This is a genomic window from Pseudomonas sp. B37(2017), from assembly GCF_002112885.1.
GTDB classification, from domain to species: Bacteria; Pseudomonadota; Gammaproteobacteria; order Pseudomonadales; family Pseudomonadaceae; genus Aquipseudomonas; species Aquipseudomonas paraglycinae.
Window position 1 is genome coordinate 1308090 of record NZ_NEIX01000001.1, and the last position, 115343, is coordinate 1423432.

Annotated in this window: 86 protein-coding genes and 1 tRNA gene (2 of these 87 cut by a window edge); 48 read left to right on the forward strand and 39 right to left on the reverse strand. The window is 60.8% G+C overall.

The features are described 5' to 3' along the window. The 4 genes from CAF90_RS05965 to CAF90_RS05980 all read left to right on the forward strand — a co-directional run. A protein-coding gene (locus CAF90_RS05965) for a 4-hydroxyproline epimerase (RefSeq protein ID WP_085604842.1) crosses the window boundary here: on the forward strand, window positions 1-862 show its 3' portion. Its footprint begins 65 nt before the window's first position; only the last 862 of its 927 coding nucleotides appear in the window; the start codon falls outside the window, past its left edge; the stop codon is at window positions 860-862. A gap of 55 nt (window positions 863-917) precedes the next feature. After that, window positions 918-1865: a dihydrodipicolinate synthase family protein gene (locus CAF90_RS05970; protein WP_085604845.1), complete on the forward strand. Its 948-nt coding sequence runs from the start codon at window positions 918-920 to the stop codon at window positions 1863-1865. 79 nt (window positions 1866-1944) lie between these two features. Further along, on the forward strand, window positions 1945-3537 hold the full coding sequence (locus CAF90_RS05975) for an aldehyde dehydrogenase (NADP(+)) (RefSeq protein WP_085604848.1): 1593 nt from the start codon (window positions 1945-1947) through the stop codon (window positions 3535-3537). Next, a complete protein-coding gene (locus CAF90_RS05980; RefSeq protein ID WP_085604851.1) occupies window positions 3527-4789 on the forward strand; it encodes an FAD-binding oxidoreductase in 1263 nt (420 codons plus the stop codon). The genes CAF90_RS05975 and CAF90_RS05980 overlap by 11 nt, the downstream gene beginning before the upstream one ends. An 8-nt stretch (window positions 4790-4797) precedes the next feature. Here CAF90_RS05980 and CAF90_RS05985 read toward each other — a convergent pair whose 3' ends face one another. Then, complete coding sequence (locus tag CAF90_RS05985) at window positions 4798-5973, reverse strand: XylR family transcriptional regulator (RefSeq protein WP_007958127.1); 1176 nt, start codon at window positions 5971-5973, stop codon at window positions 4798-4800. A 202-nt stretch (window positions 5974-6175) separates the two neighbouring features. Between CAF90_RS05985 and xylA the strand changes: the two genes are divergently transcribed. From xylA to CAF90_RS06005, 4 genes are all read left to right on the forward strand, one after another. After that, window positions 6176-7492, forward strand: coding sequence for a xylose isomerase (gene xylA, locus CAF90_RS05990; RefSeq protein WP_085604854.1), 1317 nt, complete (start codon window positions 6176-6178; stop codon window positions 7490-7492). 142 nt (window positions 7493-7634) lie between these two features. Continuing rightward, a complete protein-coding gene (gene xylF, locus CAF90_RS05995; RefSeq protein WP_007958130.1) occupies window positions 7635-8636 on the forward strand; it encodes a D-xylose ABC transporter substrate-binding protein in 1002 nt (333 codons plus the stop codon). A 166-nt stretch (window positions 8637-8802) separates the two neighbouring features. Further along, window positions 8803-10359: a D-xylose ABC transporter ATP-binding protein gene (gene xylG, locus CAF90_RS06000; protein WP_085604857.1), complete on the forward strand. Its 1557-nt coding sequence runs from the start codon at window positions 8803-8805 to the stop codon at window positions 10357-10359. Beyond that, complete coding sequence (locus tag CAF90_RS06005; protein ID WP_085604860.1) at window positions 10360-11496, forward strand: sugar ABC transporter permease; 1137 nt, start codon at window positions 10360-10362, stop codon at window positions 11494-11496. It abuts the gene before it with no gap. A 77-nt stretch (window positions 11497-11573) separates the two neighbouring features. Here CAF90_RS06005 and CAF90_RS06010 read toward each other — a convergent pair whose 3' ends face one another. The 3 genes from CAF90_RS06010 to CAF90_RS06020 all read right to left on the reverse strand — a co-directional run bounded on the left by CAF90_RS06010 (window position 11574) and on the right by CAF90_RS06020 (window position 14938). Further along, window positions 11574-13850 (reverse strand): hypothetical protein, encoded by a 2277-nt coding sequence (locus CAF90_RS06010; RefSeq protein WP_085604863.1) that lies wholly within the window; start codon window positions 13848-13850, stop codon window positions 11574-11576. 24 nt (window positions 13851-13874) lie between these two features. Then, window positions 13875-13949, reverse strand: a tRNA-Lys gene (locus tag CAF90_RS06015). A gap of 107 nt (window positions 13950-14056) precedes the next feature. Continuing rightward, window positions 14057-14938, reverse strand: a complete 882-nt coding sequence (locus tag CAF90_RS06020; protein WP_085604866.1) for a LysR family transcriptional regulator — start codon at window positions 14936-14938, stop codon at window positions 14057-14059. 126 nt (window positions 14939-15064) lie between these two features. On the opposite strand from CAF90_RS06020, the gene CAF90_RS06025 reads away from it, so the two are divergent. The 3 genes from CAF90_RS06025 (at window position 15065) to CAF90_RS06035 (ending at window position 17267) form a co-directional block, all read left to right on the forward strand. Continuing rightward, window positions 15065-16054: a zinc-dependent alcohol dehydrogenase family protein gene (locus CAF90_RS06025; protein ID WP_085604869.1), complete on the forward strand. Its 990-nt coding sequence runs from the start codon at window positions 15065-15067 to the stop codon at window positions 16052-16054. 215 nt (window positions 16055-16269) lie between these two features. Then, window positions 16270-16533 carry a hypothetical protein gene (locus CAF90_RS06030; protein WP_007958136.1) on the forward strand — a complete coding sequence of 88 codons (264 nt, stop codon included), beginning with the start codon at window positions 16270-16272 and terminating at the stop codon, window positions 16531-16533. Continuing rightward, window positions 16530-17267, forward strand: a complete 738-nt coding sequence (locus tag CAF90_RS06035; RefSeq protein WP_007958137.1) for a Fic family protein — start codon at window positions 16530-16532, stop codon at window positions 17265-17267. The genes CAF90_RS06030 and CAF90_RS06035 overlap by 4 nt, the downstream gene beginning before the upstream one ends. Window positions 17268-17344: 77 nt before the next feature. On the opposite strand, the gene ycaC is transcribed toward CAF90_RS06035, so the two are convergent. Next, window positions 17345-17977 carry an isochorismate family cysteine hydrolase YcaC gene (ycaC, locus tag CAF90_RS06040; protein WP_007958138.1) on the reverse strand — a complete coding sequence of 211 codons (633 nt, stop codon included), beginning with the start codon at window positions 17975-17977 and terminating at the stop codon, window positions 17345-17347. A 220-nt stretch (window positions 17978-18197) separates the two neighbouring features. Between ycaC and CAF90_RS06045 the strand changes: the two genes are divergently transcribed. The 5 genes from CAF90_RS06045 (at window position 18198) to CAF90_RS06070 (ending at window position 23525) form a co-directional block, all read left to right on the forward strand. After that, window positions 18198-19799, forward strand: coding sequence for a sensor domain-containing diguanylate cyclase (locus tag CAF90_RS06045; RefSeq protein WP_085604873.1), 1602 nt, complete (start codon window positions 18198-18200; stop codon window positions 19797-19799). A 479-nt stretch (window positions 19800-20278) separates the two neighbouring features. Then, window positions 20279-20785 carry a peptide-methionine (S)-S-oxide reductase MsrA gene (gene msrA / locus CAF90_RS06055; RefSeq protein ID WP_085604879.1) on the forward strand — a complete coding sequence of 169 codons (507 nt, stop codon included), beginning with the start codon at window positions 20279-20281 and terminating at the stop codon, window positions 20783-20785. A gap of 157 nt (window positions 20786-20942) precedes the next feature. After that, window positions 20943-22454 (forward strand): diguanylate cyclase, encoded by a 1512-nt coding sequence (locus tag CAF90_RS06060; RefSeq protein ID WP_085604882.1) that lies wholly within the window; start codon window positions 20943-20945, stop codon window positions 22452-22454. A 32-nt stretch (window positions 22455-22486) separates the two neighbouring features. Next, window positions 22487-22927, forward strand: a complete 441-nt coding sequence (locus tag CAF90_RS06065; RefSeq protein ID WP_085604885.1) for a DUF6130 family protein — start codon at window positions 22487-22489, stop codon at window positions 22925-22927. 25 nt (window positions 22928-22952) lie between these two features. Further along, on the forward strand, window positions 22953-23525 hold the full coding sequence (locus tag CAF90_RS06070; protein WP_085604887.1) for a DUF4157 domain-containing protein: 573 nt from the start codon (window positions 22953-22955) through the stop codon (window positions 23523-23525). 59 nt (window positions 23526-23584) lie between these two features. Here CAF90_RS06070 and gabP read toward each other — a convergent pair whose 3' ends face one another. The 4 genes from gabP to CAF90_RS06090 all read right to left on the reverse strand — a co-directional run bounded on the left by gabP (window position 23585) and on the right by CAF90_RS06090 (window position 29000). Next, window positions 23585-24991, reverse strand: a complete 1407-nt coding sequence (gabP, locus tag CAF90_RS06075; RefSeq protein WP_085604890.1) for a GABA permease — start codon at window positions 24989-24991, stop codon at window positions 23585-23587. 256 nt (window positions 24992-25247) lie between these two features. Next, entirely contained in the window at window positions 25248-25679 is a 432-nt protein-coding gene (locus CAF90_RS06080) for a cupin domain-containing protein (protein WP_085604893.1), read from the reverse strand. A 35-nt stretch (window positions 25680-25714) separates the two neighbouring features. Beyond that, on the reverse strand, window positions 25715-28108 hold the full coding sequence (locus CAF90_RS06085; protein ID WP_085604896.1) for a membrane-bound PQQ-dependent dehydrogenase, glucose/quinate/shikimate family: 2394 nt from the start codon (window positions 28106-28108) through the stop codon (window positions 25715-25717). A gap of 127 nt (window positions 28109-28235) precedes the next feature. Further along, window positions 28236-29000, reverse strand: coding sequence for an SDR family NAD(P)-dependent oxidoreductase (locus CAF90_RS06090; RefSeq protein WP_085604899.1), 765 nt, complete (start codon window positions 28998-29000; stop codon window positions 28236-28238). A gap of 299 nt (window positions 29001-29299) precedes the next feature. Here CAF90_RS06090 and CAF90_RS06095 point away from each other — a divergent pair, with 299 nt between their 5' ends. Continuing rightward, on the forward strand, window positions 29300-29791 hold the full coding sequence (locus CAF90_RS06095; protein ID WP_085604902.1) for a cupin domain-containing protein: 492 nt from the start codon (window positions 29300-29302) through the stop codon (window positions 29789-29791). After that, on the forward strand, window positions 29788-30579 hold the full coding sequence (locus CAF90_RS06100) for a carboxymuconolactone decarboxylase family protein (RefSeq protein ID WP_085604905.1): 792 nt from the start codon (window positions 29788-29790) through the stop codon (window positions 30577-30579). Before CAF90_RS06095 ends, CAF90_RS06100 begins: the two co-directional genes overlap by 4 nt. Window positions 30580-30658: 79 nt before the next feature. Here CAF90_RS06100 and CAF90_RS06105 read toward each other — a convergent pair whose 3' ends face one another. Together CAF90_RS06105 and CAF90_RS06115 are read right to left on the reverse strand one after the other, a co-directional pair. Then, window positions 30659-31567, reverse strand: coding sequence for a LysR family transcriptional regulator (locus CAF90_RS06105; protein ID WP_085604908.1), 909 nt, complete (start codon window positions 31565-31567; stop codon window positions 30659-30661). 382 nt (window positions 31568-31949) lie between these two features. Next, window positions 31950-33164 (reverse strand): aldose 1-epimerase family protein, encoded by a 1215-nt coding sequence (locus CAF90_RS06115; protein ID WP_085604911.1) that lies wholly within the window; start codon window positions 33162-33164, stop codon window positions 31950-31952. 549 nt (window positions 33165-33713) lie between these two features. Between CAF90_RS06115 and CAF90_RS06120 the strand changes: the two genes are divergently transcribed. Beyond that, a complete protein-coding gene (locus CAF90_RS06120; protein ID WP_007958158.1) occupies window positions 33714-34076 on the forward strand; it encodes a DUF6124 family protein in 363 nt (120 codons plus the stop codon). A 404-nt stretch (window positions 34077-34480) separates the two neighbouring features. Then, a complete protein-coding gene (locus CAF90_RS06125; RefSeq protein WP_139834464.1) occupies window positions 34481-35947 on the forward strand; it encodes a PIN-like domain-containing protein in 1467 nt (488 codons plus the stop codon). A gap of 308 nt (window positions 35948-36255) precedes the next feature. Here the strand turns inward: CAF90_RS06125 and CAF90_RS06130 are convergent, their stop codons facing one another. From CAF90_RS06130 to solA, 4 genes are all read right to left on the reverse strand, one after another. Beyond that, window positions 36256-36864, reverse strand: coding sequence for a hypothetical protein (locus CAF90_RS06130; protein ID WP_085604914.1), 609 nt, complete (start codon window positions 36862-36864; stop codon window positions 36256-36258). Between the two features lie 169 nt (window positions 36865-37033). Next, window positions 37034-37702 (reverse strand): HNH endonuclease family protein, encoded by a 669-nt coding sequence (locus CAF90_RS06135; protein WP_085604917.1) that lies wholly within the window; start codon window positions 37700-37702, stop codon window positions 37034-37036. After that, complete coding sequence (locus tag CAF90_RS06140; RefSeq protein WP_085604919.1) at window positions 37684-38853, reverse strand: DUF262 domain-containing protein; 1170 nt, start codon at window positions 38851-38853, stop codon at window positions 37684-37686. The genes CAF90_RS06135 and CAF90_RS06140 overlap by 19 nt, the downstream gene beginning before the upstream one ends. 284 nt (window positions 38854-39137) lie before the next feature. Then, complete coding sequence (gene solA / locus CAF90_RS06145; protein WP_170929354.1) at window positions 39138-40343, reverse strand: N-methyl-L-tryptophan oxidase; 1206 nt, start codon at window positions 40341-40343, stop codon at window positions 39138-39140. A 193-nt stretch (window positions 40344-40536) separates the two neighbouring features. On the opposite strand from solA, the gene CAF90_RS06150 reads away from it, so the two are divergent. Continuing rightward, window positions 40537-41868 (forward strand): amidohydrolase, encoded by a 1332-nt coding sequence (locus tag CAF90_RS06150; RefSeq protein ID WP_085604922.1) that lies wholly within the window; start codon window positions 40537-40539, stop codon window positions 41866-41868. 68 nt (window positions 41869-41936) lie between these two features. On the opposite strand, the gene CAF90_RS06155 is transcribed toward CAF90_RS06150, so the two are convergent. The 4 genes from CAF90_RS06155 to CAF90_RS06170 all read right to left on the reverse strand — a co-directional run bounded on the left by CAF90_RS06155 (window position 41937) and on the right by CAF90_RS06170 (window position 44720). Next, entirely contained in the window at window positions 41937-42188 is a 252-nt protein-coding gene (locus CAF90_RS06155) for a pyocin S6 family toxin immunity protein (RefSeq protein ID WP_085604926.1), read from the reverse strand. Window positions 42189-42228: 40 nt separating this feature from the next. Then, on the reverse strand, window positions 42229-42474 hold the full coding sequence (locus tag CAF90_RS06160) for a colicin E3-like toxin immunity protein (RefSeq protein ID WP_085604928.1): 246 nt from the start codon (window positions 42472-42474) through the stop codon (window positions 42229-42231). Between the two features lie 7 nt (window positions 42475-42481). After that, window positions 42482-43705, reverse strand: a complete 1224-nt coding sequence (locus CAF90_RS06165; protein ID WP_085604932.1) for a colicin E3/pyocin S6 family cytotoxin — start codon at window positions 43703-43705, stop codon at window positions 42482-42484. A 91-nt stretch (window positions 43706-43796) separates the two neighbouring features. Beyond that, a complete protein-coding gene (locus CAF90_RS06170; protein WP_085604935.1) occupies window positions 43797-44720 on the reverse strand; it encodes a LysR family transcriptional regulator in 924 nt (307 codons plus the stop codon). Between the two features lie 105 nt (window positions 44721-44825). Between CAF90_RS06170 and CAF90_RS06175 the strand changes: the two genes are divergently transcribed. The 5 genes from CAF90_RS06175 (at window position 44826) to CAF90_RS06195 (ending at window position 49834) form a co-directional block, all read left to right on the forward strand. Next, complete coding sequence (locus tag CAF90_RS06175; protein ID WP_085604938.1) at window positions 44826-46793, forward strand: alkyl/aryl-sulfatase; 1968 nt, start codon at window positions 44826-44828, stop codon at window positions 46791-46793. Window positions 46794-46946: 153 nt separating this feature from the next. Further along, complete coding sequence (locus CAF90_RS06180; protein WP_085604941.1) at window positions 46947-47585, forward strand: response regulator transcription factor; 639 nt, start codon at window positions 46947-46949, stop codon at window positions 47583-47585. 227 nt (window positions 47586-47812) lie between these two features. Continuing rightward, window positions 47813-48067, forward strand: a complete 255-nt coding sequence (locus tag CAF90_RS06185) for a transmembrane sensor/regulator PpyR (RefSeq protein WP_085604944.1) — start codon at window positions 47813-47815, stop codon at window positions 48065-48067. Window positions 48068-48149: 82 nt separating this feature from the next. Further along, the gene (locus CAF90_RS29675) at window positions 48150-48665 is read left to right on the forward strand and encodes a phage infection protein (RefSeq protein ID WP_256578495.1); all 516 of its coding nucleotides are present in this window, start codon (window positions 48150-48152) and stop codon (window positions 48663-48665) included. 119 nt (window positions 48666-48784) lie between these two features. Next, window positions 48785-49834 carry an NAD(P)-dependent alcohol dehydrogenase gene (locus CAF90_RS06195; protein ID WP_085604950.1) on the forward strand — a complete coding sequence of 350 codons (1050 nt, stop codon included), beginning with the start codon at window positions 48785-48787 and terminating at the stop codon, window positions 49832-49834. A gap of 4 nt (window positions 49835-49838) precedes the next feature. On the opposite strand, the gene CAF90_RS06200 is transcribed toward CAF90_RS06195, so the two are convergent. Beyond that, window positions 49839-51407 (reverse strand): winged helix-turn-helix domain-containing protein, encoded by a 1569-nt coding sequence (locus tag CAF90_RS06200; RefSeq protein ID WP_085604953.1) that lies wholly within the window; start codon window positions 51405-51407, stop codon window positions 49839-49841. A gap of 251 nt (window positions 51408-51658) precedes the next feature. On the opposite strand from CAF90_RS06200, the gene CAF90_RS06205 reads away from it, so the two are divergent. The 7 genes from CAF90_RS06205 (at window position 51659) to CAF90_RS06235 (ending at window position 57891) form a co-directional block, all read left to right on the forward strand. Beyond that, window positions 51659-52414, forward strand: coding sequence for an SDR family oxidoreductase (locus CAF90_RS06205; RefSeq protein ID WP_085604956.1), 756 nt, complete (start codon window positions 51659-51661; stop codon window positions 52412-52414). A gap of 31 nt (window positions 52415-52445) precedes the next feature. Further along, window positions 52446-52859: a cupin domain-containing protein gene (locus tag CAF90_RS06210; protein ID WP_085604959.1), complete on the forward strand. Its 414-nt coding sequence runs from the start codon at window positions 52446-52448 to the stop codon at window positions 52857-52859. 71 nt (window positions 52860-52930) lie between these two features. Further along, a complete protein-coding gene (locus tag CAF90_RS06215; RefSeq protein ID WP_085604962.1) occupies window positions 52931-54022 on the forward strand; it encodes an HlyD family secretion protein in 1092 nt (363 codons plus the stop codon). Beyond that, window positions 54019-55578 carry an MFS transporter gene (locus CAF90_RS06220; protein WP_085604965.1) on the forward strand — a complete coding sequence of 520 codons (1560 nt, stop codon included), beginning with the start codon at window positions 54019-54021 and terminating at the stop codon, window positions 55576-55578. Before CAF90_RS06215 ends, CAF90_RS06220 begins: the two co-directional genes overlap by 4 nt. Before the next feature lie 61 nt (window positions 55579-55639). Continuing rightward, window positions 55640-56155: a GNAT family N-acetyltransferase gene (locus tag CAF90_RS06225; protein WP_085604968.1), complete on the forward strand. Its 516-nt coding sequence runs from the start codon at window positions 55640-55642 to the stop codon at window positions 56153-56155. 37 nt (window positions 56156-56192) lie between these two features. Beyond that, entirely contained in the window at window positions 56193-57233 is a 1041-nt protein-coding gene (locus tag CAF90_RS06230; protein WP_085604971.1) for a GSCFA domain-containing protein, read from the forward strand. Further along, window positions 57202-57891 carry a hypothetical protein gene (locus CAF90_RS06235; RefSeq protein ID WP_164872140.1) on the forward strand — a complete coding sequence of 230 codons (690 nt, stop codon included), beginning with the start codon at window positions 57202-57204 and terminating at the stop codon, window positions 57889-57891. The genes CAF90_RS06230 and CAF90_RS06235 overlap by 32 nt, the downstream gene beginning before the upstream one ends. Window positions 57892-57936: 45 nt before the next feature. Here CAF90_RS06235 and CAF90_RS06240 read toward each other — a convergent pair whose 3' ends face one another. Genes CAF90_RS06240 through CAF90_RS06265 form a run of 6 tightly spaced genes read right to left on the reverse strand, consistent with a single transcriptional unit; the run spans window position 57937 to window position 81916 of the window. After that, window positions 57937-58806, reverse strand: coding sequence for a TauD/TfdA family dioxygenase (locus tag CAF90_RS06240; RefSeq protein WP_085604974.1), 870 nt, complete (start codon window positions 58804-58806; stop codon window positions 57937-57939). Window positions 58807-58821: 15 nt separating this feature from the next. Next, window positions 58822-59028, reverse strand: a complete 207-nt coding sequence (locus CAF90_RS06245; RefSeq protein ID WP_011333696.1) for an MbtH family NRPS accessory protein — start codon at window positions 59026-59028, stop codon at window positions 58822-58824. After that, window positions 59021-59710 (reverse strand): hypothetical protein, encoded by a 690-nt coding sequence (locus CAF90_RS06250; RefSeq protein ID WP_085604977.1) that lies wholly within the window; start codon window positions 59708-59710, stop codon window positions 59021-59023. The genes CAF90_RS06245 and CAF90_RS06250 overlap by 8 nt, the downstream gene beginning before the upstream one ends. Next, window positions 59707-68799, reverse strand: a complete 9093-nt coding sequence (locus CAF90_RS06255; RefSeq protein WP_371915870.1) for an amino acid adenylation domain-containing protein — start codon at window positions 68797-68799, stop codon at window positions 59707-59709. Before CAF90_RS06255 ends, CAF90_RS06250 begins: the two co-directional genes overlap by 4 nt. Then, entirely contained in the window at window positions 68799-72911 is a 4113-nt protein-coding gene (locus CAF90_RS06260) for a non-ribosomal peptide synthetase (protein WP_085604983.1), read from the reverse strand. The genes CAF90_RS06255 and CAF90_RS06260 overlap by 1 nt, the downstream gene beginning before the upstream one ends. Continuing rightward, window positions 72908-81916 carry a non-ribosomal peptide synthetase gene (locus tag CAF90_RS06265; protein ID WP_085604986.1) on the reverse strand — a complete coding sequence of 3003 codons (9009 nt, stop codon included), beginning with the start codon at window positions 81914-81916 and terminating at the stop codon, window positions 72908-72910. Before CAF90_RS06265 ends, CAF90_RS06260 begins: the two co-directional genes overlap by 4 nt. 812 nt (window positions 81917-82728) lie before the next feature. Between CAF90_RS06265 and CAF90_RS06270 the strand changes: the two genes are divergently transcribed. The 3 genes from CAF90_RS06270 to CAF90_RS06280 all read left to right on the forward strand — a co-directional run bounded on the left by CAF90_RS06270 (window position 82729) and on the right by CAF90_RS06280 (window position 85160). Next, complete coding sequence (locus CAF90_RS06270; RefSeq protein WP_007958552.1) at window positions 82729-83133, forward strand: hypothetical protein; 405 nt, start codon at window positions 82729-82731, stop codon at window positions 83131-83133. Between the two features lie 40 nt (window positions 83134-83173). Beyond that, window positions 83174-83590 carry an organic hydroperoxide resistance protein gene (locus CAF90_RS06275; protein WP_085604989.1) on the forward strand — a complete coding sequence of 139 codons (417 nt, stop codon included), beginning with the start codon at window positions 83174-83176 and terminating at the stop codon, window positions 83588-83590. Window positions 83591-83726: 136 nt separating this feature from the next. Next, window positions 83727-85160 carry a catalase gene (locus CAF90_RS06280; RefSeq protein ID WP_085604992.1) on the forward strand — a complete coding sequence of 478 codons (1434 nt, stop codon included), beginning with the start codon at window positions 83727-83729 and terminating at the stop codon, window positions 85158-85160. A 57-nt stretch (window positions 85161-85217) separates the two neighbouring features. On the opposite strand, the gene CAF90_RS06285 is transcribed toward CAF90_RS06280, so the two are convergent. The 3 genes from CAF90_RS06285 to CAF90_RS06295 all read right to left on the reverse strand — a co-directional run bounded on the left by CAF90_RS06285 (window position 85218) and on the right by CAF90_RS06295 (window position 88403). Further along, on the reverse strand, window positions 85218-86636 hold the full coding sequence (locus CAF90_RS06285; protein WP_085604995.1) for an aldehyde dehydrogenase family protein: 1419 nt from the start codon (window positions 86634-86636) through the stop codon (window positions 85218-85220). A 66-nt stretch (window positions 86637-86702) separates the two neighbouring features. Next, window positions 86703-87452, reverse strand: a complete 750-nt coding sequence (locus tag CAF90_RS06290) for a creatininase family protein (RefSeq protein ID WP_085604998.1) — start codon at window positions 87450-87452, stop codon at window positions 86703-86705. 135 nt (window positions 87453-87587) lie between these two features. Continuing rightward, entirely contained in the window at window positions 87588-88403 is an 816-nt protein-coding gene (locus tag CAF90_RS06295) for a helix-turn-helix transcriptional regulator (RefSeq protein ID WP_085605001.1), read from the reverse strand. Between the two features lie 134 nt (window positions 88404-88537). On the opposite strand from CAF90_RS06295, the gene CAF90_RS06300 reads away from it, so the two are divergent. Continuing rightward, window positions 88538-89752 carry a CynX/NimT family MFS transporter gene (locus tag CAF90_RS06300; RefSeq protein WP_085605003.1) on the forward strand — a complete coding sequence of 405 codons (1215 nt, stop codon included), beginning with the start codon at window positions 88538-88540 and terminating at the stop codon, window positions 89750-89752. 46 nt (window positions 89753-89798) lie between these two features. Here CAF90_RS06300 and CAF90_RS06305 read toward each other — a convergent pair whose 3' ends face one another. The 4 genes from CAF90_RS06305 to CAF90_RS06320 form a co-directional block, all read right to left on the reverse strand. After that, the gene (locus CAF90_RS06305) at window positions 89799-90575 is read right to left on the reverse strand and encodes an alpha/beta fold hydrolase (protein WP_085605006.1); all 777 of its coding nucleotides are present in this window, start codon (window positions 90573-90575) and stop codon (window positions 89799-89801) included. 24 nt (window positions 90576-90599) lie between these two features. Then, entirely contained in the window at window positions 90600-91109 is a 510-nt protein-coding gene (locus CAF90_RS06310; RefSeq protein ID WP_085605010.1) for a cytochrome P460 family protein, read from the reverse strand. A 24-nt stretch (window positions 91110-91133) separates the two neighbouring features. Then, on the reverse strand, window positions 91134-92177 hold the full coding sequence (locus CAF90_RS06315) for an alpha/beta fold hydrolase (RefSeq protein ID WP_085605013.1): 1044 nt from the start codon (window positions 92175-92177) through the stop codon (window positions 91134-91136). 86 nt (window positions 92178-92263) lie between these two features. Beyond that, entirely contained in the window at window positions 92264-93598 is a 1335-nt protein-coding gene (locus tag CAF90_RS06320) for an epoxide hydrolase family protein (protein WP_085605016.1), read from the reverse strand. 216 nt (window positions 93599-93814) lie between these two features. On the opposite strand from CAF90_RS06320, the gene CAF90_RS06325 reads away from it, so the two are divergent. Then, window positions 93815-95044: an MFS transporter gene (locus CAF90_RS06325; RefSeq protein WP_085605019.1), complete on the forward strand. Its 1230-nt coding sequence runs from the start codon at window positions 93815-93817 to the stop codon at window positions 95042-95044. Here CAF90_RS06325 and CAF90_RS06330 read toward each other — a convergent pair. Further along, window positions 95031-95996, reverse strand: coding sequence for a quinone oxidoreductase (locus CAF90_RS06330; protein ID WP_256578493.1), 966 nt, complete (start codon window positions 95994-95996; stop codon window positions 95031-95033). The two genes, CAF90_RS06325 and CAF90_RS06330, sit on opposite strands and share 14 nt — an antisense overlap. Before the next feature lie 338 nt (window positions 95997-96334). Here CAF90_RS06330 and CAF90_RS06335 point away from each other — a divergent pair, with 338 nt between their 5' ends. The 3 genes from CAF90_RS06335 (at window position 96335) to CAF90_RS06345 (ending at window position 99360) form a co-directional block, all read left to right on the forward strand. Further along, window positions 96335-98296 (forward strand): PAS domain-containing protein, encoded by a 1962-nt coding sequence (locus CAF90_RS06335; RefSeq protein ID WP_256578492.1) that lies wholly within the window; start codon window positions 96335-96337, stop codon window positions 98294-98296. After that, complete coding sequence (locus CAF90_RS06340) at window positions 98296-98667, forward strand: response regulator (protein WP_039771030.1); 372 nt, start codon at window positions 98296-98298, stop codon at window positions 98665-98667. The genes CAF90_RS06335 and CAF90_RS06340 overlap by 1 nt, the downstream gene beginning before the upstream one ends. Window positions 98668-98745: 78 nt before the next feature. After that, window positions 98746-99360, forward strand: coding sequence for a response regulator transcription factor (locus CAF90_RS06345; RefSeq protein WP_085605028.1), 615 nt, complete (start codon window positions 98746-98748; stop codon window positions 99358-99360). Here the strand turns inward: CAF90_RS06345 and CAF90_RS06350 are convergent. The 3 genes from CAF90_RS06350 to hchA form a co-directional block, all read right to left on the reverse strand. Next, window positions 99347-102229, reverse strand: coding sequence for a winged helix-turn-helix domain-containing protein (locus CAF90_RS06350; RefSeq protein WP_085605031.1), 2883 nt, complete (start codon window positions 102227-102229; stop codon window positions 99347-99349). The two genes, CAF90_RS06345 and CAF90_RS06350, sit on opposite strands and share 14 nt — an antisense overlap. A 121-nt stretch (window positions 102230-102350) precedes the next feature. Further along, the gene (locus CAF90_RS06355) at window positions 102351-103070 is read right to left on the reverse strand and encodes a PA1136 family autoinducer-binding transcriptional regulator (RefSeq protein ID WP_085605034.1); all 720 of its coding nucleotides are present in this window, start codon (window positions 103068-103070) and stop codon (window positions 102351-102353) included. Next, a complete protein-coding gene (gene hchA, locus CAF90_RS06360) occupies window positions 103067-103945 on the reverse strand; it encodes a glyoxalase III HchA (RefSeq protein WP_085605036.1) in 879 nt (292 codons plus the stop codon). Before hchA ends, CAF90_RS06355 begins: the two co-directional genes overlap by 4 nt. A gap of 164 nt (window positions 103946-104109) precedes the next feature. On the opposite strand from hchA, the gene CAF90_RS06365 reads away from it, so the two are divergent. The 3 genes from CAF90_RS06365 (at window position 104110) to CAF90_RS06375 (ending at window position 107903) form a co-directional block, all read left to right on the forward strand. Further along, complete coding sequence (locus CAF90_RS06365; RefSeq protein ID WP_085605039.1) at window positions 104110-105969, forward strand: ABC transporter ATP-binding protein; 1860 nt, start codon at window positions 104110-104112, stop codon at window positions 105967-105969. A 140-nt stretch (window positions 105970-106109) separates the two neighbouring features. Continuing rightward, window positions 106110-106943: an oxidoreductase gene (locus CAF90_RS06370; protein ID WP_085605042.1), complete on the forward strand. Its 834-nt coding sequence runs from the start codon at window positions 106110-106112 to the stop codon at window positions 106941-106943. 21 nt (window positions 106944-106964) lie between these two features. Further along, window positions 106965-107903, forward strand: coding sequence for an AraC family transcriptional regulator (locus CAF90_RS06375; protein WP_085605046.1), 939 nt, complete (start codon window positions 106965-106967; stop codon window positions 107901-107903). Window positions 107904-107907: 4 nt separating this feature from the next. On the opposite strand, the gene CAF90_RS06380 is transcribed toward CAF90_RS06375, so the two are convergent. Next, the gene (locus CAF90_RS06380; protein WP_085605049.1) at window positions 107908-108840 is read right to left on the reverse strand and encodes an AraC family transcriptional regulator; all 933 of its coding nucleotides are present in this window, start codon (window positions 108838-108840) and stop codon (window positions 107908-107910) included. A 586-nt stretch (window positions 108841-109426) separates the two neighbouring features. Between CAF90_RS06380 and CAF90_RS06385 the strand changes: the two genes are divergently transcribed. From CAF90_RS06385 to CAF90_RS06400, 4 genes are all read left to right on the forward strand, one after another. Then, window positions 109427-110776, forward strand: a complete 1350-nt coding sequence (locus tag CAF90_RS06385; protein ID WP_085605052.1) for an MFS transporter — start codon at window positions 109427-109429, stop codon at window positions 110774-110776. A gap of 99 nt (window positions 110777-110875) precedes the next feature. Next, the gene (locus tag CAF90_RS06390) at window positions 110876-111568 is read left to right on the forward strand and encodes a fumarylacetoacetate hydrolase family protein (protein ID WP_085605055.1); all 693 of its coding nucleotides are present in this window, start codon (window positions 110876-110878) and stop codon (window positions 111566-111568) included. A gap of 39 nt (window positions 111569-111607) precedes the next feature. Then, entirely contained in the window at window positions 111608-112372 is a 765-nt protein-coding gene (locus CAF90_RS06395; protein ID WP_085605058.1) for an SDR family oxidoreductase, read from the forward strand. Between the two features lie 32 nt (window positions 112373-112404). Continuing rightward, window positions 112405-113361: a 2-hydroxyacid dehydrogenase gene (locus CAF90_RS06400; protein ID WP_085605061.1), complete on the forward strand. Its 957-nt coding sequence runs from the start codon at window positions 112405-112407 to the stop codon at window positions 113359-113361. A 56-nt stretch (window positions 113362-113417) separates the two neighbouring features. Here CAF90_RS06400 and CAF90_RS06405 read toward each other — a convergent pair whose 3' ends face one another. Then, window positions 113418-115343: the 3' portion of a TonB-dependent siderophore receptor gene (locus CAF90_RS06405; protein ID WP_085605064.1), read on the reverse strand. 201 nt of this gene lie beyond the right edge of the window; only the last 1926 of its 2127 coding nucleotides appear in the window; the start codon falls outside the window, past its right edge; it ends in the stop codon at window positions 113418-113420.

Here is a 115343-nt window from a genome sequence, read left to right on the forward strand (position 1 = left end):
TTTTCCCGACTTGCCCGGTCGCACCATGACCGAGAAGCGCGACGCCCTGCGCAACCAGCACGATCAGTGGCGCCGCGCCTGCCTGCTGGAACCGCGCGGCAACGATGTGCTGGTGGGCGCGCTGTATTGCGAGCCGGTGTCGCCGGACGCCACCTGCGGCGTGATTTTCTTCAACAACGCCGGTTACCTCGGCATGTGCGGCCACGGCACCATCGGCCTCGTTGCATCGCTGCAACACCTGGGGCTGATCGCACCGGGCGTGCACAAGATCGACACGCCGGTCGGCCCGGTCAGCGCCACGCTGCATGAAGACGGCGCCGTGACTCTGGGCAACGTGCCGGCTTATCGATTCCGTAAGCAGGTGGCGGTGGAAGTGCCGGGATACGGCCGTTTCCTCGGTGACGTCGCCTACGGCGGCAACTGGTTTTTCCTGGTCTCCGAACACGGCCAGACGCTGACGATGGACAACGTCGAAACCCTGACCGACCTCACCTGGAAAATGCTCAAGGCCCTCGAAGACCAAGGCATCCATGGCGAGGACGGCGCGGTCATCGACCACATCGAACTGTTCGCCGATGACACAGAGGCCGACAGCCGCAACTTCGTCATGTGCCCCGGCAAAGCCTACGACCGCTCCCCTTGCGGCACCGGCACCAGCGCCAAACTGGCGTGCCTGGCCGCCGACGAAAAACTCGCCCCCGGCGAGCGCTGGGTGCAGGCGAGCATCACCGGCAGCCAGTTTGAAGGCCGCTATGAATGGGAAGGCGAACGCATCCGCCCCTACATCACCGGCCGCGCCCACATGACCGCCGACAGCACGTTGCTGATCGACGAAACCGATCCGTTCGCGTGGGGCATCTGAGCCGCTGCGCTGTTTTTTCAAACCCCTCTGAATGACCGTTCCAAGGAGAACAATAATGAGCGACAACATCTTCACCGGCTGCATGCCCGCCCTGATGACTCCGTGCACCGCCGCGCGCAAACCGGACTTCGATGCACTGGTGGCCAAGGGTCGCGAGCTGATCGACATCGGCATGAGCGCCGTCGTGTATTGCGGCTCCATGGGCGACTGGCCGTTGCTCACCGAAGCCGAGCGTCAGGAAGGCGTGGCGCGGCTGGTGGCGGCCGGGATTCCGACCATCGTCGGCACCGGCGCGGTCAACACCCGTGAAGCGGTGTCCCACGCGGCCCATGCGGCGGAAGTCGGCGCGCAGGGTTTGATGGTGATTCCTCGGGTGCTGTCCCGTGGTGCTTCGGCGGCGGCGCAAAAAGCCCACTTCGCGGCGATTCTGCAAGCCGCTCCGAACCTGCCGGCGGTGATCTATAACAGCCCTTACTACGGCTTCGCCACCCGCGCCGACCTGTTCTTCGAACTGCGCCGTGAATACCCGAACCTGATCGGCTTCAAGGAGTTCGGCGGTGGTGCCGACCTGCGCTACGCCGCTGAAAACATCACCTCCAAGGACGATGACGTGACCCTGATGGTCGGTGTCGACACCCAGGTTGTGCACGGCTTCGTCAACTGCAACGCCACCGGCGCCATCACCGGGATCGGCAACGCCCTGCCCCGCGAAGTGCTGCAACTGGTGGCCCTGAGCAAGCAGGCGGCCAAGGGTGACGCCAAGGCCCGACGTCAGGCCCGCGAGCTGGAATCGGCGTTGGCGGTGCTGTCCTCCTTCGACGAAGGCGCGGATCTGGTGCTGTATTACAAACACCTGATGGTGCTCAACGGCGACAAGGAATACACCCTGCATTTCAACGAAACCGACGCCCTCAGCGACTCCCAGCGTCGTTACGCAGAAGCCCAGTACACACTGTTCCGTCACTGGTACGAAAACTGGTCGGCGGAACAGAACTTCGCCTGACCTGCCGCTGCGCTCCAGCCCGCTGCCATCCACGGCAGCGGGCCTTTTCGTGACCTGTTTTATTGATAAGGAATGCGCCATGACTCTGACGGGCCAACTGCTGATCGGTCAGCAAACCCTCACCGGCGACCGCGACGTCATCCACGGAATCAACCCCGCTACAAACTCGCCTTTGCAACCGGCCTACGCCGGCGGCTCTGCCGAACATGTCGAGCAGGCCTGCGCACTGGCCTGGGCGGCGCTCGACCGTTATCGCGAGACATCGCTTGAGGCGCGGGCTGAATTCATTGAAACCATCGCGGGCGAAATCGAAGCCCTCGGCGACGAACTGATCGACCGCGCCATGGCCGAAACCGGCCTGCCGCGCCCGCGCCTGCTGGGGGAACGGGGTCGCACCTGCCAGCAACTGCGCTTGTTTGCCCGCACCGTGCGGGCCGGTGAATGGCTGGATGTGCGAGTCGATACAGCGCAACCGCAACGCCAGCCAATGCCGCGTTCGGACCTGCGTCAGCGGCAGATTCCACTGGGCCCGGTGGCCGTGTTTGGCGCGAGCAACTTTCCACTGGCGTTCTCGGTGGCCGGTGGCGATACCGCATCGGCGCTGGCTGCCGGTTGCCCGGTGATCGTCAAGGCCCACGGCGCCCATCCCGGCACCAGCGAGCTGGTTGGTCGCGCCGTAGCGCGGGCGGTCAAGGCCTGTGGTTTGCCGGAAGGTGTGTTCTCGTTGTTGTACGGCTCCGGGCGTGAAGTGGGGATTGCGCTGGTCAGCGATACACGGATCAAGGCTGTGGGCTTCACCGGTTCGCGCAGTGGCGGGCTCGCGCTGATCAAAGCGGCTCAAGCCCGGCCCGAGCCGATTCCGGTGTACGCGGAAATGAGTTCGATCAACCCGGTGTTGCTGTTTCCGGCAGCGTTGCAGAATCGCGCCGAGGCATTGGCCCAAGGTTTTGTGGCTTCGCTGACATTGGGCGCGGGTCAGTTCTGCACCAATCCTGGTTTGGTCATCGCCCTTAAGAGCCAAGCGCTGGACGCCTTCATTGGCGCCACCACCGAACTGATCCAGCGCAGCCCCGCGCAGACCATGCTGACGCCGGGGATCTTCAACGCCTACGAATCCAGCGTGAATGCCCTCGCGGAAAATGCCCGGGCGCGCATTGCCGCCGTCGGCCAGCGAGCGACGGAACCGAATCAGGGCCAGGCCCATGTGTTCGTCACCGACGCCGCCGACTTCCTCGCTGATCATTCGTTGCAGGCCGAAGCCTTCGGCGCCGCGTCCGTGATCGTGCAATGCGCCAGCGACGCTGAAATCCGTCAGGTGCTCGAACAGCTGGAAGGCCAACTGACCGCGACGCTGCACCTGGATGACGAGGATCTGCAACAGGCCCGAGCATTGCTGCCAACCCTGGAGCGCAAGGCCGGACGTTTGCTGGTCAACGGCTGGCCGACCGGCGTGGAAGTCTGCGATGCGATGGTGCATGGCGGGCCGTTCCCGGCCACTTCCGATTCGCGCACCACGTCGGTGGGCACGGCGGCGATCCTGCGTTTCCTGCGCCCGGTCTGCTATCAGGATTTCCCCGACAGCCTGCTGCCGACCGCGCTCAAACACACCAACCCACTGTCGCTGCGTCGCTTGCTCGATGGCCAAAGGGAAACCGCAAAAAATGCCGAATAACCCGCACGACATCGCCGTGGTCGGCGCCGGCATCATCGGCGTCGCCAGTGCCCTGCGCCTGGCACGTCAGGGCTTGCGGGTGGTGGTGATCGACCCTCAGGAACCGGGCCACGGCGCCTCGTTCGGCAACGCCGGGCACCTGGCGACCGAGCAAGTGTTTCCGATTGCCGACAGCTCGATCCTCAAACGCCTGCCGGCCATGCTCATGGACCCGATGGGTCCGCTGCGCCTGGACTGGAAATACCTGCCTCGCGCCCTGCCCTGGTTTACGCGGCTGTTGCTGAACCTGCGCTCGGCGCCGTTCCAGCGCACCGTCGCCGGGTTGCGGGCCCTCAATGAAAGCTCGCTCGACGCCTGGCACCGCTTGCTCAATGACATTCAGCGGCCCGACCTGCTGAAGATGGAAGGTTCGCTGCTGGTGTTCGAACGCCCCGACTCGCGTCCGGCCCTCGAAGCATTGCAGCGACGCATGCAACAGCAGCAGGTGCCGGTCGATTGGTGGCAGGCCGGTGCGATACGCGAGACCGCGCCGCAACTCAGCGAACAGATTCAGGGCGGACTGTTTTTTCCGAACACCGGGCATTTCATCGATCCCTACCGCGTCGTGCGTGAGTTGGTGGAAGCGGCGAAAGCCAGCGGCGTGCAGTTTGTAAAGCAGGCGGTTCAGGGCGGGCAACTGCATGAGCACGGCGTCAATCTGATGACCGGAACCGGCACACTGTCAGCTCGCCAGGTATTGATCGCCTGCGGCGCCCACTCGGCAAAACTCACCGCCGCACTGACCGGCAAAAACGTCCCGCTGGACACCGAGCGCGGCTATCACTTGATGCTGCCTCACGAACACAACCGACTGCCCTTCCCCGTCACCTCGCTGGAACGCAAATTCATCATGACCCCGATGTCCGAAGGCCTGCGCCTGGCCGGCACCGTCGAATTCGCCGGCCTCGACGCCCCGCCGACCATGGCCCGAGCCTGGCAGTTGCATCGGTTGAGCAAGGGGTTGTTTCGTGAAGATCTGAACACCGAGGCAGCCACACCGTGGATGGGGTTTCGGCCGTCGCTGCCGGATTCGTTGCCGGTGATTGATCGGGTGTGTGACGGGAAAGTGCTGCTTGCGTTTGGGCATCAGCACCTGGGGCTGACGCAGGCGGCGGTGACGGCGGAGATGGTTAGGGGGATGGTTTTGCCATCGGCGCAGGACGCGGCTCGTACTCTACCGTCGAGTGAGCCCTATCGGCTGGATCGCTTTTGAGTGGCCATCTATCTGGCGCCCTGCTGATATTCACGGGGCGTACACCCGAACTCTCGGCGAAACACCGTGTGCAGATACTGCGCGGATTTGAAACCGCACGTGCGGGCAACGTCCGCAATCGCCGTGTCGGTTTTTTCCAGCCCGCGAGTGGCCGCCGCCAGTTTGAAACGCAGAATCTCGTCATGCACGCTGCAACCACGCACCGCGCGAAAGTGCGACTCCAGCGAGGAACGCGACACGCCGACATAAGCCGCCACTTGCGCGGTCTTGATGCCCTGACAGGCATATTGGCGGATGAACAGCAGCGCCTGCATGACGTAGGGGTTGCCCAAAGGTTGATGCAAGCTCGACACCTGGACGTTGATCGCTTCAGGCGGGATCAGGAAATGCGCTCCCGTTGACGGTTTACCGTGGAGCATCTGGTGCAGCAGTTGCGCGGCGGTGCGGCCCATGGTTTCGGTGCCCTGGATCACCGAACTCAGCGGGACCCGTGTCAGGCTGCGGGTCAGCGGGTCGTTGTCGATGCCGATCAACGCCACCTGCTCCGGAACCGCGATTCCGGCGGTCAGGCAAGCTTGCAGCAACTGCCGGGCGCGGGCGTCACTGACCGCGATGATGCCAATCGGCTTAGGCAGGCTCTGAAGCCAGGCGATCAGCTGTTCGACGGCGCTGTCCCACAGCGGCGCGCTGGTCCCCATGCCGCGGTAGACCTCGGCGTGCAAACCGTCCCGCTGCATCAATTTTAGAAAAGCCTTTTCGCGCTCCTGGGCCCATCGGTTCGCCTGCGCTTCGGGCAGGCTGAAGCAGGCAAACCGTTGCAGCCCGGCCTCGATCAAGTGCTCATAAGCCATGGTGATCAGCGCGTTGTTATCGGTCGCGACGTACGGGATGCCTTTGGGATAGGCCCGCTCATCCTGATAAGAACCGCCCACCGCCACCACGGGCATCTTGATGTCGGCCAGCGCCTCGCCAATCAGCGGATCGTCGAAGTCGGCGATGATCCCGTCACCCTGCCAGCGCTCAATGCCTTTCAACCGGCAGAGAAAATCCTCTTCCAGGAACAGATCCCAGGACGCGCGCGTGCTGCTCAGGTAGTTGCCGATGCCGCTGATGATGCCGCGGTCATAGATCTTGCTCCCATTGAACAACAGGGCGATGCGGTGAACCGGCGGTACGGTTTTCATTGTTTTCAGGCTTGTTCCGGGCCCCTTGCCGTAGAGGCGGTTTGCACAGACTAGGCGCGCAGAGGGTGAATCTCAATACGCAAAATCGCACTCCGTGTTGGTGATTTTCGTAATCGGCAGGCACAGGGCCGTTGCTAGTATCGGGACACGCCCCAAGAACAACAACCGAGAACAACAACCAAGAACAACAAGGACATTGCCAATGCCGTACTTCCCCGATGTCGACCGGATTCGCTACGAAGGTCCTGCCAGCGATTCTCCCCTTGCCTTCCGTCACTACGACGCCGACAAGATCATCCTTGGCAAGCCCATGCGCGAACACCTGCGCATGGCCGCCTGTTATTGGCACACCTTTGTCTGGCCTGGCTCCGACGTGTTCGGTGCAGGGACGTTCAAGCGCCCATGGCAACACGCCGGTGACCCGATGGAGCTGGCCATCGGCAAGGCGGAGGCCGCGTTCGAGTTTTTCTCCAAGCTGGGTATCGATTACTACTGCTTTCACGACACGGATGTCGCCCCCGAAGGCCACTCGCTGAAGGAGTACCGCAACCACTTCGCCCAAATGGTCGATCACCTGGAACGCCATCAGGAAGAAAGCGGAATCAAGCTGCTGTGGGGCACCGCCAACTGTTTCAGCAATCCGCGCTTTGCCGCCGGTGCCGCCAGCAACCCGGATCCTGAAGTGTTCGCCTGCGCCGCCGCCCAGGTCTTCAGCGCCATGAACGCGACTCAACGCCTCAAGGGCTCCAACTATGTGTTGTGGGGCGGTCGCGAAGGCTACGAAACCCTGCTCAACACCGACTTGAAACGCGAGCGCGAACAACTGGGTCGCTTCATGCGCATGGTGGTCGAGCACAAGTACAAGATCGGCTTCAAAGGTGACCTGCTGATCGAACCCAAACCGCAGGAGCCAACTAAGCACCAGTACGATTACGACAGCGCCACGGTGTTCGGTTTTCTCCAGCAGTTCGGTCTGGAAAAGGAAATCAAGGTCAACATCGAGGCCAACCACGCGACCCTGGCCGGTCATAGTTTCCATCACGAGGTAGCGACGGCCGTCTCGCTGGGGATTTTCGGCAGCATCGACGCCAACCGGGGCGATCCGCAAAACGGCTGGGACACCGATCAGTTCCCCAACAGCGTCGAGGAAATGACCCTCGTCACTTATGAAATCCTCAAGGCCGGCGGGTTCGGCAATGGCGGGTTCAACTTCGACTCCAAGGTGCGCCGCCAAAGCCTCGATGAGACCGATCTGTTTCACGGTCACGTCGGCGCCATGGACGTCCTCGCCCTGTCGCTCGAGCGGGCCGCCGCCATGGTCCAGAACGACCAGCTTCAACGACTCAAGGATCAACGCTACGCCGGTTGGCAGCAGCCGTTCGGCCAGGCAGTTCTGGAAGGCGAGTTCAATCTCCAGTCACTGGCCGAGCACGCCTTCGCCAACGAACTGAATCCGCAAGCCGTCAGTGGCCGGCAGGAAATGCTCGAAAACGTCGTCAACCGTTTCATCTATCGCTGATCGCCAACGAGGACTGCGGGCGCTGTGACATTTGCGCGACAAATCTGTAGTCCGTTGCGTCAGCTGATTCTCTACAGTTCCACCAGCCCGATATTCATCGTCAGGCCGTGTCTTTCAAACAAAAATAAAAGGACGCACCACCATGAAGAACGTAAAACGCACGCTGTTTGCCGGCGCCCTGGCGTTGCTTTCGCTGCCGGTTATGGCCGACGCTGCCCACCCGAAAATCGGCTTCTCCATTGACGACCTGCGGCTGGAGCGCTGGTCCCGTGACCGCGATTACTTCGTTGCAGCGGCGGAAAAAATGGACGCCAAGGTCTTCGTGCAGTCGGCCGATGCCAACGAGCAGAAGCAGATTTCGCAAATCGAAAACCTCATTTCCCGTGGCGTCGATGTCATCGTCATTGTGCCGTTCAACGCTACCGTGCTGACCAATGCGGTGGCCGAAGCGAAGAAAGCCGGGATCAAGGTCGTGTCCTATGACCGCCTGATACTCAACGCCGATATCGACGCCTACATCTCCTTCGATAACGAAAAAGTCGGCGAGATGCAGGCCAGCGGCGTGCTGCACGCAGCGCCCAAGGGTAATTACTTCCTGCTGGGTGGTGCGCCCACCGACAACAACGCGAAAGTCCTGCGTGAAGGTCAGATGAAAGTGCTGCAACCGGCCATCGACAAGGGGGATATCAAGATCGTCGGCCAGCAATGGGTGAAGGAATGGAACCCTACCGAGGCGCTGAGCATTGTTGAAAACGCCTTGACCCGCAACGACAACAAAATCGACGGCATCGTCGCCTCCAACGACGCCACGGCCGGCGGCGCCATTCAGGCCCTGGCGGCTCAGCAACTGGCCGGCAAGGTGCCGATCTCCGGACAGGACGCGGACCTGGCAGCGGTCAAGCGGGTGATCTCCGGCACGCAAACCATGACGGTCTACAAACCGCTGAAACTGATTGCCTCCGAAGCCGCCAAACTCTCGGTGCAACTGGCGCGCAACGAGAAACCCGCGTACAGCTCGCAGTACGACAACGGCAGCAAAAAAGTCGACACCATCCTGCTCACCCCGACTCCGTTGACCAAGGACAACATCGACCTGCTGGAACAGGACGGCTTCTATACCAAGGCGCAGCTCGCCGGAAAGTAACAAAGGCATCAATCCCTGGTTATGCGAAACCTTTTGTGGGAGCGAGCTTGCTCGCGAAAACGGTGGTTCAGCCTGCATCGCGTTTGAATGTGCCGACGCCTTCGCGAGCAAGCTCGCTCCCACAAAGATCAGTGCCATGTGAGTCTTTGTTATATGAGCCCTCTCCATGTCCGACTACCTGTTGCAAATGAACGGCATCGTCAAAACCTTCGGCGGTGTCAAAGCGCTCAACGGCATCGACCTCAAGGTCCGGCCGGGTGAATGCGTCGGGCTGTGCGGCGAGAATGGCGCCGGCAAGTCCACGCTGATGAAAATCCTGTCTGCGGTTTATCCCCATGGCACCTGGGACGGTGAAATCCTCTGGGACAGTCAACCGCTCAAGGCGCAATCGATCAGCGAAACGGAAGCCGCCGGCATCGTCATCATTCACCAGGAACTGACGCTGGTTCCCGACCTTTCGGTGGCCGAAAACATTTTCATGGGCCATGAGCTGACGCTGCCAGGTGGGCGGATGAATTACCCGGCAATGATCCACCGCGCCGAAGCCCTGATGCGTGAACTGAAAGTGCCGGACATGAACGTGTCACTGCCGGTTTCGCAGTACGGCGGCGGTTATCAGCAACTGGTGGAAATCGCCAAGGCCCTGAACAAGCAGGCACGCCTGCTGATCCTCGACGAGCCGTCATCAGCCCTGACCCGTTCGGAAATCGAGGTGTTGCTGGACATCATCCGCGACCTCAAGGCCAAGGGCGTCGCCTGCGTCTACATCTCCCACAAGCTCGATGAAGTGGCCGCCGTGTGTGACACCATTTCGGTCATCCGCGACGGTAAACACATCGCCACGACCGCCATGGAAAACATGGATATTCCACAGATCATTACCCAGATGGTCGGCCGGGAAATGAGCAACCTCTACCCCACCGAACCACACGACATCGGCGAGGTGATTTTCGAGGCGCGCCACATCACCTGCTACGACGTCGACAACCCCAAACGCAAACGGGTCGACGACATTTCGTTCAGCCTCAAACGCGGGGAAATCCTCGGCATAGCCGGGCTGGTCGGTGCTGGTCGCACGGAGCTTGTGACCGCGCTGTTCGGCGCCTACCCCGGTCGCCACGAAGGCGAAGTCTGGCTGGATGGTCAACCCATAGACACCCGCACGCCGCTCAAATCAATCCGCGCCGGCGTGTGCCTGGTGCCCGAAGACCGCAAGCGTCAGGGGATCATTCCCGACCTGGGCGTCGGCCAGAACATCACCCTGGCCGTACTGGACAGCTTCTCGAAACGGACCCGCATCGACGCCGAAGCCGAACTGGGCAGCATCGATCGGGAAATTTCGCGCCTGCACCTTAAGACCGCGAGCCCGTTCCTGCCGATCACCAGCCTGTCCGGAGGCAATCAACAGAAAGCCGTGTTGGCGAAGATGCTGCTGACCAGGCCCCGGGTGCTGATTCTCGACGAGCCGACCCGAGGGGTGGATGTCGGCGCCAAGTACGAGATCTACAAGTTGATGGGGATGCTGGCCGCCGAAGGCGTGTCGATCATCATGGTCTCTTCGGAACTGGCCGAAGTGCTCGGCGTTTCCGACCGCGTACTGGTGATCGGCGAAGGCCGGTTGCAGGGCGATTTCATCAACCATGAACTCACTCAGGAACAGGTGCTTGCCGCGGCACTCAGCCAGCCTGACAGCCATAACAATAAAGATCGGAAATCCGCGTAAATGAATCAGGTCAAACAACTTTTCACCCGCTACAAGATGCTCGCACTGGTGTTTGCCGTGGCGCTGATCTGGCTGTTCTTCAGCTGGCAGACCGAGGGCGGATTCCTGACACCGCGCAACCTCTCCAACCTGCTGCGCCAGATGTCCATCACCGGGATCCTCGCCTGCGGCATGGTGCTGGTCATCATCAGCGGCGAGATCGATCTGTCGGTCGGCTCATTGCTGGGCCTGCTCGGTGGCGTGGCAGCCATTCTCGACGTTGTCTATCACGTACCGCTGCTGGCAAACCTGAGCCTTGTGGTGGTGTGCGGACTGCTGATCGGCCTCGCCAACGGTTACATGGCTGCGTACCTGCGCATTCCGTCATTTATCGTGGGGCTGGGCGGGATGTTGGCGTTCCGGGGGATTTTGCTGGGAATCACCGGAGGCACCACCATCGCTCCGGTGTCGCCGGAACTCGTCTACATTGGCCAGGGTTATCTGCCGCATACGATCGGCGCGGGTCTGGGTGTCCTGCTGTTCGCACTGACGTTGTTCCTGACCTGGAAACAACGGCGCAATCGCGCCCTTCACGGCCTGGCGGCACACTCACTGGTGCGTGACGTGGCACGCGTGTTGTTGATCGGCGCGGTGCTGGCCGGGTTTGTCCAGACCCTCAACAGCTATGACGGCATTCCCGTGCCGGTCCTGCTTCTGTTGATTCTATTGGGCGGATTCAGCTACGTGACCAGCCAGACCGTGTTCGGCCGACGTGTCTATTCGGTGGGCAGCAACATGGAAGCGACGCGCCTGTCCGGTATCAATGTGCAGGCCGTGAAACTCTGGATTTTCGGGATCATGGGCGTGATGTGCGCCCTCGCCGGCGTGGTCAACACCGCGCGCCTGGCCGCCGGCTCCCCCTCGGCCGGCAGCATGGGCGAACTCGACGCCATCGCCGCCTGCTTCATCGGTGGCACCTCGATGCGCGGCGGTTCCGGCACAGTCTATGGCGCCCTCCTCGGCGCGCTGGTCATCACCAGCCTGGACAACGGCATGTCCATGCTCGACGTCGACAGTTACTGGCAGATGATCGTCAAGGGCAGCATTCTGGTGTTGGCGGTTTGGGTGGATGTGAGTACGCGGACCGGGCGGCGTTGAAATGAAGTCATCTCTGAAAATGCAAAAAGCCTGCTTTTGAAGGCAGGCTTTTCGTTACGCCTGGAGCTTTCCGATATCTAGGAAGGCATCAGCCAGTGCCGTTCAGTGGTCCACCCGAGAAAAACCTTACAACCCTCCCGCTCTTGGTGAACCAAAGTCAACCGACATCCAGATACCGCCATGCGCAACCCGATCATGGCAGGAAGAAATCGCTCCTGAAATGCGCTGGATTGCGCCGCAAAATGCACTTCAATGTTTCCAAGCACAGTTTCCAACCGGGACTGATCCAGCATCGACAGGTAAAAAATCATCTGGCGCCACGCATACGCTGTGTTTTTCAACATGACCAGACGTGCGTGGTAGAGCTTGATCTGCATCTGCTGCCGACTGCATATCCATTTGAAACATGCCTCGGCCATTGAACCCAAACGATCATGTAACAGCGTCTTCAGGTCCAGATCATCAAACAGGATTGCCAGGTTTTGCGTGGTCAATATCTGTTGCTGTTCGATGATCGTGCCGTTGTTCGCCGGGCTCCATCTACCGATATCGGCATTCGCCCGCCGTGCGCACAAACCAGCCAGCACACCACTGTTGCTTCGTGAATTCCGCTGCTTGGGTAGTGCAACCAACTGATCCATATCGATATCGTAATAGCGTGCGTAAAGAGATCCGGCCATCAAACGGACTGAACGCTTGGCAGCCTTCACGAACTTGCCGGAGAAAGCGCCCATGAAAATGTCAGCCGCGATCTCCTCTACGAAGGGAAGATCCAGCTTGGCCGATTCGGCAAGCGAGGAAAACTCCTGAAGCAACTTGTTCGGCAGAATGGCCTGAGGAAATGCAACAAGGGTCAATGCGGACGCCTCGACCAAAGCCTGTCTGGCACCTTCAATCGCGAGAGCGCCAGCCTCGTACTCGGTCTCCAGGGCTTTCACCCAAGGTAAATCATCGACTCTCACCTGACGCTGCATGTTCAGCAGCAATAGAGAGCGTCGACGCCTGAACGCACAATAAGTTGCGACAGACAGTGCCCGCAGCGCTACGTCTCGATATCCGGCGCTACAGATTTGCGCCGTCATCGCTGGCAGCACTTTCGCCACGGTATCTGCGGATGTAATGACCCCATGTTCAATCAACTCTGCAACCGTTCCCTTTCGGCAGCGTTCGAGGCGTCGACGAATCGAAGGAGGAATGGTCTCCCCCTCCTTCAATGAATAAGCCTTCGCCTCTTCGTTGGTGATGGGCGTCAATAACGGCGCGAAATCAGAGATGCCTTCCGAGACTGGATATCTCGCCAGTCGCGCGGAAGCAGCCTTGGCAATCAGATGGTGTGCCGAAGCTGATACGTGATGACGCTGCTGTGCGCGCTTGCTGGAATGTTCTTCGGACTCAGGGTGTCCATGCTTGGCTACAAAGTCGTCGACGATTCTGCGAATGCGCCCAACCTGGCGCCCCGTTAGCGATGCAGGATCGATAGAGCATTGCTTGAGCAATGCCAGCAACTCCGCCGCCCGATCACTGGAGTTACCCGCGCGGCGGGGATCAGCCTCAGTGGCGATATCAAATTCTTTACCGAGCACCGAAGCGCGCTCGAACCAGCCTTCAGGGTAATACCTGCAAGGCCAACCATCGTTGTACGTCAGCAGGAACAGCGAGACCGCCGTGTCGTAGAGGGGCAACCTGCGTTCAACAACATGCTTTTGGACGGTAAGACGAGGCTGGGGTAAGAGGTCGGACAGCCGCAGGCTGATTTGACCAGCATTGAAAACTTCAACTTCAGCCATCGAGACTGGGCGCTCGTTGGCTGCCGCGGGAAAGAAACGCACTCGTTCGAAGAAAGGCGCGATCTGCTCGATCAACGTCCTGGCTTCTTCGACGCGTTGTTGCCCCAGAAACCAGGCCACTGTCAGCAACGCGGCCTCTTCCGGTACATCGATCCGATAGTCTTCGTTCGTCAATCGCTCTTGCAGCGTTCTTACGCCTTCGTCTGAAAGATGCCACCTATTCAAATCGAGCCGTTCGTATCCCGCTCGAATGCCGGGAATCGATGACGCCAAGAGGCGCTCATGAGCGGTCAACTCGCCACCGGCCAGAAGGTTGCCCGTTGCAAAGCCGCCAGTGGCCACTTCCAGCGTGATCCATTCTGGCAGGTCGGCAAACGGCGTCCGCGAGCCATACAGTGCACGGCCATGCATCAGGTTTTCGAGAACCTTTTGCCAGCGTTCGATCCGGGCAAGTGCTTGCGGACTGGCGTCGTTGTCGCGTGCAGTGAGCGCGCGAGACAGTTGAAAGTGCGCATAACCGGCGTTTATTTCGCCGAGCGCACCCGATTCACCCTCAGGCCTGGACATACTTCCTTGTGACCTACTATGTAGTGGGTCCGGGGGCTGGATTCGAACCAGCGCCCACCCGGTTAAGAGCCGAGTGTTCTACCGCTGAACTACCCCGGAACAGAGCGCGCATTGTCGATGAGTGGCGAAAGTATGTGAAGCTCGGATTCAGGGATTTTGTTGCGACAAATCTCTGATCGTTAAGCCTTCATCACTCAATGCAGCGCTTATCCAAACGCTACGCGCACAAAATCAATAAAACTCCTCAACTTGGGTGTCAGCCTCGGATCCGGCGCATACAACAGATTCATCGGCGAAACCGGCACCTTGTACTGCGGCAGCAGACTCACCAGCGTCCCGCTTCGCAGCGAATCCTTGACCAGCTCCAGCGGCAACATCACCACCCCCAGCCCCGCCACTGCCCCGGACAGCAACGGATCGCCCTGATTAATCGTCAATCGGCTTTTAATCGGCACGTCGATGCAGCCTTCCGGGCCTTCGAATCGCAGGTGTGAGCGGCCGTCCGAATAGGCGAACGCCAGGCATTCATGTTCCTGAAGATCCCAGGGTGTCGTGATGGGTGGGCGGCGGGCGAGGTAGGACGGCGCTGCGCACAGCACCATTTGATAGGGCATCAGCGGCAGTGCTTTCAGGCCGCAGTCGGCGAGTTCGCCGATGCGGAACACCGCGTCGTATCCGCCGTCCACCAGGTCGACCAATTCGTTCGACAGCGTCAGGTCCACCGATACTTGCGGGTATCGGACCATGTACTCCAGCAGCTTCGGCGACAGCGAACTGACGCCGAACGTGACGGGCGCATTGATCCGCAGTCGACCGCTGGGCACGCCTCGGGTGACGGCGGCCATTTCTTCGGCGGCGTCCATGTCGGCCAGAATCAGTTTCGCCCGCTGATAGAACGTGCGGCCGAAATCCGTGAGGCTTTGCTTGCGGGTGGTGCGGTTGAGCAGCGAAACGCCCAGATGCTGCTCGAGCATTTTCACTTGCTTGCCGACCATTTGCGGGGACAGGTTGAGCTCGTCCGCCACCGCGCTGAAGGAGCCCAGCTCGACCGCTTTGACGAAGGTGGCCATGAGTGTGAGGCGATCCATTGGAAACTCGTTGTTTCTAGTGTTGCGCCATCCTAGGCCTTTATCCGGAGCAGGCCAAAGCCTAAATTGGCGTCCATGTCACCGGATCACGCCGGTACAATTTCATCGATAACCGAGGAAGAACAGATGGCACGCATTGTCAGGATTCATGAATACGGTGACGCGAGCGTCCTGAAACTGGAAAACGTCGACGTCCCGGCACCCGCAGCGGACGAAGTGCAGATCGAGGTCAAAGCCTTTGGCCTGAATCGCGCCGAGGTGATGTTCCGCAACCACGCCTATCTGCAGGAAGCGGAGTTTCCCAGCCGTCTTGGCTACGAAGCCGCAGGCGTGGTGGTGGCGGTTGGCGCCAACGCCAGCGAGTTCAAGATCGGTGATGCCGTCAGCCTGATTCCGCCGCTGGACATCGCGCGCTGGGGCACTTACGGCGAGCTGGCCAACGTGCCCGCCCACCTCACCGTCAAGCACCCGCAGAACCTGTCGTTTGAACAAGCGGCGGCATCCTGGATGCAATACGTCACCGCGTGGGGCGCACTGGTCGAACAGGCCAAATTGCAAAAGGACGATTTCGTGATCGTCACTGCCGCCTCCAGCAGCGTCGGCCTGGCAGCCTTCCAGATTGCCAAAATGGTCGGCGCCACTTCGATTGCCGTCACTCGAACCTGCGCCAAGAACCAAGCTTTGCTCGACGCCGGCGCCGCGCATGTGATCGTCAGCGATGAAGAAGACATGGTTGCAGCGGTCATGGCGCTGACCGACGGCAAAGGCGCGCGGGTGGTGTTCGATCCGGTGGGCGGCCCGTCGTTCGAACCGCTGACCCAAAGCATGGCGCGCGGCGGCATCCTGCTGGAGTACGGTGCCCTGAGCCCGGAACCGACGCCGTTCCCGCTGTTCACCGTGCTCGGCAAATGCCTGACGCTCAAGGGTTACCTCTACACAGAGATCGTCTCCGACCCGGCCATCCTGGCACGCGCCAAGGCTTTCATCGGCGACGGGCTGGCTTCGGGTGCGCTGCAACCGATCATCGCCAGGACGTTTGCCCTGGATGACATTCAGGAAGCGCATCGCTTTCTGGAGGCCAATCAGCAGGTCGGGAAGATTGTCGTCACGGTTTGAGGTGACGAGTTCCCTGCGCTTCTGTTTGCGGTAGAAACGACGAAAGCCTGCTTTTTTCAAAGCAGGCTTTCGTCTATTTGTAAGCATTGGTTTTTGGATGGCTGCGAGCTTGCGTAGCCGTTCATCAGGCTGTGGCTGTTCGGGACGCGCCGGCTGGAAAATCTGCGGAAGCGGCGTCATGCTATGCTCAGAGCAAGTGAACAAGGGCTTTCATAATGACTAAACCAGCCACTGACAGCGTCGCAACCGAGGTTCGTCGGCTTGCCAAGGCACATCACGTTACCGCAGACCGTGACAGCATGAGCTGCATGGCGGTTACCATCACTCGTCTGGCAGGAGATGTAGTTGAATTGGACGGTGTTGAGCAATTGCTCGTCAACCTCAAAAAGAAAGGTGTGCTGAACAAGTCCGAAATCATGTCGTACCAAGGACGCTACCTTGAGGAAAAGAGGCGTTCGAAAAAGAAGCTTAGTGCATGATATTTGATCCTTTCGGCGATTTCGAAACAGCGGGTTACCTTCAAAACTCGCTCAAGCTCAAAGACCCCACTGAAGTAAAAGAGTCCGAGCATCTCGCCTTCGAAGCGAGTATCGAAGACGCTCTGGCCTATCTGGCAAAGAGAAAAACCATCGATTTCAAATCCGTTCTAAAGACACATGAAATCCTGTTCTCCGGTTTCTATCCCTGGGCGGGAAAAGACAGGAACGAACTCGTCCCCCACCTCGCTGTTTTCAAGGGATCGAAAGAAGATCCTCACCACACAGTCTTTGAACGTCCCGACCTCATTAAAAGGTCCGTCGAGTACGCTCTTGAACTTGCAGCAAACAAGAAACGCTTCAGAGATCGTCCAGGGGAAGTGATGGGGCAGCTCGCCTCTGCTCACCCGTTTCTGGATGGCAATGGCCGCACAATACTGCTCGTGTACATGGAGCTGTGCTATCGGACGAGGTTTGCCATCGATTGGTCAGAAACCAACAAGGACGAGTATCTCCGCGCACTCAGTAATGAAATTCAAGATCCGTTCAAAGGGCATCTCGACACCTACCTGTTACCGTTCGTCATCGACATCTCCAGCCGTGACGAATGGCCGGAGATGATCGGCGGCATAAAAGGATTGGATGGTCTGGACAAAGAAGGCATTACGTACGGGAGCCTTGACGACCCAGAGATTCAGCAGCTCTATAAAACCTATAGAGCTCAGCCAATCGAATGACGGGCGCGTCCGGAGTAACGCAATAAAAACGAAAGCCTGCTTTTTTCAAAGCAGGCTTTCGTCTATCCGGCATCCGGTTATTTCTGATGCGCCGTCAGCGCTGCATAACCGTTCATCAAGTTGCGGTAGTTCGGGATGCGCTGGGACAGCAAATTGCCCAGGCCTTCGATGTCGTTGCGCCAGTCGCGGTGCAGTTCGCAGGCCACCGAGAACCAGTTCATCATCTGTGCGCCTGCCTGGGTCATGCGGTTCCACGCGGCTTGCTGCACGGTGGTGTTGAAGGTGCCGGAGGCGTCGGTCACCACGAACACGTCAAACCCTTCTGCCAGCGCCGACAGGGTCGGGAACGCTACGCACACGTCGGTCACGACACCGGCAATGATGATCTGCTTGCGGCCGGTGGCCTTGATCGCCTTGACGAAGTCTTCGTTGTCCCAAGCGTTGATCTGGCCTGGGCGGGCGATGTACGGCGCGTCCGGGAACATTTCCTTGAGTTCCGGCACCAGCGGGCCGTTCGGGCCTTGTTCGAAGCTGGTGGTGAGGATGGTCGGCAACTCGAAGAATTTGGCCAGATCGGCCAGCGCCAGCACGTTGTTCTTGAACTCGTTTGGCGAGAAGTCCTGAACCAGAGAAATCAGACCGGTCTGGTGGTCGACCAGCAGAACTACGGCGTCGTCTTTGTTCAGGCGGTTGTAGGTTGGAGTGCTCATGTTTGAATCCCTTTTTAGTTGTGGAAGTGCGTTTGCGTTCAAGATGGGCACAGATTACTGACTCGCCTGAAAGCGATAAATCGTCTGAAAAGCGTTTCACCGTCAACCCAAAACGGACAATCCACTCAAACTGCCAGGCAGTTCACACAGCCACCCCGACCTTCACGCCTATCCTTGTCATAATGCCGACCCGCTCAGAACGACCTCCAGGGAAATGTTGATGCCCGGACGCAACACGCAAGCGCCCACTCCAGATGAAGCACCGCGCGCGCCCCGCAAAGGCGTGAAGGCCGGCTCGACCTTTCGGCTGACCGTCAGTTTCATGCTGATGGTGGTCGTGGCCTTTCTGGCGGTAGAGAGCTGGCGGACTTGGCGCGACTATCGTTCGGTCTTTGCGTCCGCGCGTGATTCGGTGACCAACCTCGCCCGCGCCACGGCGCAGCATGCCGAGGACACCATCCGCCAAGTCGATGTGCTGACTGCGGGGCTGGCCGAGCGGGTCGAAGGCGATGGTCTGCAGAACCTGGATGTGGCGCGGATTCACAAGCTGCTCATCCAGCAGTCGAAAATCATGCCGCAGCTGCACGGCCTGTTCATCTACGGTCCGGACGGCCATTGGATCGTGACCGACAAGGAGGTCACGCCCGAGACCGCCAACAACGCCGACCGTGATTATTTCCAGTACCACCGCACCCATGAAGACCGGCGCGTGCGCATCGGTCAGGTGGTGGAAAGTCGTTCCACTCATGACCTGATCATTCCGATCTCGCGCCGCTTGAATAACCCCGACGGATCGTTCGCCGGCGTATTGCTGGGGACGGTCAAGGTCAGTTATTTCGTCGACTATTACGGTGACTTCCGCATCGATGACAAAGGCGCGCTGGTGCTGGCGATGCGCGACGGCACGATTCTTGTGCGCCGACCGTTCATTGCCTCGGTGGTCGGCAAAAGCCTGGCGAACAGCGAAATTTTCAAGACCTACCTGCCCAGCTCCAACCAGGGCATCGCCCAGATCAGGGCGGTGGTTGACGACACTGAGCGGCTTTACGGCTATCGCGCACTGACCACCTACCCGCTGGTGGTCGAGGCCGGTTTGTCCCGTGACTCCATCGTTGCGCCGTGGCGCCAGGACCTGCTGAAAAACGGCTTCGTGCTGGTGTTCCTGATTCTGGTGCTGGCCTGTTTCGGGCTCATCGTCCTGAGCCAGTTGCGCCAGCGGATGGCGATGGAACGGGAGATCCGTTCCGCGCACAAGACCATGCGCGACATGGCGCTGACCGACAGCCTCACAGGCCTCGGCAATCGCCGTCGACTGGACGCGGCGCTGACGGATGAGATTCGCCTGGCCCGACGTCAGGGTTCTCCGCTGTCATTGATCATGCTCGATGTCGACTACTTCAAGCGCTACAACGACCAGTACGGTCACGCTGCCGGCGATGACTGCCTGATCGCGGTCGGCGACGGGATTCGCAAAGCGGTCAAGCGGCCTTCGGATCTGGCTGTTCGCTACGGTGGCGAGGAATTCACCGTGCTGCTGCCCAACACCGACAGCGCCGGGGCAATTCAGGTGGCTGAAGACATTCTGCAGACCATTCGCTCGCTGGAGCTTGAACATGCCGGGCATCCTCTGGGGTATGTCACCGCGAGTGCGGGAATCACCACGCGTTATCCGGTTGACGATGCGGTGACTCCGGCCACCCTGCTCAAGTCAGCCGATACCTGTCTGTATCAGGCCAAGCAGCAAGGGCGGAATCGCTGGTGCTCGGCGCAGGCATCCCGGCAGATCCAGCCGATTGCGGCGATGCCGCGTACGGATCGCTGAGTGTGACTAAAACCAGCCAATTCCTGCGTCCTTCACGCACATAAGCAGCGTCCTACAGCAGCCGTCCCTCACGCCTGATTACGTGGGCACCCTCGCCTTCGATACCATCTACTGCCTGATCCGGACAGAACACAGAGGATGCGAAGAAAAGGCGTCTTTCCGCTGGACCTCGATTCAAGCAACCAGGCACGAGAGGTGTCCATGAAACACAAGAAGCCAAAAGCTCAACCAGCGCTTGCTTCCAGACTTCGTACCGAAGAACCCGGTTTGCCCATCAGGGTTTCAGCCAGTCAGCGGCATTTTTTGAAAGTAGCCGCAACGTGTGGCAAAGAAATGGAGCCTGATGGTTGGCTCGCCGGTGGTGGGCAAACACCGTAAGCCGACGCTTCACGATTTATTTACCGGCTCAACCTTGGAATCGGCTCACACTCCCTCATATCAAGGAACATCTGCGACCCATTCGAGAGGAAGGACATGCCATGACCACTCAAACCGAAACTGCCATTCTCGCCGGCGGCTGCTTCTGGGGCATGCAGGATCTGTTGCGCCGCTACCCCGGCGTGCTGCAGACGCGGGTCGGTTATTCCGGCGGTGACGTGCCGAACGCCACCTACCGCAATCATGGCAATCACGCCGAGGCCATCGAAATCGTCTTCGACCCTGCCGTGATCAGCTATCGGCAGATCCTTGAGTTTTTCTTTCAGATCCACGATCCGAGCACGCCCAACCGTCAGGGCAACGACCTCGGTCCGAGCTATCGTTCGGCGATCTATTACCTGAACGAGCAGCAACGCGATGTCGCCGAAGACACTGCGGCCGATGTCGACGCGTCAGGCCTCTGGCCAGGCCGGGTGGTTACCGAAATCGAACCGGCGGGACCGTTCTGGGAAGCGGAGCCGGAGCATCAGGATTACCTCGAGCGCATTCCGAATGGCTACACCTGCCACTTCATTCGCCCGAACTGGAAGCTGCCGAAACGCGGTTGAGGTGCAGCGGGGGTCGGTGCAGTAACCCGTTCATCTATTGCTGCAGCGACACCTGACTGCTTGTATCCTTGCGCACGATGAGGACGAACGGCTGCCGTTATTGCCTTGATCCAATAGCCTCTGGAACGGAAAAACGGACTTTCCATAAGGTAGTGACGTGAAGCGAGATACGCACCTGGTTGTGCTTTTGCTGTTGGTTATCGGCTGTTCCCTGGCCTCACTGACTGTCTGGAAGGTGCTGGCCTCTCGAGAGCGAGCGCTGGAGGAAGTGGACGTTCACGGGTTGAACCTGACCCAGGCGCTTGTCACCTATTCCGAAGGCATTGTCCGCCAAAGTTCGGCGCTTTTGCTCGGGCTCGTCGAACGCCTGGAAACCGAAGGCAGTGGCCCCGTTCAGATCCAGCGGATCAGTTCGCTGATCGACCGGCAGGAGCCGCTGATGCCACAGCTCAGCGGCATCACCATCTACGACAGTCAGGGACGCTGGCTGATGTCCTCCAACCGGCCGATTCCGGCCGGGGCAAATAGCAGTGATCGGGCCTATTTCATTCATCACCGCGATGATCCCTCCCCCGAGACCTTTATCGGTCCGCCCATTCAGAGCCGCTCCAATCAGGAATGGGTCATCACCGTCAGTCGACGCTTCAATGATGCTCGCGGTGAGTTTGCCGGAGTGGTCGCGGTGACCTTGGGCATCGAAAACTTTCTGCGGCTGTTTGGAAAGATCGATGTCGGCCAGGAGGGTGCCATCGGGTTGTCCTATACCGATGGTACGTTGCTGGTTCGCTACCCCTTCCGCGAGCAGGACATGGGGCGCAATTTTTCAAAATCACCGATCTACGCCAAGTACCTGGTGGATCGCTCTGTCGGCACCGCCTCGTTCACCTCCAGCCTGGACGGTGTGGAAAGGCTCTACGCCTTTCGCAAAAGTGACCGGCTGCCGTTGATCACGACCGTCGCACTCGGGAAACGCGAAGCCCTCGCCGCGTGGCGAACGGAGGCGCTGCTATCGGCCGTGGTGGTGACGGGCCTGCTGGCGCTGACTGGTCTCATCGGTTGGTTTTTGATACTGGATATCCGACGCAGAACCCAAGTAGAAGCGGAGTTGATGGGCACTCAGCAGCAGTTGCTTTCGTCAAACAGGCAACTCGAGCTGTTGGCAATGAAGGACGCCCTGACCGGTCTGGCCAATCGACGCTGCTTCGATGTGACGCTGGACCTGGAGGCGCGACGAGCGCAGCGCGACGGCACGTCCTTGGCACTGCTGATGATTGATATCGACTACTTCAAACTGTTCAACGATTCCTACGGGCATGTTGCCGGCGACGATTGTCTGCAACGCGTTGGCAACGTCGTGGAGACGTGCGTGCGCCGTCCCTCGGATCTTGTGGCGCGGTATGGCGGTGAAGAGATGGGCGTCATCATGCCCAATACCGACAGCGAAGGTGCGCAGATCGTGGCGCAACTGATCCTCGACCGGTTGCAGCAAGCGAACATTTCCCACGAATCCAGCCCGTTGGGACGAGTGAGTATCAGCATCGGGATTGCCACTGCCGCCGGTTCCCGACTAACCCCTGTGCAAGGTTTGATCGAGGCCGCCGATGAGGCGCTGTACAGTGCCAAGGCCTTGGGGCGAAACAGGTCGGTGAAACTGCCCGGCTTGATCTAGCCTTAAGTGAAACCACGCGGGAGAAAACCACCATGCCCCTCCCCCCCAAACACCTGTTCGCCCTTGCCATGGGTGTCGTCTCTTGCATGACGGCGCATGTTCAAGGGGCTGACACACTACAGCCACCCGCAATACTCCCGGTGCAATCCGAATCGGCGCCGCAGCTCATCGCCTACCCGCCCCTCCCTGCGCCACTTGCCCGTGGTGTTGTCATCATCCAGTACCGAACCGAACATGCCCGAATCATGCCGGTGTTTGGCAATGCGGCGGCGGAAGTATCACCTCGTCTCGGTCACCTGCATGTCACTGTCGACGACTGGAAAGGCACCTGGGCGCACACCAGTGAAGATCCGATCATCCTGGTGGGGCTGACACCCGGCAATCATAAGGTTCTGCTTGAAGTGGCGGATCCGACTCACCGGGTTCTCACCAGTGCGACAGTCAATTTTGTCGTTCCCGAGAAGACGCCCTGAAGAGGCCATACATCGAAAAGCGCCCATGCCCTCCACGCTTATCAGCCTCGTCACCTGGCTTGCCCTTGTAGCGCCGGCCCAGGCTGACCCATGCCCTGCCGGCGAAAAACAAGTATGCCTCGACAGCTGCATTTGCCTGCCGGACCCGGAACGTCTGTCTGAAGACCTCTTTCGGATCGCGGCTCCCGCGCTGGCCATGGGATTGATTCAGGCCCGCGCCGAAGCCGCCAGCACCGACATCAAATCGATTCCCCCGCATATCCGGGAGCAACTGCTGCGCTGGTATGACCCCAGCGTCCTCGATGCCGTGCACTACAAAATCACCGATGACGGCCAATACAACGCCGCCACGGCCATCCTGCAAAACCCGGATGTCGGAGCGGTGACGCTGATCGACATCATCCTGTTCCGCGATGCTGAAACCGCAGAACAGAACGTTGCACTCTGGGCGCACGAACTGAAGCACGTGCAGCAGTTTCAGGAATGGGGAGTCGACGGGTTTGCGCAGCGGTATACGCAGGATTTCAATGCGGTCGAGGCGCCGGCCTACGCGATACAGGGCGAAGTCAGACGTTGGCTGCGAGCCGAAGCCCGATGATCGGACATCCCCTGCGTCCATGCCGGGGATAGCCCCACCGTTCAAGCACCAGAAAAACCCTAGGCCTTGCCCGCCGAAACCGCCGCCCTCACCTGCCCATGCTGCCGCGTGGTCACCAGCCCGATAAAGGAAATCGCCAGCGCCAGCCCAATGGTCGACGTCACTTCCAGACGATGCTCGGGCGTCACCATCATCACCGCCAGCGCAGCGCAGATGAACGCGATCACCAGCCACGTCAGCCACGGAAACAGCCACATGCGAAACGTCAGCTCGACGTTCTGCCGACGCAGCATCCGGCGCATACGCAATTGCGAAACCGCGATCACCAGATACACCAGCAACGCAATCGCGCCGGAGCTGGCGAGCAGAAACTGGAACAGCCCGGCCGGCATGAAATAGCTGAACAGCGTCACCCCGGCGCCGATCACGGTGCTGGCAATCACCGCCGCCCTCGGCACGCCCGCAGCGGAGGTCACTTTCAGCGGTTGCGGGGCATCGCCGCGTCGGCCCAGCGAGAACAGCATTCGCGAGGAAATGTAGATCGAGGAGTTCATGCAACTGGCCACGGCGATCAGCACGACCACATCGACCAGGAATTTGGCGTTGGGAACGTTCATCAACTCCAGCGCGCGCTGGTAAGAGCCGACGGACGCCAGCAGCGGATCGTTCCAGGGCACCACGGAAATCACCACGAAAATCGACAGCAGATAAAACACGCCGATGCGCCAGATCACCGAGCGCGTGGCCTTGGCGATGTTCTGCGCCGGGTTGCTCGATTCGGCGGCCGCGATGGTCACCGCTTCGGTCCCGATAAAACTGAACATGATGGTGATAAAGGCGCCGACCACCGCCGACAAACCATTGGGCGCGAAACCGCCGTGCTCTTCCATCAACCGGCTCAATCCGCTGGCCTCACGCTCCGGAATCCAGCCCATCAACACCGCAAAACCCAGCCCGATGAACCCGATGATCGCCATCACTTTGGCCATCGCGAACCAGAACTCGAACTCGCCGTACTTGGACACGCTGAACAGGTTGGTTACCACCAGCAAAATGATCGACAACAACGCGAACAACCACGCATCGACCTGGGGAAACCACTGATTCAACACATGCCCGGCGGCCAGCGCTTCGATCGGAATGACCAGCACCCAGAACCACCAATACAACCAACCGATGGTGAACCCCGCCCAGCGCCCGATGGCCTGATCGGCATAGGTGGAAAATGATCCCGTGTCCGGATGGGCCACGGCCATTTCGCCGAGCATGCGCATGACCAGCACAACCAGCAGACCGGAGAAGAGATAAGCGAGCAAGACGGCCGGGCCGGCGGCGGCAATGGCGTGGCCGGAGCCGACAAACAGCCCCGCACCGATGATGCCGGCGATGGAAAGCATGGTGACATGACGCGGCTTGAAGCCCTGCGCCAACTGACCGTTCGAGTCCTTCGAGTTCAGGCTATTCATTGTTTTTGTTGTTCTCTGGTGATCGACGTTTGGGCGTACTGACGACGTGTCAGGCGATCATCATTTCTTCCTGTTGCCCTGCTCCAGAGCGGCGCACCTCAAGCGCTGCAGCGTTAAAAATCGGTCGGACGACGACGCAGGGCGATGAAATGATGCGTCACCTTACGTGCCTGGAGTTGATCGTAAATAGCCTGGGAGCGGCATGGGAGCGTCTGATTTCGACATGGCGAAGGAGTAACGTTCATCACGGGAGATATCAGTGGCCGTGCTTACACGAAGCATGCTCTTCAGGCCCGATCTGATATTGCTCATCCGTCACTTTCTCCAGCCACTCAACGTTTTTTCCGTTCAGGGCTTCCTGGACCGCGATATGGGTCATCGAAGTTGTCATCGAAGCACCATGCCAATGCTTATGGCCAGGTGGGCACCAGATAACGTCACCCGCTCGTATTTCCACGATCGGCTCACCTTCACACTGGGTCCAGCCACAGCCTGCGGTAACGATCAACGTCTGGCCCAGTGGATGGGTGTGCCAGGCAGTACGTGCCCCTGGTTCGAAGGTGACGCTTGCCACCGACACCCTCGCAGGCTCGGGTGGAAAGTTGAGAGGGTCGATCCTGACGGTTCCAGTGAACCACTCATCTGGACCTTTTACGGACGGTTGAGAGCCTGCGCGTTTGAGTTGCATGGTTGTTCCTTATAGGACGAATCGAAGGCTGACCTTCATGGTTGAGTTTGACTTCCGAGTGCATAGGCCACCACGTAATCTCCTTTCTGTGTTGTCGCCGAGTTGCCGCCAGCGCTGACGACCAGGAACTGCCTGCCCGTTCTTGGCGATACATAAGTCATGGGCGTCGCTTCAGCACCGACAGGCAGGCGCCCCTTCCACAATTCTTTCCCTGTCCGCACATCGAAGGCGCGGATGTAGAAGTCCTGGGAGCCGGCAATAAAGATCAATCCGCTTGAAGTGGTGACAGGACCGCCGCGTGTCGGCATGCCTATGGGCATCGGTAGATGTGTAGCAATACCCAACGGGCCGGTTTGCTCGGTCGTGCCTAAAGGCATCGACCAGACCACTTTGCGTGTTGCCAAATCCACAGCGCTGATCGTTCCATAGGGCGGCTCCTGACAAGGAATACCCAGGGGCGACAAGAAGCGCCCCTGCTCTATACCCCAAGGTGTTCCCGCCTGCGGCGCATTGCCCTCATGCCCGCCACCGGCAAGCACTTTCTCATCGTAGGCAGCGCGGGGAATCATCCGGCTGCGCGTAGCGACACGGGTGTCGTTGACGATCATGTAGCCCAGGTTTTCCGCGATGGAAACCGAGCCCCAATTCATGCCACCCAGCCAACTTGGATACTGAATGGTCAGTCGCTCGCTGGGCGGCGTGAACTCACCTTCATAACGCGACCTGCGAAACTCGATTCGGCAAAACAACTGGTCGAGCGGCGTCAGTCCCCACATGCGTTTCTCACTCAGCGGCTCGTTGCCTATGGACGGCATTCCGACCGAGTACGGCTGCGTGGGCGAAATTCGATCATCGGCAACGCCCCCCTGAGGGACGGGTTGTTCTCGCACTTGTGCAATCGGGGTGCCTGTGCGCCGGTCGAGCATGAAAATCTGCCCGCGTTTGGTTGTCTGAATCAGCGCAGGGAGTGTTCCACCCTTGGCATCTGGAACGTCATACAGCGCCGGTTGCGATGGAACATCGTAGTCCCAGATATCGTGATGTACTGTCTGGAAGCGCCACCGCTCACGCCCCGTCGCAATGTCCAGAGCAACAATGGAGGATGAATAGCGATCATCGGCTTCGGTGCGATGGCCGCCCCAGAAATCCGGTGTTGCGTTGCCTGTAGGCAAATAGATCAAGCCCAAGGCGTCATCGAAAGCAGGCGTCGACCAGACATTGGGGGTACCGGCCGTGTAAGTCTGCCCCTCCGGTGGTTCACCCGTAATCGCCGGATTACCCAAGTCCCAGGCCCAAATGAGCGCGCCCGTACGAGCATCAAATGCACGTACGACACCGGACGGTTCGCCTGTTTTCTGGTTGTCCCAGACCAGTCCGCCGACCACGACAAGGTTACGCACCACGGTGGGGGCCGCGGTTGGAAAGTAGAGCTCCTTGTCCGCACTGCCCATGCCGATGCGCAGACTGACACTGCCACCCTCACCGAAATCAGTGCACGCCTGCCCAGTCTGGGCGTCCACCGCGATCAGGCGCGCGTCAACAGTGGTCGCAATGATCCGGCGCGTGCAGGCAGCCGCAGTTGCACTGGCAACGGCTGGCGAAGTGGCGTTTAGCGTCGAGTCGTAATAGCCCACGCCACGGCAGCGTGGGTAGATGTTATTGGCTTGAGTCTGTGGGTCGTGGTGCCAGATCGGTTTACCCGTATCGGCATCCAAAGCAAACAACTGGCTGGATTGGGTACACCCATAGAGCACGCCATTGACGTGAAGCGGCGTCACCACGTGCCCCTGTCTTCCTTCGGGAGTTTCCCCGGTCCTGTAAGTCCAGGCCACTTTCAACCCGGACACGTTTTGTGGAGTGATTTTGTCCAGCAAGGCATGGCGTGTGCCAGAGGGGGTATGGCCGAAATAACGCCAGTCAGTTGCGGGTTCAACTGTTCCTACGGCTTTTCCGGGCACAGGAGCGGGAGCACCGTCAGCCGTCTGGATCGGCTGTGGCTGCAAGGCGGCATAGAAAGTCGCTACAAGACCAACAGCGACGACCACAGCACCGCCATATCCAAGCGCAGTGGATACGCTGCGTCCACCGCGACGCAAACGCGGCATCAGTAGCAGGACGAACAAGGCAATAACGGCCAGCGCTATCAGCCGGGAGAACAACGGCCAAAAAGACAGCCCCACCTCCCACAGCGCCCAAACGATGGAAAGAAGGAACACCCCCAGATAAAGAATTGCGCCAAACAGACTGCGCCGAATGAGTAGCACACTTGCGATCGTCAATCCGGCTCCCGCGAGCGCGAAATACCATGATCCACCGAGCGTTACGAGGTAGCTGCCGCCCACAAGCATGAACAATCCAGTCAAGAGAACGACTGAACCCAGAGCGATCAGCAGAACCGTGGCTGCCTTGGTGGCGTTCGATTTCGGCATCGGGTTTCATTCCTTATGGCTGAAATTCAGGCGCACTCTGCCGTCAACTCCAGTAGAGCCATTTGCTAGAGGCCGGGGGTTATTGGGTGAACAGGTTTGCAAATGTTTTTGCGCAGACAGTGTGGCGTCAACGCATGATGAAACCACCATCCACCGAGATGGATTGGCCAGTCACGTAAGTTGAGGTGCTGCTGCTCAGCCACAGAACCGCGTCGGCGATCTCTTCGGGGCGGCCATGTCGACCCATGGGCACGCTTTTGATCATGGCTTCGAGCGCTTCGCCCTGCCCTGCGGCGACCATCTGGTCGGCCATTGGCGTCCAGATCAGACCCGGGCACACGGCATTGATGCGGATGTTCCGGGTTGCGTATTCAAGCGCCGCGCTTTTGGTCAACCCGATCACACCATGCTTTGCTGCGTGATAGTTACCCCGCTCAGCGCCACCCACCAGGCCGCCCAAGGATGAACAGTTGACGATGGTTCCACTGCCTTGTCGACGCATATGCTCCAGCTCAAACTTCATGCAGCTCCATACGCCACGCAGGTTGACCGACATGACCCTGTCGAAATCCTCGGCGGTGGCATCAGCTGTTTCTGCCAACAGGTTCTGGACACCTGCATTATTGAAGGCTGCATCCAGTCGCCCAAAAGTAGCGATGGTTTCTTTCACCATGGCTTCAACTTGATCAATGTCAGAGACATCGCAACGAGTTCCAATCGCCTGATGACCCGCGCCAATCAAGGCCTCGGCTGCAACCCGCGCGGCCTCTCCATTTATGTCGGCCAACATGACGGATGCACCCGCTTGCGCGAAGGCCTGGGCTGTCGCCAAACCGATCCCGGATGCAGCGCCAGTGACCAGTGCGACCTTATTCTCGAACGAAAAGCTCATCGGTATTTCCTCTATCGTTTCACCAAAGCATTGCCGCTGCTTCGGCCCCGGAGTTGATTGGGTTGCATCAAGCTAATCAACACTGAAGAGGATGAATACCGGGGGTAAACGGGATGTTACGTTGAGCAACATTCATCAATCCTTTAAGCACTGGCCTGCCAAGGCCGCGTGGGGCAATAACGCTGCTGGTGGAATTGATGAGTAGCACTCATCGCTTCATGTAGGTTTTGCCTTGTAGTCCCCGTCGGACTCATGAATTAGCTTGTCGGTTAGTCCGTCCACAAAACAGGAAACTTCCGATGAGAACACTCGTTTGCGTGCCTGCAGTGGCCGCAAGCCTTATGGCCTCGATACCTGCGCAAGCTGCGGATCTCCCCCAGGAACAAGTCATGAGCATCGTCCGCAACGGCGACCAGGCCTCCATCATGGGCGCCCCACAAAACTTCGTCGGCAATGCGCGGATTGATCCTTTGTTCCCGGCCCGTGCCCCTTCGAAAATGTCAGCGGGCGCTGTCACCTTTCAGCCGGGTGCCCGATCTGCGTGGCACACTCATCCATTGGGCCAGGCGTTGATCGTCACGGCAGGCACCGGGTGGATTCAACAGGTGGGCGGAGAAAAGATGCTCATCAAACCTGGTGACGTGATCTGGACTCCGCCGGGTGTGAAGCATTGGCACGGTGCGACAGCCACGACAGGCATGACTCACATCGCGATCCAGGAATCAGTGGACGGAAAAAACGTCGAGTGGCTGGAACCCGTGAGTGCAGCGCAGTACGAGGCTTCCCGATGAGACTGATCAAAATAGGCCTGACCTCCTTATCATTGCTGCTGACTGCGTGCGCGACCACCGACAGATCCTCCACGGCCTCGCGCCTGCCAACAGTGCCCTCCCTGGATGACGTGCGAGCCGTATCCCCGGCCTTGGCGCACAACACCGAATCGACCCTGCTCGCAGAAGTCTGGAAACGCCCGGGGTTGTCGCCACGCGACCGTAGCCTGGTCACTCTGGCGGTGCTCATCTCCAAACAGCAAACAGTTGAAATGGCTTACCACGTCAATCTCGCACTGAACAATGGCGTCACGCCAGGCGAGATATCCGAGGTGATCAACCATCTCGCCTTCTACACCGGGTGGGGTAACGCGACGGCCACCATTCTCATCGTGAAGGATGTCTTTGCAAAGCGCGGTGTCACGGCGGATCAACTACCACCCGTATCGCCCGTATTGCTGCCCATCGACGAAGCTTCGGAGGAAGTCCGCAAAGCGTTCGTCGACAAGACAGTCGGCCCGGTATCCCCGGGTGTGGTTCATTACACTGGCGCAGCCTTGTTTCATGACCTCTGGCTTCGTCCCGGCCTTGCTCCGCGTGACCGCAGTCTGATTACCATCAGTGCCCTGATTGCCACCGGACAAGTCGCTCAACTCGGCGCCCACCTCAATCGCGCGATGGACAACGGCCTGACTCAGGAAGAGGCTTCCGAAACGCTGACACAGCTGGCGTTCTACACCGGCTGGCCCAATGTATTCTCAGCAGTTCCGGTGGTTGGCGAAGTGTTTGCCAAACGTCAGAAGTCTTGAAGAAGCGCCATCAGAAGGACGACCGACTCGGACAAAACACCTCATGGCAGGAGCCGTCCGAGGGTGAATCAATAAAAGCTTAATCACCGAGGGGCTTAAGCTCGCGGATCAAGTCGATCAACAGTCGAAGCCCCATCGGCAATTGCCGATGACTCGAGTAGTACATGTGGAACCCTGGCGCCACGCTGGACCAGTCATCCAGCACCCTGGTGGCCTCGCCACTCTCAACCAGGGGCGCCATCGCCGGCTCAGGCGCATACATCAGACCCGCCCCCTGACGAACCAGTGAAAGGCCCACTCGGGTCTCGTCGATGGTGATATTACCCGGGGCGGCTATCGCCAGATGCTCGCCGTCCTTCTCGAACTCCCAGTCATACATGCAGCCATTGCCCAGCCGAATCCGCAGACAACGATGCTCAAGAAGATCGCTTGGGTGCAGCGGCACACCATACCGATCAAGATAGTCGGGGGCACCAGCGACTACCCATCGGATATCCGGAGACAGCCGTTGAGCGATCATGTCTTCCGGGACCGTACCACCATAACGAATGCCTGCATCATGGCCGCCACCAATGACATCGACCATCAGATTGGTCACGGTAAGGTCGACTTGAATCTCTGGAAAACGATCATTGAAGACTGGGAGCACTGGCCCCAAAAGCAGGTCTGCCGCATCGCTCAGCAGGTTCAGTCGGATGCGCCCGGTGGGCTCGTCCCGAAAGCGATTGAGCGCTTCCACCGCCTGGCTGATTTCATCCATGGGCATGCTGATCACGCTATGCAATTCTTCGCCTGCTGCGGTCAGTGTGACGCTACGGGTCGTGCGGTTCAGCAGTCGCACGCCAAGCCGGGTTTCGAGGCCCTTGATCGCATGACTCAGTGCAGAGGCACTGATTCCCACCTCCTGGCCAGCACGGCTAAAACTTTGATGCCGGGCAATAGCCAAAAATAAAACGAAATCGGCAAGATTGGCGCGACTGACCTGCATGTTGATTTTCCTGCTCGGGGATGAGTGAGAGTCCAAGGATGTAGGTTGGCGGTATCAGCCTTGATCTATAGTGCACAGCACAACACATTGATGAGCGTTGCTCAACAAATGCCCCCAGAACGCACAACAATATTTCTTCCAAAACAGAGAGAGAGCACATCCATTCTCGTCCTGGCCCGCTTCAATTCGGATGGCGTCCTGCAATACCGATAGGCAAATTTCAATGCGTGGGAAATTGTGCGCGGCACGCTCGGTGCGGCGTTGATGATGCTTGCGCTGGGGCGACCCTACGGGGCATTTCTCAACAGGGTACGCAAGGTGTTCGGCTTGCCTCCGGGTGGCGACAAGCCGATGTCGCTGAACAGTTGAGCGACCGCCGGTTTTACCCCTTGGTCAGATCAACCAACGGTGCCTGCCGCACCTCGGTCTCCCGCCCGCCCTGAATTTCGCTTACCTGCTTCAAGGCCTTATCCACGGCTGTCTTATCCGCCAACAAGCTGTAGCTGATGCGGAACTGTTTGTGTTCCTTCGGCGCGATGGTGGGTACCAGGTTCAGTGGCCGCTGATAACGGCGGTTGTAGGAAAAACTCGTCCCCGGCTCCAGCCCGGTGACATAACCCTGACCTTGGGTATCGGTGTTCTTCCACAGAGAAAACACCGGCAATGTCTGCGTATTGAAGCCAACCGAAACGCCCAGGCTGCCAGCCTTGTTATGCAATACGGTCAACGTATCGCCCTTGGCATCGGCATACGGCACGACGTTGTAAACCGTTTCGTCGTAGTCCTTGGTCGGTGCGCGGTAGGTTTGCCATTCAGCCAAATCGCCCTTGGCTTTGTCGTTGAACGGCGACACCTGTTTCACCGGCGCGGCGAAACGAGCGCCCTGCTCCAGGAACGGGGTGCTGAAGTTGCTGTGGTACAGCGCCTGGTATTCCTTCGGATAGTCACCGTTGTTGGTCAGGGTGTCGTTGAGGGCGAACACTACGCTGCCGGGTTCGGTGACCAGTTCGGTGGCGACGGAGAAGTCGACTTTCTTGAACGCCTGCTCTTTCAGCTCACCGCGCAGGGTGATGGCGTACGGTGGCTTTTCATCGATGTGCAGGGTGACTTTGTTTGCAGGAATGTTGGCGGCCCGGCCGTGCAGGGTCAGCAGTTCGCCGTTGTCGACGCCGGGGTGGCCGACCCACTCGTATCCGCAGCGGGTCACCAGTTCATTGAAGCCTTCAAGCCAGCCCAGACCACCGCGGCCATTGAGTTCGATGAAGGACGGATTGACCACTTCCTTGACCGGCGAATCCCAGCCCATACGCACATCGCCGACCGAGGCCTGCAAGACGTTCATTCCCCGCGTCGGCACCACCGAGAGTTTCATCGTGCCGTTATCGATGTCGACAATACTGACGCCCTCCTGCCGACCGCCATGCAAGGTGCGCAGGCTGACGCTGAAGGGTTTGTCGGTTTTCACGCCGAGTTGCTGGCTGGTGATCTGCCAGTTCTGAGCGGCTTTGTCGGTGTCAAGCAGAACGTAATCCCAGGCCATGGCATGGGAGGCAGCGGACAGTGCGCTGAGGGCAACAACGAGTTTGAGCGGGGTCATGGGAGCAGCCTTTCTTGGAGTTGTGGCTCTTTTTATAAACTTGCTGAAACGTTTCATCAAGCTTAAAAAGTGACGCGCGCTGGTAGGTGCCAAGAAAGAATGGGTATGGAGAGGAAAATTGAAATCGATGTGATCGGATTATTCAGCAGCTGCTTGGGGCGTCTGATTTCGACATGGCGAAGTCGGCGTGTTTAAGCGTTTTTCGAATGGCGTTTAGAAACGCCCGGCATTACTTCCCCACGGCTACAGCGTCTTGCGTCATTGCCTACGACTACGCCAGAATCCGCCGGCTTGTGCGTCTGGGGTGCGGGTTTTATCGTTTCCGGGTCACTGAAAAACAGTGATCGGGTTTGGTAGCCCGGATTACCTGTCGCATCGCAACACCAGATTGCAGGGACTCTTTCGTCCTCTGTTTCATGGTGGCCATGCGTAGGGCGTCTTCGGACGCGCCGGGTATCCAGGTGACCGGTCTACCAACCTCCGTATGGCCACCACCCTCGTTTGGTAGCGAGGCTGATGGCTCCACTTTCTCACCCTGGAGTTACATCTATGTTCAAGCCAACACCGAACCCACCGGAAACCGATCCGGTTTCTCCCTACAAATTCCCCGACTCCCGAACCCTTAACGAAGCGGCCGAACGCGCGCTCGATCACTACCTCACTCCGCAACAACGGATCATGGGCAGCCACCACAAACACGACCCCATGTACATGGCCAACCCGGCCTACAACACCGAATCACTCCTGGCCAACGCCAGCGAATCACTAGGCTCGGCCAGCGAAATGCTTAATAACTTTGCGGCCACCCTGGAGCCTGCTCATCGCAAGACTGCGATCGGGATTGCGCAGTTGGTGATGTTGAGCGAGTTGGCGGTGAATCAGGCGTTGGATCATGTTGAGGTGAAGACCTAAACGCTAGCTCTCTGCGACCGGATGGTACGCGGCTAAAGAGGGCATGAGCGTTTGGCCGTAGCTGTCCCGAAGAATGGCAGCTATCGGCCAAAAGCGGGCGCTTGAAAGCGGCACCTTTCGGTTAGAAGCGGACTTTTGCAAGCGACCGCTACCTACCAGATGCCAATTAGTATGTTCAGAAATGGCCACAAATGATCAGAGGGTTTCTAATGTTCGCGAGTTGGCAGGCCATTGTAGTTTTGGGTTCAAAGCCTGCCGACGACTCCTCCAGAGGTAGGCGTGGTTGTTTTTAAAGAAAGCTTTAACGCTTAGTGGCCACGTGATATCAATACCCTTATTTTTGTGGTTAGATACCCGCTTGAAAAGTTAAATACATGTGGTGTGATTAGGTTATGGAGCAGACCGTGGAAGAACAAATGATAGATCCTATCGAAAATCTCATAAAAATACATAGAGAGGTTGATAACGGAGACTTTGAGAAATTATGGAAGGAGGGTGTTTTTATATTTGACTCAAATGTCCTCTTAGATCTTTATCGTCTTCCTGAATCAGCAAGCAGAGATCTTCTAAAAGTCCTAAAGAGCAAAGAATTTACTGATAGAATTTGGATAGGCTTTCAAGTTCTAGTTGAGTTTCTAAATAATCGCCACGAAGCAATTAGCGATCAAAAGAATAAATTTGGAATTGTTAGAAATCATCTTACTGAATGTTCATCTCGATACTTTGAGCTTTTTAGCGCACTGAGCAGCGAACTATCGCAACTGAAACTAAAGCAGCGCCACTCTCTCATTGATCCGGATAAGTTTATAACCCCTAGCAACATTCAAGCCGGCATAAAATTCATTGAGGACTTTATTGAGCATCTTGACTCATTAGAAAAAAAACAATCAGATGTTAATGATAGAGATGTGCTGCAAGATTTGGTTCTCGAACTATTCAAGGGAAAGGTAGGCACGGGATTCACCAAGCCAGAACTTGAAGAATTCTACAAGCTTGGTGAGGATCGATATAAAAATAGCATTCCGCCCGGTTACAAAGACAAAGCCAAGACAGGCTCGTATTTGGTCGACGACAGAGAGTTTATAAGAAAATTTGGCGATCTTATTCTTTGGCATGAAGTAATCAGAAAGGCCAAGACAGAAAAACTGAAGTACGTTGTACTCATCACCGGAGATGTTAAGGAAGACTGGTGGTATGAGAAGCGCGGAAAAAAGCTTGGCCCGAGAAGAGAGCTTCTGAATGAAATCTACTTTAAAGCTCCCGACCTTGAATTTTTTCATATGTATGACACTTCTAACTTTCTAATGCGTGCTAGAGATGCGCTCAATGTTAAAGTTCAAGAATCATCAATCAACGAGGCTAAATTCTTGATAGAGGAAAGCCGAAAAAACAGGGTAATCAGTGATTCTGATTCATTTTTTTCAGTTCAAGACTTGCTTTTGTCTGCAAATGAAAGCCTGCCTGGCCTGCATTTAAAGCTGACATCTGCCTGCATGAGGATTCCAGCAATAAGCTTTTCCGAAAAAGCTCTGCGCCAATCAATTTTAGATATTTTCTCTTATATGCAGCTTCGGCATTCAGCGGAGAGCGTTACGGTCGGCGCCCGGATCAGCAACAATAATATTGTTATGCGTTTTCAGTGCAAGATCGAAGATCCTGAGCCACTCGAAAACTCCGAGCTTGATATGACTACTACGGACAAAATTATTACTGATCAATACCGGCACTTATTAAGAAACATCAAAGTAAGCCTCGTCGCGCTTGAAGTAAAAGTTTCCACGCCCAAAATATCCGATAATAAATTCGTAATTGAGCTATTTATTCCTATTGGTTTTTTCTCGAGCGCTCCTGAAAGCCTCAATCATGACTAAAAACCAAGGCTTTCTTATGCTGCTCTTTATTTAAAGACAGTTAGTCAGAACGCCGTTTATGTTCAAAAGGCCCCACACCACGACTCACAAAAATTGGGACGGATTTATTGTCCGAAAAAACATATCCGTCCCAATTTGCTGGCTGGCCAACTTGCAAAGTATAGACACTCGACTGCGAAGCAAGTTAGCACAGTGCGCAGCATTCTCCATGGTCAGTTTTAAAACTGGGGACAGACCTCGATTCGAGCGCACCTGTAATCGGCCCGTCTAATAATCGTGGGTGGGCCTCGCTCCTATTCTTTGATGCCCTATTCAGAATAACTTTGCTCAAGTGCCTCCAGGTCGCGCACCGTGAACACATAAGTCTTGTTTGAACTGATAACTTGCTGCCCCATCTGATCTGCCATCCAGTCCAGTTTTGGATATAGTGTTGCGATTAGATCTTTAGTTTTTCCCCATATCGGGTCCAAAGCTTCTAAACATTGATCCGAGAATGTTCCTTGATCAACTCTTGCCCCATGCAGTGTTCCCCTTAGAACAGGAACTAACTCTCTGATAATTCGTAGGTCTGTTGCAGCATCCTGCTCTTGGACTCTGCCAAGTTCCACAGGATCAAGTTCAAGCCCATGCGTCTGTGCTGCAATTCCTGCGTATAGAACAGAAATCCTATTCTCAAGATAGAGAGTGAGGTCGTCGACATTCTTGATTACTGGGGCTGGGTTGATCCAAGAGTCGCCTTCTTGCACAGGAGGATGAACCTGGCTCTGCTGTCTGATCTTTACGGTGATTTCACCAGTATCGAATCCCAGTTTTCGGGCCACTAACCAGTGTCCTAACTCGTGGCGTAACACTTTTCTCTGCACTTCATTCCATATTTTTGTGGGGGAATGCGGCTTCTTCTTGACTTGTTTTTTCACTTGCAACTCTTAGGCAAAAAGGGGGTAGGTTTATTTTAGTTGGCAGAGAGGACGCCGGGGACAGACCACGATCGGGCTCACCCGCAATCGGAACGGCTCATAATCGTGGCCTGTTCCCGTTTCCTGCTCTGAGTGGATACCAATGGTACCCACAGAATACGACTCGGCATTAATAATTGACATATTGAGCATTCCAATATTTTAGACAGAAATCGATGATCTTTAACTGCCTGAGATCAATGGATTCTGATGTCCATTTATTATCGAACATGAATAACTCTAGCTCATTCTGTGTTTTATAAGGAGCCTTGGAGAAGTATTTTGAATTTTTAACATATACCTCTCCATTGCTTTTTGATGAATTGGCAGAGGCCGGGTCAAAGGTTAAATTTCCTAAACGATTTAGGTATTGATCTCTAAAGGCTGAATCTAAATCTGGGACTATGGAACCATCAAGAACGATGCCATTTTTGGTCTGAGAGGCAATATGTTCTACTGTTAACCGAGTTTTACTGCCAGTATTTTTGAATTCAGCTTCTGACATTTCAGAACATATTGGTTGCTCCGAAAGCCGCAAGTGATTTTCATACTTCCATACTAGATAGCAAAGATCACGACTGGACATCCAGTTATATAGATCGGCATCTTGCAGTGTCTCATGAAAACGTTTGCGGCTGCTGGCATCGTTTATAATTGACGAAAGGGTATCGAATAGAGGCTCAAATCGACCTGAGAAATTTCGAGCAAGCTTGTAAAGTGCTGACTGGCCCGTATTCGACCTATTTTGCTGAACTGCGAAAATACGGAAGCTATAAATTTCTAAGAGTCGGCATGTAATAGCGAAATTATTTTTTTCGGCGAAGCATCACTTTTATAAGCCTTCAAAATTAGAGGATAGAAGCTTTCCATTCGCTCCAAACACAAAAGATCACGGTATGATTGATACCTAGACATTGAGATTTGGCGCATTATATGAAAGCTCTCTTTTAACTCCCTGCTAAATCGATCAATAAACGCCAACGCATCCTGTTTGCGTCCATTAGCAATAAGCGGGTTAAGCTTGCATCTGATAGATGCCATAGGTTGCTGGTAATCCGACTTATCAGCCCAATCCTCAAAAGCAATATAGTGAAATCGAAGTATGGAGTCTTCATCTATTTTTCCGTCAAAGAGTTCCAACTCTCTGAAAACATCAGAAAACCTTTGCTGAATTACCGTTAAATAATGTTCAACGTCATCGGCGGCGAGGTAGGTTTTGTACATTAAAAAGCTTTTTATTTTTTCAAGATTGGTTAGTCTCTTCCCTCGATCGTTCGTGGTTTCAAAAATAAGGGTTGCTTCCGCCGCGTCTTTTACAGAATACGTTAAAACTTTAGTATATTCATCCAGCTTGCACTTCAATTGCAAAAGCTCTTCAGTCTCTCTGCCAGCCAATTCGATTTGAAAATAATTTTTCGCCTCTAACAAACGGCGCTGGGACGGTGTTTCAATATGATCAGCGCCATTTCCATCATTTAGGACGTAATTAAAAAAGAAGTCATTGTCGGGTGAAATAGCTTGTAATTTTGGACGATTCTTATTGAAGATATACGTTTCTTCAACCAAATCCAATCCAAGCTCCTCATATTGAGTCTCGTCCAACCGCTGGCGCAAGTTAGAAAGCAAGACTTTCATAAAGATGATTGTTGTAGTAATCCTTTGCTGTCCGTCTACTATGTCTATCAGATCAAATCCGGCATGCTTTTCGGACTTCTCCTGAAAGAGAATGGTTCCTAAAAAGTAGTCTCGACCGAGTGCTTGATTGTCAATGTCTTCAATGAAGTCAGGGAGTTGTCGGTTTGTCTCCCACGCGTAAGCGCGCTGATAATCTGGGATGTTGAATATCTTGCGGCCATCAAACAATTCCTTTAGTTTTTTTTGCCCATTTTCCATTAGGTCAGCCCACTGTACTTTGGAAGGTTTGATAGAAGCTACAACACATGAAGGCATCTTGCCATCCCAAAGAGTTTACTGTGTCCTGTTTTATCTTCCTATGAGCAAAAGGTCAGTAGGTCATCAGAACGTGGAGCCGCTAGCTCCCTAAGGCCCACCGGCTCCAGACGCTGGAATAACCTCGATGGTTCTTCCCAACTGATCTTGTATTGGCATCTGACCTGAGCATTGACCTCGAACACCGATTGCAAAGGACTATCTCTGAGAGGCCTACAAAGAACCGGTGCTGACCGATCTTTACTCTCCACGAGCGACAGCTTTGCGTCGGAAGTAGCCCATATTCATCGTCCGTTATTGGCCGAGAGCCGCCACTCGCAATTACTGTCACACCTCTCAAACCGCCCCACCGAAAACAACGAAAGATCCAGCTCACTCTCCCCCCGCAAACACCACTGCGCAAACGCCTCCCCCAGCGCCGCCGAGTGTTTGAACCCATGCCCGGAGCACGCCGACACCACCAACGTATGTTGCAACCGTGGATGTTCATCAATGATGAAATGCCGATCCGGCGTGACGGTGTAGGCACAAACCGCTGACTTCACCACCCGATCCGTCAGCCCGGCAATGCGCCCCTGTACCTGCTGTTCGTACATCTCGCGTTCTTCCTCGGCCGAGACTGTGCGATCCAGCGTTTCAGGCGTGGACGTGCTGTGATACTGCGCCGTAGCCACCTTCAAACTGCCCTCCCCCGGCAACGCGGGAAAGCCATAGAAATCGTCGTCCGGGCCGTGAGTGAAGATGAACGTGGGCGAGTGGCCGATCAGTTCCGCATCGGGCTCGGTTTCGAACCAGAACAGTTTTTGCCGATAGACGCTGAGCAGCCCGTCGAACGGCGCGCCCAGCAATCCGCCCGCCCAGTTGCCAGCGGTGACCACCAGTTTGTCCGCGCGCACGGTGCGCTGGTCGGTGGTGACGGTGACGCCCTGTTCGTCCGAGCTGATATGGGTCACGGTCTCGCCCTTGTACAGCGTGGCGCCGTGTTGTTCGGCCAATCTCAGTTGCACGTCGATGCAGCGTTCGGGCCGTACAAAACCGCCTTCGGGCTCGAAGTAGCCAATGGCGTCGTCGCGCACCTGGGCAAACTGCGGAAAGCGCTGGCGGATCTGGGCAGCGTTGAGGACTTCGTGTTTGATGCCGTAGGTCTGTGCCAGGGCGATGGTGCGCAGGGTGAAGTCGGTTTCGTCGGCGGGGTCGAAGTCGGGGCTGGAGGTCAGCACCAGCAGGCCGGTCTGTTCGAACAGGGACTCGCCCGACAGCGCTTCCAGTTCACGCCAGATGCGGTGGGAGTTGCGCACGATGGGCACGTATTGCGCGCCCTCGCCCACGGACAGCCGGGTGATGCGGGTGTCGCCATGGCTGGAGCCGAATGTGTGCGGCGGATGGTGGCGGTCGATGCCGACCACGTTGACCCCGGCCTTCGCCAGTTGATACACCGTGGCCGCGCCCATGGCGCCGAGGCCGATGACCAGTGCTTCGCATCGTTCCATGATTGATTTCCGCTCAGGCAAAAGAGCCACAGTGAAGCGGATCAGGCGACGGAAAACAATCCGCTGAAAGCCGCGCTCAGGCAAAAACGCGAAAAACCAAAAGCCGTGCGATTACCGGCCAGACTCGTTTGTCCCGCCTTGCATCGCGGCATACCCTCTGACGCCAATAAAAACCATAAGAGAGAGTCACGCCTTGATCCGTTTCTGCAAAACCTCGTTGTGCCTTGCCGTTCTGTCCTCGTTTGTTGCCACTGCCAGCCATGCCGCCGATGCGCCCTGGGTCGATGGCGCCGTGAGCGCGGTCAATCAGGAAGTCATCGATCTGCGCCACACGATTCATCAGCATCCAGAGCTGGGCAATCTTGAGTTCAAGACTGCCGCGCTGGTGGCTGAGCGGCTTAAGGCGTCGAACATTGAAGTGCGCACCGGGGTCGGCAAGACGGGGGTTGTGGGTGTTCTGAAAGGCGGATTGCCGGGGCCGGTGGTGGCGTTGCGCGCCGACATGGACGCACTGCCGGTCAAGGAGATGACCAACCTGCCGTTCGCCAGTCAGGCCACCAGCACACGGCTGGGAAAGAGCGTGCCGGTGATGCACGCCTGCGGGCACGACACCCACACCGCCATGTTGCTGGGCGCCGCGAAGGTGCTGGCCGAGCATCGCGATCAGGTGCGCGGGACGGTGGTGTTTCTGTTTCAGCCGGCTGAGGAAGGTGCAGCGGATGTCGATGAATTCCAGACCGACACCCTGATCGGCGCACAGGCGATGATCCGCGATGGCGCGCTCGATTCGCCCAAGGTCGAGGCGGTGTTCGGGGTGCATGTAATGGCGGGTTATCCGACCGGGCATCTGTTCTATAAATCCGGGACCGTGCTCAACAGCAGCGATTCGTTCCGCATCACGGTCAAGGGCCAGCAGACTCACGGTTCGGCGCCCTGGAGCGGTGTCGATCCGATTGTCGCCAGTCAGGGCATCATCAGCGGTTTGCAGACGCTGGTCAGTCGGCGTGTCGATCTCACGCAGGGCATGGGCGTGATCAGTGTCGGCACGATCAACGGCGGCTCGGCGGCCAACATCATTCCCGAGACCGTGGAAATGACCGGGACCATTCGCACCAACAACGCCGACATCCGCGACACGATCCTGAAAAAGATGCCGCCGCTGGTAAACAGCATCGCCAGCGCCTACGAGACCCAGGCCAATCTGCTGCTGGTGAACAATGCGCCGGTAACCACCAACGATCCGGCCCTGACCGAAGCCATGATCCCGGCTCTCGAACTGGCAGCACCGGGCAAGGTCGAGCGCCTGCCCGCCTCCCTGTCGCCGAGCGAGGACTTCTCCTACTACGCGCGCAAGGTGCCGGGGTTGTTCGTGTTCCTCGGCGCAACGCCGGAAGGCCAGGACATGAGCAAGGCACCGAACAACCACAGCCCCTACTTCACCGCCGATGACGCGACACTGGCGACCGGGGTGAAGGCGCATGTGCAGTTTGTGCTCAATTATCCGGGCCGGGGTCAGCGGGGCTGATTGGCTTATGTGAAAAGGGGGCGGATGTATTCTCGTGAATACATCCGCCCCCTTTGCTCTCCGCAGTTTCAGTACTTCGCACAGGTGCCCATGAAATACTCCAGACCGCTCGGGAAGGTGACATTCAGCAGGGCTCCCAGTGCCGCTACCTGATCCTCACTCAGTAACAACTCACCAGGTTCCAGTGCGCTCAGGGGCTTGGATTCAATGAGCTGTGTAACTTTTTCATTCATTTCGCTACCGCCGATATCCAACTCGAACTGCAGCGTGTCGTCTTGGACGTCATCCGGGTAAAAGCCGGTTATTGAAAGAAAGAGCATGGCTTGACCCCTTTACTGTCAGTCAGGCTGTCTGTCGGTGCTAGCTGTAATCAAACGAAATTTGATAGTCGTTGGTACTCAGAGCGATCTGATGCTGAAAGTACGGCTGAATGGTCGCAACCCACTTTTCGACGACGTTGAAGCTGCCATTATTGATGTTGCCCTCTACTGGAATGCCTAGGGCATTCAATACTGATTCATCATCCCCCAGATCTCTTGACGACTCCTCGCCCTGGAATTCCTGGGTTGCTGCGTCGTACCACTCCAGTCTCAGTTCCAGTCCCATCTCGTCCTCACAGATATCTTTTTTTGATGCTTCTTTCTTTTATAGGTCCTTCGCGTTGCTCACCCGTGTAGGGATCGAAGGCCCCTAGGTGAGTCCCATCGCTTCGGTACATTTCTAGCTCTCCATGCCTTGAGTCCCATTCGTAGATTTTCTTTCCTTTGGCATCTGTCCAACGCTTGCGAAGTCCTCCTCCGCCCTGAACCGGATTTTTGTCTCTAACTTTTTTCAGGTCTGGAAATGCGGTGATTTGCTCTGTAGTCGGCGGCTTATGGTAGCTATGGCCTGCAGGTGCCAAACCTTTACGTGCGGTGCTCAGTACAACGTATAACGGTTTTACCCCCGACCCCACCGGAAACACCAGAATGAAATCCCGATACTCCGGCGGATAAACCGGATTCACCAGAATCCCGTCCGCCGCTTTCGTCGGCGGATACACCCAGATATGCGGCGCCTGCGGAGCAGCCTCCAGTGCCGGAATACCAAGAATGTCGGAACCGTCCACGGCGGGCGTCCAGACCAGCTCAACACCTTCACCAAGGTCTGCAATAAACCGGCTACCACGTGCCGTGAACTGCACGACATCTACCATTTCCCAATCGCGATTCTTGCCCGTGTAGAAGCCGTAACCCTTGAGGCTCCCGTCGGCCTGCTGTTCAACACGCAAGCGCACACGGGTTCGGGCCTGTTTGAGGGCGAGCAACTGGTCTTCGGTGTAAAGCGCGCTGTCGCCCAGGTTCGAGGGCATGAACATCGCCACCAAACCGAGCAGCGGGCTGATGACAGCAGCAGAGGCCATCGCGGGCAACGCCTTGAACGCTTCCCCCGCAAGGGCAAAAGTGCCCAGCCCCGCAGGAATTGCCGTGCCGCTGATTTTCTTGAGTGCAACGCCACCGCTGTCATCGGCTTCCCGGCCACCCAGCAAAATCAGCTCGCCGTAATCCTTCAGGCTGTCAGTCGGCACCATCCCCGAAGGATTCGAGTAATCGATGATCGCGTCCGGCAACCTACAGGACTTGGCAAACACGCAGCCGGCACGCACCGCATCAGGCTTGTTCGCCGCCACCTCACGGCTACGCTCGAAAGCATCCTGTCTCGCCAGCATGGCGTCGTACTTGTTTTGTCGTTCTTGCTGATCGGCCAGTTCGGTGGCCGTCATGTAGCGGTAGGTGACGTGATGCCCGTCGCCTGCCGGTGGGTTGTAAACCCGGGGAATGTCCTTTTGACCAGCCACTGATTGTCCTTTCGTTCATGCATCGGCAGCCCCTCGCAAGAGGCTGCACGACGTTAACGAAGCAGGAAAATCGTGGCTGTAGGACGTATCTCTAAAGACGTGGGGATTGTTCGACGTGAACGAATTGCATCTCGGCAACGACCGCCTCAATCACACACAAAGCCGTCGGCGACAGGCTTCTACCCTGCAAACTCACCACGCCAATTTCAGAATGAAATCCCGGCCTGTCGACAACATGAAGCTCAATCAAACGCCCCACCCGAACGTCTTCGGCCACGGCGCCATGGATGACGCCGAGGATGGTGTCGGTTGAGCCAGCGACGGTCTTGAGCAACGCCACATCATCACACTCAAGCACGATGGGCAGCGCCTGGCGGGTGGAGATGCCGAGGGTTCGGGCGGTCTCAAGCTTCACTACTTCCGGCAGGCGCGTCGTGGCGATGCCGTAGCCTTCCAGTTCGCCCATCTGCACTTTACGCCCGGCCAGCGGATGCTCCGGTCGTACGAAAAAGCCTGCCGAGACCTGGCCCAGCGAACGGATCAGCAGATCGGATTCGGCCGTGAAGTTACGGATGTCGGCAACAAAAAATTCGATCGCTTCAGCGCGCAGCCGCGCCTCGAGAATCTGCCAGTTGTTCACTTCCACCCGCAGGGTGACCGCCGGGTGATCCAGGCGCAGTCGCGGCACCACTTGATGCATCAACATGGCCGCCGGGAACGGCCCGACGCCGAAAGCGAGGCTGCCCAGTTGGCGGTCGCTGTAGAGCGCCATGTCCCGCTCCAATGACCGGGCATCGAACAGCAGCCGCCGCGCCCGCTCGATCAGGAACTCCCCCGCCGGCGTCGGGCGGACGTCGCCGGTGTCGCGATCGAATAGGCGCTGCCCGGTTTCGCTCTCCAGCGCCTGAATGCTGCGGCTCAGGGCCGGTTGGCTGAGGTGCACGCGTTCGGCGGCGCGACCGAAATGGCGTTCATCGGCCAGCGCGAGAAGGTGTGACAGTCGTTTGAGGTCCATTCGCCCGATGCTAGCGACGCATTATCCGGATGTAAACAATGCATTGGATACATCACCGCCCTACCCCTAGGCTGGAGCGCATTCGACCCTCGGAGAACAACAAGAATGAAACCGACCCTCTACACGATCATCGCCCTGACGCTGGTCTCCCTCGGCGGCTGTGACAACAAGCCGAGCGCCGCTGCGGGAGATGCCACGCCCGCCACGGCAGCGGTGATCCAGGCGTCGATCAAGGGCCTGGACCTCAGCGACAACCGGGACATGGAAGATGCTCAGCGCGGCTTCATCGCCCGGCCCACCGGCAAGATCCTCGGCGCTGACGGCAATGTCCTGATCGATTTCGATGCGTACCGTTTCGTCGAAGGCCAGGCGCCGGCCACCGTCAACCCGAGCCTGTGGCGGCACGCGATGCTCAACGCGCAGATCGGCCTGTTCAAGGTCCGCGACGGGATTTACCAGTTGCGCGGTTTCGACATCGCCAACATGACGCTGATCGACGGGCAAACCGGCTGGATCGTGGTCGACCCGCTGACCTCCCGGGAATCTGCCGCAGCGGCGTTGGCATTTGCGCGCGAGCATCTGGGCAACAAGCCTGTCACCGCGATCATTTTCACCCACGACCATGCCGACCATTTCGGCGGTGTGCTGGGCATCACCTCAAGCAGCGAAGTCGCCCAGCGCAATATTCCCATCGTCGCGCCTGCCGGGTTCATGGAGGAAGCCACCAGCGAAAACATCCTGGCGGGCCCGGCGATGGCGCGGCGTTCGATGTATCAGTTCGGCAAGAACCTGACGCCGGGCGCCACCGGCATTGTCGACACCGGGCTGGGCAAGAACGTCGCCTACGGCAGCATGGGCATCCTGCCGCCGACGCAGATCATCGACCAGCCGGTCCAGCCGCTGGTGCTCGACGGCGTCAGCTTCGTGTTCCACAACAAGCCCGGCGCGGAAGCCCCGGCCGAGCTTACCTTTTCGATCCCCGCGCTCAAGGCGTACGGCGGTGCGGAGCTGCTGGCGCAGACCATGCACAACCTCTTGCCGATCCGTGGCGCCAAGGTGCGCGATGCGCTGCGCTGGTCCGACTACACGCAAATCGCCCTTGATGAGCTGGGCGACACCGAGGTCTATTTCGGTCAGCACAACTGGCCGATCTGGGGCAACGAGCGAATCCGCGAGTTCATCACCAAGCACCGCGACGTCTACAAATACCTGCACGACCAGACCGTGCGCCTGATGAACGCCGGCTACACCCCCAACGAGATCGCCGACAAGATCCAGCTGCCGGATTCGCTGGCCTCGTACTTCGGCACCCGTGGCTATTACGGCGACCTGCGCCACAACGTCAAAGCGATCTACCAAATGTACCTGGGCGCCTACGATGGCAACCCCGCGCACTTGAATCCTATGGTTCCCAAGGAATCGGCAAAGCGCTACATCGAATTGATGGGAGGCAACGCCAAAGTGGTCGACGCCGCCCGCGTGGCCTACGACAAGGGCGAATACCGCTGGGTCGCCGAACTGCTGGATCAGGCCGTGCTGGCAAAACCCGACGACACGGCCGCCAAAGAACTGCTGGCCCGCGCTTACGAACAGATGGGCTATCAGGCGGAATCGGCAACCTGGCGCAACAGCTACCTGACCGCTGCCATGGAGCTGCGCAACGGCCCGCCAGCCAAGGGCGTCAAACGCTCCGACCTGATCGAACTGATGAAGCAGACGCCCACCGAACGCTTCCTCGAAGCCATGGCCGCGAGCCTCGACGGGCCGGCGGCGGATGGCAAGAACTGGACGTTCAATCTGGTGCTGACCGATACGAATGAATCGTTCGTGCTATGGATCGAGAACGCCGTGCTGCACTACCGAAAAGGCCCGTCGGCGGCGAACGCCAACGCAACGCTGACCGTCACCAAGGACCTGTTCGTCCAGCTGCTGGGCGGCACCGCCGGACTCAAGGAAACGCTCACTTCCGATGATCTGAAAGTGGATGGCAGCAAGGTCGATCTGGTGAGATTTCTGGGGTTGCTGGAAAAGGCGCCGGGGAATTTCGCGATTGTCGCCCGTGCAGGAAACTGACCCACCGAGGCCATTGATCGACGGAACACGCGGTCGATGGCCTCTGGACGGTTACCCAAGAAAAATCCAATGAAAACCGGAGGCTCGGGCAAAGCTTTCCGTTGAATTGTTCAGCATCCTGCGCAACCCGATCGCCGCGAAGCCATCCAGCGTATGGAAGTAGAATCAGCACCCGACCGCAACCTGGAACCCATCGTTTTCATCATCGATGATGACGCCCCTCTGCGCGAGGCCCTTGGCAGCCTGTTGCGCTCCATCGGCCTGCAAGTCGCGCTGTTCGGTTCGGTCGCCGACTTCATGAAATTCGAGCGACCTGACCTGCCCAGTTGCCTGGTGCTGGATGTGCGATTGCAAGGCACCAGCGGGCTGGTCTTTCAGCAGGCGCTCGCCGACGCCAAAATCGGTCTGCCGATCATTTTCATGACCGGGTACGGCGACATCGCCATGACCGTTCGCGCCATGAAAGCCGGTGCCGTCGACTTCCTGGAAAAACCGTTTCGCGAGCAGGCAATGATCGATGCCGTCGTCGCCGCGCATACGCGGGACAGGTCGCGCCGCGAGTGCGAACGCCGCCATCAAGAGTTGCGCACACGCCACGGGACACTGACGGTCAGAGAACAATCGGTGATGGCATTGGCCGTTTCGGGCCTGATGAACAAACAGATCGCCAGTGCCATCGGCCTGAGCGAGATCACCGTGAAAATCCATCGCAGCCAGGCCATGCGCAAAATGCGTGCGCAGTCGTTCGCCGATCTGGTTCGAATGGCCGAAAGTCTGGGTATCAACCATTAGATGTAACGCTCTTGTTCAGCGCACATTGAAAGTTGTTTATATACGTTGGTATGACTTCTCCATACGCTGGAAGGATAAAACCAGACTTATGCAACATGGTTGATCCCTACCGCCAACAGTAAAATCCCTCCATCAAATGCAACGCCCTGCAAAGTCATTGACTTCGCGGTTTCCGTTCGCGCCGAAACTTGTCCACCCACTTATTAACGCAGGGATGGCTGAACAACATGTATGACTTTTTTGAAGACTCGCATCGCGTGCTGAAGCTGTCCCACGTATTGCTGATCGGCGGTCTGGGCATGTTGATGGCGGGGATTTTCCTGGCTTATGTGTTTGACGCTCACCTGACCTTGCCCACGCTGGTCGGTGCGCACGGGATGACGATCCTCGGGCCGACCGCGATCAAGTTGGGTTATGTGATGCGCCTGATTGCACATAACCGAATTCGCCTGGCCACGCAGGAACATGGCATTCCTCATTAGAAGTAATCGATTGAATTAAAACCTGTCTGGTTGCACCCGGAAGTTCATTAACGAAATCCCACCACGACTCAGGATGATCACGATGAAAACTATTGGATTGGTATTACCCGTCGCCATTGTTTCAGCCACCTGGATAGTTGCCACTCATGCATTCGGCGCAAATTGCCTGCCCGACATGCCGGTTGCCAACAGGCAGGAAACCAGTGCTCCGGATTCAGAAACTTCATCAGTGCAACAGTACCGAGCCAGAAAGGCGCCTACGCAGATTGCCGAAGGGGGTTCGGATCGGCTGATGGAACGGCGCGTCGCCGAGGGCGGATCGGACCGACTGATCGAACGTCGCGTTGCCGAAGGTGGCTCCGATCGCCTGATCGAACGCCGTGTTGCCGAAGGCGGCTCCGATCGCCTGATCGAACGTCGCGTTGCCGAAGGTGGCTCCGATCGCCTGATCGAACGTCGCGTTGCCGAAGGCGGCTCCGATCGCCTGCTCGAACGCCGTGTTGCCGAGGGCGGATCCGATCGCCTGATCGAACGCCGGGTAGCCAGCAATCAGTACGACGCCGCGATGAACATGCGAATGCATTTCTCGATGGACTGACGTGATTTCACCGAAATCGATCCGCAGGATCAGGCAAGTAATCGGTAGAAATGCACTACAGGCTGTGCGAGCAATCCGGGAAGAATGGTCCTTCGACACATTCATCAAGGACTACTCCCATGCTCGTACACGCCTACGGTGCCCACGCCGGCGATAAACCCCTTGAGCCGATGCAGATCAATCGTCGCGCACCGGCGGCCCACGATGTGCAGATCGACATCGCCTTCTGCGGCATCTGCCACTCCGACCTGCACCAGGTGCGCGCCGAATGGGCCGGGACGCAATTCCCGTGCGTGCCGGGGCACGAGATTGTCGGCCGCGTTTCGGCAGTCGGCGCCCATGTGTCCGACTACAAGGTCGGTGATCTGGTGGGTGTCGGCTGCATCGTCGATAGCTGCAAACACTGCGACGACTGCGAAACCGGTCTGGAAAACTACTGTGACGGCATGATCGGCACCTACAACTTCCCGACCCCGGATGCGCCCGGCTGGACCCTCGGCGGCTACTCGCAAAACATCGTGGTGCATGAGCGCTACGTGCTACGCATCCGTCATCCGGAAGCTCAACTGGCCGCTGTCGCGCCGCTGCTGTGTGCGGGCATCACCACGTACTCGCCGCTGCGTCAGTGGAACACCGGGCCGGGCAAAAAGGTCGGTGTGGTCGGTATCGGTGGCCTGGGCCACATGGGCATCAAACTGGCCCATGCGATGGGCGCGCATGTCGTGGCGTTCACCACCTCCGAGTCCAAGCGCGAAGCCGCCAAGGCACTGGGCGCCGATGAGGTCGTGGTATCGCGCAACGCCGAAGAAATGGCCGCGCACACCAAGAGTTTCGACTTGATCCTCAACACCGTCGCCGCGCCTCACGATCTCGACGCGTTTCTGGTGCTGCTCAAGCGTGACGGCGCCCTGACGCTGGTCGGCGCACCCGCCTCGCCGCATCCGTCACCGAACGTGTTCAACCTGATCATGAAGCGCCGGACCATCGCCGGTTCGATGATCGGCGGTATTCCGGAGACTCAGGAGATGCTGGATTTCTGTGCCGAGCACGGCATCGTTTCCGACATCGAGCTGATTCGCGCCGATCAGATCAATGCGTCTTACGAGCGGATGCTGCAGGGCGATGTGAAGTATCGGTTCGTGATCGATAACGCGACGCTGGCTGGCTGAACCGTTACTCCGGCAACCCCGCCAACCGCAAACCTTCGGCAAACCGGGCAACATCTTCAGGCCGTTGAATGGGCAGCCACGCGCTCAGGCTGGACACCCGCAAAGTCGGATCCAGCTGACGCACCCGTTCCATGGCCTGCCCGGCTTTGTCGGTTCGCCCACTCAGCGCCTGGCTTGCGGCGATCAAGGCCGGCGCTGCCAATAGACTGGGCAGGTTTCCCTGCGCTTTCTCGGCCCAGGAAGCCGAGAGTTCAAAACGACCAGCGAAGAAGTGCGCCAGCGCCATGCCCACCTGCATGCGGAACATTTCCGGATCCAGCGGGCTCAGGCGCACGGCATGTTCGAGGTTGGCAATGGCGGCGTCGGTTTCGCCACGCAGGGCGCGCAGGATACCGCCGAGAAACCACGCTGGGGCCAGGTTGGGATTGAGCAGTCGAGCCCGATCGAGCAAGGCGATGCCACAGTCGACATCCCCGGTCAGATGGGCCAGGGCATGACCGCTGCGGGTCAGCGCCACGGCGTCGTCGCGCCCCAACTCCACACCCATTCGCGCCAGCCGCGCACCTTCGGCGATTTCCCGAGGCCGGTCGGTCATCCAGCCGTTGAGCTTGCGCCAGAAGTGGCACCACGCGGCCATGCCATACGCCGAGGCAAATTCCGGATCCAGTTCAAGCGCCCGGTAGAACAGCGCCAATGACTGCTCGATCGCCTCACGGGTGCCGATATGCAGCTTGGCCGTACCACGCAGGTAATAATCGTAGGCATCGAGGCTGTCAGTGGGCTTGCGTTTGGCACGCTCGATTTCCGCGCGCTCCAACTGCGGCGCGATGGCGCCCACGACGCTTTCGGCCACTTGATCCTGGAGTTCGAAAATATCGTCGAGCAGGCCTTCGAAGCGCTCGGCCCACAGGTGCGTTCCGCTGCAGGTATCAATCAACTGGCCGGTGATGCGGATCTTGTTGCCGCACTTGCGCACGCTGCCTTCCAGCACATAACGCACACCCAGTTCCTGACCGACACCTCGCGCATCCACCGCCCTGCCCTTGTAGGTGAAGCTGGAGTTGCGAGCGATGACGAACAGCCAGCGCAGGCGCGACAACGCGGTGATGATGTCTTCGACGATGCCGTCGGCGAAGTAGTCCTGTTCGGGGTCGCCGCTGAGGTTCTGGAATGGCAGGACGGTGATCGAAGGCTTTTCCGGCAGGACAAGTGTCGCGACCACCTCGGGTTTCGCAGGCGCTTCAGGCGTATTGACGGGGCTTTCGCACGGGATGATTTCACCGACAAAGCGATAGCCCTTGCGCGGCACCGTGCGCACCAGACGCTGTTGCTCGCCGGTGTCGCCGATGGCCTTGCGCACGGCGTTGATGTGGCTGGTGATGGTCGATTCGGAAACGATCCGGCCACTCCACACCGCGCTCAACAGTTCGTCCTTGCTGACCACCCGCTCGCGGTTGCTGACCAGCAGCAACAGCAGATCGAAGACCTGCGGCCCGACAGTCACAACCTCCCCGCGCCAGGTCAGTTCCCGGCGCTGCTGGTCGAGCACGTAGTCTTCAAACACGAATGGCACGGTGGCTGTTCTCTGGTCTGGCGCCCCCGACTCCGTGTCCGAGCGGGCGATTGTCGTGCGCTCAATGATACGGCAGACCCTGGGCCACCGCACCGGTCTGCACGCTGGTCTACGCGTCTGCCGACGGATTGGCCTGTCTGGACAGAAAACCAAGGCAAATCCAAGGTCACCACAAGGATTTGCTGAAGCGCCAACGGCATGCTCAACCCACATCGACAGCAATGGTTGCCGTCGGCAAGTGGAGAGATGCCATGAAGATCGTCGTTATCGGAGGCACCGGCCTCATCGGATCGAAACTTGTGAACAATCTGCGCGAACGCGGCCACGACGCCCGCGCCGCCTCCCCTAACACCGGCGTCAACAGCATCACCCGCGAAGGCCTGGCCGAAGCGATGGACGGCGCCCAGGTGGTGGTCGACGTTTCCAACGCCCCTTCGTGGGAAGACCAGGCCGTACTAGACTTCTTCGAGAACTCCACCCGCAACCTGCTCGCCGCCGAAGCCGCCGCCGGGGTTCGCCATCACGTGGCGCTGTCGATCGTCGCCAGTGAGCGCTCGCCTGCCAACGGCTACTTCCGCGCCAAGGTCGCGCAGGAGAACCTGATCAAGGCGTCGAGCATTCCGTACACCCTGCTGCGGGCCACGCAGTTCTTCGAATTTGTCGGCGGCATCGCCCAATCCGCCACCGTCGGCGAGGAAGTGCGCCTGTCCCCGGCGTTGATTCAGCCCATGGCTTCTGACGACGTCGCCGCTGCACTGACAGATGTGGCACTGGCAGCGCCGATCAACGGCACGCAGGAAATTGCCGGCCCCGAAGCCATGCCGCTCGACGAGCTGGTCCGGCGTTTTTTCCGCGCCACCCACGACACCCGCAAAGTGATCCCGGACGTGCACGCCCGTTACTTCGGCGATGTGCTCGACGACCAGTCGCTCACCCCCGGCAGCAGCAATCCACGCCTGGGCCCAACCCGCTTTGAAGACTGGCTGGCGAAATCGACCCAGCGCTGAAACACCCCACCTGATTTGAAGGAGTATCGCCATGTTCAGCCGAATCCTGCTGGCCGCCACGTTTGCGGCCCTTTCAATCTCATCCGTCTCGGCCGCCGAGCCGCAGGGGGGCAAGGTCACCGTGGTGTTCGACCGCGCCCTGCCCAACGTCCCCGGTAAATCCATGAGGGGCGTGCTGGTGGAATACGCGCCTGGTGGATCGTCGCCGGCGCACTTTCATCCGAAGTCCGCGTTCATCTACGCCACGGTGCTAGAGGGCGCCGTGCGCAGCAAGGTCGGCGACGCGCCGGAGAAAGTCTACAAGGCCGGGGAAAACTTCGTCGAACAACCGGGTGATTTCCACGCGGTGAGCGCCAATGCCAGCACCACCGAACCGTCCCGTCTGCTGGCGGTGTTCGTGCTCGACAGCAGCGAGACCGAACTGGTCAAACCCGTCAAGCCGTAACCGATCCATTCGCCAATCCACCTTCGGCAGCCCGACTGCCGGAGGTGTCGGCTTTGAGCAGGACGCCGATCATGAACGCGCCCCAGCCCACCACCGCCAGCACGACGCAGTCCGAAACGACGCCCGCGACACCGCGCCAAGGCAAGCGCAAGGCGGCAGGACTGCTGTTGTGCGCCGCCGCTCTGGCGATTGTGGCGGGCGGTTATGCCGTGCTGTACGGCGGCAAAAGTATCTCGACCGACAACGCCTATGTGCGTGGCGATGTCACGTCCCTGGCGGCCAAGGTTGCCGGCTACGTCACCCGCGTCGAGGTGCGCGACAACCAGTCGGTGCAAAGCGGCGACGTGCTGTTTCGCATCGACGATCAAGACTATCGCGCCCGCCTCGCCCAGGCCGAAGCCAACTTCAAGTCGGCGCAGGCGCGCCTCAGTGATGTCGATGCCCAGACGCAACTGCAACATGCGCAGATCCGTCAGGCCGAGGCCGAGCGCCGCTCCGCCGCCGCGCAGATGAACCTCGCCGGCAAGACCCACGACCGCAACCGCAAACTGATCGCCAGCAATGCCGTGAGCATGGCGCTGGTCGATGAGACGGCGGTGGCCCAGACGCGCGCCTCTGCGGCGGTGGACGCTGCTTCGGCGTCGGTCGAGGCTCAGCGCCAACGCCTCGCCGTGCTGCTGGCCCAGCGCGGCGCGGCCCTCGCGGCCATGGCGCAGGCCGAGGCGGCGCAGGATCTGGCCCGGATCGACCTGGACAGCACCGTGGTGCGTGCGCCCGTCACCGGGGTGGTCGGTAACCGTCAGGTGCGGGTCGGCCGTTACGTCACGCCGGGGGTGGCCTTGCTCGACATCGTTCCGGTGCAGAACGTTTGGGTCGTGGCCAACTTCAAGGAAACCCAGCTGGAGCATCTCCAGACCGGCCAGGCGGTACGCATCACCGTCGACGGCTACCCCGACGATGCGCTGCAGGGCGTAGTCGACAGTTTTGCCCCCGGCAGCGGCTCGGCCTTCAGCCTGTTGCCGACCGACAACGCCACGGGCAATTTCGTCCGGGTGGTGCAGCGGGTGCCGGTGAAAATCCGCCTCGCCAACAACCCTTTGCCGGGGCGCATCGTGCCGGGGCTGTCGGCGCGGGTCGACGTGGAGCGTGGAGACGGGTCATGAACCGGTCTGCCGCAGCCCGGCCCGGCGTGTTGTTGATGATCGGCATTCTGCTGGCCAGCCTCACCGAAGCGATCGCCGGCACTGCGCTGGTGCTGGGCCGTAACGACATCATCGGTGACACCGCCGCCACACCTGACGAATTTGCCTGGCTGGACATCGGCTACACCGGGTTCAAGCTGATCGGTTTCCTTACGGCGTCGTGGCTGCTGGCGCGCTTCGCCCCGCGCAACGTCATCGTCGCTGCGACCCTGGCCATGGGGTTGGCCTGCGCCATCGCTGCCGGCAGCACGTGGCTCGATCTGCTGATAGCGCTGCGCATCCTGCAGGGTTTTGCCGGCGGCACACTGCTGGTGGCCGCTCAGGTGCTGATCTTTCGCAGCTACCGGCGCCAGCTGCAACCCGCGCTGCAAGCGCTGTTCGCCATCGGTGCAGTGGTCGCCTCCGCCACGTTGACGCCCGCCCTGCAAGGCTGGCTGGTCGACAGCCAGTCATGGAACTGGATTTTCCTCAGCGTCGTGCCGCTGGCATTGGTGGCCAGCGGACTTTTACTCGTCACCGTCACCCCGACACCCGCCCGAGCCAGCCAGCATCCATTCGACGGTCTGGGCGTGCTGCTGAGCGCCACCGCCCTGCTCTGCTTCACCTACGTGCTCAGCCAGGGCGAACGCTGGGACTGGTTCGAAGCGCCGCGCATCGTCTGGCTGACGCTGGTCGGCAGCGCAGCTCTGCTCGGGTTTCTCGGCCAGCAACTGTTGATCAGCGGCAAAGGCGTGCTCGACTTCAGTCTGTTCAGGTCGAGCGATTTCTCGTTCGCCTTTATTGTCAGCTTCGTCGCAGGGGCAGCGCTGTTCGGCAGTGCCTACCTGATTTCGGCGTTTGCCGTGTCAGTTCTGGGTTTTACCCTCACCGAGGCCGGCCTGCTGCTGTTGCCCAGCGGCGCACTGTTTGTCGGCGCGTTGCTGATCGCGGCCTGGCTGATGCAGGCGCGCGGCGTGGCGCCGTTTGCCACGGTGCCGTTTGGCATCCTGATGATCATGATTGCCATGTGGCTGTTGTCCGGTTCGACCCGCGAAAGCGGCAGCGCAGACATGATGGGCGCCATCCTGCTGCGTGGGCTGGGGCTGGGCTTTCTGTTTCTGTCGATCACCCTGATCGCGTTCACTCACCTCAACAGCCGCAACCTGGCGGCCGGCATCGGTCTGTTCAATACCGGCCGGCAACTGGGCGGTCTGATCGGCGTGGCCGGGCTGCAAACGCTGATCGAACACGGGCATGCGGCCAACGCCGTGATCCTGGGCAGCAGCGTCACACCCGGCAGTCCCGCGCTCATCGAACGGCTGACAAGCACCGGCGCCTGGCTGACGGGCAAAGGCATGGAACCTGCGGCGGCGGCCCGTGCCGCGACCAGTCTGCTGGGGCGGACGGTGTCGGAGCAGTCGCTGGTGATCGCCTTCGACAGTGCGTTCATGGCAGTGACGTTGCTGTTTGCGGTGGCGGCGCCGCTGCTGGTGGCGATCAAGATCGGCTTTGCGAAACACGCCGGATCAAACCATTGATCTTTCGCCCCACACCCAGTAAAAAACCGTCTTCCCTTTCCGCCCTTGCAAGGAGCAGCGGATGCTCGAGCTCACCACGCAACGCCTGGACCTGCGCACGATGGTCGAATCCGACTGGCCGCTGTTCCTCAGGCTGCATTCCGAGCCGCAAACCATGCAATACGTGTTCGGTGAAATTGCCGAGGAACAGATTCGCAAAGGCTTCGAGCATCGGCTTCCGGCCTGGGGGCCGCAGTCGGATCACTGGTTGTGTCTGGTCGTGACCGACAGGGCCAGCGGGCAGGAACTGGGCGTGACCGGATTTCGTATCCTGTCTCCGGGGCATGCCGAAGTGGGTTGCCTGCTGTTGCCCGAGCATCAGGGCAAAGGCTTTGGCACCGAATCGCGGCAGGCGATCATCGACTATGCCGCCGCCATCGGCCTGGACTCGTTGGAGTCGACCGTGACCGACGGTAATATCGCGTCCTGCAAGGTGTTGGAGAAATGCGGTTTTGTATTCGAGCGCCGCGTGCCGCAGGCCTATCAGATTGGAGATCAGTGGTTTGACGACCTGATCTACCGCTATCAAATCAGCTGACCCCGTTTTATCAGCGACCGCCAAGGAGGCCCTCGTCGTGAATCCTTATCAATGCCTGCCACCCCGCGCTTTCTGGCGCACCGCCGTGGCTGACAAGCCCGCGCTGCACATCGATCAACTGTGGACGCCGCAGTTCGAGATCGGCAACAAGGACGCCATCGTCACCGCCGGTTCGTGTTTCGCCCAGCACATCGGCCGGGCGCTGGTGGAGCGCGGCATGAACTGGCTGGACGCGGAACCGGCCCCGGCCGAATTGCCCGAAGCCGACTGGAAGGCCCATAACTACGGAGTGTTCTCATTCCGCACCGGCAATCTGTACACCCCGGCGATGCTGTGCCAATGGCTCGAATGGGCGCTGGGCGTGAGTTTGCCACCCGACGAAACCTGGGCCCATGACGGGCGTTTCTTCGACCCGTTCCGCCCCGCCGTGGAGCCCGACGGTTTTGCCAGCGAGGACGCGCTGTTCGCATCGCGCGAAGCCACCCTCGACGCCATTCGCACCGCCCTGCGCCGGGCCAAAGTCTTCGTGTTCACCCTCGGTCTGACCGAAGCCTGGCAAAACCGCCAGACCGGTCTGGTGTATCCCGTGTGCCCCGGCACCGTGCGCGGCACCTTTGATCCGCAGCTGCACCGCTTCTGCAATTTCGGCTTCATGGACACCTATGGCGACATGGTCCGGGCGCTGGAGTTGATGCGTTCGATCAACCCGCAATTGCGCGTTCTGCTCACCGTGTCACCGGTGCCCCTGACGGCGACGGCCACAGGCGAGCATGTGCTGAGCGCCACCACCTATTCCAAATCGGTTCTGCGCGCCGTCGCCGGGCAACTGTGCGAAGACCTGCACGACGTCGACTATTTTCCCTCCTACGAAATCATCACCGGTACACCGTTCAAGGGTGCGTTCTACCAACCCAACCAGCGCGAGGTCACGCCCGAAGGCGTGGCGTTCGTCATGCAGCAGTTTTTCGCCGGGCTCGATGCGGTTCAACCGGTGCACACGCCGGCCAGCGTGCCCTCCACCTGCGTGTCCAGCGAGGAGCTTGTCTGTGAAGACGCCGTGCTCGATTACTACGCCTAGGTTTCTGCTGCTGGGCGACTCCCATGCCGGGGTCATCGGCAAGGCGGCGCAGGCCCGTGAGTTGCCGTTCAGCGGCGGCCCGCTGGGCACCGGCCGGGATTTCGCGATCGACTTTTTCAGCCTGACCCGCCATGACGTAGTGTTCCGGGAGGCCGAGATGGAGCGCCTGTATCGCCAGGCCCTTGAGCCGTTCGAAGTACCGCAACTGGCGAAGGTCGGGGTGCCGCTGGTCAGCACCCTCGGCCTGAGCCTGCACTACCTCGCCACCGCGCCGAACTGGACGTGCTACCAGACACCGGACGGCGAATTCGACGAAGGTTTTCTCGCAGGTCCCCTGTTCGAATCCATCGTCGACACCTTGTCCCGACCTGCGCTGGCGTTCTATGAACAGGCCCGTGCGATGAACCTCAAAGTGTTCGCCGTGCTGCCGCCGCAGCGGGTGCCGGAGTTGTCCGATTCGCGAGTGTTCATGGCGGCGCAGGCGCTGCTGATCGAGCGCCTGCAAGGACTCGGCATCGAGCTGATCGACGTGCGCGCAGCGGCGAACGATGAGCAGGGTTTTCAGCGTTCGGCGTACTGCGAAGTGGATGACCCGCTGCACGGGAATCTGGCGTTCGGCGAGTTGATCGTCGAGCAACTGCTCAAACAAGGTCTGTGAATGACCGGTGGGAACGGTGCCGCCGCTCCCGCCGTTTTTTTAGATTCAAGCTTTCGGCTGCGTCCCCAGAATCGTCACCCGCTCGCCATACCGCGAGTGCGGGAAATAATCCCAGACCGCATGGTGCTGGGTGCAACGGTTGTCCCAGAACACCAGCGTATTCGGCGCCCAGCGCACGCGGCAGCTGAGGACCGGTTCGCGGGCTACCAGATCGAACAGCATGTTCAACAGCACCTGACTTTCACCGCCAGACAACTGGACGATGTGCGACGTGAACCCGGAATTGACGAACAGCGTTTTGCGCCCGGTTTCCGGGTGACGAACCACCACCGGGTGTTCGGTTTTCGGCAGGTTGGCCGGCGCCTCATAGCCCTTCCACGGAATCGCGCCGTCGTGGATCGCCGTCAGTTCGCCAAGAAACTGCTGCATCGTCGGCGACAGCATTTCCAGCGCCAGGTGCATGTTGGCGAACAGCGTATCGCCGCCCGTGCCGATGGCCGGGGTTTCCTTGACGTACAGCATCGAGCCCATGGACGGCGCGAGGTCGGCGGTGCCGTCGGTGTGCCAGGTTTCGCCGGCCACGTAGCGCGATTGCGCATTGGCGCGGATCACCACCAGTTCCGGGTCATCGCCGTCGATGTCTTCCACCGGCAGCGCCCGCAGCTCACCGAACAGCCGGCCAAACGCCTTGTGCTCGTCCACCGTCAGATGTTGATCGCGGAACACCACCACGTGGTTCTCCAGAAAGGCCCGGCGGATTTCTGCGAGCTGCTCCTCGCTCAGCGGTTGCGACAGATCGACGCCGCCGATCTCGGCGCCGATGATCGGCGTGATCCGCTCGAGCGTGATGTGCTGATACGGCGCGCGCCGTTCTGCGGCGATGCGCTCGATTGCCTTGAGTGCCAACTGATCCATGTTCCCTCACCTTTTTTATTGGAACGACACCGATGACTGCTCGCGCAGCGAACGCGGGCGCATGTCGATCCAGTGCTCGTTGATGTAATCCAGACAGACCTGACGCTCGCCGCGCATCCCCGCCTCGCTCCAGCCGCTGGCCATCGGCTTGCCCGCCGGCCACAGGGAATACTGACCCTGAGCGTTGATCACCACATCGAATTGCAGTTGTGCGTCATTCATGTCGTTCTCCTGTTGAACGGGATTGCAGCGTGGCCAGGCTTCGGTCGAGCCCGGCGGCGAGATGGTTGAGTGCGGCATGCCGCTGTTCGTCGCTCGAAGCGCAAGCCCCGACGTAAACCCGCACGGATGCCCCGCAAATCTGCGCGCAGGTGTCTGCGTCTTCGTCCGTGAAGGCCCGGGCCGACACTTCGGCGTTGGCGCTGGCATGGGCCTGGGCAAACGCGTTGGCGGCGGCCTCGGTATTCAGTTGCGCGTAGTACTCGGCGAACGCCTCGGCATCGCCGAAGTGCTCGGCAATCATCGCGGTGTTGGCCGGTGCGAGGCCGTAGGTCATCGCACTGGCGTGGGCCTTGGCGTACGCCGCGTCATAGGCGTATGCCTTGCGATACAGCGCCAGCAACACCGGTTTGAGCGCGGCCCGCCATTCGCCCTGACGCCCGATCACGCCGAGCGCGGCACGCTGGTGCAGGCTTTGCAACGCGAACAGCGACTGCTGATGCTCCGGCAAGGATTCGCCGAGCATCGGCATGACCACGTCGGCCTGCCAGAGATGAAACAGCTGAAACGGCACCTGCCCGTGGAGTCGGCTCAAGCGCAGACGCAAGGGCTCGTCCGGTTCGGCTTCGCACAACACCTTGGTCAAGGTCAGCCACCATCGCGGCATCGAGATTGGTTCACTCATGGCGAAGGCTCATCCGTACCGATGACTTCGGCCAGCAACCGCGCCCAGCGGCCCGCCACGATGCCGTAGTGATCGGTGTCCAGGGTTTGCCAGCTGCGCAACTGCGGCAGCAAGGCTTGCCAGTTGCGTTGCAGGTCATCCGGACTCCAGTCGTTCCCCAGCCCATAAGGATTGGCGTGCCCGGCGATGAACAGCCGCACCGCTGTGGTCGCCAGCGCCGGAGGCTGGAAGTCGATCATGCTGGTCATGTTGTTGCGGCAGCACACCGTCAGCCGTTGCAGATACGCCTGACGCTCTTCGGCCAAGCCCTGCCCTTCGACCTCCGGCCAGCGTTGGGCAAACTCACGCTGGAACACCTGTTCGATGGTCTGTTCGTCGATCCCGGCCAGTTCCGCACCCGCATCCGGCGCGGGCGGGTCGATCAGGTACAATAACGGTTGTCTGAATCCGTCAGCCTGGGCCTGATGACACAGCGCCTGCGCCACCCATGCGCCGAAGGACCAGCCTGCCAGCCGCCAGGCGCAGCCGTGCGGAAGGTGGGTTTTGATCGCCTCCAGATACCAGCGTGCACGCTCCTCCACGCTGATGTTCGGCAACTGCGGCAGGCGCAACGCCGGATCCGCGATCACGCACACGCCCAGTTCCGCCGGCAGCGCCGAAACCAGTTCCCGATAGGCCTGAACATCGCCGCCCACCGGGTGGATCAGGTACAGCCAGTCGCGGCCGGCACCGGCATGCCATTGATCGATCCGTACTGCGTCGTGCCAGCCGTGCAGTGTTACGCCGGCCGCCTCTTCAACCGTGGCGGTCGAGACCAGCCCCAGCACCTCGTTCAGGCTGACCTTGTGGCTGAATTGCGACAGCTGGAACACCTCACCGGTGGCCGCTTGCAGTTCGTCGATCAGGTCGAGCAGCGTCAGCGAGTCCGCGCCCAGGTCGTACAGCGAATCGTCATCTTCCAGCTCGGCCACACCGAGCCACTTGCACAGGCACTCACGCAAACGCGCCGACAGATCCACGCCCTTCGGCGCCTCGACCGGCGCGGCCACAGCACCATGGCGAACCGGATAAAACCGCCGTGCCGTGTCGATGCCAGTGGTGGAAATCAGCAGCTGCGGCAACTGCGTCGCCATCGCCAGATCGAACACCCGACAGCCCTCTTCGGCCGACAACCCCACCGTCAGATGCTCCAGATGCGCGGCGTCTGCGCCGTTGCTGGTGGTGGCCATGCCGATGTCGCGCCAGATGTCCCAGTTGATTCCGAGGCGCAGGCAAGTGTCAGCCGGGTTCGGGCGATAGTGGGTGAAGCCGTCGAGCACCCCGCTGGCCGCCGCGTAATCCACATGCCCCGCGCCGCCGAACAGTGCCGACATCGACGAGCAGTACAGGACAAAACCCGGCGTCAGGTGCTCGATCAAGGCTTCGACCGCCAGCATGCCGCGAGTCTTGGCAGCCATGGCATCGGCCATTTGCCGGGCATCGCGGTGGCGAATCAGGCTGCCCGCACCGACGCCCGCCGCATGAATCACCCCGCTCAGGCGACCGTAGCGTACGGCCAGTTGATCGAGGACCTGCGGCCAGCGCGATAGGTCGGCGATGTCTGCTTGAATGCACTCGATCCGCGACGCGTACGCCGCCAGTGACTCAGGTAACTGCCCTTGGCGCGAGATCAGCACCACACGGCGCGCGGGTGCCTGTAGCAGGTGTTCGCACAGGGTTCGGCCGATGCCGCCGCTGCCGCCCAGCACTAGGAACGTTCCATCTTCCGGTAAAAGAGACGTCGTTGCCGGTCCGCGCAGTGGCTGAGGCAGCAAGCGAGGCTGCCAGAGGTAACCGTCGCGCATCGCCATTCGCCGAGGCAATGAAACCGGATCGGCAAGCAACGCTGCCAACTCGCCGGCCTGCGCTTCGAGGCGCGACGACGGCAAATCCAGCCAGTGGCAACGCACCGGGTATTCCTGCGGCACCACTTCGGTGATGCCGGCCAGCGCTGCCAGCTCGGGACGTCGCACTTCGCCGTCCACCGGACATGCCTGCCATGACATCAACCAGAGCCGCAGCCGTGTCGTGCGCGGGGTTTGCCCCCAGGCCTGCATCAATGCGCTGACCGTGTCCAGACAGGCCCACTGCGCCAGATCCAGCGATTGCTCGTTGACCGCGCCCGACACCGCCAGCGGCAAGGCGTGCAGCCAGTCGAGTTCGCCGAGTTCAGGTTCTGCGACCTCGGCGAGCAACCGGTTCAGGGCTTCGGTGTCCAGCGGATCGAGCTCGAAACGGTCCGGGCTCAAGCGCTTGAAACCGTTGCCGGTGCGCACTTGAATCACGCGTCGGTACACAGCGTTCAAGCTCGTCAGCAATGTCGATTCCGGCGCCACATGGCTGCACAGAATCAGCACCTCACGGGATCCGACCGTCGCTGTCGCGCTCAGGCGCCGGGTGCGCAGCCACTGACGTTGGTGAAACCAGTCCGTCAGCGGTTGTCGCTCAAGGGCTGTCGCGTCAGGTTGGTTAGCCACGAGAGTCTGGAAACGATACGGCTGAAGATCGAACGACGACGGCGGCAGATCCCAGGGCGGCGGTGCCGAGCGCTGCGGCCATTGGATATTCGCGCCTTCGTACCAGGCGTCCAGCAGTTCCTGCGGCGATTGATCACGCGAGATCAACTGCGCACTTGAGACCGTGACCTCTTTGATCGCTGTTGGCTGCAACGGAATGTCGTCACTCGGCAGGCAGACCATCCCGAAGCGCCAGCGCAGTTGCCGGCGACCTGACTGCAAGTGCCGCAGCAACGCGGTGTGCTGCTCAGGATTGGTTTGCAGGTATTCACGAATCGCCACGATATCGCGCAGCAACTCCGCTCGACTGTGGGCCGAGATCATCAGCAACGGCAACGTTTCCTCGATACTTTCCTGCGCCATGGGCGCAGCGCCGACGATGACATGCGCATTGGTCCCTCCAATCCCGAAACTGCTGACACCGGCCAGTCGCCGCCGACCTTCCGGCCATGGCCGCGAGGTGGTCGGCACATAGAACGGCGAATGCTCCAGATCGATCTGCGGGTTGATCCGGCCAAAACCGAGGTTCGGCGGCAGCACGCCATGGAACACCGCAAGACTGGCACGAATCAGCCCGACCACCCCCGCCGCCGCGCCCAGATGACCGATCTGGCTTTTCACTGAAGCCAGCGCGCAATGGCCGGCCGGTGCGTCACCGAAAGCCTTGGTCAACGCCGCGACCTCAATCGGATCGCCCAACAAAGTGCCGGTGCCGTGGGCCTCGATGTAGCCGATGTCGGCACCGGTCAACCCGGCCCGACTCAGGGCATCGCGGATGACCGCGCTCTGCCCGGCCACCGACGGTGCGGTGTAACTCATCTTGGCCCGGCCATCGTTGTTCAACGCCGAGCCCTCGACCAACGCATAGATCCGGTCACCATCGGCCCGCGCCTTGGCCAACGGTTTGAGCACCACCACGCCGTAACCACTGGCGCCGAGGGTGCCGCTGGCATCATCGCTGAACGGACGGCACAAACCATCGGCGGAGAAGATGTGCTGCGAGCGATGCCGGTAACCCTCGGTCAGGGTCGGGTCGATCAGCACCCCGGCTGCGAGCATCACGTCACTGTCGCCCTGACGCAGCATCGAACTGGCCAGGTGCACGGCGATCAGCGAACTGCCGCAAGCGGCCTGCACGCTGAGGGCCGGGCCGTTGAGGTCCAGGTGATACGCGGCTTTGGTCGCCAGAAAATCCTTGTCGTGGTGCAGCGCCAGCTGGAAGCCATCCGGCAGATCGCCTTCGGCAGTTTCGCGCAGCATCTGCTGGAAGTAGGTGGTTTCGCCGCAACTGGCGATCAGGCCAATGCGCGGGCCGTCCGCCGACGGGACGATGGCCGCGTGTTGCAGGGCCTGCACGCACGCCATCAACAAATGCCGCTGTTGCGGGTCCATCAGCCGCGCTTCCTGGCGGCTGATGCCGAAGTACTCGGGATCAAAATCGAGCATGCCCGCCAACTGACTGCGGGCACCGACCAGGCCTTCTTCAGCAGCAAAATGCTCGATGCCGAGCTCGTTGCCTTGCACCATCGCCCAGAACTCGGACAGGTTCTGCGCCCCGGCCACATTGACCGACATGCCGATGATCGCCATCGGTTGATGACCCGCATCGGTCTGCCGTACCCGCTCCGCCGCTGCCACCGGCGCGGTGGACAGATGCGCCGCCAGACGCCGCACCGTGACGTGTTCAAACAGATCGGCCATCGTCACCTTGTGCGGCAGCTCTTCGGCGTAACGGCCATGCAAACGCATCAAGCCGAGGCTGGTGGCGCCGGCCTCGAAGAAGGTCTGCTCCGGCTCGATGTCACGGCCGATCACGGCCTGGAACAATTCGCTCAGTTGCCGCTCCAGCGCACTCAATTGAACAACCGGTTGTGGCGTGCTGCGCCGCTCCAACGCCTCGCCCAGATTCGGCAAAGCCTTGCGGTCGATCTTGCCACTGGGGGTCCGTGGCCAGCGGTGGATCCGTCGGTATTCATCGATTCGCACATGGGCCGGCAGCAATCGCACGACCTGACGATCCAGCGCTTGCGACGTTGCAGGTTGGCCATCGAGTTGCAGCCAGGCGATCAGCCGTGGCGGATCGGCCTGAACGGCGACCACCGCGTTGACCACTTCCGGCACCTGCATCAGCGCCGCCTCTATCTGCCCCAGTTCCAGACGATGGCCGCTGAGTTTGATCTGCTGATCGTCACGTCCTAGGTAATGCAGGCAGCCCCGGGCATCGGCCCAGGCCAGATCGCCGGTGCGGTAGTACAAACAGCCGTCTGCCAGCTCGACAAACCGCGCGGCGTTCAGCGCAGGATCAGCCAGATAGCAACGGGCAACCATCGGCCCAGCGACCAGCAGATAGCCGCGACTGCCGATCGGCACCGGGCGGTCGTGTTCATCGACCAGCAGCAACCGCGCATTGCCGACGGCATGGCCGATCGGCGCGCGCAACGGCCAGTCCCGCGCCACGGGCGGCAGGCGCAAGGCACTGACCACGTGGGTTTCGGTCGGACCGTAGTGGTTGAACAGCGACGCGTGCGGCATGCCGCCGAACCAGTTGCGCAGCGCGTCGGTGCAGAGCAATTGCTCGCCGGCCGTGATTACCTCACGCAACGCCGACGGGTAAATGCCCCTCGCCACGGCGGTTTGCGCCAGATGCTGCAAGGCCACGTACGGCAGGAACAGGCGCTCGATCCGCGCCTCGACCATGTAATCCAGCAACGCCTCGGCATCCTGACGCCAGCGCGGTGTGATCAGGTGATAACAGCCGCCGCCGCACAGGGTGCTGAAAATTTCCTGAAACGACACATCGAACGATAGCATCGAGAACTGCAGGGTCACCGCTTTCGCCGGCAACTGCCCTTCGGTGCGCTGCCATTGCAGCAGGTTGCACAGGGTGCGCTCGGACACTTGCACACCTTTGGGCGTGCCGGTCGATCCGGAGGTGAACAGGGTGTACAGCGGCCGTTCGCCGGCGTGGCGTGTAAGTTCGAACGATCCGGCATCGGCGTGCAGATCGACCCGATGCGTGGTGAATCGTCCGGCGTTCAGGTCGTCGAGTGCGGCCGCCGTCGTGTCGCTGAACAGCACACACAGAGGTTGCGCCTGTTCCAGCACCTGACGCTGGATCGCCACCGGATAGGCGGGATCCAGCGGCACAGCGGTCAGGTTTAGTTTGGCCAGCGCCAGCAAGGCGACGATGTGTTCTACCGAGGCATCGAGGAACAGCACGACATGCAGCGGCGCGTTACCGACCGGCAAGGGATGACGCTCGATCAGGGTGGCTGCCAGAGTATTGGCCAGCGCATTCAGTTCGCTGTAGCTGAGGCGGTGCTGCCCTTGAACCAGCGCAACCGCCTCAGGTGTGCAATGCACTTGATGCTCGAACCCATCCGCCAATGTGTTGAACGGCAGCGCGATCTGAGGGCCCTCGCTGGCCGGTGGCAGGTTGCGTCGATACGGGCCGAGCAAATCGTCGAGCTTGGCCGCCGGGCTTTCCAGCAACAGGTCCAAGCCTCGGCGGAACAGTGCGTTAACCGCCTGCATCTGTTCGGCATCGAAATAGCTGCACTGATATTCCCACCAGCATTCCAGCTGCGAACCGCTGCCCACCATCAACAACGTCAACGGGCACTTCGCATGCAACTGCTCGTTGAATTCCAGCGTGGCGCGCAGGCTGGAATCGGTCAGCGCCGCGTAATCGGTGTTCTCCAGCACAAACATGAAATCGAACAGCAAAGGGTTAGACGACAGCCGCAGGTCTTCCACCAGATCCGCCAGCGCCACGTCCTGCAACGCCAGCACTTCGCGCACGGTGGCGGTCTGTTTGCGCAACTGCTCATTCAGGGTCAATGCGTTTTCCACGGCAGTGGGAATCAGCACGGTGTTGGCAAACATGCCGACGGTGTCTTCGAACTCCGCCAGCGGCCGGTTGGACACCGGGCTGGCGATCCGTGGCCGCTCGCACCCGGTCAGGGCGTACAGGCTCCAGGCGAAGACACTGAACAGCACTTCGAAACGGGTCAGCCGTTGTTGGGTGCAAAAACGTTCGAGGGCAGCGCTCCTCAGGGTGCCCAAGAGTTCTCGGTGCAACCGCGCGTCCGGGCTGATTTCGCGCATTGGCATCAATGCAGGCGATGGCTCTTCATGACGCCGATGCAACTCGGCCAGGGCACGTCGCTGGTCGCGATAATGCGGATCAACGCTCCACTGGCGCTGCCACTGGCCAAACTCCAGCGTCGTCAATCGGGCAGCGGGATGCGGGCTGTCGTGGCCTTGCAGGACATCGGTGTAGAGCTGATTCAGGTCGTCGAACAACAGGTTCACCGACCAGCCATCGACGATGATGTGATGCAGGTTCAGCAACAGCCGGCAGCTGCCATCGGCGAACGGCAACAGCCAGGCCTGAAACAGGTTGGGCGTAGTCAGGTCGAACGGCGCGGTGAACACCAGTTCTGCGAAGGCATGCCAGTTGTCCTCGGTGAAATGCCCGACTGCGAAGGTGCGACAGGTCGGCCCCTGCTCGGCGATTACTTGATCGAGTCCATCGCTACCGGGCGCAAAAGCCGTGCGCAATCCAGGATGACGCTGCACCAGTCGCCCCACGGCCTCGGCCAGTGCCGCGATTTCGACACCCGCCGCCAGGTGCAGAATCAGCGGCACGCTGTAGGCAGTCGAGGTCGGCGAGCGTTGTTGCAACAGCCACAAACGGCGCTGCTCTGCGGTGGCCGGCAGACGTTTGGCGCTGCTGATCGGAGGCGCAGGTGGGTAGATCGACTCGCGGTTCGTTTCACCGGTCAGTTGTGCGGCCAACGACAAGAACGACTCGTTGAGCAACGTGTCGATCGCGATCTCGCGCTGCCAGCGGACACGGATCGCCGAACGCAGGCGCATGGCCTTGAGCGAATCGCCGCCGCTGGCCAACCAGTCATCCTGCGCATTCACGGCCGGTTGACCGAGCAGCGAACGGGCCTGGCTCAGTAACCAGTCCAGCGCCGGTGAAACGCTTTCGTTATCCGTAGCTGCCAGGACTGGGTGCCACGGACTCAGCCCTTGGGCCAGCAAGCCATCACGGTCGATTTTGCCATTGGCCGTCAGCGGCAGGCGCTCCAGCAGGAACAACTGATGCGGCCGCATATACGGCGCCAGTTGTGCCCGCAGATGGTTTTCGAAGGCGTGATAGTCCAGATCCCCGCGAGGCACGATGAACGCCAGCAACTGATGATCTTCAGCCGCCTGACGCCGGGTGCAGACGTACACCTGCGCCACGCCCGGATGCTCCAGGATCCGTTGCTCCACCTCCCCCGGCTCGATCCGGAAGCCGCGAATCTTCACTTGCCGGTCGACCCGCCCCAGGTACTCGATCAAGCCTTCGGCATTGCGCCGCACCAGGTCTCCGGTGCGGTAATGCACCTGCGCACCACCGTCGAGGTCGGGCAAACGAACAAACTGACGGGCGGTTTCTTCGGGCCGGTTGCGATAGCCACGGGCAACACCGCTGCCACTCAAATACAGCTCGCCCACCTCGCCCGCCGGCACCGGACGTTGCTGCTCATCCAGCACCAACACGCCGGTATCCGGCAACGGTCGGCCAATCGGCGCCGAGTCACCGGCAAAGTCGCGGCTGATCGGCCAGCACAAGGCAAACGTGGTGCACTCGGTGGGGCCATAGACGTTGAAAATCCGGCAGCGGCTCTCAGGATTGGTCCGATACCATCCGCGTACGGCGGCAGCGCTGATCTGCTCACCGCCGATCAGCACCTGCCGCACGCTGGAAAAACACGACGGCCACTCGGCAATCAACGTGTTGAACAGCGACACCGTCATGAACAGATTGTCGACCTGCGTTCGCTCCAGCACTTCGGCCAGACGTCGCGCATCCAGCACGTCCTCATCGGCGATCATCACGCAGCAGCCGCCGTTGAGCAGCGGCGCCCACAGCTCGAAACTGCACGCATCGAACGCCGGGTTGGACAGGCAGGCAAACCGGTCCGTCGGGCAAATCTCGATATAGCCGTCGCTGTGCGCCAGCCGCAGCAAGCCGCGTTCGCCAACCTCGACCGCTTTCGGGGTGCCGGTGGTGCCCGAGGTGTAGAACAGAAACATCACCTCGGCGAAGTCTTCGGCCAATGTTTGCGGCGGAGCGTCCGGCTGATCGAGCAAGGCCTCGACGCTGGTTTGCCACAACGACGCTGACCACAGCGGTTCTTCATCCAGGGTAATCAGGCCGACACACGCCGCATCCGCCAGCATCAACTCCCGACGCTTGCGCGGGCTCGCTCGATCCAGCGGCACCACCACTGCACCGACCTTCAACGCGCCGAGAATCGCCGCCAACCATTGCCAGCAACGCGGCATGCACAACGCCAGCGACTGGCCGGGTTCGACACCGCGCGCCAGCAACCCTCGGGCAATGCGTTCGCTGGCGCTGGCCAGTTCGGCGTAAGTCAGCGTGACCGACTGATCAATCACCGCCGGGGCTTGCGGATTACGCCGCACTTGCTCGGCAAAACGCGCAAGCAACGGCATGTCTTTGGACGCACTCATCATTTCGCCTCCTGCGCGTCGAAGCGTTGCAGCTCCCGACGGATGATTTGCGAGACCCGATGGATTTCCGCGCTTTCGAGCATGTCCCAGTGCCCGCCGCTGACCAGTTTCGCCAGATAGCCGTGGCCTGCGCGGCGACGCCAGAAGCCGCGCAGTTCATGCAATTGATGGCGGCTGAAGTCTTCCCGCGCCTGAATCAGCACCACGCGACCGGCGCGCGGCGCGCACGCATAGGCGGCCATGGCCAGCCGGTTGTGGTTGTAGATGTTGAAGTAGCGTTCGACCTGGGCGTCTTCGATGCCGGGATACATGCCGTTGAAACGCACCAGCTTGTCGCGGAACTCGGCCATGTCCACGGTACCGATCTGCTCGCGGAAACCCGGATCGTCGCTGCCCTGGGTGTCGAGCAACACCACCGTCACCTGGCGATGCCCCACCGCCGTCAACCGCCGCGCCATTTCATAGGCCACGAGGCCACCGAACGACAGCCCGGTGAGGATCAGCGGTTGCTGTGTCAGCGGTTCGATCTGGCGCAGGTACGCATCGGCCATCGCTTCGACCGTCGGCTCGGTGCTCTCCCCCGGATTCAGCCCCGGCGATTGCACCCCGTACACGCCGGTTTGATCCGGCAGCACCTTGGCCAGCGACAGGTAACAGAACGCCGTGCCGCCCGCCGGATGAATGCACACCACGTTGTGCTGGCCGCTGCCGCGACGGAATTCGATCAGGTTGCTCTGCGCAAGCGCCGGGTTGGCCCCGACCCGCAGCCAGCCGCCCAGCGCCTCGATGGTCGGGTAGCTGAGCACCACGCGCACCGGCACTTCGACTGCAAACTGCTGGCTGATTTCGTGGGCCATCTTGATCGCGGCGATCGAGGTGCCGCCGACATTGAAGAAGTTGTCGCGAATGCCGATCTGCGGCGCCAGCAACAGGCTTTTCCAGATCTGGTACAGCGCCAGTTCGATGTGATCGCGCGGGCTGCTCAGGTTGACCTGACGGTTGACCATTTCTTCGTCCGCCAATGCCGTCAGCGAGGCGCGATCAACCTTGCCGTTGGCGGTCAGCGGCAGCGCGTCGAGCCACAGATAGCTGCCGGGGATCACCGCTCTGGGCAGTGTCGTCGCCAGATGGGCGTGCACCGCTGCTTCGTCCACGGGCTCTGCCACCACGCAACAAGCCACCAGCCGCTGATCCTGCGCCACTTCGCCGACCATCAACACCACGGCGCTGCGGATACCGGGAAACGCTTCGAGCCGGGCTTCGATCTCGCCCAGCTCCAGGCGCACACCGCGCAACTTGACCTGGAAGTCGTTGCGACCCAGAAACTCCAGCTGACCGTCCGGGCGATAACGCGCCAGATCGCCGCTGCGGTAGAGCCGATCACCTGCCACAAATGGATTATCGATAAAGCGCTCGGCACTCAGCTGCGCCAGCCCCAGATAACCCCGGGCCACGCCCACGCCGCCAATGTGCAGATGCCCGGTCACGCCCACCGGCACCGGTTCATCGCGGTCATCGAGCACGTAAAAACGGTTGTTGGAAATCGGCCGGCCAATCGGCAATTGCCGGGCCGGTACTTCGGCGCAGGGTTCCAGGGTCCAGATGCTGTTGATCACCGTGGTTTCGGTCGGGCCATAAACGTTGTGCAACCGCGCATGGGGCAGACGTTCCTGAAAGCGCCGGGCCAGGGCCGGCGGCAGTTCACCGCCGCCGCTGAATACATCGGTCAGCGACGTACACTGGCTGACCTCGTCGACCTCCAGAAACAGCTGCAACATCGCCGGCACGAACACCAGTGCCGTGACCTGCTGCTCGCGCACCTCGCGGGCCAGATACGCCGGTTCGTAATGCCCGCCGGGCCGTGCGATCACCAGCCGCCCGCCGGTTGCGAGCGGCCAGAAAGTCTCCCAGGCCGAGGCGTCGAAGCCGAACGGAATCTTGTGCAGCATCGCCCCCGCTTCGCCGCAGACCTGCAAACACCACAGCAGCAGGTTGCTCAAGCCACGGTGAGCGACCATCGCGCCCTTGGGCAAACCGGTGGTGCCGGAGGTGTAGATCACGTAGGCGAGATGATCAGGGGTGACACCGACATTGCGTGGATCGAGATTGTCGGCAGACAACGACGACCAGCTCGCGACGTCCTTTTCGAGGTCGAGGATCGGCGCTTCCCAGTTCGACCCTTGCACGGCCTGACGCAAGACTCCGTGCGCCGAACCGAGGGTCAGCAGCACCGCCGGCTTGCTGTCGCCGAGCATATGGCTCAGGCGTCCCAACGGATAATCCGGATCCAGCGGCACGTAGGCGCCACCGGCCTTGAGCACCGCCAGCAGCGCCACCGGCAACTCCAGCGAACGCTCGATGCACACCGCCACGCGCACATCCGGGCCGACGCCCAAGGTGCGCAAATACCGCGCCAGTCGGTTGGCCCGGGCATTGAGTTCGGCGTAACTCAGGGATTCGTCCTCGAAGACCACTGCGCAGGCCTGAGGGTTGCTCGCGGCCTGCGCTTCGACCAGTTGATGCACGCAGGGCGCCGCTTGCGTCAGTGGTGCGGCACGGTTGAAGTCCACCAGCACCTGCTGACGCTCAGCCTCGTTCATCAACGGCAAGGCATTGATCGGTTGCTTGGCATCAGCGGCGATCTGTTCGAGCAAGTGGCGGTAGTGCCCGCTCAGGCGTTGGATGGTCGCGACGTCGTAGAGGTCGGTGTTGTATTCCACCAGCAAGTCCAGCCGCCCTGCCCGCTTGACCCATTCGAACGCCAGGTCGAACTTGGCCGTGGCACTGCTGGTGCAGTACGGCGCCAGTTCCAGATCGGGCATCTGCACCGCGTTGCCCGGTGTGTTCTGCAACACCAGAATCACCTGGAATAACGGCGAATGGCCGGGATCGCGCTGCGGGTTGACGGCTTCGACCACGCGGTCGAACGGCACGTCCTGGTGGGCGTGGACGTCGAGCATCTGCCCCCGCACTTCGCGCAACAGCTCCGCGAAGGTCTGCTGCGGATTCAGGCGCTGACGCAGCACCAGCGTGTTGACGAAATGACCGATCAGCGGCTCGACTTCAGGGCGATTGCGGTTGGCGAACGGCGTGCCGATGCACAGATCCTGCTGACCGCTGTGGCGCCACAGCAGCACCGCCAAAGCACCGAGCAGCACGTTGAACAGCGTGCCCTGGGTTTGCCGGGCCAGCGCCGTGAGTTCGCGCAAGATGCCGCCATCGACCGAGGAACTGAACGTGGCGCCGACATAACGCTGCACCAGCGGACGCGGCCGGTCGGCGGGCAAGGTCGACAACAGCGGCGCGTCGTCCAGGGTGCGCCGCCAGTAATCGAGCTGAGCGTCCAGCACCGCACCGCCGACGCGCTGTTGCTGCCAGCAGGCGTAGTCGGCGTATTGCACCGGCAACGGCGCAAGCGTCGGGGTTTCACCACGCAGATAATCGCCGTACAGCGTGGCGACTTCGTGCAGGATCACGCCCATCGACCAACCGTCGGCGATGATGTGATGCACGCTGTACAGCCACAGGTATTCGTCGTCTGCCACGCGCAGCAACGACGCTCGCAGCAACGGCCCGGTGGCCAGATCGAACGGCGCCCGGGCGTCCTGTTCGACGGCGAATCGCACTTGCTGCTCACGCTCGTCGGCAGACAACTGGCGCAGATCCGTCACCGGCAACGACAGCGGCATCGACGGATGCACCACCTGACGGGGTTCACCGTCCACGCTGCCAAACGTCGTGCGCAGGACTTCGTGGCGGGCAACCAGTTGGTTCAGCGCCCGTTCCAGCTGCGCTACGTCCAGCCGCCCTTTGAGCGTCACAGCGGTGGGCACGTTGTAGAACGGGTTGCCGGGTTCCAGTTGATCGAGAAACCACAGTTGCCGTTGCGAGAACGACAACGGCCAGGACGCGTGCGCGCCGGCGCGGTGGGGAATCACCGCGTCATCGTGCCCGCCGAGCAAGGCAATCAGTTCCTGTTTGTGAGTCTTGAGCGCCTGGGTCAGTTCTTCGGTGAGAAACCCGCGCGGCGCCTTGCAGCGCAGCCTGTCACCGTCCACTTCGAGCACCACGCCATGGCGAGCGAACAACGCCAGCAATTGATCGGCATTCATACTTCGAACTCCTCCATGTCTTCGTCGTCCAGGCTTGCGGTCACAGGCTCGATGGCAAACGCCTCGACCGGCGCGCGGTGCTGTTCATCGGCCGTGCGCAGCCCGCCGATCATCGAGTAGATCAATTCATGGCTTGGCCCGAGGTCGAACAGCGCTGTCAGTTGCTGCTCCTCGACCGAGCCGATGCCGCACAGACCCAGGCCGTGTTCGACGGCAGTCATGCTCAGCAACTGGGCCATGGCGCCGCTTTCGATGTGGCAGAAATCACGGCTGCGCTCGCCATACAGCGGGCGGATCGCGGCCATGTCGGCGATGAAGAACAGCGAGAACGCGGCGTTCTCGTACACCGGGCGGTTGACGAAATAGTCGTAGGTGTCCGGGTCGAGCAATCCGCTCTGGAGCGCCAGCAAACGATGCTGGCGAGGATCGTAGTAATACGCGCCGCCGGGGACGCCGAGCACGCGATCCGCTTTGATGTAGAGGTACGCTTGAATCGGGTACAGCCCGCCCGCCGACGGGAACTGGTATTTCACTTCGCCGTCGAGTTGACCTTGGGCCAGCGCCGCCAGTACATGGGCGAAGGCCTGGGTGGCGATCGGTTGCAGATCGTATTGACGCACTGAGCGGTAATCGCTCAGACGCCGGGCGAAGGCCGGGGCTTGCGGCAGATCCAGTGCCACTGCCGGCAAGGCTTGAGCGAAGTCGCGGCGCCCACGCTGTTCGGCTTTGAACTGCGCTCGCTGCTGCGGATCTTCGATGATGTTTTGCGCGAGCTCCGGAGCCTGCTGCACGTTGCCGAGCAAATCCTGACGCGCCCGGTTCTGGCGATACATGCCGAGCAGGTGCAGCAACGTCGGCTGGGCCAGCAGTTGCGCCACGTGCGGGCGGAACTGCAAGGCGCCGGACAAGGCGTTGCTGATCCTGACGATATCGATCGACGTTGCGCCGAGGTTCAGCAGGTTGGCGTTGGCGGCGATGGATTCGCGCTTGAGCACGTCCTGCACGATCTCCACCAGCCGCTGTTCCTGCGGGCCCTCGACTTCCAGCGCCGGACCTTGCTCCTCGATTTGCTCCGGCTCCGGCAGGCGTTTCTTGTCGACCTTGCCGTTGGACGACAACGGCCAGGCCTCGACGAACGTGAACGACGCCGGAATCATGTAGGCCGGCAGTTTGTCGCTCAGGTACGCGCTGAAATCGCTGGCCTGCAACGCCGGATCGGCCTTGAGCACATAACCCGCCAGACGCTTCTCGCCCAGCGTGCTGCCAAGAATCCGCACCACCGCGCTCTGCACGCCGGGATGGCGATTGAGCGCGGCTTCGATTTCGCCCAGCTCGATGCGATAACCCTGGACCTTGACCTGATTGTCTTCGCGACCGAGGAATTCGATGTTGCCGTCCGGCAGCAAACGCCCGAGGTCGCCGGTGCGATACAGCCGTTCGCCGGTCAGTGGATGATTGAAGAAACTGCCCGCGCTGAGTTTTTCATCGCGCCAGTAACCTTTCGCCAGACCAATGCCGCCGATGTACAGCTGCCCCGCGACCCAGGTCGGGCGCACTTGCAGCGCTTCATCCAGCACGTAGAAGCGCTGATGATCGAGGGCCTTGCCGTAGGGAATGCTGCGCCAGGCCGGATCGACGTGCTTCACCGGATAATAGATCGACCAGATCGACGCCTCGGTGGCGCCGCCCAGGCTGATCAGCTGCAGCTTCGGCTGCAAAGCCCAGGCCCGCTCAGGCAAGGTCAGGGGAATCCAGTCGCCGGACAGCATCGCCACCCGCAGGCTGGCAGGCAACGCGCCGCCCTCGCCCTCCACGTACTCGACCAGCATGCCGAGCAGCGCCGGCACCGAGTTCCACAGGCTGACGTGATGGCGCTTGATCAATTCGAGCCAGTGCGCCGGATCGAGGGTCAGTTGCGGGTCGAGGATGACCACCGCCGCGCCCACCGCCAACGTGCCGAAGAAGTCATAGACCGACAGGTCGAAGCTCAGCGACGAGATCGCCAATACGCGGTCGCTCGGGCCGACGGCAAAGCGCCGGTTGATGTCGAGCAAGGTGTTGACCACACCGCGATGGTCGATCACCACACCTTTCGGCTGACCGGTGGAGCCGGAGGTGTAGATCACGTAAGCGAGGTCGCTTTCGTTCACCTGCACCGGTTGCAGTGGCAAGACATCGTTCGAGACATCATCGGTCACGGCGATGGCTGTGACCTGCGCCGGCCATTCGATCCTGTCGAGCAGTGCCGGTTGGGTCAGGGCCAGATTCGCCTCGGCCCGCTCCAGAATATGCCGCAGCCTTTCCGCCGGTTGAGTCGGTTCGATCGGCAGGTAAGCGCCGCCGGCATACAGAATCGCCAGTGTTGCGACTACTTGCTCCCAGCCGCGCTCCATCACCACCGCGACCAACCGGTTCGGCAGCACACCCTGCGCTTGCAGTCGGGCGCCGAGTTGCCGGGCCTCAAAGCGAAGCTGAGCGTACGTCAGCTGTCGCGTGCCGATCACCGCCAATGCATCCGGTGTGGCGAGGGCCTGACGTTCGAACAGTTCGTGCATCAACGGCAGCGTTTGCTGATGGTCAACCGGTGCCGGCAAACGCGCCTGCGGCAACAGCTTTGGCGTGTTCGCGCCCCAGGCTGCCGGTTCGCACAGGCTGTCGAGCAGCCTGTTATAGGCGACGAACATCTGCTCGATCATGCCTTGCGGGAACAGTTCGTCGATGCTGTCCCAGTTGAACAGCAGGCGCCCTTCCAGCTCCAGCAACGTGTGGTCGAGCCACACTTGCGGGGTCTGGGTGATGCTGTGCATGTGCCGGGCGTTCAACGCGTCGGCGAGGTTGAACTCGGCCAACTCCGGCGCCGCTTCCGACAGCGTGCTGTTGAACACGATCGGCATCGCCGTCTGCTGCACGCCCCGGGCCTGGGACAATTCGCGCAGCACCCGCACGCCGCTGACCACCGAATGGTCGATGTCGCGCCACAGTTGCGCCTGCACCGCGCGGGCCTTGTCGGTAAAGGTTTGTGTTCCGTCGATGGCGACTTCCAACAGCACCAGCGAGGTGAAATCGCCGATGATTTCGTCTACATCGGGGTGCAGCGGCATGCGGTTGAACAGCGGCAGGCTCAGGGTGAAACGCGGCGTGCGGCTCCACAGCGCCAGCACTTCGCTGAAGGCCGTCAGGAGCATCACCGACGGCGTCACCGCAAACTGTTTGGCGACGGATTTGAGCTGCGTCCACTGCGCCGCCGACATGTCGCGGTCGCGGCGGGTGAAGTGCGGGTTGGCGATGCTTTCGGGTTGACGCACCAGCGGCAGGTCCGGTGCCGGGGCAAGAGTGGTCACACGTTCGCGCCAGTAACCCAGCGCCTGTTCGTAGCGGCGGCCGTTGCGCAGTTGCTGTTCAGCCAGCACATAGTCGCGGAAGGTCAGGCCCGGCTCAGCCAGCTCCAGCGTCGGATCGACGTAGAACGCCATCAGTTCGCGCGCCAGAATCTGCGTGCTCGCGGCGTCGACGATCAGCGCGTCGAGGCTGATATGCAAATGGGTGATGCCGTCATCGAGCAACGACAGGCTGAACTCGAACAGCGGCCAGTGACTGGCGTCCAGCACCTGATGCGACTGGCGTTCGCGGGTCGTTTCAAGGGTGCGTTGCGCCACGTCGGCGGGTAAACCGCGCAGATCGCTGCGGGGCATGCGATAGGTCGGCACCTGCGCCAGCACCTGTTGCGTGCCGTCGCTGAGGAACACCACGCGCAGCATGTCGTGGCGCTGGATCATGCGATTCAAGGCTTGTTCGAAACGTTCGGCGTCGAACCCGGGAATACGCAGCTCTTCGTAGCCGTGAGCACTGACGCCACCGAGGCTGACCGTGGCCTCGCGACCGAACCAGTAGGCTTGCTGGATATCGGTCAGAGGGAACGGTTCATGTCGATTAGCGCGATCCGGCTCGATCTGGATGAACGCCGGTTCGATGCTCTGCTCATCACGCGAAACCTGCGCCGCCAGATCCAGCAACACCGGGGTCTGGAACAGGCTGCTCAGGGACAGTTGCGCGCCCATTCGCTGGTTGATCGCGTAGATCATCCGCGTCGCCAGCAGCGAGTGGCCGCCAAGGTCGAAGAAGTTGTCGTGGATGCCGACCCGCTCGCACTTGAGCACTTCGGCCCAGATCTCGGCCATTTGCCGTTCAATGTTGTTTCGCGGCGCCTCGTAAGTCGCTCCGGCACTGCGTTCTGGTGCCGGCAGCGCTTGGCGGTCGAGCTTGCCGTTGCGGGTCAGCGGCAATTGCGAGAGCCGGACCCAGGCGCTCGGGATCATGTGTTCGGGCAACTGGCGTTGCAGTTCGGCACGCAGGAATTCACTGGTCGCGGTGCCGACCACGTAGGCCACCAGACGCTTGTCTCCGGCCACGTCTTCACGCAGCAACACAGCGGCTTCCTGTACGCCGGGTTGTTGATGCAACAAGCTGTCGATCTCACCGAGTTCGATGCGGAAGCCGCGCAGTTTCACCTGTTGGTCGATGCGCCCCAGGTACTGCACGTTGCCGTCGGACTGGAATTTCGCGAGGTCGCCGCTGCGGTACATCCGCGCGCCCGGTTCGGCACTGAACGGGTCCGGCAGGAAGCGTTCGGCGGTCAGGTCCGGGCGGTTCAGATAGCCACGAGCCAGGCAGGCGCCGGCGATGTACAACTCGCCCGCCACGCCAACCGGGACCGGATTCAGATGCTCGTCCAGCACGTAGAGCCGCGCATTGGCGATGGGACGACCGATGGGCGGCGCGTCCGGCCAAAATTCGGCCTCGTTGCAGTCAAGGCTGAACTGGCTGACCACATGGGTTTCGGTCGGCCCGTACTGGTTGTGCAGTTGCACACCACCGAGCCCACGGACAAAACCGCGCAGCTCGTCATTGATTTGCAGGGCTTCACCGGCGGTGATGATCTCGCACCCACCGACCGGCATCGGTGCATCGGCCTCGGTCAGGCCGGCGAGTTGCTGCAACACGGCGAACGGCAGGAACGCCCGCTGCACGCCTTCGGCCACCAGCGTCGGGCGCAGCGCGGCGAGGTCCTTGCGGCTGTCCTCGGTCATCAGCAACAGGCTGCCGCCCTGGCAGAGCGTGCTGCAGATTTCCTGGAACGAGACGTCGAAGTTCAGCGAGGCGAATTGCAGCACGCGCTGTGGTGCAGTGGCTTGATCGAGCTGCCAAGCAATCAGGTTGTCCAGCGCGCGGCGGCTGTGGGCCACGCCTTTCGGGCGTCCGGTGGAGCCGGAGGTGTAGAGCACGTAGCCGAGGTTTTCCGGGCTCACCGTGACGTGCGGATCATCAGTCGGGTGTTGCGCCCATTGCGCTGCGTCGGTGTCCAGGCAGCAGATTTTCGCCTCGTTGGCCGGCAGCCCGGCCATCAGGCTTGATTGCGTCAACAGCAAGGTCGGCGCGGCATCGCTGAACATGAACGCCAGACGTTCGCTCGGGTAAGCCGGGTCGAACGGTACATACGCCGCGCCGGCCTTGAGGATCGCCAGCAGGCCGATGACCATGTGCGGCGAGCGCTCCAGGCACAGGCCGACGCGATGCTCGGGGCCGACGCCTTGTTCGATCAGGTAATGCGCGAGGCGGTTGGCGGCACGGTTCAGTTCGCCGTAACTCAGTTGCTCACGGTCAGCGAGCAGCGCCACGGCATCGGGCGTTTGCCGGGCAAGGTTTTCGAAACGCACCACGCAACCGGGCAACGACGCGGTATCGCGCGCGGTGCAGTTCCAGTCATGAACGATCTGCTGGTGTTGCTCGGCGCTCAGCAGCTTGATCTTCGCCAGCGACTGTTGGCTGTCCTCGACCATCTGCGTCAGCACCCGACGCAGGTACTCGCCGAACTGCTCGACAGTGCTGCGCTCGAACAGGCCCGAGGCATATTCCAGACCGCCGACGATCTGCCCGTCGCGCTCACTGAGCGCCAGTTGCAGATCGAACTTTGCCACGTGATGGCTGCTCTCGACCGGCGTGACATCCAGCCCGGTCAGCAGCAGATCGGAATCCTGATCCTGCTCCCAGGCAAACAGCACCTGGAACAGCGGACTGTGGGCCAGACTGCGCGGCGGATTGAGCAATTCCACCACTTGCTCGAACGGCAGGTCCTGATGCTCCTGAGCCTCCAGCGCGACCCGCCGTGCCTGTTGCAGCCATTGCGCCACTGACGGCGTTCCGGACTGAGTCATGCGCAGCGCGAGGGTGTTGACGAAGAATCCGATCAGCCCTTCCAGTTCCTGCTGCGGACGGTTGGCCGATGGCACGCCGATCACCACATCGCTCTGCCCCGACAGGCGCGACAACAGCAGCGAAAAACCAGCCAGCAGATTCATGAACAGCGTGGTGCCTTGCTGCATGCCCAAGGCTTTCAGGCGTGCGGTCAGGGCGGCGTCGAAGACCAGCGGGACGAAGCCGCCGAGGTAATCCTGCACGGGCGGACGCTTGTGATCGGTCGGCAATTCCAGCAATACCGGCGCGCCCGTCAGGGTTTCGCGCCAGTAACGGCTCTGCTGCTCCAGCACTTCGCCGGTCAGCCACTGCTTTTGCCACACGGCGTAATCCACGTACTGAACCGGCAAGGGCGGCAGCGGATCGTCGCGATCCAGCAAAGCCGCCGCGTACAGCTGACCCAGCTCGCGGGTGAGCACGCCCATCGACCAGCCGTCGGAGATGATGTGATGCTGGGTCAGCAGCAACACATGGTCATCCGCCGCCAGCCGCAGCAGGCTGACCCGCATCAGCGGGCCCCGGCTCAGGTCGAACGGCCGGGCGCCCTCCTCGTCGATCAAGCGGCTCAGACGCGCCTGCGCATCGTGCCCCTGCACTTCAGTCACCGTCAGCCGGACGCTGTGCGCCAGCGGCGAAACCAGTTGACGCCCTTCCCCTTCAACGGCGATGAACGTCGTGCGCAGCGCAGCGTGGCGCGCCACCAGTTGATTGAAGCTGCGTTCGAGTGCCGGCACGTCCAGCGAACCGCGCAAACGCAGGTTCAGCGGCATGTGATACGCCGCGTTGCCACCCTCCATTTGCGCCAGAAACCACAGGCGCTGCTGAGCAGACGACAACGTTTGCGCGCCCGAGCGTTCAAGGGCCGTGATGGCCGGGCGAGCCGCAGCCTGACTGGCTTGCAGCCGTTCGGCGAACTCCGCCAGAACCGGCGCGGCAAACAGCGTCGAAGGCGCGACTTCCAGCCCCAGCGTATGGCGAACCTGCGCCAGCACGCGCATCACCAGCAGCGAGTGACCGCCGAGGGCGAAGAACTGATCCTGGCGCCCGACCCGCTCGACGCCGAGCACATCGGCCCAGATCGCGGCGATTGCGGTTTCCAGCGAGCCTTGGGGTGCCTGATATTCCTGCTGATCAAACGCCTCGACGTCCGGCGCCGGCAGATTTGGCCGATCAACCTTGCCATTGGCGGTCAGCGGCAACGCGTCGAGACGCACGAAGGCGGTCGGCACCATGTAGTCCGGCAGGCTGACTTGCAGCTGTTCACGCAGTGAACGCGGGCTCAAATTCGTGTCAGATTTGTCGCAGTAGTAGGCGACCAGTCGAGGTTCACCGGGACTGTCCTGACGCAACAGCACCACGCTTTCACGCACGCCCGGGATGTCCGCCAGCCGGGTTTCGATTTCACCCAGTTCCAGACGCAGGCCGCGCAACTTGGCCTGGGAGTCGTTGCGGCCGAGGAATTCCAGTTGGCCGTCGGCCCGATACCGCGCCATATCCCCGGTGCGGTAAAGGCGTTCGCCTGCCACGAACGGGCTGTCGATGAAACGCTCGGCGGTCAGTTGTGGCAGGTTCAGATAACCGCGCGCCACGCCGACGCCGCCGATGTACAACTCGCCCGCGACACCCTCGTCAACTGGTGCGCCGTCAGCGTCGAGCAGGTAAATCCGGGTGTTGGGCAGTGCCCGGCCGATGGGCAGCACCGCGTCGATCTGGCTGCTGTCGGTGAACTCGAAACAGGTGCTGTCGATGCTCGCTTCGGTCACGCCATAGGCCTGGACGATCTGCACCTGCTCACCGCAGAGCCTGCGCAATTGCTGCGCGCTGTGGGCAGTCCAGATGTCCGAGCCGCAGACCATGGTGCGCAGGAACGACAGATCGTGACCAGTCTCTTCGACCCACGCCAGCAAAGGATTGAGCAGCGCCGGCACGAAGTCGGCAAAGCCAATCTGCGCCTCGCGCATCAGGCGATACAGGGCCGGCGGGTCCATCAGGGTGTCTCGTGGGCAGAGCACCATCGTGCCGCCAAAACCCAGCGCCCGGATCAGGTCGGCGCTGAACACGTCGAAGGAAAAACCAGCCATCTGCAGGTGGTTGATCGACTCGCCCAATCCATAGAGCTGCGCCCAGTCGGCGCTCACGGCGACCAGTCCGCGATGCTCGACCATCACGCCTTTCGGGGTGCCGGTGGAGCCGGAGGTGTAGATCACGTAAGCCAGATGCCGGGGTGTCAGGCCGATCGCCTGAGGATCGAGGTTGTCTGCCGGGAGCGAAGCCCAATCACTGGCGTCGGCCAGATCCAGCACAGTCGGTGCAGTCGCCGACTGTTCGAGCGCCGCCCGCAAAACATCGCGCGCCTGGCCGTGAGTCAGCACCACCGGCGGTGCACTGTCAGCCAGCATGTGCGCCAGCCGCGCCTGCGGGTAGGCCGGGTCCAGCGGCACATAGGCGCCGCCAGCCTTGAGCACCGCGAGTACGCCGACCAACATCTCCAGCGAACGCTCAAGACACAGCCCGACCCGCACGTCCGGCCCGACCTCGAGGCTGCGCAGGTGATGGGCCAAGCGATTGGCGCGGGTGTTCAGTTCACGATAACTGAGCGCCTCCTGCTGCCAGCGCGCGGCAATCGCCTCGGGGTTGCGCAGCACCTGCGCTTCAAACAGACCGTGTACGCACAGATCTGCATCGAACGGTTTCGAGGAGGAAACGTCGGGCTGCGCGGGATTCGTCCCACGCAAGGAAGTGTTATCGAGCATCGGAGGCTACCGTCCATGACTACTTTATTTTTGTGATCAGGCCGGGACAGAAATGCCCCGCCAGTCAGGCCCCGGCATCAGATGCCGGCACGGTCATTCGAATTCAGGAGGATGGCGCGGCGCGCGCGTGCAGACTCGCGTTGAACGCGGGCACACGCAGAAATTCGGGGGGAGACAGGCTGGAGAAAAACGCCGCCGCGCGGTCGGCGCAGGCAGCGGGAAAGTGGGCTGAATCACTGGCGACATCCGTCGCACCGTTCATTGCATCGTCGATTGCAAACCGCGTGACCAATTGAAACCTCGACTTCCATTTGAGGGTCAACGACGAGGAACAACCTGCGCGGGGATGACAGCGCCAGGGTGGTCCCGATCGGCTGCGACTGCCGGGTCTGTAGACGCACGGCAATCTTCTGGCGCCGGGTTTGTGACCCGAAGCGCCGGCGGATAATAACCACGTTTTTTGCTGGTGAGGCAAACGAAATGTAGGAATTCGGTGAAATAAATATCAGCTGTTTCCTACGTCATTGTGACGGTGGCAAAGAGACAGGGATGTCAAAAATGCTCGTACACCGCCCCGCCATTTCTTCCAGACAAAGGGCATGAAAAACCCGCGCAGGGCCTTGATCGGCCAGCGGAAAAATCACCCATTCAAGCGCTGCAACAGACGAACGCTAACAAGCGCTAACAACGCATAACTGGCAGTCATTCAGCGCTGAAGGCAGGCTTGAATCTCACCGCTGAACGCCAGGCCACCTGCGAACCTTTTCGGTCGCCTCGCTCAGTCGAACGATGGTTTTGCGAGGGATTGGACCATGGCTGAAGGTTATCGCGACAATTGCCTGTGCGAGGCCGACCGGCTCGGCAACGACGAACTGTATGCCTTGGTCGCGGGCGCCGTCAGGCATGGCCGGGGTGAGGCGCAACAGCTGTTCGCGACGGTGACGCCGTTGCTCATCGCGTTTTACGAAGGTCAGGTGCAGGCCGGGCGGATCCGTCGTGAAGACACCGGCGGCCTCGTTCAGCAAGCCTTCAGGGCGCTCTATCAGGAACAGGCCGCCCATGACCCGAGCTTTCCGTTTCGCGCCTGGCTGATCGAGATCGCCCGCACGATCCTGCTCGACAACCTGGGCCATCGCGGCACTGACGCCGTGGCCACGGCCGACGCGCTGGCGGGTGCGTCTGCACGTGAATGTCATGAACCCACACGGGCAACATGAACCGCCCTTTTCGCTGTGAAATGCTCTTCAGGGAATGCCCATGATCGATATCGAAAAAACCCTCTACTCCGCGCATACCTGCACCACAGGAGGCCGCGAGGGCACAGGACGCAGTCACGATGGCCGACTGGATCTCAAGCTTTCTCCACCCGGCGCGCCGGGCACCGGAACCAACCCCGAGCAATTGTTCGCCGTGTGCTGGTCGGCCTGCTTCCTCGGCTCGCTGCGCCATGCCTGCAACGCGCGCAAGATCGGTTTTCCGACAACGGCCGGGGTCGATGCTCAAATCGACCTGGTCCACGGGGAGCAAGGTTTTTTCCTGCAGGCTCAACTGGCTGTGTCACTGCCGGAGATCGAACCCGAAGTGGCGCAACAACTGATCGACGCAGCGCACCAGAACTGCCCCTACTCCAAGGCCACGCGCAACAACATCAAGGTCAGCATCACCCTCGCCTGATCCGTCTTTTGCCGACACCAAAACGCAATCCATTCCAACCACACCTTGGTGCTATCCGGCGACACCATGGTGCAATAGATCGCGCCCGGGGCTTTTGATGTGATGGCGGGAAACCGACAAAAGCCAGGAGTTGCGCATGAACAAGCTGACAACTGCTGCGGGCGCGCCCGTGGTTGATAACAACAACGTACAGACGGCGGGCCCGAGAGGCCCGATGCTGTTGCAGGACGTCTGGTTGCTGGAAAAACTGGCGCACTTCGATCGGGAAGTCATTCCCGAGCGGCGCATGCACGCCAAGGGTTCGGGCGCTTTCGGCACTTTCACCGTCACCCACGACATCACCCGTTTCACCAAGGCCAGACTGTTTTCCAGCGTGGGCAAGACCACCGATGTGTTCGTCCGGTTTTCGACCGTGGCCGGCGAGCGTGGCGCGGCGGACGCCGAGCGTGACATCCGCGGGTTCGCCATCAAGTTCTATACCGAGCAAGGCAACTGGGATCTGGTGGGCAACAACACGCCGGTGTTCTTTCTGCGCGATCCGTTGAAATTCCCCGACCTCAACCATGCGGTCAAACGCGACCCCCGCACCAACATGCGCAGCGCCCGCAACAATTGGGATTTCTGGACCTTGCTGCCGGAGGCGCTGCACCAGGTCACGATTGTCATGAGCGACCGTGGACTGCCGCGCACTTACCGCCACATGCATGGTTTCGGCAGCCACACCTTCAGTTTCATCAGCCCGGCGAACGAACGATTCTGGGTGAAATTCACCTGGAAGACCCAACAAGGCATCGAGAACCTCACCGACCAACAAGCCGCGACCCTGATCGGCGATGACCGCGAAAGTGCCCAGCGCGACCTGTACAGCGCTATCGAGGAAGGCCACTTCCCGCAATGGAAGCTCTACGTGCAAGTGATGCCAGAGCTGGACGCCGACACGTACTCGATCAACCCGTTCGACCTGACCAAGGTCTGGCCTCACGCGGATTACCCGCTGATCGAAGTCGGCATGCTCGAACTCAACCGCAACCCTGACAACTACTTCGCCGACGTCGAACAGGCGGCCTTCAACCCGGCCAACGTGGTGCCCGGCATCAGCTTCTCACCGGACAAAATGCTCCAGGCGCGCCTTTTCTCCTATGGCGATGCGCAGCGCTATCGCGTCGGCGTCAATCATCATCAGATCCCGGTGAACGCCCCGCGCTGCCCGGTCAACAGCTATCACCGGGACGGCCAGATGCGCACCGACTCCAACGCGGGCAGCACAATCGGCTACGAGCCCAACAGCTATGGCCAGTGGGCCGAGCAACCGGATTTCAGCGAGCCACCGCTGGCCCTGAAAGGCAGCGCCGGGCACTGGAATCACCGCGAGGACGACGACTACTTCTCGCAACCGGGCGCACTGTTCCGCGCCATGTCCCCCGCCCAGCAACAGGTCTTGTTCGACAACACCGCGCGCTCGATCCATGGCGCCAGCGCCCAGACCCGACAACGCCACATCGATAACTGCACCCGCGCCGATCCGGCGTACGGTGCAGGCGTTGCGCAGGCCATCGAAGCACTGGGCTGATCCGCAATGACGTAGGCAGGGCAACCAGGAAAGATCCTGTTTGCCCTGCTGCCGTTATCAGTCCTCTACGATGCTTTTCGCTTCGAGAAACGCTTCCAACCCGGACACCCCGAATTCCCTGCCGATCCCCGACTGCTTGACCCCGCCAAACGGCGCAAGCAGCTCCGGTGCGATCCGGTTGATCAGCACCGAACCGGCCTCCAGCCGCGCAGCGATGCGTCGGCCACGTTCAACCTCGCGGGTGAACACATACGCCTGCAAACCGTAGACGCTGGCATTGGCCAGGCGGATGGCGTCTTCCTCATCGTCATAGGCGATGATCGACAGCACCGGGCCGAAAATCTCTTCCCGGGCGATGTCCATGTCGTTGCTGACGTCGGCAAACACCGTGGGCTTGACGAAATAGCCCTGGCTCAGCCCGGCAGGTCGGCCCTCCCCGCCGACGATCAATCGCGCGCCCTGCTCCAGGCCGCGCCGGATAAAACCCTGCACGCGATCAAACTGCGCCTGGTTGACCAACGGGCCGATGGCGGTAGCCGGATCATGGGGATTACCGACCACTATGGCGTCGACCAAGGCTCTTACCCGCTCGATCACCTGCGGCAGGAACGCGCGCGGCACCAACAGCCGTGTGCCGGCGACGCAGGCCTGGCCGTTGTTCATGAACGCGGCATTCAGGGCCATGGGGATGGCCGCTTCGAGATCCGCGTCGTCGAGCACGATGGATGCCGACTTGCCGGTGAGCGACAGGCTCACCCGCTTCATGGTCTCGATGCCGGCGCGGGCGATGAGTTTTCCGGTGGCGGTGGAACCGGTAAACGAGACTTTCGCGACGTGCGGGCTGGTACTGATCTCGTCGCCCACATCGCCCCCACGGCCCAGGACAATATTGATCACCCCGTTGGGCAGTTCCGCACGGTGCAAGGCGAGCGCGAGCACCTGAGTCTGCAACGGGCTGAGTTCGCTCGGTTTGATGACCGAGGCACAACCGCCGGCAATCGCCGCCGCCAGTTTGCTGCACACCGTACCGGCGGTGCTGTTCCAGGGGGCGAACAGCGCCGACACCCCGACCGGTTCCATGACTACCCTTGCACGGCCCACAGGCCGGACCAGCTCATAGTTCTCCAGCACCTGCGCCGCGTTGGCAAAGGATTGCGACGCGTACTGGCTGACCCACTGCGCACGGGCCAACGGTGCGCCGTATTCCTCGATGGCGGTGTCGCGTATGTCTTCGCTGCTCTCCAGCACCGCCGCCTGAAGGCGCCTGAGCATGTCGATGCGCTCGGCTTTCGAGGTCCGGCCCATCGTGGCTTGCGCACGCTTTGCGGCGGCGATGGCTTGCCTGGCATCGTCGCGATTGGCCAGGGTGACCGTACCGATGACGGACTCCGTCGCCGGGTTGATGCATTTGATCGTTTCGCTGCCCTGAACGGGCACGAACGCGCCATCGATGTAGCTGTGACGGATAGTCCACATGGCGATATTCCCAAGGTGTTGAAACAGCAACGCCCGGAAAATCCGGGCGTTGATCAGGGTGACGCTTCAGTCGGGTAACGATTCGCGGCTGAAGGCTTGCACCTCCTGCACCAGACCGCGAGCGGCCATTTCCACCAGTTGCCGACCCTTTTCCGGCGAAGCCTGGGCCGGGTCTGAGCCCATGCGGCCGTCCGGGTGACGGGCGCGAAAATCCGCCGCTTCACGGATCGGCCCCCAATTGGCGATCTGCGGCGAATAATCGGCCGACTTGATGGAATCGGGATACGCCCATTGGGTCACGGCGATTTCCGAAGGCGTGGCATGAATGCCGTGGCCGGTCGGGAACTGCTCACGCGCCAGCTCGTTCACCCCTTCCAGATCCCACCAGTTGCACAGCTTCAGGGCGAACCCGGCCTTGCGTCGGGCGAAACTCGCTTCGGCGTACAGCTCCGAAAACGCTGCTTCGATTGAGGCGATGTTGCCGCCGTGGCCATTGAGGAAAAAGATCTTTTCAAAGCCGTGGGCGGCCAGCGAACGAGTCCAGTCGGCGATGGCGGCGATGAAGGTCGAAGGCCTGAGCGAGATGGTGCCGGGAAACCCGAGGTGATGCTGCGCCATGCCGATGTTGAAGGTCGGGGCAATCAGGATGTCCGCGGCTTTCTGCGCTTCATGGGCGATGATTTCCGGGCACATCCAGTCGGTGCCCAGCAGGCCGGTCGGCCCGTGCTGTTCGTTGGAACCGATCGGGATGACGATGGTGCGGCTACGTTCGAGGAATTGCGCTATTTCGGACCAGGTCGATAGGTATAAAAGCATCAGGATTTCTCACTCTTCGAAGGTTCCTCGCGGAACGCGGGTGGGTGTTCAATGCACCTGCAACAGCAGCGTCATTGATACCACCCGCCTCCCTTCGACGACAGAATACGAAGGTATCGGAATCGCCAAAACGCCCTAATCGCGAACGAGAAATTCACGGGGCGATTCACCCATCACCCGTCTGAACATGGCACTGAAGGCACTCTGGCTGGCGTAGCCCAGATCCCGGGCAATCACCCCGACGGACTGTCCCTTGTCGAGCCGGTCGATGGCAGTCGCCAGCCGCACCTGCTGCAGCCAGTGGCGGAAATTCAGGCCGGTTTCATTGACGAACAGGCGTATCAGCGTGCGCGAACTGGCACCGACCCGGTCAGCCCAGTAACCGATCGAATGGTCTTGTCCCGGATCCTGCAGAATCGCCTCGCACACCGTGACCAGTCGCCGGTCCACCGGCCACGGCACTTCGATCGGCAACGTCCGGGCTCCCTGCAACTCACTGAGTATCAACGCCACGATGTGTGCGTTACGGCCTTCCTGTGGGTATTCGATCGGCTGCTCGGCCAGGGCCAGAATCAACTCGCGCAGCAGTCCGGGGATCTCCAGTACTTTGCAGTGATTGCCCAGCCCTGCGCAGACCTGCGGCTCGATGTAGATCGAGCGCATCTTGACCGCGCTCAGCATCAACTGGTCGTGGATCATCCCGGGCGGAATCCACAGGGCCCGCTTCGGCGGCAGGATCCACAATCCGCGCTCGGTGGCCACCCGCATCACCCCGTTCGAGGCATACAGCAATTGCCCGTGCCGATGCACGTGCGGCTCGTTGTATTCGCCGGTGGCCTGATCGCGCACCAGCACGGTCATTACGCGCGGCACGTCCTGATAGTCGGGATAACGTTCGCTGCGCGGCGCGGACTCACGCTGGGCGATGACCTTGCGCACCTCTCGTTTCATCGGCTGGCGTCTCCTGAAAACAGACCTTGATCGTGTTAAAGCGGCGATTGTCACTTGGGCGACAAACCCTGGCATTTGCCATTACCGGCCCATTGTTAGCCTTGCGCTCATTGTTCATCAATGAGGCTTTTCCCATGGCAATCACCCGCAATCTCTCCGGCCACCAACAGAGCGTCACGGCGGTGATCGGCCTGCTGATCCTGTCCATCGCCCTGCGCCCGCCAATCATTTCGGTGGGGCCGATTCTGCTGTTGATCCAGCAGCACTTCCAGTTGAGCTACACCCAGGCCGCGCTGCTGACCTCGATTCCCGACATCTGCATGGGCGTGTTCGCGCTGGTGGTTCCGAGCCTGGCCAGGCGCTTCGGGATCGATCGCAGTGTGGTGGTCGCACTGACGTTGCTGGGGGCCTCGACCTTGCTGCGGGCGATCTCGCCAAATGCATTCTTCCTGCTCGGCAGTACGTTCTTCGCCAGCATCGGCATTGCCGTAGCCGGCGCGATGACCGGCGCGTGGATCAAGACCCACTTTGCGCAACGGCCGGCGCTGTTCATGGGCATCTACGCCGGTGGCCTGAGTCTGGGTGCGACCCTCGCGGCAGTGCTCAGCGCGCCGATTGCCGAGCTGGCGCAGGACTGGCGAGTCAGCGCCGGATTCTGGAGCCTGCTGTGCCTCACCGCCAACGCCAGTTGGTTGTGGATGGCACGGCGTTTTGCGACACCGGCGCCTGTAGTGAAATCGCCGTCGAACCCGAGCAAACGTCTGCCCTGGGGCAATCCGCAAGCGTGGCTGATCGCGTTGAATTTCGGTGCCGGTCAATTCGTGGTCTACGCCCTCTTCGCCTGGATGGCGCCAGCGTCGGTGGAAGCGGCTACATCGAGTGTTTCCCCGGGCGTCCTGCTGGGCATTTTTACGGCGGTGTTCGCCGTGGCCAGCGTGGGTGCGGGGCTGATTCCGGGCAAGGCCCACGACCGGCGCGGTCTGCTCGGGCTGTCGGCGTTGCTGGCCCTGCTCGGGGTGGGCGGCATGGCGTTCCTGCCAGCGTACTGGCCGATGCTGTACGTGGTGCTCGCGGCCATCGGGCTGGGCATGGGTTTCACCGTGGCCATGACCTTGCCGCTGGATCACGCCAGCACCAGCGAACAGGCCGGATTGTGGACGGTGTTCATGTTGTTCATCGGTTACCTGATCGCCGCGCTCGGGCCGCTGCTGTTCGGTGCCCTGCGCGAATACGCCGGACACTATGGCCCGGCGTACACCCTGCTGTTCGCGGTATTGCTGTTGATGCTCGGCGTCACGCCCCTGCTCAGACTGGCACCGGCAACTTCGCCGAAGGTGTCCGTTGCCTGAGCCGGGAGTGACAAGCCTGCGACGTGCTTCGGCACGTCGCAGGCTTTCAGTTGGCCGCAGCGGCTTTTTCAATCAGCCGCGCCACCGGTGCCGGGTTCGACACCATCACTACGTGAGAGCCACCCTTGACCACCTCAACCGCCTTGGCATCCGAACGCTTGGCCATGAACGCCATCGCCTGGGGCGGGATGTTCTTGTCCTTGTCGCCGTAGATGTACCACGACGGAATGTGCTTCCAGGCCGGCGTGCCGGCCTGCTCGTTCAGCGCCGCTTCGGTGACCGGGCGTTGGGTCGCGGCCATCAGGGCCGCTTGTGCAGCCGGGACGTCGGCGGCGAACTGGTCGTGGAACTTGCTCTGCTGGATGTACAAGTCCTTGCCGCCGTCAGCCAGCGCAACGGGTGGCGCCAGCGTTGGCCCGAGGGTGCTGCCGGGAAACTTGCCGGCCAGCCCGGCGACGGTTTCACCGGCTTCGGGGGCAAACGCGCTGACGTACACCAGCGCTTTGACATTGGCATGATCGTTGGCCGCATCACTGATGACGTTGCCGCCATAGGAGTGACCGACCAGCACCACCGGCGACTGGATGCTGCTCAGCAATGCCGATACCGCTGCGCCATCGCTCTTGACGCCGCGCAACGGATTGGCCGCGGCGATCACCGTGTAGCCATCCTTCTCGAGAATCTTCGCCACGCCGTTCCAGCTCGACGCGTCGGCAAACGCGCCGTGCACCAGCACGACCGTGGGCTTGGCGGTCTGGGCGAAGGCATTGGCGCCCAGGCACAGGCCAACGGCAATGCTCAATGCTGTCAGTGTTTTTTTCATGTGGATGTTCCTCGTATGACGGATTCAGGGGGCGTATCGGGTGAAGACAAAATCGTGGTTCTGCACCCGCGCCTGATGGCAGGCAAAGCAGGTCTGGTGCTGGGCTTCATCAGCGGGTTTGCCGTTGATGAATCGGCCGAATCCCCAGCCACCGGTCGAAGCGTATTTGCGCGAGTCCTTGACCATCACCTGAACAGTGGTGGCCGCCCCCGGAATCGAGGCTGGCTCGAACTCCGGCGACTGCACGTGTTTCCACGCCAGCTTCACCAGCACCGTGCCGTCGGGAAACGGCAGCGTCTTGCTCTGGTAAGCCTTGATCGCCCGGTCATTGCCCAGCACCGCGCGCAGTTCATCCAGCGGCGCGGCTTCCTGGGCCGGGGCAATCAGCGCCCACTGGCGATAGTTTTTCGGCAGTTTCACGCCGTAGATCGGCGAGGCGTCGCCGTCATCGGCCTCGCCCAACGCGACACCGGTGGCCGCCAGTGCCGCAGATGCAATGGCCGCTGGCAACACGGCCCAATGGTTGAGTTTCATCGTCGGATCCCCTCAGGCCAGCAGTCAGAGATGATCGGCATCGATCACCGCCTGAGCGAACGCCTGCGGCGCTTCCTGCGGCAGGTTGTGGCCGATACCGCCGCTGATCAGCCGGTATTCGTACTTGCCGGTGAAGCGTTTCGCGTAGGCCTCGGCCGGTGGGTGCGGCGCACCGTTGGCGTCGCCTTCGAGGGTGATGGTCGGCACGCCGATGGAGGGGAATGCCGCCAGTTTTTTCTCCAGCGGATCGTATTGCGTTTCCCCTTTGATCAGGCCCAGGCGCCAGCGGTAGTTGAAGATCGACACGGCGACGTGATCCGGATTCTGCAACGCGGCGGCGCTGCGGTCGTAGGTCGCGTCGTCGAAGCTCCACTTCGGCGAGGCCAGTTGCCAGATCAGTTTGGCGAAGTCATGGGTGTTCTTTTCGTAGCCCAGACGGCCGCGCTCGGTCGCAAAGTAGAACTGATACCACCACTGCAACTCCGCCGCCGGCGGCAACGGTGTCTTGCCGGCATCCTGGCTGCCAATCAGGTAACCGCTCACTGCCACCAGTGCTTTAACTCGCTCGGGCCAGAGCGCCGCGACGATGTCGGCGGTGCGGGCGCCCCAGTCATAACCGCCGAGTACGGCCTGCTTGATTTTCAGGGCGTCCATGAAGTCGATCAGATCTTTCGCCAGCGCCGCCGGCTGGCCGTTGCGCACGGTTTTGGCAGACAGGAAACGCGTGTCGCCATAACCGCGCGCGTAAGGAATCAGCACCCGATAGCCCTTCTGCGCCAGCGCCGGCGCCACGTCGGTGTAGCTGTGAATGTCGTAGGGCCAGCCGTGCAGCAGGATGACCACCGGGCCGTCGGTCGGACCGACTTCGGCGTAGGACACGTCGAGCAGTCCGGCCTTGACGTGTTTCAGCGCGCCGAACGAAACATGGGTGCCGGCGGTAATGGCGTCAATCTTGCCGGCGGGCACTTCGCCGGCGCTGGCGTATGCCGAGGCGATGCCCAGCGCAAGCGCCAGGATCGAACCGGCGAGCACGCGCCGGGATGGGGTTACAGCGTTAGAGTCAGTCATGCCGGGTCTCCCTCGTGAACCGCCGGGCGGCGGTTCCGGACTTTGGATTGAAGGGCTTGGGGTTAAAGTGCTTGCGGATTGCAGGACTAGCGCGCTGCCTGCGCAGCGGTTTTCTGCGCGGCCGCGCGCAGTGGCCGGAAGGCTTCGCGCAGTTCTTCGCTGAACAGTTGCGGTTGCTCCCATGCCGCGAAGTGACCGCCCTTGCTGACTTCGCTGAAGTAGGCCAGCGACGGATAGGCGCGTTGCGACCAGACTTTCGGCGCCCGGTAGATTTCGTGGGGGAACACGGTGATCGCCACCGGCACCTTGATGTCGGCGGTCTTCTGCGCGGCGGCGCTGAAGTTATTGTTGTTGTTCTCCCAGTAGAAACGGGAGGACGACGCCCCGCTGTCGGTCAGCCAGTACAGGCTGATGTCATCGAGCATTTCATCGCGGCTCAGGACCTTCTCGGGCTGACCGTCGCTGTCGGTCCACGCGGCGAATTTTTCATACATCCACGCGGCCGTACCGGCGGGCGAATCGGCCAGCAGATAACCGATGGTCTGCGGCCGGGTCACCATCATTGCGCCGTAGGCGGCGTTACGACCGAAGAACTGGCTGAGCGAATTGAAGGCCGTCACCTCCGGCGCGGTCAGCCCGGCCGGGGCCGGGTCGCCGCTGTTGATCGGTTTGACCAGTTCCGGCGGCACGGTGGCCGGCATGTTCAGGTGGATGCCCAGCAAACCGGGCGGCGCCAGGCGACCCAGCGCATCGGAAATCACCGAACCGTGATCGCCACCCTGGGACACGTAATGGCTGTAGCCCAGACGCTTCATCAATACATCCCAGGCCTTCGCCACCCGGTCAGGGCCCCAGCCGAGCTCGGTCGGTTTGCCGGAAAATCCATGGCCGGGAATCGACGGGATCACCACGTCGAACGAGTCCTCGACCTTGCCGCCGTACGCCACGGGATCGGTCAGCGGGCCGATGGTCTTGAGAAATTCGAACTGCGAACCCGGCCAGCCGTGGGTGAGGATCAGCGGCATCGCATTGGGATTGCGCGAGCGCACATGGATGAACTGGATGTCGACGCCGTCGATGGTGGTCACGAACTCCGGCAACGCATTGAGCTTCGCTTCGGCCTTGCGCCAGTCATAGCCATTGCCCCAGTACTTGACCAGTGCTTCGACCTGCGCCAGTTGCACACCCTGGGACACGTCGCTGACCGTTTCCTTGTCCGGCCAGCGAGTGTCGGCAATGCGTTTGCGCAGGTCGCTCAACTTCGCTTCGTCCACATGAATGGTGTACGGGCGAATGGCTTGCGACGGATCTGCGGCCCAGGCGCCGCTGCTGCCAGCGAGTACGGCAAGGCCGAGCACACCGCCCCTGATGGATGACGCCAGGCAATGGCGCCAGGTAAGACCGGACGAAAGCGCAACCATGATGGATCTCCTTGTAGTCATTATTCGAAAGGCATCGCCAATCGGATCAGACCACTGCGCTGGCACCGGGGCGATTACACGATGGTGTCGGTCGATACCTTGGTATGACGCGCTGGCCCGGTGCGCAAAATCGCGCTCGAATTCAGCAGCGGTTAACGGGCAGAATGCGGCGGGGAAACGGCCCATTTGAATGACAGATCGGAACAAGGATTGCGGATGCGTGGGGAGACAGCGCTCGAACGCCTGAGCAGTACGCCATCGACCACGTCGCAGTGGTGGGTGATCGGGCTGTGCATGCTGTTCAACGTGATCGACGGGCTGGACGTCATGGCCATGGCCTTCACCGCCAGCCGGGTTGCGGCGGAGTGGATGTTGAACGGCGCGCAACTGGGCCTGTTGTTGAGCGCAAGCCTGGTCGGGATGGCGCTCGGTTCGCTGCTCGCCGCGCCCAGGGCCGACCGCTTCGGGCGCAGGCCGTTACTGCTCGCCGGCCTGCTGCTCAGTGGCCTGGGTATGTTGCTGTCGTTCTGGAGCCCGGATCATCACGTGTTGATGCTTTTGCGACTGCTGACCGGCATCGGCACTGGGGCGGTGCTGGTGGGGGCGAACGTGCTGACGTTCGAACACGCCAGTCCGCAGCGGCGCAATCTGGCGATCGCGTTGCAATCCCTCGCCTTTGCCATGGGAGCCAGTCTGGGCGGAGTGCTGGCGCATGTATTGAATGATTTGATGGGCTGGCGGTATGTCTTTCTTGCCGGTGGCTGCATCACGCTGGCGGCCGCGCTGGCCGGCGTCTTCTGGCTGCGAGAGTCGCCGTCATTCCTGGCACTCGAACACCGCGCGCCTGTCGCTCCTGCGTCGCCTGACAACGCCAGCCGACCGTTTTCGCCCGGTCAATGGCAACAGACCACATCGCTGGCACTGGCACTTTTTCTGCTGATGTTCTGCTTTTACTTCGTCATGAGCTGGACCCCGAGCCTGCTGGTCCACAACGGTTTTACCGACCAACAAGGCGCCCGGATTGGGGTGTTGTTGGCATTTGGCGGCATGCTCGGCGCCCTGCTGCTGGGACTGGCAGCCAATCGTTTCGGCTGCCGACGATTGTTGTCGGGGTTTCTGCTGCTCAATGCCGCCCTGCTGCCACTGATGCTGCCGGCCACTCGCGTCCCCGGTCTGGCGACACTTGTGGCGGTCACGCTGGGGCTGATGCTCAATGGTGCAGTCGCGGCTCTGTATGTCTTGGCCCCTCAAGCGTTCTGCACGTCGGTCCGTACGACCGGCGTCGGCGTGGTGCTGGCGACGGGGCGTCTGGGGGCGATCATTTCGCCGGTGGTCGCCGGGTTTCTGCTGGATGCCGGATGGACCGCACAACACCTGTTCACGTTTTTCGCCGCTAGCCAGGTGTTGGCGGCCCTGCTGATCTGGCGTGGCGTCAAGGGACGATGATCAGCTTGCCCGTCGTGTTGCGCGACTCGATATCGCGATGGGCCTGTTGCGCGTCGTCCAGTGAATAACGTTTGCCAATGACAGTTTTCAGTTTGCCGGTGCTGACCCACGCGAACAGTTGCCGGGACTTTTCCAGCAGCACTTCGCGGTTGCGCGCGTAGTGCATGACCGAGGGATACGTCAGCTTGATGCTGCGCGGCACGCTGAAGATATCGATCGGCGGGATCGGGTTCATGAACGGCCCGTACAAGGCCAGGGTGCCGAAGTAATCCAGCATTTCCAGCGAGTCGGCGAAACCTTCCGCGCCGGTGCCGTCGTACACCGCATTTACCCGCTGCCCCTCCGTCAGGCGCATGACCTGTCCGGCAATGTTGTGCGCCCGCCCGATCACCACATAGTCAGCCCCGGCCGCGAGTACTGCCTCCACCTTGTCGGCGTGAGACACCCGGCCAATGACCTTACCGCCCAGTAGCTTGATCATCTGAGTCAGCATCAGCCCCACGCCACCCGCCGCCGCGTGCACAAATGCCACGTCACCCGGCTGGATCGCATGCACCTTGTCCACCAGATTGCTGGCAGTCAGGCCTTGCATCATCAGGCTGGCGGCGGTGGTGAAGTCGATATCGTCGGGCAACGGCACCAACTGGCTGACCGGGGCGATCACCTGTTCGGCGTAGCTGCCCGGCACGTAATGCCAGGCCACGCGGTCACCGACTCCGAACTCCGTCACCTGCGGGCCGATGGCCAGGACGATGCCGGCGCCTTCCGCACCCGGCGTCAGCGGCAACTCCCAGACAGCCCCGAGCCCACGCCGGACACCGGTGTCCATGAAATTGATGCCCGCCGCCATGACCTGGACCAGGACCTGTCCGGGCCCCGGTTCTGCCAGTTGCATGTCTTGCACCGTCAAGACTTCGGGCCCGCCAAAGGCCTCGATTACCACTGCTTTCATAATGTTCTGCCCTGTCATCGGGACGACCGGTCCTGCTGCCTTTCGGGTGGCAGGAGCGCGGACGTCACGTTGCTTTCACTCAACGTCGAAGGACGTTGAAACCAGGGCCAAGAGTGGACGGGTGGTGTATCCGCGCCATTTCGCGAACAGGCTCATTTGCATGCTTGTATGGCTCGAGGGGCCGTAGATACAGTGGCTTACAAAAGCGCCACTGTGATGCCCGTCGCAGTGTGCGACGCCAGCCGATATTCGCTACAGGCGACACCAAAGTATGATGGGCGAGTGCCAGCAGAAGGCGCATCTTTGTTCAACGGTGACTGCACACAATGAGAATCGGTATGACGAACGAGCAGGAGCGCGTCATCGAGGACGGTCCGGACCGCGCCAGTGACGCAATCATGCCCATGCCCGGGGTCGAAGCCATCATCGACAGCATCCCGGCCATGGTCGCCTTCATGACGCCTTCCGGTGAGCTGGAACAGGTCAACCGGCCCATCCTGGATTACATCGGCGCCCCGCTCCACGAGCTGAAAAACTGGCAGGCCAGCGTGACCGTGCACCCGGACGACCTGCCCTCGGTCATCGCCGCCTGGATGCATTCAGTCGGCACCGGCACACCCTATGAGATCGAGCATCGCATCCGTCGCGCCGACGGTGTCTATCGCTGGTTCCATGTGCGCGGCCTGCCGATCAGAGACAGCGAAGGCCAGATTACGCGCTGGTGCGTTTTGCAGGTCGATATCGATGAACGTCGGCGGGACAAGGCCTTGATCGCCAGTGCCCTCGCTGAAGTCAGCGCATCGGAAGAACGTCTGCGCGGGATCATCGATGCCGTTCCCGGTTTTGTCTGGAGTGCTTCGCCGGAAGGCAGCGTCGGCTTCGTCAACCGACGCTGGTGCGACTACACCGGCATGTCCCTCGAACAGGCCTGCGGCCATGGCTGGACGGCGTCCATCCACCCGGACGATGCGCCGGGCCTCGCGGAATATTGGCAAGGGATTCTGCAATCGGGCAGCGCCGGTGAATACGAGGCCCGACTGAAACGCTTCGACGGTATTTACCGCTGGTTTCTGATCCGCGCCGTGCCCCAACGCGATGACACCGGGCGGCTCGTGCGCTGGTATGGCGAGAACACCGACATCGAAGACCGCAAGCGGGCGGAAGTCTTTCTGGCCAAGGCCCAACGCCTGAGCGCCACCGGCACGTTTTCCTGGCGGGTGAGTACCGACGAGATCACCTGGTCGGACGAGGTCTACCGCATCCTTGAACTGGACCCGGACACCCCGCCCGGCTTCGAGGCGATCTATCGCCGCGTGCACCCGGACGACATCTCCAGCCATCGGGAAATGGTCAAGCGTCAACGTCGCAAGGGGCGCGACTTCGAACACGAACATCGGCTGCTGATGCCCGACGGCACGGTGAAATACGTGCGGCTGGTGGCGCACTCGATCCCCCATGCGCCGGACGGGTTCGAATACATCGCCGCCCTGCAGGACATCACTCAGCGCCGGCTCGCGGAAGAGGTCTTGAGCAAGGCGCGCTCGGAACTGACGCACCTGGCCAGAGTCGCCAGCCTCGGCGCAGTCACGGCGTCGATTGCCCACGAGGTCAATCAACCGCTGGCCGGCATCATCACCAACGCCAGCACCTGCCTGCGCATGCTTGGTGCGGACCCGCCGAATGTCGACGGCGCCAGGGAAACCGCGCGCCGCACCATTCGCGACGGCAATCGCGCCGCCGACGTCATCAACCGATTGCGAGCGTTGTTCTCGAAAAAAAGCATCACCATTGAAGACGTCAATCTGAATGATGCGGCACGGGAAGTCATCGCCATGCTATTGGGCGAGCTGCAACGCAACGGCGTGGTGCTGCACCCGCAATTTGCCGAAGCCCTGCCACTGGTCAGGGGCGACCGGGTCCAGCTTCAGCAGGTGATCCTCAACCTGATCATGAATGCCGCCGAGGCCATGAGCGCGATCCACGGTCGGCCCCGACAATTGATCGTCAGCACCGGGCTGGGGACGGACGAGAGCGTTTACCTGGCGGTGAAGGACAGCGGCAACGGCGTCGATCCGCAGGACATCGAGCGCATCTTCAATGCCTTCTACACCACCAAAAGCTCGGGCATGGGCGTCGGTCTGTCCATCAGTCGCTCGATCATCGAGCGCCACGACGGCAAACTCTGGGCCACCGCCAACGACGGCCCGGGTACGACGTTTACCTTTGCTATCCCGAATTCGACGGACTTGCCGCAAACCGATAACCGCGACCTCGCCGATCGCACCGTGGAGAATGATTGATGGGTACGCATTTGCTCGTATCGGTGGTCGATGACGACGAATCGGTTCGTGAATCACTGCCTGACCTGATCAAGGAATTCGGCTTTGCCGTCCAGGCATTCGCCTCGGCGCAGGCGTTTCTGGCATCGCCCTATCTGGATCTGACCCATTGCCTGATTCTCGACGTGGCCATGCCGGGCATGTCGGGCCCGGATCTGCAACGCGAACTGCTGCGCCGTGACTATCGCATTCCGGTGATTTTCATCACCGCGCACGGCGACGCCAGCGAACAGGCGAAGCTGCTGAACAGTGGCGCCGTTGAGTGCCTGTTCAAACCGTTCAGCGAAGCCCAATTGCTCAAGGCCCTGAGCGCCGCCCTGCCCCTCGACTGAGTGTGAAGCCGAACAGAACAAGGAATCGACATGTTGAACGCGAACAACGCAATCGCCCCTTCCCGTGGAGCATTACCGATGAGTGATGTCACGCCCGTCGTATTCGTTGTCGATGACGACATTTCCGTGCGCGAGTCGCTGGAGCTGATGATCCGCTTCGCCGGATGGCAGCCACGGCTGTTCGAGTCCGCGCAGGATTTTCTCGACGCGCCCCGAACGCTGGTGCCCAGTTGTCTGGTGCTGGACATCAACCTGCCGGACCTGAGCGGCCTGGATCTGCAGACCGCCCTTGCCGACGAACGCCACAACATGCCGATCATCTTCATCACCGGCTACGGCGATATCCCGCGCACGGTGCGGGCCTTAAAGGCCGGCGCGGTGGAGTTTCTGACCAAACCGTTCAATGACGATGTGATCCTCGCCGCCATGGCCGATGCGCTGCAAAGCAGTCGTGTGGCGCTGGAGGGAGAAAAGAACCTGCGTTCATTGCTCGAGGCCTACAAGACCCTGACGCCGCGCGAACAGGAGATCATGGCTTCGGTGGTCAGCGGGCGGCTGAACAAACTGATTGCCGCCGACCTCAACATCAGCGAAATCACCGTCAAGGCCCATCGCGGCAAGGTGATGCGCAAGATGAAGGCCCGCTCGCTGGCGGACCTGGTGAAAATGGCCGCCCTGATTACGCCGGCGTGACCGGCAGGCTCTGCCAGAAGCTTTCCAGCCGACGCAGATCAAGGCTGTCGAAGCCTTCCGAAGCCCGCTCGCGGCAGGCACCGAGCAACGTCCGGGCCTGATCCGGTTGACCCTGTTCAAGCCAGAACCGGGCCAGATCCATCGATGACCGCAACTCCCACGCCCAGGCGCCCTGCTCGCGACTCAGCGCAATGGAATCCTCAAGAACCGCCAACATGGCCTGCTCATCATCGGCCTGGATGACCTTCAGAATGCCGGCCTTGATTCGCAGTAATTCCGGCAGCGCAAAGGCATCACCGCTTCGGCGACAGTGATCGATAGTGCCGTCGACCAGGGTCAGTGCCTTTGGGTGTTGGCCCACCAGCATCAGGCCTTCGGCCAGTGCGATTTCGAATGAGGTCGTGAGCAGTTCGTAACGCATCCCACGCAACCGCGCCAGACTTTCCTCCAGCATGGCAACTGCATCCCCCGGCTCCTCGGCGCGGATGGCGATCGCCGCGCGCAACCCGTGACAGGCGGCAATGTAGGGGCCGAGCGCGTTGGTTTCGGCGATGGCGCTGAACCGCTCGAGGCTCGCGGTGGCCTTCGCCAGATCACCGGTCCAGATATAGATGCACAAGATCCAGACCATGGCGATGCAGTAGGTGACCGGATGCTGCAGCGCCGAGGCCTCGGCTTCTATCTGCTCCGCCCAGCGCCGGGCCTGATCGGGATAACCCTGCAGCCAGAGTGAACGCGCCAGTGCCAGCCCCGTGCGATTGCGGTGATCAAAGCCGTAGTAAATCGTGTTGCTGGGATGGGACGGCAAGCTGTTGCGCAAAGAGCTTTCCAGTTCCTGGCGGGCCAGACGCTGATTGCCGAGCAGATGATGGGAGATGCCGGTCAGCGATGAAGCAATCGCGATGGCGGCGGGCTCGTTGAGGATGTTGCCGACCACCGCTGCCTGCTCTGCCCAGGCCAGCGACGAAGGGAAATCACCGATGCGCTCGTAGAAGATCTGCAAGCGGCCCAGCAGTCGCAATTGTGAGCCGTAGTCGTTCAGCGCGACGGCAATGTCTTGCGCCCGGAGCAAGGCTTTTTCCGCGGCTTCACTGTTGCCTCGGGTGAACATCAGCACCAGACCGAGCGCGGCTTGCAGTTCCATTTCGGTGGGCGTGCCGTAGTACCCCAGTTCCAGCAGCTCCACCGCCCGGGAACACCAGGTTCGGCACTCGACCAGCAATGAAAAATGCAGGAACAACGGCGCGCTCGCGGCCGCCAGCGGCAACGCCAGACCCGGATCACCGTGGGGGCCGAAGCTCCATTCCAGCGCACCGCGAACATTGCCCAACTGGCTGGCCAGACGCGCAGAATGACGGAAAATCTCGTCGGGCGAAGTCCCCAGATGGCCGAGCAGGTCCATGTAAAACGCCGCGTGCCGGAACGCCAGCGCATTGACCTCGGCCTCTCCCCGCGCCGTCAATTTCTCCCGGGCGTAGGCGCGCGTCATCTCCAGCAACCGATACGAATCCGTCGAGTCGCTGTGATCGACCGTGACCAGCCCCTTGCACACCAGATCATCAAGGATCGCGGCCGCCGTGGCGCTTTCGTGTTGCGATTCGGCAACCACCTGAGCGGCCGCTTCCTGGGAAAACGGCCCGACGAAGACCGAAAACCGCTCCAGCGCCAGACGCTCTTGCGGCGACAGCAGGTCATAACTCCAGTCGAGCATGGCGCGCAGGGTCTGATGGCGCGGCACCGCCGTCCTGCGCCCCGACCAGCCCAGCGAGAAACGCTCGCCGAGCAGCGCGTGGGTGGCCTTCAGTCCGTGGCTGGCGACTCGCATCGCCGCCAGTTCGATCGGCAGCGCCATGCCCTCCAGCCGCTGGCAAATGTCCGCAATCATTTGCCCTCCGTCCGCTTCCAGCAGCAACGCAGCATTGCTCAAAGACGCGCGTTCGACAAACAGCTTGATGGCCGGGAATGCCAGCAGTTCCTCAACGGAAAGGTGTTGCGGCTCACGGGGAAATTCCAGCGGATTGAGCCAGTGCACGTATTCGCCACGTACCCGCAGCGGTTCGCGACTGGTCGCCAGAACCCCGACATCCGGCGCGGTATCGCTGATCTGCTCCAGGAGGGTCGATACCGCGTCGATCAGGTGTTCGCAGTTGTCGATCACCAGCATCAACCGCTGTTCACGCAAATGCGCGAGCAGGACAAACATCGGGTCTTCCGCCTGCACCGGGATATCCAGTGATCGGGCCAGTGCCGACGGCACCAGCGCGCAGTCTTCCACTTGCGCCAGATCGACGAAGCTGACGCGCTCGTAGCCTTGCGCGGCGATGCGGTGCGCCACCTCAATGGCCAGGCTGGTCTTGCCGACGCCGCCGGGGCCGACGATGGTGAACAGCCTCGGTTGCTGCATGTGGTCGATGACCAGTTGCAGATCGGTTTCTCGGCCGATCAGTTTGGCCCGGGGCGGCAGACTGCACACGCCCTCGATGGCTCGGGTCACGATGGGCGCTGGTTGAACAGCGGTCTGCTTTCTTTCCAGCGGCGCGACGAAGGCATAGCCCACGCCCACCTGGGTCGCGATGTAACGCGCCTGCTCCTCGCCATCCCCGAGAATCCGCCGCAGCCCAGTCATATGAAAGCGCAGGCTGCCTTCGGCCACCACGCTGTCGGGCCACACCTTGTCGATCAGGTCGTATTTGGACAGCACGCGCCCCGGTTGCTCGAGCAAGGCGATCAGCAGATCCAGCGCCCGCCCGCCGATCTCGACCGCCACCCCGTTGCGGGTCAGCAGCCGTTTGCCTGGAACAACACAGAAAGGACCGAAAATGAATTGGGTCGTGAGGGATTCGTGCAATGCGTCCGGAAAAGACTCCACGAGGATCGATCTCTCTAAAAAACGTAGGGGGCGGCGCCGGTTACAGACAGCCGGCGCAGGCCCTTTGCATCATAGGAGTTTTGCACCGCCGTTCAAGCGCGGCACCGGCAGAGTGAGAACCTCACCCCTTTATTTCACCCTTGCGAATGGCAATCTTGATGGCCTGGGCGGTGGTTGCCACGCCCAGATGCCGACGGGCTGAACGCAGGTGATTTTCCACCGTGCGGCCGGACAGACCGAGGGTGGCAGCGATGTCGGCCTGCCGGCGACCGGCAGCGACCCACGCCAGCACTTCGCGCTCGCGGGTCGAGAGTTTTCCGGCTGTCTCGTCCAGCGGCGCGTCGAGCAAGCGCCGTGCGGCGTAAAACGCCACCGAGGCGAGCATGCCCAACGCCAGACGAACCCGTGCCGAGGCATCGATCTGTTCGCCACCCAGGCTCATGGCGCCTTCAAGCCCTTGCGGGCCGAAGACCGGAATCTGCAAGCCATGCACGCCCGGGCCACTCGGCACGCGAACCACTCGATACAGTTCGCCGCTCTCCTCCTGCACCTTGCTCCAGAAGAACGATTCGCGGGTGTCCAGCAGGTGGCGAGTCACGGGGCAGCGCTGAACGTAGGTCTGGGCGTCGACAGCGATGCCGTCGCCAAACCAGTCGCCTTCCACCCAGTAAATGCGCTCGACCACGTCCTCCGACGCCGAGGTGGCGGAGAACAGAACGAATCGATCGTAACCATGGGCCCCGGCGAAACTGCGCACGGCCTTCTGGATCGCCACCAGCGTGGGCGCCGCCTCAATGTCGAGGGCGGCGCGCAAGAGTGCATCGGCAGGTGCGGGGCTCACCCCGGGGTGACCTCTTTCAGGAGCGCGGCCGCCGCCAGTTTGCCCAGCGCGTTGCCCGCCAGCGGACTGTCACCGGTCAACAGTTTGCGATCCTGAAGCGTCGCCCCGGAAATGCCCTGGTTGGTGATTTCCACACCGAGCGCCTGCAACTGCTCACCGAACTTCCAGGTCAGGTGGCCGGGCATGTAACCGATGTCGGGGGTTGTCGCGTCCAGGGCATCGGGAAACGCGCAGATCCGGTAACCGTTGAAGATGCACGATTCCTTTGTCTCACCGAGGCCGGCCGCCAGCAGCGCCGCCGGGCCGTGGCACAGGGTGATGACGAATTTGTCCTTGGCGACGGCCCATTGCAGGACCTTCTTCACGTCCTCGCTTTCCGGCAGGCCGATCAGCGCACCGTGGCCGCCGGGGATGAATACGCCGATGTAGTCGGAGTTCTCGCCCAGCGCTTCTTCGATCACCTGGGACAGCTTGAGTGGGCGCTTGAACTGATCGCGGTATTGCTCGTAGAAGCCTTTCACTTCGGCGTCTTCCGAGGGCATGGCCCAGAATTCGAACTTGACCGGATTGCCCGACAGCGTCGCGACATCGAAGCCGAAACCGGCCTTGTCCAGGTGATACATCGGCAGCAGCGTTTCAACCGGGTGATTGCCCGTGGAGAACATCGTGCCGTTGTCGGTCAACAGATAGCGTTCGTCCGCGCCGATCATCAGGATCTTCCAGCGCCCGCCCTTGTAATGGTTCGGGTACTCGGCATCACTGAGATCGGATTTGGGCGAAGTGAACTGGCTGAGGGAGTACGGCGAGGGGAAAAACGCGTTGTCCTCGGCAGGATCGGGGGTTGGGCGCTTGTCGTCAGTCTGCGTGGTAGCCATGGTGCTCTCCATCGAGTGGGTCAATGTCGGAGTTCATGCTAGTAAGGCGTCAGCGTTACAACAATGAGGGTTTTCCCTCAAAAAATCATGCGCTGAACCTGCAGCCCCTCAATGTGATCGATAAGTGGCAGAATCCCCGCAACTGATGAATTCGGAGACCCCCAATGCTTCGCCTGTTTGAACAACGGCTCGACCCCTTCCCGCCCGACGAAGCGCCGCCACCGCCGGTCGGTCTGGCGCGATTCCTGTGGGCCTGCACCCGCGGCGCTCGCGGTTATATCCTCGCGCTCGCGCTGCTCAGTGCCGGTGTGTCGATCTACGAAGCCTGGTTGTTTTCCTTTCTGGGTCAGGTCGTGGACCTGCTCTCGGCCTGGCAGGCCGGCGGCGATGTGAACGGCCAGGAGAGCCGCGTGCTGTGGGGCATCGGCATCGTATTGCTGACCAGCGTCGGGCTGGTGGCGTTGCGCACCATGGTTCAGCACCAGGTGTTGGCGATCAATCTGCCGTTGCGTCTGCGCTGGGACTTCCATCGACTGATGCTGCGGCAGAGCCTTTCGTTCTTTTCCGATGAGTTTTCCGGCCGGGTCACGACCAAGGTGATGCAGACCGCGCTGGCCGTGCGCGAGGTGCTGTTCACCGTCATCGAAATCGCACCGGGCATCGGCGTCTACTTCATTGCGATCATCGCCCTGGCCGGCGGTTTCGCCCTGAAACTCATGCTGCCGTTCATTGCCTGGGTCGCGCTGTTCGGGCTGGCGATGCTGTATTTCGTGCCACGCCTGGGCCAGGTCGGGCAGGAACAGGCCCATGCCCGGTCATCGATGACGGGCCGGGTTTCGGATGCCTACACCAACATCACCACCGTGAAACTGTTCTCCCACTCCAAACGTGAAGCGCACTTTGCGCGGGCGGCGATGGAGGATTTCAAGCAGACCGGTTTCCGCCAGATGCGTCTGGTCAGCCAGTTCGAGATCGTCAATCAGGCGCTGGTGGTCGGGCTGATCATGGGCGCCGGCGGCTACGCCTTGTGGCTGTGGCATCAGGGCGAAGTCGGCACCGGGGCCGTGGCAGCGATTACGGCCATGGCGTTGCGCATCAATGGCATGTCGCACTGGATCATGTGGCAGATGACGTCGCTGTTCGAAAACATCGGCACCGTGCAGGACGGCATGGACACCCTGCCCCGTGGCCCCAAGGTGCAGGATGCGCCGGACGCCGGCGTGCTGGTGCCTTCCGGCGGCGCCGTGGAATTCGACAACGTGAGCTTCAACTACAACGGCGAACGTCAGGTGCTCGACGGCTTGAGCCTGAGCATCCAGCCGGGGGAGAAAATCGGTCTGGTGGGCCGTTCCGGTGCCGGTAAATCCACGCTGATCAACCTGCTGCTGCGCTTCTATGATGTGGACCGTGGCGAGATTCGCATCGACGGGCAAAACATCGCGCAGGTGACACAGGACAGCCTGCGCAGTGCGATCGGCATGGTCACTCAGGACACGTCCCTGCTGCACCGGTCGATTCGCGACAACATCGCCTACGGTCGACCGGACGCGACTGACGCACAAATCCAGCGCGCTGCCGCCAACGCCCAAGCCGACGGTTTCATCAACCAGCTCAGCGACCGTCAGGGCCACACCGGCTACGACACGCTGGTAGGCGAACGCGGCATCAAGCTTTCCGGTGGCCAGCGCCAACGTATCGCCATCGCCCGGGTGATGCTCAAGAACGCTCCGATCCTTCTACTGGACGAAGCTACCAGCGCCCTGGATTCCGAAGTCGAAGTCGCCATTCAGGAAAGCCTTGATGAAATGATGCAGGGCAAGACCGTGATCGCCATCGCCCATCGGCTGTCGACGATTGCGGCGATGGATCGACTGATTGTTATGGATGAGGGACGGATCATCGAGCAAGGCACTCACACTGAATTGCTGGCGAAAAACGGCACCTATGCGCGGCTGTGGCAGCATCAGAGTGGCGGGTTTCTGGGTGAGGATCAGGGCGTGGCCGAGGCGATGGATCAGGCGTGAGTCCTTTGATCAGCCCCGCGATAACAACTGCGGGGCTGATTGCCGCTGAGAGGATTAGGCAAGGCTCGAAGACAAACCGGCATAGGTGAACGATTTCTCGCTGGCTACCATGACGGCACACCTGATTTGCGGAGTACGTCATGACCACCACCAAAACCCTCTTCATCACCGGCGTCAGCAGCGGCTTCGGCCACGCGCTGGCCAAGGAAGCGCTGGCTGCCGGTCACCGCGTCATCGGCACCGTGCGCAGCGAAGCCGACCTGCAAGCCTTTCAGGCGCTGTCCATCGACAACGCGCATGGCGTGCTGCTGGATGTCACGGACTTCGACCGGATCGAGAGCGTCGTGGTAACCGTCGAAGCGACCCACGGCCCGGTCGATGTGCTGATCAACAACGCCGGCTACGGGCACGAAGGCATTTTCGAAGAATCGCCGCTGGAGGACATGCGCCGCCAGTTCGACGTGAATGTGTTCGGCGCGGTCGCGGTGACCAAGGCGTTTGTGCCGTTCTTTCGTCAGCGGCGGGCGGGTCATATTCTCAATATCACGTCGATGGGTGGCACGATCACGATGCCGGGCATTGCCTACTACTGCGGCAGCAAGTTTGCGCTCGAAGGCATCTCCGATACCCTGAGCAAGGAACTGGCGCCGTTCAATATCTTCGTGACCGCCGTCGCACCCGGTTCATTTCGAACCGACTGGGCCGGTCGCTCGATGCAGCGCACGCCCCGCAGCATCGCCGACTATGACGCCAGTTTCGACCCGGTGCGCAAGGCGCGCGAAGACAAGAGCGGCAAGCAGCTCGGCGATCCGCGCAAAGCGGCGCAGGCGATGTTGCAGATCATCGCCTGCCCTGCTCCGCCAGCGCATCTGTTGCTGGGCAGCGATGCGTTGAGTCTGGTGCGCGACAAGCTGAAACGTGCCGCCAGCGAGATCGACCAATGGGAAACGCTGACCCGTTCCACCGACCATTGAACGGCCCACAGAGAGAACGCAATGAAACAGGCCGACGCAAGCACTTCGCGCATGGTGCAGCTCATGGAGACGCTGGCACCGGTCGAGGGCTACAACCTCAGTGCGCTGGAGGGCGTGCGCTTCCTGCGCTCGAACCGGCCACTGACCCGCACGCCGGTGCTGTACGACCCCGGCATCGTGATTCTCTGTCAGGGTCGGAAGCGCGGGTATCTGGGCGATGACGTCTACGTCTATGACGCCCAGCATTACCTGGTGGTGTCGGTTCCGATCCCCTTCACCATGGAGACCGATGCCTCTGAAGACGAGCCGATGCTCGCGATCTATATGCAACTTGATTTCCAGGTGGCCAGCGAGTTGATGCAGCAGGTGGATGAGGTTCACGGCCCAAGTGATGCGCCACCCAAGGGCATGTTTGCCTCGCCGATGGACGACCGCCTGCGCGCATCGACGCTGCGCTTTCTCGAAGCCATGAGTATTGAGGGTGAGGCGCAGATATTGGGGCCGTCGCTGTTGCGGGAAATCTATTACCGCATCCTGACTGGAGAACAAGGTGGTTCGATGCGCGCCGCACTCAATCGACAGGGGCACTTCGGCAAGGTGACGCGGGCGATCCGCAAGATCCACAGCAGCTATCAGGAGCGTCTTGACGTCGAGCAACTGGCCCGCGAAGCGAGCATGAGCGTGCCCAGTTTTCACCTGCACTTTCGCAGCGTGACGGACGCCTCACCCATGCAATACCTGAAGTCGACACGCCTGCATCAGGCGCGACTGTTGATGTTGCGCCACGCCATGACCGCGTCAGCGGCGGCGTTCAGTGTCGGCTATGAAAGCGCTTCGCAATTCAGCCGCGAGTTCAAACGGTTCTTTGGCCGAACGCCGCAGGCGGAGATCGAGTGGATGAAGGCAACGTATGCGTTGCCTGCGCCGACGTCGGCCTCGGTTTATGTTTCGTCGCATTAGTCGATCAGGCATCTACAGGTGACTGCGGGGTGTCGGGGTCCAGTTGCCGACGGCGGAACTGCCCAGGTGGCTGGCCGTGGATCTGGCGAAAGCGCCGGGAGAAATAAGCTTCATCCGCAAAACCACACAGCCTCGCCACCTCGCCCACTGGCCGGGCTCCATTGAGCAGGTAATTGCGCGCCGCGTGCATTCTGCGTTCCAGCACCAGCTCGGTGAAGGTCTTGCCGATTTCCTTGCGCAGCCAGTGCGTGAGGTAAGTCGGTGACAGGTAGGTCGCCGCCGCCACCTTGATCAGATTGAGATCGGGGTCGGCAATATTCTTGCGCAGGTACTCGAACATCCGGCTCAGTGCATCCCGTCGACTGGCCTGTGCTGCGTTTTCTTCCGCCAGGCGTTTGAGCGGTTCGGCATACAGGACGCACACCTTGCCCACCAGTTGCAGCAGCAATCCCTTGAGCACTTCGCGTGTACCGAACTGACGATTCTCGTCCAGGCTGCGCATCTGTTCGATCAGGCCACAGACCTCGTTGAAATCCTCATTCCCCAGAATGAAATCCAGATGTTCCTGAAAGCGGAAAGGCGACAGTTCGGGCGCCAGGAGAATCGATACCTCCTCCAGATCCATCGGGTCGCACTGCAAATGCGGCAACAGAAAGGTCTGGGAAAAGTTGATCACCATGAAATTGCTGTCCGCCGGATGCGGGATCACGTGCACACGGTGCGGCAGGATGAATGCCAGTGCGTTACGCGGAAATGGACGAACCGCGTTGCCAATGTGCTGCACCGTGTCGCCACCGAGATTGATCTGGATCTGGAAGTATTCGTGTCGATGCGGGCTGGTCTCGGCGCGGCGACCTTTTTTGTCACGAATATAGAAGTCCATCATCTCGCTGCGTTGCTGCATGACGTAGGTGGGCACACGGAATTGTGATGTCATTTGTTGAACATCCTCGACAGGTACTTGGGCAGGTTTTCCTGGCGTTGCCGAGCAATCGGCATTGCTCATCTTGAAGGTTCGGCGCCAGCCCTTCAAGCAGTCATACGATGACATCAAGCTCAGTGGATTTTCTGCACTTCCATTACCAATGATGTCTGTCCAAAAAAACAGACCGGACAGTCATAGTTTTTTCCATTTAAAAACAGATAGATAGAAATAAAATCAGAGAGCACCTTAAAAATCCACTGTGCGGTTTTTTTTGGACAGGTTTATCTGGCGCTGCCTTCTCCGGAAAAAATGATCTAACACCTTGATTGATTTCAAGAGGTTGTACGACCACTGTATTTCCCACGCCCAACCTCTTTCAAAAACAACAGAAGGTGCGCACGTCATGAATCCGCTATTGCTCCCCGCCGCCCCTCCCCAGCCTTTACCGACGATGCCAGCCGGGAGACGTACCTGAACGTCTGACCCTGGCCGTTTGTGCCATTCGTTTCAATTTCGATTGCCTTGCCCCCGGACAGCGGGCAACGGCGTCGGCTGTCCGCAAACAACTCGACACTTCTAACAATAACGAGGTCCACTCATGTCGAATTCGCACACCTCCCCGACCACCGCCCCGCCGCTGATTGCCGGCGACAGAGACGCCGTCTCTTCCCGGCGACTGCCGACGCGGCGACGCTGGTTCATGCTCTCGCTGCTGCTGATTGCGACGATCATCAATTACATCGACCGGGTGAACATCTCGATCGCCGCCCCGTTCATGGCCAAGGACCTGGGCCTGGACAAGATTGAAATGGGGCTGATTTTCTCTGCCTTTGCCTGGACGTACGCACTGGCTCTGGTGCCGGCCGGGTTTATCGCCGACCGTTTCGGTTCACGTTTTACCTACGGTGTTTCACTGATCAGTTGGTCGACCGTCACGGTGTTTCAAGGCTTCGCCACGGGTTTCGCTTCGCTGTTCGGCCTGCGCCTGGCCGTCGGGGCGATGGAAGCGCCGGCATTTCCGGCCAACAGCCGTGCGGTAACCGTATGGTTTCCGGCGCGGGAACGGGGACTGGCCAGCAGCATTTACGTCTGCGGGCAGTACCTGGGAACGGCACTGTTTACCGGTGCCCTGCTGTGGCTGGCCACAACCTTTGACTGGCGCCATGTCTTCTACAGCACCGGCGCGCTCGGCATCGTCTTCGGTGTGCTGTGGCTGTATCTGTATCGCGATCCGCTGAACTGCAAGAAGGTCAGCAAAGAAGAGTTGAAATACATCGAGGCCGGTGGCGGACTGGTCAAGAGCAGCCAGGAACGCACCCGTTTCAACTGGCGTCAGATCGCCGAGCTGTTCAGCTATCGCCAGGTCTGGGCCATTTGTATCGGCAAGTTCGCCAGTACATCGGCGCTGTACTTCTTCCTCACCTGGTTCCCCACCTACCTGATCGAAGAACGCCATCTGACCACAATCAAGGCCGGGATCTTTGCCGTGATGCCCTTCGTGGGCGCAACGGTCGGCATCCTGCTCGCAGGCATCGTGTCCGACCTGCTGATCCGTCGTGGCTACTCAATGTCCTTCGCCCGGAAACTGCCGCTGGTGGTCGGATCGATGCTGGGCATGTCGATCGTGCTGGTGAACTTCACCGACTCGAACGTCATCTGCATCGCCGTGCTGACCATTGCCTTCTTCGCGCAGGGCATCGCGTCGTCCTCGTGGGCGGCGGTGTCGGAGGTGGCGCCCAAGGAACTGATCGGGCTGACCGGCGGGATCACCAGCCTGGCCGCCAACATCGGCGGCATTGTGACCCCGATCGTGATCGGCGCCATCGTCCACGCCACTGGCTCGTTCGCCTGGGCGTTCTGGTTCATCGGCGCCGTGGCGCTGATCGGCACTCTCTCCTACTCATTGCTGCTCGGTCGCCTGTACCGCATCGAGTTGAAAACACGCTGAAGCAAGAATCACCGTTTTCTCCAACAGGAGGCGGCTTTCGTCCAACTTCGCCAACGATTGCCGCCGTACGCTGACCTTTCACACAGGACTTGCACCAGGATGAACATGACCGAGTACGTCTTTACCCCGGATCTGCCAGTGACCTTGCCGGTTGTCGGCAGCGAGCAACGCTTTCCCGTCGGACGCGTGTTTTGCGTCGGCCGCAACTACCCGTGGCCGGACACGCTGGGCCAACCGCGTCAGCCACCGGTGTTCTTCATGAAACCGGCCAGCAGTGTCGTCGACGCTGCCGGCGAAGTGATCTTCCCGTCACTGACCGAAGAGTTCGCCCATGAAATCGAACTGGTCGTGGCCATCGGCGAAGGCGGCTCGCATATTCCCGAGAGCCAGGCGCTGGCCTATGTCTGGGGCTACGCCGCCGGGCTGGATCTGACCCGTCGTGACGTACAGCGCCTGGCCAAGCGCGACGGTTTGCCATGGGAAGGTGCCAAGGTGTTTGACGGCGCCGCACCGATGACCGCCATTGTGCCGGTCACTCGGGCCGGTCGGCTCGAAGGGGAATTATGGTTGAGCGTGAACGGTGAAGAACGCCAGCGCGATCGTCTCGACAGCCAGATCTGGTCGGTGAGTGAAGTCATCAGCCGCATCTCGCAATCCGTAACACTCAAGGCCGGCGACCTGATCATGACCGGCAGCCCCGCCGGCGTTGACGTCTTGCAACCCGGCGACGTCATCAGCGCCGGGATTGACGGCATCGGCCAACTCGAAATGCGCGTCGGCCCCCGGCCTTGAGTCTGTCCTTAAGTGATTGGAAAAAAGGAGAACAACAAAATGTCTGACACTCAATCCTTGAAAGTGGCCCTGGTGACCGGCGCCGGCAGCGGGATCGGCCGTTCGGTAGCCCTGGGCCTGCTGGCCGACGGTTACACCCTGGTGCTGGCCGGGCGCCGGCCCGAACCCCTGCAGGCCTTGGTCGATCTGGCGGCCGGCGAAGGACGCGAAGCCCTGGCGGTGCCTACCGATGTACGCGACCCCACCAGTGTCGACCAGCTGTTTGCAACCATTGCCGAAGTCTACGGACGCCTGGACGTGGTCTTCAACAACGCCGGGGTAAATGCCCCTGCCGTGCCGCTGGACGAACTGACGTTCGAGCAGTGGCGAAACGTGATCGACACCAACCTCAACGGGGTTTTCCTCTGTGCCCGTGGCGCGTTCGGGCTCATGCGCCGGCAACAGCCACAGGGTGGCCGCATCATCAATAACGGTTCGATTTCGGCCCACACCCCACGTCCTTTCAGCAGCGCGTACACCGCCAGCAAACACGCGGTACTGGGATTGACCAAATCGCTGGCGCTGGATGGTCGGGAATTCAATATCGCCTGCAGCCAGATCGATATCGGCAATGCCTTGACCGAAATGTCGGTACGCATGACCAAAGGCGTGCGCCAGGCCAACGGCAGCATCGCCGTGGAGCCGATGGTCGACGTCAAGCATGTCGCCGACGCCGTGCGCTACATCGCCGGTCTGCCCCTGTCGGCCAACGTCCTGAACATGACCGTCATGGCCACTGCCATGCCGTTTGCCGGCCGCGGTTGAGCCGGCTTTTTTATTGCGTAAGTGAGGTTTACATGAAGCCAGAAGTCTTGCAGCTGAGCCCGATCCTGATTCCGCAAATCAATGCGCGTCTCGGCGAACTGTTCACGATCAGGCGTTATTTCGAGCAGGCCGACAAAGCGGCGTATTTGCAGGAGCACGGCGAAAACATTCGCGGCGTCATCACGGGTGGGCACACGGGTATCAGCCAGGCGTTGATGGCGCAATTACCCAAACTGGAAGTGGTGGCGGTCAACGGTGTCGGCACCGATGCGGTCGACCTGGCCTACGCCAGGGATCGCGGAATCCGCGTGACCGCGACCATCGGCGCACTGACCGAAGACGTGGCCGACCTGGCCATCGGTTTGCTGATCGCCGTGTGTCGTGGGCTGTGTACCAGTGACCGTTACGTTCGCTCGGGCCAGTGGCCACAAAGCCCGACCCCATTGGCACCGCTGCCTTTGGCGCGGCAAGTGTCCGGCATGCGTATCGGCATCGTGGGCATGGGCCGGGTCGGCCGAGCGGTCGCCACCCGGGCAGCCGCGTTTGGCTGTCCGATCAGCTACACCGATCTGCAACCGATGAGCGATGTCAGCCACACCTTCATCGCCGACCTCAAGCAACTGGCCCGCGACAGTGATGCCCTGATTCTCGCGGCAGCCGCCGACAAGGCCGAGGCCATCATCGATGCCTCCGTGCTGCAGGCTCTGGGCAAGGGCGGCTACCTGATCAACGTTGCCCGAGGAAAACTGGTCAACGAAACCGATCTGGTGGCGGCCCTGACGGCTGGCGAGATCGCGGGTGCGGCACTGGATGTTTTCGTCGACGAGCCTAACGTGCCTGAAGCCTTGTTTGCCGAGGAACAAGTGGTGCTGCAACCGCATCGCGCCAGCGCGACCCTGCAGACCCGCACCCGCATGGGCGAGATGGTAGTGGCGAGCCTGGTGGACAGTTTCGCCGGAAAGACTCCGCAAGGATGTGTGAGCGGCTGAGCCTCACAGTCATCGGGGGCCGCTGCCCCCGATGATGGATTTCAGACCCGATCGGATTACAACGTGTAGGAAATGCCGACCTGCACCGTTCTCGGTGCCCCTGGATAGGCGTAGACGTTACCGAATGCGCCCTCGTCGTAGTCCCGGTCAAACAGGTTCTTCAGGTCGAGATTAAGACGTACCTTGTCATTGACCTTGTAGTAGCTGAGCAGATCGACAACGGTATAGCTCCCCATCGAAAACGCGGTGTTCGCCGTTTGCCCCGCGCGCTCATCGACATATTTGACGCCTGTCCCCAGACCCAGACCACTGAGGGCACCGTCCTGGAACTCATAGACGTTGAGCAGGCTGAAGCTGTTTTTCGGGATGTTCATCAGTCGCGTGCCGGAGCGGATCACGTTGTCCTTGGTCACCTCGGCATCGACGTAGGCGTAACCCCCGATGACACGCCACTCGGGAGTCAGGTTGCCGGCGACATTGAGGTCAAATCCCCGGCTGCGCACTTCTCCGGCAGCCACGCTGAAAGTCGAGTCCACCGGGTCAGTGGTCAGGACATTGCGCTTTTCAATCTGATAGATCGCCGCGTCAACGCTCAACTGATGATCCAGCGCTTCCCATTTGACGCCCATCTCCCAGGACTTGCCTTTCTCCGGTTCAAAGCCGCCGCCCTGTCGGCTTGCGCCGGTATTGGGCTTGAAGGAACGCGCGGTGTCCGCGTAAATCGCGAGGGTGTCAGTCAGGTCGTAGGTCACACCGACGCGGGGCGTGACGGCATTGTCACTGGCCTGCCAGTTCTTGCCGCCGGGCACGTAGGTTTCGTAGTCGTGTTCGAAGCGTTCGAAACGTGCGCCGGCCAGCACTTTCAACCGATCGGTAAGCGCTACCTGGTCCTGTACGAACGCGGCGTAGGTCTTGAGATTTTCCTTGTCGTGGGTCGGGGTGCGCGTCAGTGCCGGACGGGGCTGCCCATAGACCGGATTGAAGATATCGATCGGATAGGCACTCACCGCGCCGCTGGAGCGCTGGATGATCGACTGGTAGTCGTAATCTTCGTATTCGATACCGGTCAGCAATGTGTGTTGCAGGCCGCCGGTGGAGAAGTGACCGGTCAGGTTGAGCTGAGTGTCCTTGTCGGTCCACTCCAGCTTGCGGTAGTTGAAATTTCGTCCCAGGGTCCGGCCGTCGGCGGCAATGCCGTTGGCTTCAATGGCATTGCCCTGCAAGGTACCGTCGAGCCACTGGAAGCCACCGCCGAGCGTCCAGTCCTCATTGAGCACATGCTCGAAGCGCAATTGCGCCATGTTGTTGTCGTTGTGCAATTTGCCAGCGTCCGGTTCACCGAAGAAGGTGTCACGGGAGGCAGTGCCGATCTGCCGGGGATAACGCGTCGCGCCCCGGTCCAGCGGATGATTGTTGCGCATGAAGTCACCCTCGAAGATCACTCGGGTGTCATCGCTGGCTTGCCAGGTCAGCACGGGGGTCACGCCGTAGCGTTCGGTTTCGACGTGATCGCGGAAGGTATCGCCGCCCTCGCCCACCACGTTCAGGCGATAGGCCAGACGCCCCTCTTCATCGAGCGGACCGGAAGCATCCAGGGTACCGCGGCGCATGCCTTGTTCATTCAGCTGGCTGCCGAGTGTGACCGTGCGCTCGGGCAACGGTTGTTTGGATACGACATTGAAAGTACCGCCCGGATCACCACGGCCGTAGAGCATGGTCGCCGGCCCGCGCAGGACTTCCAGACGCTCGATGGTGTTGGCATCCGGCATGTTCGGATAACCGCGGTTGATCGGGAAACCATTACGGTAGAACTCGCCGGTGGTAAATCCGCGCACGGTGAACGTGGTCAGTCCCTGGCCGCCGAAATTGTTGGCTCGCCCTACGCCGCCCGCGTAATCCAGCGCGTCCTGCAGCCGGGTAGCACCGAGGTCTTCGACCGCGTCTTTGGTGACGACACTGATCGACTGCGGGGTTTCATGGAT

Bases quoted from the DNA above. Each gene is read 5' to 3' on its own strand.
- CAF90_RS05970 (WP_085604845.1), top strand. From the start codon at position 918: ATGAGCGACAACATCTTCACCGGCTGCATGCCCGCCCTGATGACTCCG.
- CAF90_RS05975 (WP_085604848.1), top strand. From the start codon at position 1,945: ATGACTCTGACGGGCCAACTGCTGATCGGTCAGCAAACCCTCACCGGC.
- CAF90_RS05980 (WP_085604851.1), top strand. From the start codon at position 3,527: ATGCCGAATAACCCGCACGACATCGCCGTGGTCGGCGCCGGCATCATC.
- CAF90_RS05985 (WP_007958127.1), bottom strand. From the start codon at position 5,973: ATGAAAACCGTACCGCCGGTTCACCGCATCGCCCTGTTGTTCAATGGG.
- xylA (WP_085604854.1), top strand. From the start codon at position 6,176: ATGCCGTACTTCCCCGATGTCGACCGGATTCGCTACGAAGGTCCTGCC.
- xylF (WP_007958130.1), top strand. From the start codon at position 7,635: ATGAAGAACGTAAAACGCACGCTGTTTGCCGGCGCCCTGGCGTTGCTT.
- xylG (WP_085604857.1), top strand. From the start codon at position 8,803: ATGTCCGACTACCTGTTGCAAATGAACGGCATCGTCAAAACCTTCGGC.
- CAF90_RS06005 (WP_085604860.1), top strand. From the start codon at position 10,360: ATGAATCAGGTCAAACAACTTTTCACCCGCTACAAGATGCTCGCACTG.
- CAF90_RS06010 (WP_085604863.1), bottom strand. From the start codon at position 13,850: ATGTCCAGGCCTGAGGGTGAATCGGGTGCGCTCGGCGAAATAAACGCC.
- CAF90_RS06020 (WP_085604866.1), bottom strand. From the start codon at position 14,938: ATGGATCGCCTCACACTCATGGCCACCTTCGTCAAAGCGGTCGAGCTG.
- CAF90_RS06025 (WP_085604869.1), top strand. From the start codon at position 15,065: ATGGCACGCATTGTCAGGATTCATGAATACGGTGACGCGAGCGTCCTG.
- CAF90_RS06030 (WP_007958136.1), top strand. From the start codon at position 16,270: ATGACTAAACCAGCCACTGACAGCGTCGCAACCGAGGTTCGTCGGCTT.
- CAF90_RS06035 (WP_007958137.1), top strand. From the start codon at position 16,530: ATGATATTTGATCCTTTCGGCGATTTCGAAACAGCGGGTTACCTTCAA.
- ycaC (WP_007958138.1), bottom strand. From the start codon at position 17,977: ATGAGCACTCCAACCTACAACCGCCTGAACAAAGACGACGCCGTAGTT.
- CAF90_RS06045 (WP_085604873.1), top strand. From the start codon at position 18,198: ATGCCCGGACGCAACACGCAAGCGCCCACTCCAGATGAAGCACCGCGC.
- msrA (WP_085604879.1), top strand. From the start codon at position 20,279: ATGACCACTCAAACCGAAACTGCCATTCTCGCCGGCGGCTGCTTCTGG.
- CAF90_RS06065 (WP_085604885.1), top strand. From the start codon at position 22,487: ATGCCCCTCCCCCCCAAACACCTGTTCGCCCTTGCCATGGGTGTCGTC.
- CAF90_RS06070 (WP_085604887.1), top strand. From the start codon at position 22,953: ATGCCCTCCACGCTTATCAGCCTCGTCACCTGGCTTGCCCTTGTAGCG.
- gabP (WP_085604890.1), bottom strand. From the start codon at position 24,991: ATGAATAGCCTGAACTCGAAGGACTCGAACGGTCAGTTGGCGCAGGGC.
- CAF90_RS06080 (WP_085604893.1), bottom strand. From the start codon at position 25,679: ATGCAACTCAAACGCGCAGGCTCTCAACCGTCCGTAAAAGGTCCAGAT.
- CAF90_RS06085 (WP_085604896.1), bottom strand. From the start codon at position 28,108: ATGCCGAAATCGAACGCCACCAAGGCAGCCACGGTTCTGCTGATCGCT.
- CAF90_RS06090 (WP_085604899.1), bottom strand. From the start codon at position 29,000: ATGAGCTTTTCGTTCGAGAATAAGGTCGCACTGGTCACTGGCGCTGCA.
- CAF90_RS06095 (WP_085604902.1), top strand. From the start codon at position 29,300: ATGAGAACACTCGTTTGCGTGCCTGCAGTGGCCGCAAGCCTTATGGCC.
- CAF90_RS06100 (WP_085604905.1), top strand. From the start codon at position 29,788: ATGAGACTGATCAAAATAGGCCTGACCTCCTTATCATTGCTGCTGACT.
- CAF90_RS06105 (WP_085604908.1), bottom strand. From the start codon at position 31,567: ATGCAGGTCAGTCGCGCCAATCTTGCCGATTTCGTTTTATTTTTGGCT.
- CAF90_RS06115 (WP_085604911.1), bottom strand. From the start codon at position 33,164: ATGACCCCGCTCAAACTCGTTGTTGCCCTCAGCGCACTGTCCGCTGCC.
- CAF90_RS06120 (WP_007958158.1), top strand. From the start codon at position 33,714: ATGTTCAAGCCAACACCGAACCCACCGGAAACCGATCCGGTTTCTCCC.
- CAF90_RS06140 (WP_085604919.1), bottom strand. From the start codon at position 38,853: ATGCCTTCATGTGTTGTAGCTTCTATCAAACCTTCCAAAGTACAGTGG.
- solA (WP_170929354.1), bottom strand. From the start codon at position 40,343: ATGGAACGATGCGAAGCACTGGTCATCGGCCTCGGCGCCATGGGCGCG.
- CAF90_RS06155 (WP_085604926.1), bottom strand. From the start codon at position 42,188: ATGCTCTTTCTTTCAATAACCGGCTTTTACCCGGATGACGTCCAAGAC.
- CAF90_RS06160 (WP_085604928.1), bottom strand. From the start codon at position 42,474: ATGGGACTGGAACTGAGACTGGAGTGGTACGACGCAGCAACCCAGGAA.
- CAF90_RS06170 (WP_085604935.1), bottom strand. From the start codon at position 44,720: ATGGACCTCAAACGACTGTCACACCTTCTCGCGCTGGCCGATGAACGC.
- CAF90_RS06175 (WP_085604938.1), top strand. From the start codon at position 44,826: ATGAAACCGACCCTCTACACGATCATCGCCCTGACGCTGGTCTCCCTC.
- CAF90_RS06180 (WP_085604941.1), top strand. From the start codon at position 46,947: ATGGAAGTAGAATCAGCACCCGACCGCAACCTGGAACCCATCGTTTTC.
- CAF90_RS06185 (WP_085604944.1), top strand. From the start codon at position 47,813: ATGTATGACTTTTTTGAAGACTCGCATCGCGTGCTGAAGCTGTCCCAC.
- CAF90_RS29675 (WP_256578495.1), top strand. From the start codon at position 48,150: ATGAAAACTATTGGATTGGTATTACCCGTCGCCATTGTTTCAGCCACC.
- CAF90_RS06195 (WP_085604950.1), top strand. From the start codon at position 48,785: ATGCTCGTACACGCCTACGGTGCCCACGCCGGCGATAAACCCCTTGAG.
- CAF90_RS06205 (WP_085604956.1), top strand. From the start codon at position 51,659: ATGAAGATCGTCGTTATCGGAGGCACCGGCCTCATCGGATCGAAACTT.
- CAF90_RS06210 (WP_085604959.1), top strand. From the start codon at position 52,446: ATGTTCAGCCGAATCCTGCTGGCCGCCACGTTTGCGGCCCTTTCAATC.
- CAF90_RS06215 (WP_085604962.1), top strand. From the start codon at position 52,931: ATGAACGCGCCCCAGCCCACCACCGCCAGCACGACGCAGTCCGAAACG.
- CAF90_RS06220 (WP_085604965.1), top strand. From the start codon at position 54,019: ATGAACCGGTCTGCCGCAGCCCGGCCCGGCGTGTTGTTGATGATCGGC.
- CAF90_RS06225 (WP_085604968.1), top strand. From the start codon at position 55,640: ATGCTCGAGCTCACCACGCAACGCCTGGACCTGCGCACGATGGTCGAA.
- CAF90_RS06240 (WP_085604974.1), bottom strand. From the start codon at position 58,806: ATGGATCAGTTGGCACTCAAGGCAATCGAGCGCATCGCCGCAGAACGG.
- CAF90_RS06245 (WP_011333696.1), bottom strand. From the start codon at position 59,028: ATGAATGACGCACAACTGCAATTCGATGTGGTGATCAACGCTCAGGGT.
- CAF90_RS06250 (WP_085604977.1), bottom strand. From the start codon at position 59,710: ATGAGTGAACCAATCTCGATGCCGCGATGGTGGCTGACCTTGACCAAG.
- CAF90_RS06255 (WP_371915870.1), bottom strand. From the start codon at position 68,799: ATGAGTGCGTCCAAAGACATGCCGTTGCTTGCGCGTTTTGCCGAGCAA.
- CAF90_RS06260 (WP_085604983.1), bottom strand. From the start codon at position 72,911: ATGAATGCCGATCAATTGCTGGCGTTGTTCGCTCGCCATGGCGTGGTG.
- CAF90_RS06265 (WP_085604986.1), bottom strand. From the start codon at position 81,916: ATGCTCGATAACACTTCCTTGCGTGGGACGAATCCCGCGCAGCCCGAC.
- CAF90_RS06270 (WP_007958552.1), top strand. From the start codon at position 82,729: ATGGCTGAAGGTTATCGCGACAATTGCCTGTGCGAGGCCGACCGGCTC.
- CAF90_RS06275 (WP_085604989.1), top strand. From the start codon at position 83,174: ATGATCGATATCGAAAAAACCCTCTACTCCGCGCATACCTGCACCACA.
- CAF90_RS06280 (WP_085604992.1), top strand. From the start codon at position 83,727: ATGAACAAGCTGACAACTGCTGCGGGCGCGCCCGTGGTTGATAACAAC.
- CAF90_RS06285 (WP_085604995.1), bottom strand. From the start codon at position 86,636: ATGTGGACTATCCGTCACAGCTACATCGATGGCGCGTTCGTGCCCGTT.
- CAF90_RS06290 (WP_085604998.1), bottom strand. From the start codon at position 87,452: ATGCTTTTATACCTATCGACCTGGTCCGAAATAGCGCAATTCCTCGAA.
- CAF90_RS06295 (WP_085605001.1), bottom strand. From the start codon at position 88,403: ATGAAACGAGAGGTGCGCAAGGTCATCGCCCAGCGTGAGTCCGCGCCG.
- CAF90_RS06300 (WP_085605003.1), top strand. From the start codon at position 88,538: ATGGCAATCACCCGCAATCTCTCCGGCCACCAACAGAGCGTCACGGCG.
- CAF90_RS06305 (WP_085605006.1), bottom strand. From the start codon at position 90,575: ATGAAAAAAACACTGACAGCATTGAGCATTGCCGTTGGCCTGTGCCTG.
- CAF90_RS06310 (WP_085605010.1), bottom strand. From the start codon at position 91,109: ATGAAACTCAACCATTGGGCCGTGTTGCCAGCGGCCATTGCATCTGCG.
- CAF90_RS06315 (WP_085605013.1), bottom strand. From the start codon at position 92,177: ATGACTGACTCTAACGCTGTAACCCCATCCCGGCGCGTGCTCGCCGGT.
- CAF90_RS06320 (WP_085605016.1), bottom strand. From the start codon at position 93,598: ATGGTTGCGCTTTCGTCCGGTCTTACCTGGCGCCATTGCCTGGCGTCA.
- CAF90_RS06325 (WP_085605019.1), top strand. From the start codon at position 93,815: ATGCGTGGGGAGACAGCGCTCGAACGCCTGAGCAGTACGCCATCGACC.
- CAF90_RS06330 (WP_256578493.1), bottom strand. From the start codon at position 95,996: ATGAAAGCAGTGGTAATCGAGGCCTTTGGCGGGCCCGAAGTCTTGACG.
- CAF90_RS06335 (WP_256578492.1), top strand. From the start codon at position 96,335: ATGACGAACGAGCAGGAGCGCGTCATCGAGGACGGTCCGGACCGCGCC.
- CAF90_RS06340 (WP_039771030.1), top strand. From the start codon at position 98,296: ATGGGTACGCATTTGCTCGTATCGGTGGTCGATGACGACGAATCGGTT.
- CAF90_RS06345 (WP_085605028.1), top strand. From the start codon at position 98,746: ATGAGTGATGTCACGCCCGTCGTATTCGTTGTCGATGACGACATTTCC.
- hchA (WP_085605036.1), bottom strand. From the start codon at position 103,945: ATGGCTACCACGCAGACTGACGACAAGCGCCCAACCCCCGATCCTGCC.
- CAF90_RS06365 (WP_085605039.1), top strand. From the start codon at position 104,110: ATGCTTCGCCTGTTTGAACAACGGCTCGACCCCTTCCCGCCCGACGAA.
- CAF90_RS06370 (WP_085605042.1), top strand. From the start codon at position 106,110: ATGACCACCACCAAAACCCTCTTCATCACCGGCGTCAGCAGCGGCTTC.
- CAF90_RS06375 (WP_085605046.1), top strand. From the start codon at position 106,965: ATGAAACAGGCCGACGCAAGCACTTCGCGCATGGTGCAGCTCATGGAG.
- CAF90_RS06380 (WP_085605049.1), bottom strand. From the start codon at position 108,840: ATGACATCACAATTCCGTGTGCCCACCTACGTCATGCAGCAACGCAGC.
- CAF90_RS06385 (WP_085605052.1), top strand. From the start codon at position 109,427: ATGTCGAATTCGCACACCTCCCCGACCACCGCCCCGCCGCTGATTGCC.
- CAF90_RS06390 (WP_085605055.1), top strand. From the start codon at position 110,876: ATGAACATGACCGAGTACGTCTTTACCCCGGATCTGCCAGTGACCTTG.
- CAF90_RS06395 (WP_085605058.1), top strand. From the start codon at position 111,608: ATGTCTGACACTCAATCCTTGAAAGTGGCCCTGGTGACCGGCGCCGGC.
- CAF90_RS06400 (WP_085605061.1), top strand. From the start codon at position 112,405: ATGAAGCCAGAAGTCTTGCAGCTGAGCCCGATCCTGATTCCGCAAATC.